104 protein-coding genes and 1 tRNA gene (1 of these 105 only partly in view) are annotated in these 109,758 nt (G+C 68.8%); 78 read left to right on the top strand and 27 right to left on the bottom strand.

The annotated features are described in order from the left end of the window. Positions 1-673 precede the first annotated feature (673 nt). From mraZ to QM806_RS03650, 22 genes are all read left to right on the top strand, one after another. Positions 674-1,105 (top strand): division/cell wall cluster transcriptional repressor MraZ, encoded by a 432-nt coding sequence (gene mraZ / locus QM806_RS03755; RefSeq protein ID WP_005247637.1) that lies wholly within the window; start codon positions 674-676, stop codon positions 1,103-1,105. Positions 1,106-1,301: 196 nt separating this feature from the next. Further along, positions 1,302-2,318: a 16S rRNA (cytosine(1402)-N(4))-methyltransferase RsmH gene (rsmH, locus tag QM806_RS03750; RefSeq protein WP_005260190.1), complete on the top strand. Its 1,017-nt coding sequence runs from the start codon at positions 1,302-1,304 to the stop codon at positions 2,316-2,318. Then, entirely contained in the window at positions 2,315-2,989 is a 675-nt protein-coding gene (ftsL, locus tag QM806_RS03745; protein ID WP_005260195.1) for a cell division protein FtsL, read from the top strand. The genes rsmH and ftsL overlap by 4 nt, the downstream gene beginning before the upstream one ends. After that, complete coding sequence (locus QM806_RS03740; RefSeq protein WP_037204871.1) at positions 2,986-4,836, top strand: peptidoglycan D,D-transpeptidase FtsI family protein; 1,851 nt, start codon at positions 2,986-2,988, stop codon at positions 4,834-4,836. The genes ftsL and QM806_RS03740 overlap by 4 nt, the downstream gene beginning before the upstream one ends. A 169-nt stretch (positions 4,837-5,005) precedes the next feature. Next, positions 5,006-6,619, top strand: a complete 1,614-nt coding sequence (locus QM806_RS03735; protein WP_043793274.1) for a UDP-N-acetylmuramoyl-L-alanyl-D-glutamate--2,6-diaminopimelate ligase — start codon at positions 5,006-5,008, stop codon at positions 6,617-6,619. Further along, positions 6,616-8,130 carry a UDP-N-acetylmuramoyl-tripeptide--D-alanyl-D-alanine ligase gene (locus tag QM806_RS03730; RefSeq protein ID WP_054248934.1) on the top strand — a complete coding sequence of 505 codons (1,515 nt, stop codon included), beginning with the start codon at positions 6,616-6,618 and terminating at the stop codon, positions 8,128-8,130. Before QM806_RS03735 ends, QM806_RS03730 begins: the two co-directional genes overlap by 4 nt. After that, positions 8,127-9,206 (top strand): phospho-N-acetylmuramoyl-pentapeptide-transferase, encoded by a 1,080-nt coding sequence (gene mraY / locus QM806_RS03725; RefSeq protein WP_005247625.1) that lies wholly within the window; start codon positions 8,127-8,129, stop codon positions 9,204-9,206. Before QM806_RS03730 ends, mraY begins: the two co-directional genes overlap by 4 nt. A 4-nt stretch (positions 9,207-9,210) precedes the next feature. Then, a complete protein-coding gene (gene murD / locus QM806_RS03720; protein WP_283290371.1) occupies positions 9,211-10,710 on the top strand; it encodes a UDP-N-acetylmuramoyl-L-alanine--D-glutamate ligase in 1,500 nt (499 codons plus the stop codon). Beyond that, entirely contained in the window at positions 10,707-12,242 is a 1,536-nt protein-coding gene (ftsW, locus tag QM806_RS03715; RefSeq protein ID WP_064080879.1) for a putative lipid II flippase FtsW, read from the top strand. Before murD ends, ftsW begins: the two co-directional genes overlap by 4 nt. After that, positions 12,239-13,387, top strand: coding sequence for an undecaprenyldiphospho-muramoylpentapeptide beta-N-acetylglucosaminyltransferase (gene murG, locus QM806_RS03710; protein ID WP_005247177.1), 1,149 nt, complete (start codon positions 12,239-12,241; stop codon positions 13,385-13,387). Before ftsW ends, murG begins: the two co-directional genes overlap by 4 nt. After that, positions 13,384-14,895, top strand: coding sequence for a UDP-N-acetylmuramate--L-alanine ligase (murC, locus tag QM806_RS03705; protein ID WP_283290368.1), 1,512 nt, complete (start codon positions 13,384-13,386; stop codon positions 14,893-14,895). The genes murG and murC overlap by 4 nt, the downstream gene beginning before the upstream one ends. Next, a complete protein-coding gene (locus tag QM806_RS03700) occupies positions 14,892-15,779 on the top strand; it encodes a cell division protein FtsQ/DivIB (protein WP_240960505.1) in 888 nt (295 codons plus the stop codon). The genes murC and QM806_RS03700 overlap by 4 nt, the downstream gene beginning before the upstream one ends. A gap of 217 nt (positions 15,780-15,996) precedes the next feature. Next, the gene (gene ftsZ, locus QM806_RS03695; RefSeq protein WP_005247614.1) at positions 15,997-17,196 is read left to right on the top strand and encodes a cell division protein FtsZ; all 1,200 of its coding nucleotides are present in this window, start codon (positions 15,997-15,999) and stop codon (positions 17,194-17,196) included. Next, positions 17,193-17,936, top strand: coding sequence for a peptidoglycan editing factor PgeF (gene pgeF / locus QM806_RS03690; protein ID WP_283290366.1), 744 nt, complete (start codon positions 17,193-17,195; stop codon positions 17,934-17,936). The genes ftsZ and pgeF overlap by 4 nt, the downstream gene beginning before the upstream one ends. Before the next feature lie 37 nt (positions 17,937-17,973). After that, positions 17,974-18,708 (top strand): YggS family pyridoxal phosphate-dependent enzyme, encoded by a 735-nt coding sequence (locus tag QM806_RS03685; protein WP_269591685.1) that lies wholly within the window; start codon positions 17,974-17,976, stop codon positions 18,706-18,708. Between the two features lie 85 nt (positions 18,709-18,793). After that, positions 18,794-19,471, top strand: a complete 678-nt coding sequence (locus QM806_RS03680; protein WP_005574458.1) for a cell division protein SepF — start codon at positions 18,794-18,796, stop codon at positions 19,469-19,471. A 133-nt stretch (positions 19,472-19,604) separates the two neighbouring features. Then, positions 19,605-19,907, top strand: coding sequence for a YggT family protein (locus QM806_RS03675; RefSeq protein WP_005247609.1), 303 nt, complete (start codon positions 19,605-19,607; stop codon positions 19,905-19,907). A gap of 102 nt (positions 19,908-20,009) precedes the next feature. After that, positions 20,010-20,855, top strand: a complete 846-nt coding sequence (gene wag31, locus QM806_RS03670; RefSeq protein ID WP_005260217.1) for a DivIVA-like cell division protein Wag31 — start codon at positions 20,010-20,012, stop codon at positions 20,853-20,855. A gap of 49 nt (positions 20,856-20,904) precedes the next feature. Beyond that, a complete protein-coding gene (locus QM806_RS03665) occupies positions 20,905-21,156 on the top strand; it encodes a hypothetical protein (RefSeq protein ID WP_005574455.1) in 252 nt (83 codons plus the stop codon). A 261-nt stretch (positions 21,157-21,417) separates the two neighbouring features. Further along, positions 21,418-24,552 (top strand): isoleucine--tRNA ligase, encoded by a 3,135-nt coding sequence (gene ileS, locus QM806_RS03660; protein WP_005574454.1) that lies wholly within the window; start codon positions 21,418-21,420, stop codon positions 24,550-24,552. Positions 24,553-24,613: 61 nt separating this feature from the next. Then, a complete protein-coding gene (locus QM806_RS03655) occupies positions 24,614-25,933 on the top strand; it encodes a DNA polymerase IV (protein WP_240960514.1) in 1,320 nt (439 codons plus the stop codon). Between the two features lie 152 nt (positions 25,934-26,085). After that, entirely contained in the window at positions 26,086-26,586 is a 501-nt protein-coding gene (locus tag QM806_RS03650; protein WP_005247603.1) for a WKL family lipoprotein, read from the top strand. A 101-nt stretch (positions 26,587-26,687) separates the two neighbouring features. Here the strand turns inward: QM806_RS03650 and QM806_RS03645 are convergent, their stop codons facing one another. After that, entirely contained in the window at positions 26,688-27,440 is a 753-nt protein-coding gene (locus QM806_RS03645; protein WP_043793866.1) for a sensor domain-containing protein, read from the bottom strand. Then, entirely contained in the window at positions 27,440-28,393 is a 954-nt protein-coding gene (locus tag QM806_RS03640; protein ID WP_005260231.1) for a hypothetical protein, read from the bottom strand. The genes QM806_RS03645 and QM806_RS03640 overlap by 1 nt, the downstream gene beginning before the upstream one ends. A gap of 51 nt (positions 28,394-28,444) precedes the next feature. Here QM806_RS03640 and lspA point away from each other — a divergent pair, with 51 nt between their 5' ends. The 5 genes from lspA to dnaE all read left to right on the top strand — a co-directional run bounded on the left by lspA (position 28,445) and on the right by dnaE (position 35,192). Then, positions 28,445-29,041, top strand: coding sequence for a signal peptidase II (gene lspA, locus QM806_RS03635; RefSeq protein ID WP_169694893.1), 597 nt, complete (start codon positions 28,445-28,447; stop codon positions 29,039-29,041). Further along, entirely contained in the window at positions 29,038-29,964 is a 927-nt protein-coding gene (locus tag QM806_RS03630; RefSeq protein ID WP_005260233.1) for an RluA family pseudouridine synthase, read from the top strand. Before lspA ends, QM806_RS03630 begins: the two co-directional genes overlap by 4 nt. Position 29,965: 1 nt before the next feature. After that, on the top strand, positions 29,966-30,643 hold the full coding sequence (locus QM806_RS03625; protein ID WP_169694896.1) for a hypothetical protein: 678 nt from the start codon (positions 29,966-29,968) through the stop codon (positions 30,641-30,643). Then, positions 30,640-31,557, top strand: a complete 918-nt coding sequence (gene rarD / locus QM806_RS03620) for an EamA family transporter RarD (protein ID WP_005574447.1) — start codon at positions 30,640-30,642, stop codon at positions 31,555-31,557. The genes QM806_RS03625 and rarD overlap by 4 nt, the downstream gene beginning before the upstream one ends. A gap of 98 nt (positions 31,558-31,655) precedes the next feature. Beyond that, positions 31,656-35,192 carry a DNA polymerase III subunit alpha gene (gene dnaE, locus QM806_RS03615; protein ID WP_005260238.1) on the top strand — a complete coding sequence of 1,179 codons (3,537 nt, stop codon included), beginning with the start codon at positions 31,656-31,658 and terminating at the stop codon, positions 35,190-35,192. A 3-nt stretch (positions 35,193-35,195) separates the two neighbouring features. Here dnaE and QM806_RS03610 read toward each other — a convergent pair whose 3' ends face one another. After that, a complete protein-coding gene (locus QM806_RS03610; RefSeq protein WP_005260239.1) occupies positions 35,196-35,432 on the bottom strand; it encodes a hypothetical protein in 237 nt (78 codons plus the stop codon). 171 nt (positions 35,433-35,603) lie between these two features. On the opposite strand from QM806_RS03610, the gene QM806_RS03605 reads away from it, so the two are divergent. The 3 genes from QM806_RS03605 to ilvA are packed head-to-tail and all read left to right on the top strand — an operon-like array spanning position 35,604 to position 39,264. After that, positions 35,604-36,038: a nitroreductase family deazaflavin-dependent oxidoreductase gene (locus QM806_RS03605; protein WP_005260240.1), complete on the top strand. Its 435-nt coding sequence runs from the start codon at positions 35,604-35,606 to the stop codon at positions 36,036-36,038. Between the two features lie 54 nt (positions 36,039-36,092). Continuing rightward, on the top strand, positions 36,093-37,868 hold the full coding sequence (locus QM806_RS03600) for a pyruvate dehydrogenase (protein ID WP_283290355.1): 1,776 nt from the start codon (positions 36,093-36,095) through the stop codon (positions 37,866-37,868). Between the two features lie 43 nt (positions 37,869-37,911). After that, the gene (gene ilvA / locus QM806_RS03595; protein ID WP_039951284.1) at positions 37,912-39,264 is read left to right on the top strand and encodes a threonine ammonia-lyase IlvA; all 1,353 of its coding nucleotides are present in this window, start codon (positions 37,912-37,914) and stop codon (positions 39,262-39,264) included. Positions 39,265-39,268: 4 nt separating this feature from the next. Here ilvA and QM806_RS03590 read toward each other — a convergent pair whose 3' ends face one another. After that, positions 39,269-39,793 carry a TetR/AcrR family transcriptional regulator gene (locus tag QM806_RS03590; protein ID WP_005260248.1) on the bottom strand — a complete coding sequence of 175 codons (525 nt, stop codon included), beginning with the start codon at positions 39,791-39,793 and terminating at the stop codon, positions 39,269-39,271. A gap of 127 nt (positions 39,794-39,920) precedes the next feature. On the opposite strand from QM806_RS03590, the gene QM806_RS03585 reads away from it, so the two are divergent. Then, a complete protein-coding gene (locus QM806_RS03585; protein WP_005260249.1) occupies positions 39,921-41,486 on the top strand; it encodes an MFS transporter in 1,566 nt (521 codons plus the stop codon). Here the strand turns inward: QM806_RS03585 and treZ are convergent. Both treZ and QM806_RS03575 read right to left on the bottom strand, forming a co-directional pair. Then, complete coding sequence (treZ, locus tag QM806_RS03580; protein ID WP_005563003.1) at positions 41,453-43,186, bottom strand: malto-oligosyltrehalose trehalohydrolase; 1,734 nt, start codon at positions 43,184-43,186, stop codon at positions 41,453-41,455. The two genes, QM806_RS03585 and treZ, sit on opposite strands and share 34 nt — an antisense overlap. A 40-nt stretch (positions 43,187-43,226) precedes the next feature. Further along, entirely contained in the window at positions 43,227-43,376 is a 150-nt protein-coding gene (locus QM806_RS03575; RefSeq protein ID WP_005260252.1) for a hypothetical protein, read from the bottom strand. Between the two features lie 109 nt (positions 43,377-43,485). Between QM806_RS03575 and QM806_RS03570 the strand changes: the two genes are divergently transcribed. Together QM806_RS03570 and QM806_RS03565 are read left to right on the top strand one after the other, a co-directional pair. Continuing rightward, a complete protein-coding gene (locus QM806_RS03570) occupies positions 43,486-43,674 on the top strand; it encodes a DUF1918 domain-containing protein (protein WP_005563004.1) in 189 nt (62 codons plus the stop codon). 91 nt (positions 43,675-43,765) lie between these two features. Then, on the top strand, positions 43,766-44,392 hold the full coding sequence (locus QM806_RS03565) for a TetR/AcrR family transcriptional regulator (RefSeq protein ID WP_005563005.1): 627 nt from the start codon (positions 43,766-43,768) through the stop codon (positions 44,390-44,392). Positions 44,393-44,402: 10 nt separating this feature from the next. Here QM806_RS03565 and QM806_RS03560 read toward each other — a convergent pair whose 3' ends face one another. The 4 genes from QM806_RS03560 to QM806_RS03545 are packed head-to-tail and all read right to left on the bottom strand — an operon-like array spanning position 44,403 to position 51,372. Further along, entirely contained in the window at positions 44,403-45,344 is a 942-nt protein-coding gene (locus QM806_RS03560) for an NADP-dependent oxidoreductase (protein WP_005563006.1), read from the bottom strand. A 54-nt stretch (positions 45,345-45,398) separates the two neighbouring features. Then, entirely contained in the window at positions 45,399-47,756 is a 2,358-nt protein-coding gene (gene treY / locus QM806_RS03555) for a malto-oligosyltrehalose synthase (RefSeq protein ID WP_054248059.1), read from the bottom strand. A 13-nt stretch (positions 47,757-47,769) separates the two neighbouring features. Further along, positions 47,770-50,025 carry a glycogen debranching protein GlgX gene (gene glgX, locus QM806_RS03550; protein WP_005563008.1) on the bottom strand — a complete coding sequence of 752 codons (2,256 nt, stop codon included), beginning with the start codon at positions 50,023-50,025 and terminating at the stop codon, positions 47,770-47,772. Between the two features lie 51 nt (positions 50,026-50,076). Beyond that, positions 50,077-51,372 (bottom strand): adenosylmethionine--8-amino-7-oxononanoate transaminase, encoded by a 1,296-nt coding sequence (locus QM806_RS03545; RefSeq protein ID WP_054248060.1) that lies wholly within the window; start codon positions 51,370-51,372, stop codon positions 50,077-50,079. Between the two features lie 77 nt (positions 51,373-51,449). On the opposite strand from QM806_RS03545, the gene QM806_RS03540 reads away from it, so the two are divergent. Beyond that, on the top strand, positions 51,450-52,592 hold the full coding sequence (locus QM806_RS03540) for an 8-amino-7-oxononanoate synthase (protein ID WP_005563010.1): 1,143 nt from the start codon (positions 51,450-51,452) through the stop codon (positions 52,590-52,592). After that, complete coding sequence (bioD, locus tag QM806_RS03535) at positions 52,589-53,284, top strand: dethiobiotin synthase (RefSeq protein ID WP_169694900.1); 696 nt, start codon at positions 52,589-52,591, stop codon at positions 53,282-53,284. Before QM806_RS03540 ends, bioD begins: the two co-directional genes overlap by 4 nt. 10 nt (positions 53,285-53,294) lie before the next feature. Here bioD and QM806_RS03530 read toward each other — a convergent pair whose 3' ends face one another. After that, the gene (locus tag QM806_RS03530; protein WP_166680609.1) at positions 53,295-53,669 is read right to left on the bottom strand and encodes a VOC family protein; all 375 of its coding nucleotides are present in this window, start codon (positions 53,667-53,669) and stop codon (positions 53,295-53,297) included. A gap of 25 nt (positions 53,670-53,694) precedes the next feature. Continuing rightward, positions 53,695-54,081, bottom strand: a complete 387-nt coding sequence (locus tag QM806_RS03525) for a VOC family protein (protein WP_005563012.1) — start codon at positions 54,079-54,081, stop codon at positions 53,695-53,697. Positions 54,082-54,254: 173 nt separating this feature from the next. Here QM806_RS03525 and QM806_RS03520 point away from each other — a divergent pair, with 173 nt between their 5' ends. From QM806_RS03520 to QM806_RS03505, 4 genes are read left to right on the top strand one after another with little or no spacing between them, the layout of a single operon-like run. Continuing rightward, a complete protein-coding gene (locus tag QM806_RS03520; protein ID WP_005247567.1) occupies positions 54,255-54,539 on the top strand; it encodes an Rv0250c family protein in 285 nt (94 codons plus the stop codon). Beyond that, positions 54,536-55,360 carry a succinate dehydrogenase subunit SdhC gene (sdhC, locus tag QM806_RS03515; protein WP_005260277.1) on the top strand — a complete coding sequence of 275 codons (825 nt, stop codon included), beginning with the start codon at positions 54,536-54,538 and terminating at the stop codon, positions 55,358-55,360. Before QM806_RS03520 ends, sdhC begins: the two co-directional genes overlap by 4 nt. A gap of 21 nt (positions 55,361-55,381) precedes the next feature. Beyond that, a complete protein-coding gene (locus QM806_RS03510) occupies positions 55,382-57,316 on the top strand; it encodes a fumarate reductase/succinate dehydrogenase flavoprotein subunit (RefSeq protein WP_007297414.1) in 1,935 nt (644 codons plus the stop codon). A gap of 1 nt (position 57,317) precedes the next feature. Beyond that, positions 57,318-58,067 (top strand): succinate dehydrogenase/fumarate reductase iron-sulfur subunit, encoded by a 750-nt coding sequence (locus tag QM806_RS03505; RefSeq protein ID WP_182625062.1) that lies wholly within the window; start codon positions 57,318-57,320, stop codon positions 58,065-58,067. A gap of 61 nt (positions 58,068-58,128) precedes the next feature. Here QM806_RS03505 and QM806_RS03500 read toward each other — a convergent pair whose 3' ends face one another. The 4 genes from QM806_RS03500 to QM806_RS03485 form a co-directional block, all read right to left on the bottom strand. After that, a complete protein-coding gene (locus tag QM806_RS03500; RefSeq protein ID WP_005260281.1) occupies positions 58,129-58,800 on the bottom strand; it encodes a sterol desaturase family protein in 672 nt (223 codons plus the stop codon). Further along, positions 58,797-59,534, bottom strand: a complete 738-nt coding sequence (locus tag QM806_RS03495; protein WP_007297412.1) for a FadR/GntR family transcriptional regulator — start codon at positions 59,532-59,534, stop codon at positions 58,797-58,799. Before QM806_RS03495 ends, QM806_RS03500 begins: the two co-directional genes overlap by 4 nt. Before the next feature lie 54 nt (positions 59,535-59,588). Continuing rightward, positions 59,589-60,722 (bottom strand): lipase family protein, encoded by a 1,134-nt coding sequence (locus QM806_RS03490; RefSeq protein ID WP_169694397.1) that lies wholly within the window; start codon positions 60,720-60,722, stop codon positions 59,589-59,591. Between the two features lie 77 nt (positions 60,723-60,799). Continuing rightward, positions 60,800-61,429, bottom strand: a complete 630-nt coding sequence (locus QM806_RS03485; protein ID WP_169694395.1) for a TetR/AcrR family transcriptional regulator C-terminal domain-containing protein — start codon at positions 61,427-61,429, stop codon at positions 60,800-60,802. Positions 61,430-61,582: 153 nt separating this feature from the next. On the opposite strand from QM806_RS03485, the gene bioB reads away from it, so the two are divergent. From bioB to QM806_RS03470, 3 genes are read left to right on the top strand one after another with little or no spacing between them, the layout of a single operon-like run. After that, positions 61,583-62,596 carry a biotin synthase BioB gene (gene bioB / locus QM806_RS03480; protein ID WP_005260291.1) on the top strand — a complete coding sequence of 338 codons (1,014 nt, stop codon included), beginning with the start codon at positions 61,583-61,585 and terminating at the stop codon, positions 62,594-62,596. Next, complete coding sequence (bsaP, locus tag QM806_RS03475) at positions 62,593-62,880, top strand: biotin synthase auxiliary protein BsaP (protein ID WP_005568723.1); 288 nt, start codon at positions 62,593-62,595, stop codon at positions 62,878-62,880. The genes bioB and bsaP overlap by 4 nt, the downstream gene beginning before the upstream one ends. Before the next feature lie 10 nt (positions 62,881-62,890). After that, positions 62,891-63,448 (top strand): DUF2567 domain-containing protein, encoded by a 558-nt coding sequence (locus tag QM806_RS03470; RefSeq protein ID WP_054248067.1) that lies wholly within the window; start codon positions 62,891-62,893, stop codon positions 63,446-63,448. On the opposite strand, the gene QM806_RS03465 is transcribed toward QM806_RS03470, so the two are convergent. Then, positions 63,438-64,250: an SDR family NAD(P)-dependent oxidoreductase gene (locus tag QM806_RS03465; RefSeq protein WP_065491639.1), complete on the bottom strand. Its 813-nt coding sequence runs from the start codon at positions 64,248-64,250 to the stop codon at positions 63,438-63,440. The genes QM806_RS03470 and QM806_RS03465 overlap by 11 nt on opposite strands. Positions 64,251-64,332: 82 nt before the next feature. Between QM806_RS03465 and QM806_RS03460 the strand changes: the two genes are divergently transcribed. Further along, positions 64,333-64,932: a TetR/AcrR family transcriptional regulator gene (locus QM806_RS03460; RefSeq protein WP_005568834.1), complete on the top strand. Its 600-nt coding sequence runs from the start codon at positions 64,333-64,335 to the stop codon at positions 64,930-64,932. Between the two features lie 41 nt (positions 64,933-64,973). Here QM806_RS03460 and QM806_RS03455 read toward each other — a convergent pair whose 3' ends face one another. Further along, entirely contained in the window at positions 64,974-65,708 is a 735-nt protein-coding gene (locus QM806_RS03455; RefSeq protein WP_007297405.1) for an NUDIX hydrolase, read from the bottom strand. A gap of 78 nt (positions 65,709-65,786) precedes the next feature. On the opposite strand from QM806_RS03455, the gene nadA reads away from it, so the two are divergent. Genes nadA through nadC form a run of 3 tightly spaced genes read left to right on the top strand, consistent with a single transcriptional unit; the run spans position 65,787 to position 69,258 of the window. Beyond that, complete coding sequence (gene nadA, locus QM806_RS03450; protein WP_005260307.1) at positions 65,787-66,824, top strand: quinolinate synthase NadA; 1,038 nt, start codon at positions 65,787-65,789, stop codon at positions 66,822-66,824. After that, positions 66,821-68,389, top strand: a complete 1,569-nt coding sequence (locus tag QM806_RS03445; protein WP_064080633.1) for an L-aspartate oxidase — start codon at positions 66,821-66,823, stop codon at positions 68,387-68,389. Before nadA ends, QM806_RS03445 begins: the two co-directional genes overlap by 4 nt. Continuing rightward, complete coding sequence (gene nadC, locus QM806_RS03440) at positions 68,389-69,258, top strand: carboxylating nicotinate-nucleotide diphosphorylase (protein ID WP_169694393.1); 870 nt, start codon at positions 68,389-68,391, stop codon at positions 69,256-69,258. The genes QM806_RS03445 and nadC overlap by 1 nt, the downstream gene beginning before the upstream one ends. A gap of 51 nt (positions 69,259-69,309) precedes the next feature. Here the strand turns inward: nadC and QM806_RS03435 are convergent, their stop codons facing one another. Further along, on the bottom strand, positions 69,310-69,939 hold the full coding sequence (locus QM806_RS03435; protein WP_005260313.1) for a LysE family transporter: 630 nt from the start codon (positions 69,937-69,939) through the stop codon (positions 69,310-69,312). 37 nt (positions 69,940-69,976) lie between these two features. Beyond that, positions 69,977-71,254 carry a glycoside hydrolase family 1 protein gene (locus tag QM806_RS03430; RefSeq protein ID WP_167115593.1) on the bottom strand — a complete coding sequence of 426 codons (1,278 nt, stop codon included), beginning with the start codon at positions 71,252-71,254 and terminating at the stop codon, positions 69,977-69,979. An 87-nt stretch (positions 71,255-71,341) separates the two neighbouring features. On the opposite strand from QM806_RS03430, the gene QM806_RS03425 reads away from it, so the two are divergent. The 15 genes from QM806_RS03425 to QM806_RS03355 all read left to right on the top strand — a co-directional run bounded on the left by QM806_RS03425 (position 71,342) and on the right by QM806_RS03355 (position 84,398). After that, a complete protein-coding gene (locus tag QM806_RS03425; RefSeq protein WP_005260317.1) occupies positions 71,342-73,285 on the top strand; it encodes an acyl-CoA dehydrogenase family protein in 1,944 nt (647 codons plus the stop codon). A gap of 111 nt (positions 73,286-73,396) precedes the next feature. Continuing rightward, the gene (locus QM806_RS03420; RefSeq protein ID WP_005260318.1) at positions 73,397-74,506 is read left to right on the top strand and encodes a zinc-binding metallopeptidase family protein; all 1,110 of its coding nucleotides are present in this window, start codon (positions 73,397-73,399) and stop codon (positions 74,504-74,506) included. Between the two features lie 106 nt (positions 74,507-74,612). Continuing rightward, positions 74,613-75,935, top strand: coding sequence for a histidinol dehydrogenase (gene hisD, locus QM806_RS03415; RefSeq protein WP_005260320.1), 1,323 nt, complete (start codon positions 74,613-74,615; stop codon positions 75,933-75,935). Continuing rightward, a complete protein-coding gene (locus QM806_RS03410) occupies positions 75,932-77,074 on the top strand; it encodes a histidinol-phosphate transaminase (RefSeq protein ID WP_005260322.1) in 1,143 nt (380 codons plus the stop codon). Before hisD ends, QM806_RS03410 begins: the two co-directional genes overlap by 4 nt. After that, positions 77,071-77,685 carry an imidazoleglycerol-phosphate dehydratase HisB gene (hisB, locus tag QM806_RS03405; RefSeq protein ID WP_005247522.1) on the top strand — a complete coding sequence of 205 codons (615 nt, stop codon included), beginning with the start codon at positions 77,071-77,073 and terminating at the stop codon, positions 77,683-77,685. The genes QM806_RS03410 and hisB overlap by 4 nt, the downstream gene beginning before the upstream one ends. 13 nt (positions 77,686-77,698) lie before the next feature. Beyond that, the gene (locus tag QM806_RS03400) at positions 77,699-77,851 is read left to right on the top strand and encodes a CG2302 family histidine operon protein (RefSeq protein WP_007297398.1); all 153 of its coding nucleotides are present in this window, start codon (positions 77,699-77,701) and stop codon (positions 77,849-77,851) included. Then, positions 77,851-79,032, top strand: a complete 1,182-nt coding sequence (locus QM806_RS03395; protein WP_005260329.1) for an MFS transporter — start codon at positions 77,851-77,853, stop codon at positions 79,030-79,032. Before QM806_RS03400 ends, QM806_RS03395 begins: the two co-directional genes overlap by 1 nt. Positions 79,033-79,041: 9 nt before the next feature. Continuing rightward, positions 79,042-79,677, top strand: a complete 636-nt coding sequence (gene hisH, locus QM806_RS03390; protein WP_005247515.1) for an imidazole glycerol phosphate synthase subunit HisH — start codon at positions 79,042-79,044, stop codon at positions 79,675-79,677. Then, positions 79,674-79,931, top strand: a complete 258-nt coding sequence (locus tag QM806_RS03385; protein WP_005247513.1) for a membrane protein — start codon at positions 79,674-79,676, stop codon at positions 79,929-79,931. Before hisH ends, QM806_RS03385 begins: the two co-directional genes overlap by 4 nt. 19 nt (positions 79,932-79,950) lie before the next feature. Further along, positions 79,951-80,685, top strand: a complete 735-nt coding sequence (gene priA, locus QM806_RS03380; RefSeq protein ID WP_005247511.1) for a bifunctional 1-(5-phosphoribosyl)-5-((5-phosphoribosylamino)methylideneamino)imidazole-4-carboxamide isomerase/phosphoribosylanthranilate isomerase PriA — start codon at positions 79,951-79,953, stop codon at positions 80,683-80,685. A 9-nt stretch (positions 80,686-80,694) separates the two neighbouring features. Then, on the top strand, positions 80,695-81,528 hold the full coding sequence (locus QM806_RS03375) for an inositol monophosphatase family protein (protein WP_005260332.1): 834 nt from the start codon (positions 80,695-80,697) through the stop codon (positions 81,526-81,528). Beyond that, the gene (hisF, locus tag QM806_RS03370) at positions 81,525-82,298 is read left to right on the top strand and encodes an imidazole glycerol phosphate synthase subunit HisF (RefSeq protein WP_005247506.1); all 774 of its coding nucleotides are present in this window, start codon (positions 81,525-81,527) and stop codon (positions 82,296-82,298) included. Before QM806_RS03375 ends, hisF begins: the two co-directional genes overlap by 4 nt. Continuing rightward, entirely contained in the window at positions 82,295-82,639 is a 345-nt protein-coding gene (gene hisI, locus QM806_RS03365; RefSeq protein WP_007297394.1) for a phosphoribosyl-AMP cyclohydrolase, read from the top strand. The genes hisF and hisI overlap by 4 nt, the downstream gene beginning before the upstream one ends. 735 nt (positions 82,640-83,374) lie before the next feature. Continuing rightward, positions 83,375-83,866, top strand: coding sequence for an SRPBCC family protein (locus QM806_RS03360; protein WP_005564097.1), 492 nt, complete (start codon positions 83,375-83,377; stop codon positions 83,864-83,866). Positions 83,867-84,218: 352 nt separating this feature from the next. Then, positions 84,219-84,398, top strand: coding sequence for a tautomerase family protein (locus QM806_RS03355; RefSeq protein ID WP_005247502.1), 180 nt, complete (start codon positions 84,219-84,221; stop codon positions 84,396-84,398). A gap of 54 nt (positions 84,399-84,452) precedes the next feature. On the opposite strand, the gene QM806_RS03350 is transcribed toward QM806_RS03355, so the two are convergent. Then, the gene (locus QM806_RS03350) at positions 84,453-84,962 is read right to left on the bottom strand and encodes a MarR family winged helix-turn-helix transcriptional regulator (protein ID WP_005260338.1); all 510 of its coding nucleotides are present in this window, start codon (positions 84,960-84,962) and stop codon (positions 84,453-84,455) included. 177 nt (positions 84,963-85,139) lie between these two features. Here QM806_RS03350 and QM806_RS03345 point away from each other — a divergent pair, with 177 nt between their 5' ends. Continuing rightward, positions 85,140-85,919, top strand: a complete 780-nt coding sequence (locus tag QM806_RS03345; protein ID WP_005564099.1) for a dioxygenase family protein — start codon at positions 85,140-85,142, stop codon at positions 85,917-85,919. Here the strand turns inward: QM806_RS03345 and QM806_RS03340 are convergent. After that, positions 85,907-86,371 carry a peroxiredoxin gene (locus QM806_RS03340; protein WP_005260343.1) on the bottom strand — a complete coding sequence of 155 codons (465 nt, stop codon included), beginning with the start codon at positions 86,369-86,371 and terminating at the stop codon, positions 85,907-85,909. The two genes, QM806_RS03345 and QM806_RS03340, sit on opposite strands and share 13 nt — an antisense overlap. Before the next feature lie 59 nt (positions 86,372-86,430). Here QM806_RS03340 and QM806_RS03335 point away from each other — a divergent pair, with 59 nt between their 5' ends. The 13 genes from QM806_RS03335 (at position 86,431) to QM806_RS03275 (ending at position 104,716) form a co-directional block, all read left to right on the top strand. Then, entirely contained in the window at positions 86,431-88,017 is a 1,587-nt protein-coding gene (locus tag QM806_RS03335; protein WP_212636438.1) for an anthranilate synthase component I, read from the top strand. After that, on the top strand, positions 88,014-88,718 hold the full coding sequence (locus QM806_RS03330) for a TIGR02234 family membrane protein (RefSeq protein WP_169694860.1): 705 nt from the start codon (positions 88,014-88,016) through the stop codon (positions 88,716-88,718). The genes QM806_RS03335 and QM806_RS03330 overlap by 4 nt, the downstream gene beginning before the upstream one ends. Positions 88,719-88,804: 86 nt before the next feature. After that, on the top strand, positions 88,805-89,614 hold the full coding sequence (gene trpC / locus QM806_RS03325) for an indole-3-glycerol phosphate synthase TrpC (protein WP_005260348.1): 810 nt from the start codon (positions 88,805-88,807) through the stop codon (positions 89,612-89,614). Between the two features lie 62 nt (positions 89,615-89,676). Beyond that, complete coding sequence (gene trpB / locus QM806_RS03320) at positions 89,677-90,996, top strand: tryptophan synthase subunit beta (protein WP_005260350.1); 1,320 nt, start codon at positions 89,677-89,679, stop codon at positions 90,994-90,996. Continuing rightward, positions 90,993-91,796, top strand: coding sequence for a tryptophan synthase subunit alpha (trpA, locus tag QM806_RS03315; protein ID WP_005247486.1), 804 nt, complete (start codon positions 90,993-90,995; stop codon positions 91,794-91,796). The genes trpB and trpA overlap by 4 nt, the downstream gene beginning before the upstream one ends. After that, positions 91,793-92,851 carry a prolipoprotein diacylglyceryl transferase gene (gene lgt / locus QM806_RS03310; protein WP_065491629.1) on the top strand — a complete coding sequence of 353 codons (1,059 nt, stop codon included), beginning with the start codon at positions 91,793-91,795 and terminating at the stop codon, positions 92,849-92,851. Before trpA ends, lgt begins: the two co-directional genes overlap by 4 nt. Then, positions 92,844-93,689, top strand: a complete 846-nt coding sequence (locus tag QM806_RS03305) for a TM2 domain-containing protein (RefSeq protein WP_005564108.1) — start codon at positions 92,844-92,846, stop codon at positions 93,687-93,689. The genes lgt and QM806_RS03305 overlap by 8 nt, the downstream gene beginning before the upstream one ends. A gap of 275 nt (positions 93,690-93,964) precedes the next feature. Continuing rightward, positions 93,965-98,548 (top strand): glutamate synthase large subunit, encoded by a 4,584-nt coding sequence (gene gltB / locus QM806_RS03300; protein ID WP_283290311.1) that lies wholly within the window; start codon positions 93,965-93,967, stop codon positions 98,546-98,548. Beyond that, positions 98,541-100,043 carry a glutamate synthase subunit beta gene (locus QM806_RS03295; RefSeq protein ID WP_065491627.1) on the top strand — a complete coding sequence of 501 codons (1,503 nt, stop codon included), beginning with the start codon at positions 98,541-98,543 and terminating at the stop codon, positions 100,041-100,043. The genes gltB and QM806_RS03295 overlap by 8 nt, the downstream gene beginning before the upstream one ends. Positions 100,044-100,080: 37 nt before the next feature. Next, the gene (gene pyk / locus QM806_RS03290; RefSeq protein WP_120660713.1) at positions 100,081-101,499 is read left to right on the top strand and encodes a pyruvate kinase; all 1,419 of its coding nucleotides are present in this window, start codon (positions 100,081-100,083) and stop codon (positions 101,497-101,499) included. Continuing rightward, positions 101,500-102,378 carry an acyl-CoA thioesterase gene (locus QM806_RS03285; protein WP_005260362.1) on the top strand — a complete coding sequence of 293 codons (879 nt, stop codon included), beginning with the start codon at positions 101,500-101,502 and terminating at the stop codon, positions 102,376-102,378. Between the two features lie 104 nt (positions 102,379-102,482). After that, a complete protein-coding gene (locus tag QM806_RS03280) occupies positions 102,483-102,731 on the top strand; it encodes a hypothetical protein (protein WP_005260364.1) in 249 nt (82 codons plus the stop codon). A 197-nt stretch (positions 102,732-102,928) separates the two neighbouring features. Beyond that, positions 102,929-104,716: an ABC transporter ATP-binding protein/permease gene (locus QM806_RS03275; RefSeq protein ID WP_005565500.1), complete on the top strand. Its 1,788-nt coding sequence runs from the start codon at positions 102,929-102,931 to the stop codon at positions 104,714-104,716. Positions 104,717-104,720: 4 nt separating this feature from the next. Here the strand turns inward: QM806_RS03275 and QM806_RS03270 are convergent, their stop codons facing one another. From QM806_RS03270 to QM806_RS03260, 3 genes are all read right to left on the bottom strand, one after another. Beyond that, positions 104,721-105,746 (bottom strand): glycoside hydrolase family 183 protein, encoded by a 1,026-nt coding sequence (locus QM806_RS03270; protein ID WP_005565498.1) that lies wholly within the window; start codon positions 105,744-105,746, stop codon positions 104,721-104,723. 24 nt (positions 105,747-105,770) lie between these two features. Further along, a complete protein-coding gene (locus QM806_RS03265) occupies positions 105,771-106,274 on the bottom strand; it encodes an SRPBCC family protein (protein WP_005260370.1) in 504 nt (167 codons plus the stop codon). Between the two features lie 105 nt (positions 106,275-106,379). Further along, positions 106,380-107,255, bottom strand: coding sequence for a sigma-70 family RNA polymerase sigma factor (locus tag QM806_RS03260; protein WP_133984419.1), 876 nt, complete (start codon positions 107,253-107,255; stop codon positions 106,380-106,382). Between the two features lie 97 nt (positions 107,256-107,352). On the opposite strand from QM806_RS03260, the gene QM806_RS03255 reads away from it, so the two are divergent. Beyond that, the gene (locus QM806_RS03255) at positions 107,353-107,808 is read left to right on the top strand and encodes a carboxymuconolactone decarboxylase family protein (protein WP_005260372.1); all 456 of its coding nucleotides are present in this window, start codon (positions 107,353-107,355) and stop codon (positions 107,806-107,808) included. An 84-nt stretch (positions 107,809-107,892) separates the two neighbouring features. Here QM806_RS03255 and QM806_RS03250 read toward each other — a convergent pair. Next, positions 107,893-107,966 (bottom strand) — tRNA-Leu (locus tag QM806_RS03250). A gap of 100 nt (positions 107,967-108,066) precedes the next feature. Between QM806_RS03250 and QM806_RS03245 the strand changes: the two genes are divergently transcribed. After that, positions 108,067-108,696 carry an ANTAR domain-containing response regulator gene (locus tag QM806_RS03245; RefSeq protein WP_005260374.1) on the top strand — a complete coding sequence of 210 codons (630 nt, stop codon included), beginning with the start codon at positions 108,067-108,069 and terminating at the stop codon, positions 108,694-108,696. A 38-nt stretch (positions 108,697-108,734) separates the two neighbouring features. On the opposite strand, the gene QM806_RS03240 is transcribed toward QM806_RS03245, so the two are convergent. Next, a complete protein-coding gene (locus QM806_RS03240; RefSeq protein ID WP_169694866.1) occupies positions 108,735-109,574 on the bottom strand; it encodes an oxidoreductase in 840 nt (279 codons plus the stop codon). 109 nt (positions 109,575-109,683) lie between these two features. On the opposite strand from QM806_RS03240, the gene QM806_RS03235 reads away from it, so the two are divergent. Beyond that, positions 109,684-109,758, top strand: the beginning of a protein-coding gene (locus QM806_RS03235; protein ID WP_005260378.1) for a TetR/AcrR family transcriptional regulator. It continues 486 nt past the right edge of the window; the window shows 75 of its 561 coding nt (coding positions 1-75); it begins with the start codon at positions 109,684-109,686; its stop codon lies beyond the right edge, outside the window.

Below are 109,758 nucleotides of genomic sequence, written 5' to 3'. Positions count from 1 at the left end.
GGTTGATGTAGTGCCCGTCGCAGTGGAGTCGCGCCGCGGCCGGCGCCCCACCCCCCGCCAGCCCCCCCCGCGGGGGTGGGGCGCCGCGGCGGTCGGCGGGGGGGCGGGGGGGGGGCGCGCGGGGGTCGGGCTCGGGGGCGGGGGGGGGGCGGGGGTGCGCGGCGGGGGGGGGGGGGGGGGGGGGGCGCGGCGGCCCCCCCCCGGGGGGGGGGGGGGGGGGCCCCCCCCCCCCGCCACTGCTGTGTCCGGGCGGTGCAGGGTCGCCTGGGTGCGGTAGGTCGGCGTCGATCCGGTGGGGCCAGTGAACGTTCCCGCCCACGAATCCCCACCCTCACCCACCCCGTTTCCCCACTTTCCCCCCTGTGCCCCGCGATGAACCGCGGGGTGGGGGCGTCGGCCCCTCGCGTTGTGCTTTCACCTGGGCTTTTACTGCTTTTTGGGCTGATGTGTGACCAAGCCCGATCGGCTCGGCTCGTGTCGGTGATCACGTCGGGAATTTTCCCCCACCTTCTGCAATAAGCGTTGACCAGCAAGTATTGGGCAAATTGGGCGACAACACGCTGTTATCCACCTTGTGAGTGGGGGAAAGTGGGGTACTGTGGTGCGCAGCGGGGAGCGAAGGTGAACCGCCCGGGCATACGGCGTTCGATACGAACGTGGTGGGAGGTGTCGAGTGTTTCTCGGTACCTACACGCCGAAGCTCGACGACAAGGGGCGGCTCACGTTGCCCGCAAAGTTCCGGGATGCGCTGGCGGGAGGGTTGATGGTCACCAAGGGTCAGGATCACAGCCTCGCGGTGTATCCCCGGGAAGAATTCACCGCTCTCGCACGCAAGGCCGCGGCCGCGTCGAGAAGCGATCCGGAGGCGCGAGCCTTCGTTCGCGGACTGGCGGCAGGTACCGATGAGCAGCACGCAGATGCCCAGGGGCGCATCACCCTCTCGGCAGATCACCGTCGTTACGCGGGTCTCTCCAAGGACTGCGTAGTGATCGGTTCGGTCGATTTCCTCGAAATCTGGGATGCGCAAGCCTGGCAGACCTACGTCGAGGCGAACGAGGAGAACTACTCGCAGGCAACAGGAGTCGCGCTCGGCGAGATCGTCTGAGCGTGACCGCGTCCCCGCGAATGCCGCGAGGCCTCTGTCCGACGGAACCCTGACGCACTTCCCCAGCGCCAGGTTTTCATTTCGGGCAGGGACCTCGAAGCATTCGCCACGGCAACTGGCCGACAAGAGAAGTTCGAGCAGTGAACCCCGGCTTCGGGCGCTTCACCCGCACCACAGAGCAGGAGCCGGAGGGATCATGGTGGATCACGAGGGGGAAGATTCCTCGCCCGCCGATGGTTTCGGTCACATCCCGGTTCTGCTTCACCGCGCAGACGAGCTGCTGGGCCCCGCCCTCACCGTGAACGACCCGCAGGGCGGGGGAGCCGTCATGATCGACGCGACCCTCGGTCTCGGTGGTCATTCCGAGCACTTCCTGCGGACCTACCCTCAGCTGAGGCTCATCGCCCTCGACCGTGATCCGCACGCGCTCGAGATCGCCGGTGGCCGGCTCGCTCCGTTCGCCGATCGCATCACGTTCGTGCACACCCGCTACGACGGCATCGAGGATGCGCTCGCCCAGGCGGGCCTCCCCGCGCAGGAGTCGGTGCACGGGATCCTCTTCGACCTCGGTGTCTCCTCGATGCAGCTCGACGAATCGGATCGGGGATTCGCGTACTCGATCGACGCTCCCCTCGACATGCGGATGGACCCGACCACCGGCATCACCGCGGCCGAGGTCCTCAACACGTACAGCCACGGAGACCTCGCTCGCATCCTCAGCACGTACGGCGAGGAGCGCTTCGCAGGCAAGATCGCGTCGGAGATCGTCCGGCAGCGCGCGAAGGAGCCGTTCACCACCAGCGCAGCGCTGGTCGAACTGCTGTATCGCTCCATTCCTGCGGCGACCCGCCGTACCGGGGGACATCCGGCCAAACGGACGTTCCAGGCCCTTCGAGTGGAGGTCAACGGCGAGCTCGATTCACTGCGCGCCGCGGTCCCGGCAGCACTCGACGCGTTGACCGTCGGGGGACGCGTCGTGTTCATGTCGTACCAATCCCTGGAAGACCGGGTCGTCAAGCAGGAAATCACTCCCAGGTCGAAGTCGAAGAGCCCCGAGGGGCTTCCTGTCGAACTGCCGGGGATGGGACCGGAGTTCCGGATCCTCACACGGGGGGCGGAGCGGGCGTCCGAGCAGGAAGTCGAAGAGAACCCACGATCAGCCCCGGTGCGTTTGCGCGCTGCAGAAAGAATTGCCAGGAGGTCGGCGGCATGACGGTTCAGGTGAGTTCCACCGAGATGCGGCCCGCGCGGGCGGCCGCCCGGACGGGCGCGGCTGAGCGGGCGTACAAGAAGCGCACCCAGCGCGCGGCCGTGCACAGTGGATCCGCGATCGCCGTCTCCGGTAAGAACCGCACCGGCACGCTCACCGCCCGCATCCCGTTCGTGGCAACGATCCTCGTTCTGCTCGCGATGGGCCTGGCCATGACATTGCTGCTGACCACCCGGTCCGCGGAGGACTCGTACCAGCTGAGCGCCGCCCGCGCTCACAACCAGTCGCTCGCGGAGGAGAAGGCGGCACTCGAGCGTGACGTCGAGACCGCCAACTCCGCCCCGAAACTGGCGGAGGAAGCAGCCAAGCTCGGCATGGTGCCCGCCAACGATCCCGCTCGCCTCGTCGTCCACCCCGACGGCAGCGTCGAGGTCGTCGGAAAGCCGGCCCCGGCGTCGGGTGCACCCGTGCCGCCGCTGGACGTCGCCCCGCCCACCCAGCGTGGCAACGCCGTCGCGACCGCCCCCAACCGCGGGACGACGACGCAGTCGCCGCGCGCCACGCCGCAGCCCGGCAATGGCACCGAGATCCAAGCGCAGGGTGAACAATTGGTTCCCGTGATCCCCTCGACCACCGCTCCGACGACTGCTCCACCGTCCGGCGGTCGCCGGTGAGTCGAAGCGCACCGAGAAGTCGTCCCCGGCGCCCCAAGGGCGCCGGTTCGGCGTCCTTTCCGTTCAGACAACGGTACGGACGCCTGGTGATGTTCTTGGCGCTCGGCCTCGCCGCAGTGCAACTTCTGTGGATCCAGGTTATCGACGCACCACAACTGTCCGCGGAGGCGGCGAACCAGCGCACCACCACCGAGGTGGATCCGGCGCTGCGCGGGTCGATCACCGACCGCAACTCCAACCCCATCGCATTCACGATGGAAGCGAAGGCCCTGACGTTCCAGCCCGCACGGGTGCGGAAGGAACTCGAGGAGGCGAAGGCCAAGAGCGACACCGCCCCCGACGTCGACTCCCGTCTCGACGCTATCGCGAAGGAGATCCACGACCGGCTCGGCGACGCCGCACCCGAGAAGGATCTGAAGGAGAAACTGCACGGCGACGACACGTTCGTCTATCTGGCGCGCAGCGTCGACCCCAACATCGCCGCGCAGATCAGTGACAAGTTCCCGGAGGTCGGACTCGAACGCCAGGACATCCGCGAGTACCCCGGCGGATCCCTCGCCGCCAACCTCGTCGGCGCCACCGGCTGGGACGGTCACGGACTGCTCGGCCTCGAGGACTCGCTCGACTCCACTCTTGCCGGCACCGACGGCTCCCAGACCTACGACCGAGGTTCCGACGGCGCGGTGATTCCCGGCAGCTGGCGCGACAAGCAACCGGCGGTGGACGGGTCGAGCGTCGAGCTCACCATCGACTCCGACCTGCAGTACTACGTCCAGCAGCAGGTGCAGATGGCGAAGGACAAGTCCGGTGCGAAGGACGCGTCGGCGGTCGTGCTCGACTCCCACACCGGTGAGGTGCTCGCGATGTCGAACGACAGCACGTTCAATCCGGCGATCGGGGTGGGCAACAATCCGCGGACCGTGGAGATGGGCAACCTGCCGGTGAGCACGCCGTTCGAACCGGGCTCGGTCAACAAGATCGTCACCGCGGCGGCCGCGATCGAGTACGGGCTCACCACACCGGACGAAGTTCTCGAGGTCCCCGGCAACATTCAGATGTCGGGTGTGTCGGTGAAGGACGCCTGGGACCACGGGGTCGCCCCGTACACGGCCACAGGCGTGTTCGGTAAGTCCTCCAACGTGGGCACTCTGATGCTCGCCCAGCGCGTGGGGGAGGACCGCTACGCGGACATGCTGTCCAGGTTCGGTCTCGGCCAGCGCACCGACGTCGGGCTCCCAGGTGAGAGCGCCGGCAGTGTCCCCAGCCGCGACCAGTGGTCGGGGGGCACGTTCGCGAACCTGCCGATCGGCCAGGGCCTGTCGATGACACTGCTGCAGATGACCGGCATGTACCAGGCGATCGCCAACGACGGCGTCCGCATCCCGCCGCGCATCGTGAAGGCGACGGTCGACGCGTCCGGGAACCGGACCGAGACCGAGACGCCCGAGGAGGTGACGGTCGTCAGCCCCCAGACCGCGTCCACCGTTCGCGACATGTTCCGGTCCGTCACCCAGGACGACACGGGCAACCAGCGGGGTACCGGGGTGCAGGCCGCCGTCGACGGATACCAGATCAGCGGCAAGACGGGCACCGCCCAGCAGGTCGATCCCGCCTGCAAGTGCTACTCGAACTCGAACTACTGGATTACGTTCGCGGGGATCGCCCCGGCCGACAACCCGCGGTACGTCGTCGGAATCATGCTCAACGCGCCGACACGCAGCGCGGACGGCTCCGGCGGGCAGTCCGCCGCACCGCTGTTCCACAACATCGCGTCCTGGATGCTGCAACGCGACAGCGTGCCGATGTCCCCGGACCCCGGACGCAGGCTGGTGCTGCAGGCCGATTGAGCGAAGGTCGGCCGAATCGGGTTCCGAGAGCTCTCGCGGTAATCTGACACGTCGGCCGTTCAGTGGACACGGACTTTTCCGTGGACGCAGGGAACTGCCGAGGTAGCACGCTGTATCGATCCGTGCACTACGCCGTTGTCAGTGAGAGTCGACATCCGAGAGGAGCCCGGTGCCTGTTCCGTCCCGCCCGCAGTCGGCGTCAGTGGAGGCGAAGGTCACAGACAGCCTTCGCCCCGCCCAGCCGGTCCGTACCACGGTGAGCGCTCTGGCAGCGCTCGCCGGAGCGAGGGTCGAGGCACCCACCGGAACCGCCGAGCACGTGATCGTCACCGGGGTGGATCTCCGCGCCCAGGGGATCATCGAGGGTGATCTGTTCGCGGCCCTTCCCGGGGCCCGCGCGCACGGCGCGGAATTCGCCGCCGACGCTCTCGCCCGCGGCGCGACCGCGATCCTCACCGACGAGGCCGGATTCGAGTTGGTGTCCGCACTGGGCTCCGACATGCCGGTGCTCGTCCACGACGACCCACGGGGTGTTCTCGGCGAGCTGTCGGCCACCATCTACGGCCGGCCCTCGGAGAAGATGCAGGTCATCGGTATCACCGGGACGTCGGGGAAGACCACGACCTCGTATCTCGTCGAGGCCGCGCTCACCGCCGCGGGGCGGACGACCGGTCTCGTGGGCACCATCGAGACCCGGATGAGTGGCCGCCGGGTGCCGAGCGCACTGACGACGCCCGAGGCGCCGCAGCTCCACGCCCTGTTCGCGGTGATGCTCGAGCAGGGCGTCGACACGGTGGTCATGGAGGTGTCCAGCCACGCGCTGTCGCTCGGCCGCGTCGACGGAGTCCGCTTCGACGTGGGCGCGTTCACGAACCTCTCCCAGGACCACCTGGACTTCCACCGCGACTTCGAGGACTACTTCGCCGCCAAGGCGCGGCTCTTCGCAGCCGATTCGTCCGTCCATGCACAGCACGCCGTCATCTGTGTCGACGACGTGTGGGGCCAGCGGATGGCCGACGTCGCGCGCGGCGCGCACTCGATGGTGACGACGGTGGGCACCACGCCGGAGAGTGAGGGCGCGGTGTGGACGGCGGGCCCGGCGACGGTGTCGTCCTCGGGCTCGCAGACCTTCGCGCTCACCACGGCCGAGGGCACCACACTCGACGTGGAGCTCCGTCTGCCGGGGCAGTACAACGTCGCCAACGCTTCCCTTGCCGTCGCGCTGTGCGCGGCGCTGGGTGTCGATCCGCGCGACGCCGTCGCGGGCATCGCCGGGGTCGACGTGCCGGGCCGGGTGCAGCGGATCGACCGAGGGCAGGACTTCCTCGCCGTCGTCGACTACGCGCACAAGCCCGCAGCGGTCGAGGCCGTGATCGCGACGCTGCGCGAGCAGGTGCACGGCCGCGTCGCCGTCGTCGTGGGTGCGGGCGGCGATCGCGACGCAGGCAAGCGGCCGCTGATGGGCGCCGCGGCCGCGCGCGGAGCCGACCTGCTGATCATCACGGACGACAACCCCCGCACCGAGGATCCGGCGAAGATCAGGGCCGCGGTCCGCGAGGGCGCTCTCGGAGTGCCCGAATCCGAGCGGGGACAGGTCTGGGAAGTAGCGGACCGAGCGAAGGCGATCGCCGACGCCGTCGGCTGGGCGCAGGCAGGCGACGTGGTTCTGGTCGCAGGCAAGGGACACGAGATCGGTCAGGAGATACACGGGGTGAAGTACCCATTTGACGACCGCGACGTACTGGGCGACGCGATCGAGCGACAGGTCGGAGGAGCGCGATGATCCCGATGACACTCGCTCGCGTCGCCGAGATCGTGGGCGGCGAACTGCACGACGTCGCCGATCCGTCGGCCGAGGTGACGGGAACGGTCGAGTTCGACTCGCGGAAGGTCACCGACGGGGGTCTGTTCCTCGCCCTGCCCGGCGCCCGAGTGGACGGCCACGATCACGCGGCCTCGGCGGTCGAGGCCGGTGCGGTCGCGGTCCTGGCGGCGCGCCCGGTCGGCGTCCCCGCGGTCGTCGTCACCCCGACACCGAGCGACATCCCGAGCAAGGCGATGGCACTCGAGCACGACACCGACGGATCGGGCGCCGCCGTGCTCTCGGCCCTCGCGAAGCTCGCGCGCGCATCCGTCGACGACCTCACCGCGAAGGGGCTCACCGTCGTCGGCGTCACCGGATCGGCGGGAAAGACGTCGACGAAGGATCTGCTCGCCGCCGTCCTGCGCCCCCTCGGCCCCGTCGTCGCGCCGCCCGGATCGTTCAACAACGAACTCGGCCACCCGTGGACCGCCCTCCGCGCGGACGCGGACACGGGATACCTGGTTCTGGAGATGTCGGCCCGCGGCCGCGGCCACATCGCCTCCCTCGCGACAATCGCACCCCCGAAGATCGGGGTCGTCCTCAACGTGGGTACGGCGCACCTCGGCGAATTCGGTTCGCGTGATGCGATCGCCGCCGCCAAGGGCGAACTCGCGGAGTCGCTGCCCTCGGCGGACGACGGTGGCGTCGCGATCCTCAACGCAGACGATCCGCTGGTGGCAGCCATGGCCCCGCGCACGTCGGCCCGGGTGGTCCTCGTCGGCCAGTCGGAGTCCGCGCACGTGCGGGCCACCGACATCGTGCTCGACGAGAAGGCAAGGGCGCGTTTCACTCTCACGGCGCCAGCGGGCAGTGTGCCCGTCGAGCTCGCCGTGCACGGCGAACACCAGGTCGGCAACGCGCTCGCCGCAGCGGCGGTGGCGCTCGAATGCGGGGCGGACCTCCAGCAGATCGCGCAGGCCCTCTCCGGTGCCGCCGCCGTCTCGGCGCGCCGGATGGACGTCCGCGACCGGCCGGACGGTGTGACCGTCGTCAACGATTCGTACAACGCGAACCCCGACTCGATGCGGGCGGCCCTGAAGGCGCTGGTGTCGATGGCCAGGACGGGCCGGGGTGCGGCGCGCCGGAGTTGGGCGGTGCTCGGAGAAATGGCCGAGCTGGGTCCAGAATCAGTGGTCGAACACGACGCCATCGGCAGATTCGCCGTCCGGCTGGACGTGAGCAGGCTGATCATCGTCGGAACCGGCAGGCCCGCCCGCGCCATGCACCAGGGTGCGGTCATGGAGGGTTCGTGGGGCGAGGAGTCGATGCTCGTCCCCGACATCGCCGGTGCGGTCGCCTTGCTCGAACAGGAACTGGCGCCGGGTGATCTGGTGCTGGTCAAGGCGTCGCAGTCCATCGGATTGTGGGAGGTTGCGGACACGGTGTTGGCGGGAAGCACGGGACAGAAGGGTTCGGAGGCTACGCGGTGAGACAGATCCTCTTCGCGGCGGGCATCGCGCTCGCCGTCTCGATTCTGCTGACCCCCGTTCTCATCAAAGCCTTCTCCCGTCAGGGATTCGGCCAGGAGATCCGTGTCGAAGGTCCGGCGAGCCACCAGTCGAAGCGCGGCACCCCGACGATGGGTGGCGTCGCCATCCTCGCCGGACTGTGGGCCGGCTACTGGGGTTCGCACCTGATCGGCATCGGCTACAACGCGGACGGGCCGTCGGCATCGGGACTGCTGGTTCTCGGTCTCACGACGGCGCTCGGCGGGGTCGGATTCCTCGACGACTTCATCAAGATCCGCAAGCAGCGCAACCTCGGTCTGAACAAGACAGCGAAGCTGGTCGGCCAGCTCATCGCGGCAGTGGCGTTCGGCATTCTCGCGCTGCAGTTCCGGGGCGCCAACGACCTCACGCCGGGCAGTGAACACCTGTCGTACGTGCGTGACATCGCGACGGTCACGATGGGCTCCGTCGTGTTCGTCGCGTTCTGCTACCTCCTGGTGAGCGCCTGGTCGAACGCGGTCAATCTCACCGACGGACTGGACGGTCTCGCTGCCGGTTCCATGAGCCTGGTGCTCGGCGCGTACGTGATCATCACGTTCTGGCAGTACCGCAACGCGTGCGAGACGAGTCCCGGCAAGGGCTGCTACGACGTCCGCGATCCGCTCGACCTGGCCCTGATCTGCGCGGCCGGTGCCGGTGCGTGCATCGGATTCCTGTGGTGGAACGCGGCGCCCGCCAAGATCTTTATGGGCGACACCGGTTCGCTGGCACTCGGCGGCATGCTCGCCGGACTGTCGATCACGACGCGCACCGAACTGCTGATGGTCGTGATCGGCGCGCTGTTCGTCGCCGAGGCGGCATCGGTCGTGATCCAGGTCGCGGTGTTCCGGTCGAGCCGAAGACGAGTGTTCCGGATGGCTCCGTTCCACCACCACTTCGAACTCGCCGGGTGGGCGGAAACCACGGTGATCATCCGGTTCTGGTTGCTGGCCGCCATCGCTTCCGCGATCGGGCTCGCGCTGTTCTACAGCGAGTACCTGGCAGCGATCGGGGGCTGACGACGTGGCAGAGGAACACGGCGGGCTCGACTGGTTGCGGGGTCGCAGCGTCCTCGTCGCCGGTGCGGGAGTCTCCGGCCGGGCCACCATCGAACCGCTTCGTGACCTCGGTGCGCTCGTCACCGTCACCGACGCGAACGTCGACGCCCTCGCCGAGTGCGCGCGTCTCGGCGCCGCGACCGTCCCGATCGACGATCTGCTCACCGAGCGGGACCGCGTCGCCGAGTTCGCGCTGGTCGTGACGAGCCCGGGGTTCCGTCCGGACGCGCCGCTGCTCTCGCTCGCCGCCGGGGACGGGGTGCCGATCTGGGGCGACATCGAGTTCTCCTGGCACGTCGACCGGGCCGGGCTCTACGGCCCGCCCCGGCGGTGGCTGGTGGTCACCGGAACCAACGGCAAGACCACGACGACCTCCATGCTGCAGTCCATCCTCGAGGCGGCCGAGCTGCCGAGTCTGGCCTGCGGCAACATCGGGCTTCCGGTACTCGACGCCCTGCGGCAGACCGAACCCCGGGCAGAGGTGCTGGCCGTCGAACTCTCATCGTTCCAGCTGCACTGGGCGCCGTCGGTCCGGCCGACCGCAGGCGCGATCCTCAACATCGCCGAAGATCATCTGGACTGGCACGGCGGGATGCAGCCGTACATCGATGCGAAGGCCCGCGCCCTGACCGGTGAGGTCGCGTTGCTGGGGCTCGACGACGAAGTCGCGTCCTCTCTCTTCTCCTCGTCCCTCGCAGACCGGACCCTGGGTTTCCGGCTCGGTGTGCCGGCGTCAGGCGAACTGGGTGTCGAGGACGGGTATCTCGTCGACCGCGCGTTCGCCGACGGCGAGCGGCTTGCCCCGGCCGAGGGGATCACCCCGCCCGGGCCTGCCGGACAGATGGATGCCCTGGCCGCGGCGGCTCTGGCCCGGGCGATCGGAGTTCCGCCGGACGCCGTCGCTGCAGGTCTGGCCGCCCACGTCGTGGGCCCGCACCGCGCGGCACACGTCGCCGACGTCGGGGGAGTGACATTCGTCGACGACTCCAAGGCCACCAACCCGCACGCCGCCCGCCCGTCGATCCTCGCCCACGAGCGGGTGGTGTGGATCGCCGGTGGTCTGCTGAAGGGTGCGCGGGTCGACGACCTCGTCCGCGAGGTGGCGGGTCGCCTCGCCGGCGCCGTCCTGCTCGGCCGCGATGCGAGGCAGATCGCAGAGTCCCTTGCGCGACACGCCCCCGAGGTTCCCGTGGTCACTGTCGAAACGGGAGACGATGCAGGTGTGAGTGCAGTCCCGCAGACCGCGACGCACCGGCTGGTGCTGCCGGCGGACACCGACAGCGACGCCGTGATGGGTGTCGTCGTGCGCGAAGCGGCTGCGCTGGCAACGGCGGGGGATTCCGTCGTCCTGGCGCCCGCGGCGGCCTCGCTCGACATGTTCGACAGTTACGGCCACCGGGGGCGCAGCTTCGCGGACGCCGTCGGCAGGCTCGACGAGTCGGACATCTCCAGGACGCTGCGATGACCTCCGCCGGAGCCCGCACCCGCCGCGTCCCCGAAGGACGGCGGTCCCCGCCCCGCACGGCGGCCGCCCCCGGGGTGGCGAAGCGTGCACCGTCGAGTCCCCGCACGCGCACGGCACCTCCGCGTGGCCCGCGCACCCGGATCGGGGCCTGGCTGTCGCGGCCTCTGGCGTCGTTCCACCTCGTGGTCACCATCGCGTTTCTGCTGACGGTCCTCGGCCTGGTGATGGTGCTGTCGTCCTCGAGCGTCGAGGCCTACGCCTCCGACGGTTCGGCATACACCCTCTTCACCCGGCAGGCGCTGTTCGCGGCTCTCGGGCTCGGCCTGTTCTACGCGGCGCTGCAGATCCCGGTCCGGGTGATGCGCGCCCTGTCGTTCCCGGCCTTCGCGGTCACGATCATCCTGCTGGTCCTGGTCCTCATACCCGGCATCGGCACCGTGTCCCAGGGCACCCGGGGTTGGTTCGTCGTGGCGGGATTCTCGTTGCAGCCCGCCGAGCTCACCAAGATCGCGCTGGCAGTGTGGGGTGCGCACATCCTGGCGTCGCGGCGCAGCGACATCTCCAGTATCCGGGACATGCTCGTTCCGCTGGTGCCGGCCGCGCTCGTCGCGTTCGTCCTGATCATCCTGCAGCCCGACCTCGGAACGACGGTCTCGCTGGCCATCATCCTGATGGCCCTGCTGTGGTTCGCGGGCCTGCCGCTGAAGCTGTTCATCGCGATCCTCGGGACCGGCTTCGGAGGAATCGTGATCCTCGCGCTCACCGCCGGCTACCGCTCCGCTCGCGTGCGCGAGTTCCTCAATCCCGGTTCCGACCCGCAGGGCATCGGGTACCAGTCGCGGCAGGCGATGTATTCGCTCGCCGACGGCGGCATCCTGGGGCGAGGGCTGGGGCAGAGCCGCGCGAAGTGGAGCTACCTGCCGAACGCCCACAACGACTTCATCTTCGCGATCATCGGCGAGGAGCTCGGATATCTGGGCGGCGCCGCCGTCCTCGGCTTGTTCGGACTGTTCGTGTACACGGGCCTGCGCATCGCGGCCCGATCCGCCGACCCCTTCCTACGCCTGCTCACCGGAACTGCGACGGTGTGGATCACCGGACAGGCATTCATCAACGTCGGATACGTGATCGGGCTGCTGCCCGTCACCGGCCTGCAGTTGCCGCTGGTGTCCGCCGGCGGAACGTCGACGGCCACCACACTGTTCATGTTCGGCCTCGTCGCCAACGCGGCGCGGCACGAACCGGAGGCGGTCGCGGCGCTGCACTCCGGACAGGACGGCCCGTTCGGTCGTCTCCTGCGGCTCCGCAAGCCGGAGGCGTATTCGCCGGTGCGGGCCGACGCGGCACGCGCCGAGGCGGTGCGCCGCGCCGAGGCCCGCCGGCGGGCCGGTCGGGAGATGGCCCCACGGACCCGCAGCGTCACATACGAGAAGGGCCGCCCCGAACGCGGCAAGGGCCGCACCCCCGAACGAGGTGCACGTCAACAGCGAAGCTCGGGTGGCCGAGCAGGAGAGCGAGGATTTCGTAGGTGAACGGCGACAAGTCCACCCTGTCGGTGATCGTGGCCGGTGGTGGTACCGCCGGGCACATCGAACCGGCTCTGGCAGTGGCCGATGCGATCAAGGCGATCGACGACACCGCGGTGGTGACCGCTCTCGGTACGGCGCGTGGCCTCGAAACCACCCTGGTTCCCGAGCGGGGCTACCCGCTCGAGCTCATACCGCCGGTGCCGCTGCCCCGTAAACCCACCCTCGACCTGCTGCGACTTCCCGGTCGGGTGCGCGCGTCGGTGCGCCGCACCCGCGAGGTGCTCGATGCGACCGGTGCCGACGTCGTCGTCGGATTCGGCGGGTACGTCGCGCTGCCGGCATATCTGGCGGCCGGCCCCGGACTGCTGCGCCGTCGGCGCCGCATTCCGATCGTGGTGCACGAGGCGAACGCCAGTGCCGGGATAGCGAACAAGATCGGTGCCCGCCGGGCCGCCCGGGTCCTGGCCGCGGTCGCCGGTTCCGGAGTCTCCGCACGCGGTCGCTCGGACGCGGAGATCCTCGGGATCCCGGTCCGGGCGTCGATCACCGGTCTCGACCGGGCGGCCCTGCGGGCGGAGGCGCGCGCACATTTCGGGCTCCCCGCCGACGGTCCCGTACTGCTCGTCTTCGGTGGTTCGCAGGGCGCGCGGTCGCTCAACGAGGCCGTGTCGGGCGCGGCCGAGTCGCTGGCAGCGGCCGGTGTGGCCGTCCTGCACGCGCACGGACCGAAGAACACCCTCGACGTTCCCGCGACACCGGGCGGCCCGCCGTACGTGGCCGTTCCCTACCTGTCGCGGATGGACCTCGCCTATTCGGCCGCGGACGCGGTGATCTGCCGGTCGGGTGCGATGACGGTGGCGGAGGTGTCGGCGGTGGGGCTTCCCGCGGTGTACGTGCCGCTGCCACACGGCAACGGGGAGCAGGAACTGAACGCGCGACCGGTGGTCGCCGCCGGAGGTGGAATGATTGTGGCCGACGGAGACCTGTCCGCCGGATTCGTCGCGGAGACCGTGATCCCTCTGCTGCGTGATCCCGCACAGCTCGAGGACATGGGGCGACGCGCGGCCGGCGCGGGTCACCGCAGCGCAGCCACCGAGGTTGCGCGCATCGTGCTCGACGTGGCCGCGCTGACAAGGGGAACCCGATGACCGACCTGCCCGCGGAGTTGGAACGTGTCCACATGGTCGGGATCGGCGGCGCCGGAATGTCCGGAATCGCGCGGATCCTGCTGGCCAGGGGTGGGCAGGTGTCCGGATCGGACGCCAAGGAGAGCCGCGGCGTCCTCGCGCTGCGTGCCCGCGGCGCGCACGTGCGGATCGGTCACGACGCCGGCGCGCTCGACCTGCTGCCCGGCGGCCCGACCGTCGTGGTCACCACGCACGCCGCCATCCCGAAGGACAACCCGGAACTCGTGGAGGCGGCCCGGCGCGGCATACCGGTGATCCTGCGACCCGCGGTGCTGGCCTCGCTGATGCAGGGGCACCGTACCCTGCTGGTGTCGGGCACCCACGGTAAGACGTCGACCACGTCGATGCTGGTGGTGGCGCTGCAACACTGTGGTTTCGATCCGTCGTTCGCAGTTGGCGGCGAACTCAACGAGGCCGGAACCAACGCCCACCACGGCAGCGGCGACGTGTTCGTCGCGGAGGCCGACGAGAGCGACGGTTCGCTGCTCCAGTACGAACCGGACGTCGTCGTCGTCACCAACGTCGAAGCCGACCACCTCGACTACTTCGGCAGCACCGAGGCGTACATCCAGGTGTTCGACGATTTCGCGGCGCGTCTGTCGCCCGGCGGTCTGCTCGTCTCCTGTCTCGACGATCCGGGGTCCGCGGCGCTCGCGCAGCGGGTGGCGGCGCGGGGACTGCCCGGTGTGCGGGTGCTGGGATACGGCAGCGCCGAGAACACCGACGGGGCCTTCGCACCCGTCGACGGCGTCGAGGTCGGCGCGCGGTTGCTGAGTTTCGAGGCCCGGGACGTCGGCGGAGTGCTGCAGTTCCGGCTGGCCGGCGAACAGTCGCCGAGGACGGTCCGGATGGGTGTGCCCGGCAGGCACATGGCGCTCAACGCTCTGGCCGCTCTCCTCGCCGCCCGGGAAGCCGGTGCCGACGTGGACGAGATCCTCGAAGGCATTGCCGGATTCGGGGGAGTGCACCGCCGGTTCCAGTTCACCGGCCGCGAGCACGGGGTCCGCGTGTTCGACGACTACGCGCATCACCCCACGGAGGTGCGTGCCGTGCTCGGCGCCGCCGCCGATCTGGTGCGCCAGCCCCACGAGGCCGACCGTCGCGAATCCGAGGACTCGGTGCGCAGCGGCAAGGTCATCGTGGTGTTCCAGCCCCACCTGTACTCCCGCACAGCAACATTCGCGGAAGAATTCGGGCACGCGCTCGACCTCGCCGACGAGGTCGTGGTCCTCGACGTGTACGGCGCGCGGGAAGAACCGCTCCCGGGTGTCAGTGGCGCCCTGGTCGCGCTGTCGGTGTCGAAGCCGGTGCACTACCAGCCCGACCTGTCGCAGGCGCCGCGGCAGGTCGCGGCCCTCGCGACCCCCGGGGACGTGGTGATCACCATGGGTGCCGGTGACGTGACGATGCTCGGCAACCAGATCCTCGACGCTCTGCGTGCGGCTCCGCACCACCACCCGTCGCGATGACGCGGGAGCGTCGGGGCCGGTCGGAGCGGCCGGACCGCCCTGTCCGCCGCGACGTCCAGCGCAGTCCGAGGCCGGGGCGTGAGGCCGGTGCCCGCGCGACGGCGAGCGATCGGACGTCCTCGCGTCGGCGCACCTCGACGGTCACCGACCCCGGAACGCGGCGCACCCGCGAATCGGCTTCGGCGGCACGGAAGCCCGCGGCGGCGGAGACGTCGCAGCGACCGTGGTACCGGCGGCCCGCGGTGATGGGCGTCGTCGGTGTCGTCGTGGTCGTGGCGCTCGGCCTCGTCGCCTGGTTCACGCCGCTGCTGTCGGTGCGGGAGACGGACGTCGCGGGGGCGACGTCCGTCTCCGAGGAGCAGATTCGCCAGGTGCTGGCGGTGCCGCAGGGGCAGCCGTTGCTGCGTGTCGACACGGAGGGCGCGGCTCAGCGGGTCGCCGCGATCCCGAAGGTGGCGTCCGCGCGCGTCCAGCGGGTGTACCCGTCCACCATCCGGGTCACGGTAACCGAGCGGGTGCCCGTCGTGTTCGTCGACAACCCTGGCGGTACCCATCTTCTCGACGCGGAGGCCGTGGACTACGAGATCGCACCGCCGCCGCCGGGGGTGCCGCGTCTGGTGACGGAGACGCCGGGGTGGGGCGACCCGTCGACGGAGGCTGCGATCGAGGTGCTGGAGTCGATGCCGCCTCAGCTCCGCGGTCAGGTGGGACAGATTGTGGCGAAGTCGATTTCGGATATCGCGGTGACGTTGCTCGACGGCCGGACCGTGGTGTGGGGCGGCACGGAGAAGTCCGAGCGCAAGGCTGCGGTCACCCTGCCGCTGCTCACCCAGCCCGGGCAGACGTACGACGTGTCGAGTCCCGACCTGCCGACGGTGCGGTGAGGGGTCGTGACCCGGATGCGAAAGAGTTGCGGGCGAGTTCGTCAAATAACTCGGCGCGTCTCGGCGCGCCTAATGGCGTATCCGTATGGCGGTGCATAGCGTTTCGCTCTAGTCGGGCAGCACTTGACATAACCGTAACCCTATGGTTGAGGTTGAGGGTTCAGGCTGGACTGATCTGTACGAAAGCGTGATACACACTCATGGAAGGCGAGAGCCGATGACGCCCCCGCACAACTACCTCGCCGTAATAAAGGTCGTCGGCATCGGCGGCGGCGGCGTGAACGCAGTCAACCGGATGATCGAGCAGGGACTCAAGGGAGTCGAGTTCATTGCCGTCAACACCGACGCGCAAGCGCTGCTGATGAGTGACGCCGACGTCAAGCTCGACGTCGGCCGGGAGCTCACCCGCGGGCTCGGAGCCGGCGCGGATCCCGAAGTCGGCCGCAAGGCCGCAGAAGACCACAAGGACGAGATCGAGGAAGTCCTCAAGGGCGCCGACATGGTGTTCGTGACCGCAGGCGAGGGCGGCGGCACGGGTACCGGCGGCGCACCGGTCGTGGCGAGTATCGCGCGCAAGCTCGGGGCCCTCACCGTCGGTGTCGTCACCCGCCCCTTCTCCTTCGAGGGCAAGCGCCGCGGCGGCCAGGCCGACACCGGCATCCAGTCGCTGCGTGAATCGTGCGACACCCTCATCGTGATCCCGAACGACCGCCTCCTGCAGCTCGGTGACGCCGCAGTCAGCCTCATGGACGCGTTCCGCAGCGCCGACGAGGTCCTGCTCAACGGTGTCCAGGGCATCACCGACCTCATCACCACCCCCGGTCTGATCAACGTCGACTTCGCCGACGTCAAGGGCGTCATGTCCGGCGCGGGTAGCGCGCTGATGGGCATCGGATCCTCGCGCGGCGAGGGCCGGGCCATCAAGGCCGCGGAATCGGCGATCAACTCTCCGCTGCTCGAGGCGTCGATGGAGGGTGCGCGCGGCGTGCTGCTCTCGATCGCCGGTGGCAGCGACCTCGGCCTGTTCGAGATCAACGAGGCGGCGTCGCTGGTGCAGGAAGCTGCCCATATCGACGCGAACATCATCTTCGGCACCGTCATCGATGATTCGCTCGGCGACGAGGTGCGGGTCACCGTCATCGCCGCCGGGTTCGACGGCGGCGCCCCCGCCCGTCGGCCGGTCGAGTCGGGCGCCGCCGGTCGCAGTGCCATCGGTGCCGGGCGGGCGGGCGAGGTCGGACAGCAGGCCGAGCAGCAGCACAGCGAGCCGATGTCGGTGACCCGAGAGACGATCAGCTCCCACCAGAGCCCGAGCAGTCTGCCGCCGCTTCCGGGAAACGGTCAGTCCCGTGCGGTGCCGGTGTCCGACGAGGAGGGTGAAGACGAAGTCGACGTGCCCTCCTTCATGCGTCGTTGAGTTCGTCGTCAGCCCCCGATTTCAGGGTTCGCCGGGTCGTCACCACCCGTGCCGGCGGGCAGTCCGTCGCACCGTACGACACGTTCAACCTCGGTGATCGCGTCGGCGACGATCCGGCCGCGGTGGAGGCGAACCGGCGTCGGCTGGCCGACAACATCGGCGTGGCCTTCGACCACTTGGTCTGGATGGAGCAGATCCACAGTCGCAACGTGACCGTGGTCGACGGGCCCACCGACGTGCCGGTGCCCGCCACGGACGCGCTGGTGACGACGGTGCCGGGGCTCGCACTCGCGACCCTCAGCGCCGACTGCGTCCCGGTGCTGCTGTCCGACGACGAGGCCGGGGTGATCGCCGCCGTCCACGCCGGCCGGATCGGCGCCCGCATCGGCATCGTTCCGCGGGTGCTCGACGTCATGGTCGAGCAGGGGGCGCGGGTCGACCGGATCGGCGCGTTCCTGGGTCCGGCGGCGAGCGGCCGACAGTACGAGGTTCCCGCGGCGATGCAGGCGGACGTCGAGAAATTCCTTCCCGGCAGCGCCACCCGCACCGTCAAGGGGACCCCCGGCCTCGACCTGCGGGCCGGCCTGCGGAAGCAACTGCTCGACGCGGGTGTCTCGGGGGTGGCGGAGGATCCGCGCTGCACCATCGAGGACCAGACACTGTTCAGTCATCGCCGGCAGGCCCCGACCGGTCGCCTCGCGGCGGTGATCTGGATGGATACTGGGCAAGACAGCGTGTGACGACGGCCGCCGGCGGCGGCGAGGATTCGGTGTGGGAGTGGACAACGTGGGCAGGGTCGGGGAGATCGAGGCTGCGCTGGGCGCCGTGCGCGCACGGCTCGACGCGGCGTGCCGGGACGCCGGCCGCGACCCCGCGGAGGTGTCGCTGCTGCCCGTCACCAAGTTCTTCCCCGAATCCGACGCGCGAATCCTGTACGACCTCGGGTGCCGCGAGTTCGGGGAGTCACGTGAGCAGGAGGCCACCGCCAAGATCGCGGAGTTCCGGGCCGCGGTGACGGACCCGTCGGTGCGGTGGCACATGATCGGGCACCTCCAGCGCAACAAGGCGAAGGCCGTCGCGCACTGGGCGTACGCCATCCACTCGGTGGACAGCGAACGACTCGTCGGCGCCCTCGGCCGCGCGGCGACCGCGGCTCTCGAGGCGGGGGAGCGGCCCGAGCCTCTGCGGGTGCTGCTCCAAGTCAGTCTGGACGGCGATCCGCAGCGCGGCGGTGCCGGGATCGCCGACCTCGAACACCTTGCCGCGCAGGTGCAGTCGTCGCCGGGACTCGAATACCGCGGGCTGATGGCGGTTCCGCCGATCGACGCCGACCCGGACGCGGCGTTCGAGGAACTGGAGAAGATACACGCGCGGCTCAGGCGCGACCATCCGGATGCGACGGACCTCTCAGCAGGCATGACGAATGATCTCGAGCACGCTGTCCGGCACGGGTCGACGTGCGTGCGTGTCGGAACCGCGCTGTTGGGTTCGAGGCCTATAACCTCGAAGTAGATCGCCCAGGTGATCGCCAACCCGTCCACACCGCTGCGACCGGTCGCAGTTGGATCCTGTCCGCCGCGCCAAGGAAGGTCGATCAATGAGCAGTCTGCACAAGTTCAAGGCTTACTTCGGCATGGTTCCCCTCGACGACTACGAGGACGAGTACCTGGACGAGCCGGAACCTGCGCGCAGGCCCGCTCGACCGGCGCGTGACAGTGGACGTGACCCGTATCTCGACCGCGACGACCGTGACTTCGCGGAGCCGGCCTTCAGTAAGGCTGCCTACGCTCCCGGCCGCCGGGACGACCTCGACGACGACTTCGACCGGTACGACGGACCGCGGCACTCGTCCCGGGTCGAACCCGTGGCCGTCCGGTCGGCCCGTCCCAGTGCGAGCGGTGCCGTGCGCGGCAGCACCCGTGGCGCGCTGGCCGTCGACACGCGGTCCGAGCGGGTGGAGAGTCGTCGCGGACCCCTCTTCGACGAAGGGGGCCCGCTGTCCAAGATCACCACGCTGCGTCCCCGCGACTACGGGGAGGCCCGGACCATCGGCGAGCGGTTCCGTGACGGCACCCCCGTCATCATGGACCTCGTCGAGATGAGCAACGCCGACGCCAAGCGCCTCGTCGATTTCGCCGCCGGACTGGCATTCGCGCTGCGCGGGTCCTTCGACAAGGTGGCCACGAAGGTGTTCTTGCTCTCACCCGCAGACATCGACGTCTCCGCCGAGGAGCGTCGCCGCATCGCGGAAACCGGCTTCTACAGCCAGAAGTAAACCGGGGAGCGGGGGAAACGACCATCGGGATCCGAACGTCCGAAACGACGCGGGCCGCGGCGGCTGTGGCGGAGAAAGCCCTGGCCACGCGGCTCGTTTTGATCGGCCGGACATTCTCAGGCAGAGTGAAGGTGTGGCCTTGTTCTCGGTGATCTACTTGATACTGTTTGTCTTTTGGCTGCTACTCATCGGCAGAATCATTGTCGAGTTCGTACGGACCTTCGCACGAGACTGGCGGCCAACCGGCGTCGTGGTCGTCATCCTCGAAGCGATTTTTACGGTCACCGATCCTCCGGTCAAACTGCTCCGGCGGTTGATCCCCCCGATCAATCTCGGGGGGGTGCGGTTGGATCTATCCATCATGGTCTTGCTGTTCATCGTCTTCATCCTGATGTCGATCGTTCAGGGACAAGCGCGTGCTACGGGTCTGGTGTGACAGAATGGACCCCATTGATCCAGTCTTGTTTCACCGTTACGTAGACTGCGCTGTAACTGAATGCTTGCTAGACCGCCAAATGACGCGTGAAGGGATCCTTCCATGCCGCTGACTCCCGCTGATGTGCACAATGTCGCGTTCAGCAAGCCACCGATCGGTAAGCGGGGCTACAACGAAGACGAAGTCGATGCGTTTCTCGACCTCGTCGAGCAAGAGTTGTCGCGCCTGATCGAGGAGAACGCCGACCTTCGGCAGCGAGTAGGGGAGCTCGACAAGGAGCTCGCCGATGCGAAGAAGGCTCCACGCTCCGCGTCCGCAGCACAGACTCCCGCCCCCAAGGCGGAGCCGGCTCGTGTCGTCGAGCAGCCCAAGGCTCCCGCGCCGGCACCGGCTCCCGCCGCTGCGGCTGCGGCCGCTCCTGCACAGGGCGCCGACGCACACATGCAGGCCGCCAAGGTTCTGGGTCTCGCCCAGGAGATGGCGGACCGCCTCACGAGTGACGCGAAGACGGAGTCCGAGCAGCTGCTCGGCAACGCGCGCACCAACTCGGAGCAGCTGGTCAGCGATGCACGGACCCGTTCCGAGACGATGATCGCGGACGCCCGCCAGAAGTCGGAAGCGCTGATTACCGACGCTCAGACCCGGTCCGAGACCCAGCTGCGCCAGGCCAAGGAGAAGGCCGACGCGCTGCAGGCGGACGCGGAGAAGAAGCACACCGAGATCATGGCGACGATCAACCAGCAGCGTTCCGTGCTGGAGGGTCGTATCGAGCAGCTCAAGACATTCGAGCGCGAATACCGTGTGCGCCTGAAGTCGTACCTGGAGTCGCAGCTCGAGGAACTGGAGCAGCGGGGATCCGCGGTTCCGGTGGACGGCGGTCAGGATTCGTTCGCGCAGGGTGGATCGCAGTCCAATTACAGCCAGTCCTACGCCAAGGGCAATAGCTGACTGAGCGCGCGGTAGTTGCCCAGCCAGCGGCCCGGATAGAGGTTGAGCCGTGCTGGTCGTGACACTCGCTCTTGCAGCGGTGGGGTTCGCTCTCCTGGTGGTGGCTCTGATGACCGGTTCGGTCGTGTGGGCCTGGGGATGCATCGTAGTGTGCGTCGCCGGAGCGGTCCTGCTGCTCGTCAGCGCCCTCGCGGGCAAGAAGGCGGCGACCGTGCCGGGGCAACCCGCGAGCGGTGTCCCCGGTGAACGCGGTCCCGCTCGGGACGCGGATACGACGCCCGGTTCCGACGAGGGCGACTGAGCTGCCGCACGCCGGTGGCGGCTAGACTGCATTCAGCGAATAATTCAGTAACCGAGTTTCGCGGCGACGATCCGGCCATCACCGGGGAGCCTTCGGAAGAACGGCCGGCACGCCGGCTCAGTAGAACCGAACGGGTGGGCCCGTCACAGCCTGGCACCGAGAGGCGCCCTCCGGGGTGCAAGCGGGGTGGTACCGCGGTGGTGACGCAGGAGGCGTCTCCGTCGTCCCCGTGCCGAGTACGTCAGGCACGAGGAGATCGCGGTGACCGACACCAGCAACGTGACCAGCAGCAACGAGTCCTACCCCAAGGTCGACTACGGCGTCTCCCAGGATGCGGGTGTCCGGTTCCCCCAGATCGAGCAGCGTGTGCTGGCCGGCTGGGACGAGGACGACACCTTCCGGGCATCGGTCGCCCAGCGCGACGACGCCCCCGAATTCGTGTTCTACGACGGTCCGCCGTTCGCGAACGGTCTCCCGCACTACGGCCACCTCCTGACGGGGTACGTCAAGGACCTGATCCCGCGGTTCCAGACCATGCGCGGCAACAAGGTCGAGCGCCGATTCGGCTGGGACTGCCACGGACTGCCCGCCGAACTCGAGGCGGAGAAGCAACTCGGGATCAAGGACAAGTCCGAGATCGACGTCATGGGTCTCGAGAAGTTCAACGAGTACTGCAAATCCTCCGTGCTGCGGTACACGGACGAGTGGCGCGACTACGTCACCCGGCAGGCCCGGTGGGTCGACTTCGACAACGATTACAAGACCCTGGACCTCGACTTCATGGAGTCGGTCATGTGGGCGTTCAAGGAACTGTTCGACAAGGGCCTGATCTACCAGGGCTTCCGTGTGCTGCCGTACAGCTGGTACGAGCAGACGCCGCTGTCGAACCAGGAGACCCGGCTCGACGACGCGTACAAGATGCGCCAGGATCCCGCCGTCACGGTCGACATGCCGCTGCACGGTGAGGGCCCGCTCGACGGCGCCAACGCGATCATCTGGACCACCACGCCGTGGACGCTGCCGTCCAACCTCGCTGTCGCGGTGCACCCGGACATCGACTACGTCCAGGTGACGGGCGCCGACGGCAAGCGCTACGTGCTCGCCAAGGATCGGCTGGGTCACTATGCCCGCGAACTCGGCGAGGCACCCGAGGTGCTGTCGGAGCACAAGGGTTCGGACCTCGTCGGGCTCCGCTACGACCCGCCGTTCGACTTCTTCGTCGGACACGAGAACGCGCACCGCGTCATCTCCGCCGACTATGTCACCACCGAGTCCGGTACCGGAATCGTCCACCTCGCACCGGCTTTCGGTGAAGAGGACATGGAGTACTGCACGGCGAACGGAATCGAGATCGTGCAGCCGCTCGACCCGGGCGGCAAGTTCACGGCGATGGTGCCGCCCTACGAGGGTCTCCAGGTGTTCGACGCGAACCCCGTGATCATCAAGGACCTCAAGGCTGCTGGAAAGTTGCTGCGGCACGAGACGATCGAGCACTCGTACCCGCACAGCTGGCGCAGCGGGCAGCCGCTGATCTACATGGCGGTCCCGTCGTGGTTCGTCGCGGTCACCAAGTTCCGCGACCGCATGGTCGAGCTGAACCAGGACATCACGTGGGTCCCCGAGCACATCCGCGACGGACAGTTCGGCAAGTGGCTCGAGGGCGCGCGCGACTGGAACATCAGCCGCAACCGATACTGGGGCAGCCCGATTCCGGTGTGGGTGTCCGACGACCCGGCGTACCCGCGCACGGACGTGTACGGCTCGCTCGACGAACTCGAGCGCGACTTCGGGGTGCGCCCGACGGATCTGCACCGGCCGATGATCGACGACCTGGTGCGTCCGAACCCCGACGACCCCAGCGGGAAGTCGATGATGCGGCGCGTGCCCGAGGTCCTCGACTGTTGGTTCGAGTCCGGGTCGATGCCGTACGCGCAGGTGCACTACCCGTTCGAGAACCGCGAATGGTTCGACAGCCACTTCCCGGGCGATTTCATCGTGGAGTACAACGGCCAGACCCGCGGCTGGTTCTACACGCTGCACGTGCTGGCGACGGCGCTGTTCGATCGTCCCGCCTTCAAGACCGTTGCGGCCCACGGCATCGTCCTGGGCGAAGACGGACTGAAGATGAGCAAGTCCAAGGGCAACTACCCGGACGTGAAGGAGGTGTTCGAGCGCGACGGCTCGGACGCCATGCGCTGGTTCCTCATGTCCTCGCCGATCCTGCGCGGGGGGAACCTCGTCGTCACCGAACAGGGCATCCGCGAGGGTGTCCGGCAGGCGCTGCTGCCGCTGTGGAACGCGTGGAGCTTCCTGCAGCTGTACGCGCCGACGTCCGGTGAATGGCGCACGGATTCGACGAATGTCCTGGACCGGTACATCCTCGCGAAGCTGGCCGGAACCCGGGACGCCATCACCGGCGCGCTCGAGACGAACGACATCGCCGGGGCGTGCGACGAACTGCGCACGTTCTGCGACGCGCTGACGAACTGGTATGTGCGGCGGTCGCGTTCGCGCTTCTGGGACGAGGACAAGGACGCCGTCGACACCCTCCACACGGTGCTCGAGGTGGTCACCCGGCTCGCCGCTCCGTTGCTGCCGCTGGTCAGTGAGGTGATCTGGCGGGGACTGACCGGCGGACGGTCCGTGCATCTCGCGGACTGGCCTGCCCAGGGTGAGCTGCCGGCTGATGCGGAGTTGGTGTCGGCGATGGACGAGGTGCGGTCGGTGTGCTCGACGGTGCTGGGCCTGCGCAAGGCGCAGAACCTCCGGGTGCGGCTGCCGCTGCCCGAGGTGACGGTCGCGTCCGACGACGCGGAGCGCCTGCGCCCGTATCTGGGTCTCATCGCCGACGAGGTCAACGTCAAGAAGGTCGACCTCACCACCGACGTGGACGTGCACGGCCGGTTCGAGCTCGTCGTCAACGCGCGCGCCGCGGGGCCGCGCCTGGGCAAGGACGTGCAGACCGTCATCAAGGCCGTCAAGGCCGGTGACTGGTCGGAGAACTCGGACGGCGTCGTCGTCGCGGCGGGGATCGAGTTGCTGCCGGAGGAGTACACGCAGCGGCTGGTCGCCGCCGAACCGGAGTCGACGGCAGCCCTGCCCGATGGGGCCGGTTTGGTCGTCCTGGACTCGGCGGTCACCGAGGAACTGGAAGCCGAGGGGTGGGCGAAGGACCGTATCCGCGAGTTGCAGGACGCGCGGCGCGCCGCCGGGCTCGAGGTGTCCGACCGGATCACCGTCGTCCTCGACGTGCCCGCGGAACGGCGGGACTGGGCGCTCGCGCACCGGGAGCTGATCGCGGGCGAGATCCTCGCCGTCGAGCTGGAACTGGCCGAGGCGCCGGGCGACGCCGTCGAACTCGGTGAGGGTGTGCGGGCGGCGATCGCCAAGGCATGACCTGTCGGACCGGGCGGGTATTTTGCACCAGGTGAGTCGTCGGTGGGTGTTGCACCTCGACATGGACGCGTTCTTCGCGTCGGTCGAGCAGCTCACCCGGCCGACGCTCCGCGGCCGCCCGGTTCTCGTCGGTGGTCTCGGCGGACGCGGTGTCGTCGCCGGGGCCAGCTACGAGGCGAGGGTCTTCGGCGCGCGTTCGGCCATGCCGATGCATCAGGCCCGCAGGCTGGTGGGTCCGGGCGCGGTGGTGCTGCCGCCGCGGGGCCGCCTCTACGGCATGTTGAGCAAGTCCGTGTTCGACGCTCTCCGCGGCCCGATGCCGGTGCTCGAGCAACTGTCGATGGACGAGGCGTTCGGCGAACCGACCGAGCTGGCCGGGGCGGATGCGGCCACGGTGCAACGCTATTGCGAGGGACTGCGCGCCCTCGTGCTCGAGGAGACGGGACTGGTCGCGTCCATCGGCGCCGGGTCGGGCAAGCAGGTGGCCAAGATCGCGTCCGGTCTGGCCAAACCCGACGGGATCACGGTGATCCCGCCGGACGAGCAGCATGCCGTGCTGGACGAGCTTCCGGTGCGGAAACTGTGGGGCATCGGCCCGGTCGCGGAGGAGAAGCTCAAGCGGCTCGGCATCGAGACCATCGGCGGTTTCGCGCGGACCCCGGAATCGGAGGTGGCGTCCATTCTGGGCACCACGGTCGGACCGGGCCTGCACCGGCTGGCGCAGGGCATCGACAATCGGCCGGTCGCCGAACGCGCCGAGTCCAAACAGGTCAGTGCGGAGACGACTTTCGCCACCGACATCGTCACGATGGCCGAGTTGCGGGGTGCCGTCGAGTCGAGCGCGGCGTCCGCGTTCGGGCGCCTGCAGAAGGACGGCCGGGCCGCGCGGACGGTGGTGCTGAAGCTGAAGAAGGCGGACATGAGCATCGTGACGCGCTCGGTCACGCTGCCCTACGCGACCCTCGACCGTCAGATCCTCGTCGCGGCGGCGCAGCGGCAGGTGATCGATCCGCTCGAACTCGGGCCGGTGCGTCTGGTCGGGGTGGGATTCGCCGGACTGTCGACGGTCCGCCAGGGTTCGCTGTTCCCCGAACTGGACCTGGACGTCCCGGGCTATCAGGAGTCGAAGATCACGGAGGCGGGCCCCGACGACGGCCTCTCCGCGCCCACTCCCGCACCCGCCCGGGCGATCGACACGCGGTGGCATCCCGGTCTGGACGTGACGCACCCGGACTTCGGTCACGGCTGGGTGCAGGGGGCCGGCCACGGTGTCGTGACCGTCCGATTCGAAACGCGCACAACGGGTCCGGGGAAGGCGCGGACCTTCAAGGAGGACGACGTGCAACTCGAACGGGCCGATGTGGAAGGCTCGCTCGAGTGACCGGACCCACCGCCCGGACGACGGAGTGGAGACCGGCTCCACGAGAAGGTAGCCTCGGGCGCTGATGCTTACCCTTGGGTAACGTTGGCCCGGGTAGCGATAGATGCTCAGATCGTCCGAGAACGAACACCGAGAATGAAGAGGTTATTGAGTTGAAGCTTCGTAAGATCACGGTTGCCGGAGTAGCAATCGCCGCAGCCCTCACGATGTCCGCGTGTGGCTCCGACGAGAGCGACACGGCGACCAAGACCACGACGACGACTTCCGCAGCTGCCGAGACCTCGGAAGCCATCGAGGTGCCCACCGCGGCCGATCTCAACGCGCTTCTGGTGCAGGGCCTCGATCCGGCCACGCCGCTCGAGGTCAAGTCCGCCATGGTCGAGGGTTCGGAGCAGGATCCGGAGCTCATCAACCAGGTCGCCGCCGCCGCGAAGGCCAACAACGCCGAGGTCACCGTTCTCGACCCGGTCATCGACAATGGTGACGGCACCGCCAGCGGCCAGCTGCAGCTGACCGTCAACGGCCAGGTCCAGCAGGGTGGCGTTCCGGCCATCTTCGTTCCCGGCGAGAACGGAACGTGGAAGCTGTCGAAGATCACCGCATGCCAGATCGTGTCGCTCGCGCAGCTGACCTCGCCTGCATGCCCTGCCTGATTCCAGGCCGAACCGTGCGGTCCTGACGGATCGCCGCGTTCCCGCACCGATGCCGGTGTCCCCTCGGGGACACCGGCATCGGTCGTTCGTGGCCGGTCGGTTCAGCCGGCAGGTGCGGGCGCGAGCTTCGATACGGCGGTGCTCGTCAGGTCGCCGAAGACGCCGGCGTCGATCGGGTCCTGGCCCGTCGCGACCAGTTGGGTGACGGTGCTCCCGACGACGACCACCACCACGTCCGAGACCAGACTGACGCCCTCGCTGGTGGTGACGAGCCGGAACGCCACCGACGCGTCACCGGCGGGCTGCTGCTCGCGGCCGCCGACCCGGTACTGCACCTGCACGCCGTCGGCGTCCGTGCCGGCGTACTCGGTGCATCCCGCCAGCCGGTCCTGCACCACCGCGAAGGCCTGGGATGCGTCGGCGCCGGTGCCGTAGCTCGCCGCGTCCTGGTCGATGGTGGCGAAGTCCGGGCCGGTGAACCAGCCGGACGCCGACGCCACCGCGCCCGCACGCTGATCCGCGACGGGCGACAGCACCGCGCCGCATTCCGCGGGATCCGTGCTCGACTTGTCGGAGTCCGCCGACTCCGACGCCGGAGGCAGCCCCAGATCGTCCTCGGGGTCGGGCACGGGGGTGAATCCGACAGGAAGGTCGCCGACGTCGAGGAGGGCCGCCTTCAGTGCGGCCGGATCGGCGAACGGTGTGCCCGCCGCGTCCGGTGCTGCGGTCACCACCGGTCCGAGCGGCACAAGTGAGGCGGTGCCGCCGGCGTCGCCGGACGCGTTCGACGAGCACGCCGACAGCGCGAGCACGGCGAACAGGGAGCACGAGGCGGCGACGGGTCCGCGGCGCATCAGGAACCCCACCGGACCGAGTTCGACGTGGTCTGGTGCAGGCGGGTGGCGCCGTCGGGGTCGCTGTACTCCTGGTCGCCGCCCACGGTCACCGTCCCGGCGACGGGCAGCGGCAGGCCGAGGTCGACGGTCATGGTGCCCGAACCGTGCATCACGTACTGGTCGACGTTCAGCGTGCCTGCCTCCCCGGGCAGCTCCCAGACGGGGGACTTCGGCTTCTGGTCGATCGTGTAGTCGACGGTGAGGCGGTTGCCGTCCCGGGCGGTCAGGGTGGCCACGGTGGTCTGGTCGAGGGCGATGCCGCTCATCACCTGCTGACGGATCGTCCACTGGGCGCCCACTCCGACGGGCTCCGCCGGAAACGGGACCGTGCGATACACGGCCTGGTAGAACGCCTGCTCGATCGCGGAGCGCGCGATGTCCTGGGCTTCGGCGTCCGGACGCAGTCGCAGCGCGGTGATCGCACCGGTGGGGTCGACCGTGAAGCCGGCGCCCGAACCGGCGCTGGCTTCGAGCGCGCTGCCGAGGCGGTCGTCGGGGCTGGTGACGTCACCGAGCGTGAGGTCGACGGTGGTGCCGCCATCCGTGTCGTCGGTGGCCTGCCCGACGGCGGCGGTGAGGGGGAGTGTGATCTCGGGTGAGGAGAAGTCCTGGGCGGGCTGGTCGTCGATCTGCTGGAACACCTGCGCGCCGGTGGTCAACTGCACCTGCTGCGTGACCCCCGCCGGCGGTCTGCGTTGGATCACCTCGCGCGGCTCCTCGCCGGGCTGGATCAGTTCGACGGTGGTGGCGGAGATCGGGACGGTCACTTCGGCGGGAGTGGACGTGGACCCTGCGGGGTTCGACTCCGAGGAGTCGCCGTCACCTCCGCACCCGGCGGTCAGAGCGACCAGGGAGAGGGTTGCGGCGAGTAGGCAGAATCCGGGTCGCAGAGCTTTCGAGAACAGTGGCACGCCCCCAGGTTAGTGCGCGCGGGAGCGCGTGAACGGAGGCTTGCCTCCGTAGTGGATGATGAACGGGTGAGTCAAGACCCCACGGCAGAGAACGAGACCGACGCAGAAGACCGAAACGACGGTGACACGTCCGGCACCGCAGCGCCCCGGCCGGTGAAGCATCAGCGCAGGCTGCTGCTGTTCGTGATCGCCGGTGCCGTCCTGGCCGCGGACCTGTTGACGAAGATCCTCGCCGTCGCCAACATCGAGCCCGGCCGGCCGGTCTGGCTGATCGGGGACATCGTCTCGCTGCGGCTCGTGCGCAACCCGGGTGCGGCGTTCTCCATGGCCACCGGCATGACGTGGCTGCTCACGCTCGTCGCCGTGGGTGTGGTGATCGGCGTCGTCCGTATCGGCCGCACGCTGCGGTCGCCGTGGTGGGCGCTCGGTCTGGGGCTGGTACTCGGAGGCGCCCTCGGCAACCTCGTCGACCGGTTCTTCCGGGCGCCGGGAGTGATGCAGGGTCACGTCGTCGATTTCGTGTCCGTCGGCTGGTGGCCGGTGTTCAACGTGGCGGATTCCGGCATCGTGTGCGGTGCGATCCTGCTCGTCGTGCTCACACTGATAGGGCTGGAACCGGACGGAACACGTAAGGGGGTAGAGAAGTGAGGGAGACACGGTCGATGCCGGTCCCGGACGGGCTCGAAGCGATGAGGGTCGACGCCGGCCTCGCTCGACTGCTCGGTCTGTCGCGCACCGCGGTGGCTCAGCTCACCGAGGAGGGTTCGGTGCTCGTCGACGGCGCACCCGTCGGCAAGTCCGATCGTCTGTCCGCAGGCACCTGGCTCGAGGTGGAACTGCCGGAACCGCCGCGGCCGCTGACCATCGAGGCGGAACCCGTCGAGGGCATGGAAATCTTGTACGCCGACGACGACGTGGTCGCCGTCGACAAACCGGTGGGTGTGGCCGCCCACGCCAGCGTGGGCTGGACCGGTCCGACGGTGATCGGCGGTCTCGCCGCCGCGGGCTTCCGGATCTCGACGTCCGGTGCGCACGAACGCCAGGGCATTGTGCACCGGCTGGACGTCGGCACGTCCGGGGTGATGGTGGTGGCCACGTCGGAACGCGCCTACACACTCCTCAAGCGCGCATTCAAGCAGCGGACCATCGACAAGCGGTACCACGCGCTGGTGCAGGGTCACCCGGACCCGAGCAGCGGAACCATCGACGCGCCGATCGGCAGGCACCGCAGCAACGACTGGAAGTTCGCCGTCACCGCGGACGGCAAGCCCAGCATCACGCACTACGACACGGTCGAGGCGTTCCAGGCGGCGAGCCTGCTGGACATCCACCTCGAAACGGGCCGGACCCATCAGATCCGCGTCCACTTCGCCGCACTGCGGCACCCGTGCTGCGGCGACCTCACATACGGGGCCGATCCGCGGCTGGCGGAACGTCTCGGGCTGGAACGGCAGTGGCTGCACGCCCGGTCGCTCGGTTTCGCGCATCCCGCGGACGGGCGGTGGGTCGAGATCACGTCCAAGTACCCGAAGGATCTCGAGGACGCTCTCGGGGTTCTGCGGGCGAGCTGAGGTGAGGCGCCCGTACCCGGGCGGTACCGCGGTGCCGGCAGTGCTCACCGCCGTCGCCCTGATCGCGGTGACGGTCGTGCTCGGAGTACTGCACCCTGTCCGGCGGGCGCCCGTGTCGACGGACACGCTGGGCCCGGACAACGGGGAAGTGGTGGCCGACTACCTGGCCCGGGCGGACCGGTCGCTCGACGCGGCGGACGCGCGCCGCGAGCAGTGGGCGCTGGTTTCGTTCACGCGTCCGGTGACGACGGACGTCGTCCGGGGCGCCGCGTCCGGCACCCGGGTGTCGCAGGTGCTCTTCCGTGTGCCCCTGGACCGGGTGCAGACCCCCCTCGTTCCCGTGTCCGTCGCGGCAGGCGATGCGGCGCTCGCACGGGCGAGCGTCCTGGCCGCCGGACGCGCCCAGGCGATGACGGGCGAAACGGAGCGACAGGCGCAGATCGCGGCGGTGTCGTCGGCGGAACTCGCCCGGAACTGCGCGTGCGTGATCGGTGTCGTCGTCCGCGGTGATCACGAAGCCCTCACCGCGCTGCGGTCCGCCGCGGACGTCCGGGCGGTCGAGGCACTCGGCGCCGACGCCGTCGCCGGGCGATTCGCCGTGCGCCCGCTGCTGCCGGAGCAGGTCGAGATCGTCCGGCCCGGCCCCGACGACGGCATCGTCCCGGGGAGCGGTTCGTGAAGGCGAGGAAGGCGGAAACCGTGGGCGCCGCCTGCGGAGTCGGCGCCTACGTGCTGTGGGGCGCGTTCCCGGCGTTCTTCGGATTGCTCGGCCCGGCCGGGTCGGTGGAGATCCTCGCGCACCGGGTGGTGTGGACGCTCGCGCTCATGTTCGTCGTCCTCGCGGTCTCGGGCCGGCTCCGGTCGCTGCGCGGGCTGAGTGTGCGCACCTGGCTCCTGGTCTCGGCCGCGTCGACGGCCATCGCGGTGAACTGGGGCACCTATATCTACGGGGTCACCTCGGACCGGGTGGTCGAGACCGCGCTCGGCTACTTCATCAACCCGTTGGTGAGCGTGCTACTCGGGGTCGTGATCTTCCGGGAACGGCTCGTCCCCGCCCAGATCGTCGCGCTCGCGCTCGCCGCAACCGCGGTGATCGTGATCACCGTCGACTACGGGCATCCGCCGTACATCGCGCTGACCCTGGCCGCGTCGTTCGCCCTGTACGGGCTGTGCAAGAAGGTGATGCCGCTCGACCCGCGGACGAGCCTGACCGCCGAGGGAATCGTGGCCGCGCCCGTCGCGATCGGTTACCTCGTGTTCCTCGCCCTCACCGGGGCAGGCACGTTCCTCGGGTTCGGGATCGGTCACACCCTGCTGCTGCTGGCCGCGGGACCGGTGACCGCGCTGCCGCTGTTGCTGTTCGGCGCGGCCGCGCAACGGGTGCCGTTGCGCACACTCGGCATGCTGCAGTACCTGACGCCTGCGCTGCAGATGGCGTGGGGCGTCGCCGTTCTCCACGAGGACATGCCCGCGTCGCGGTGGATCGGTTTCGCGCTGATCTGGGTGGCACTCGCGATCTTCAGTACCGATGCGCTGGTACGGGTCCGGCGCGAGCGGCGAAATACCGAACCGTCCCAGGCGCCCGTCCAGTAACTCGCGTCACGACTTCTCCGACATCCGCCGTCGGCGACCGGTGCTGTCGGTCCGAGGGCCTACACTCGTGAGGCTCCCAGACCTTCAGAGAGGCGCACGTGGCTGACTCGTTCGTACATCTGCACAATCACACCGAGTACTCGATGCTCGACGGTGCGGCCAAGGTCGGCCCCCTGTTCGAAGAGGCCGAGCGACTGGGGATGTCGGCGGTCGGCATGACCGACCACGGCAACATGTACGGCGCCAGCGAGTTCTACAACGTGGCGAAGAAGCAGGGCATCAAGCCGATCATCGGCATCGAGGCGTACATCGCGCCCGAGTCCCGCTTCAACACCAAGCGCGTGCTGTGGGGCGACCGCAGCCAGAAGTCCGACGACGTCTCCGGTAGCGGCGCGTACACCCACATGACGATGGTCGCGGAGAACGCGACCGGTCTGCGGAACCTGTTCAAGCTGTCCTCGCTCGCGTCGATCGAGGGCCAGCTCGGCAAGTGGGCGCGGATGGACGAAGAGCTCATCGCCACCCACCACGAGGGCATCATCGCGACCACGGGATGCCCGTCCGGTGAGATCCAGACCCGGCTGCGACTCGGCCACGACCGCGAGGCGCTCGAGGCCGCTGCCAAGTGGCAGGAGATCTGGGGCAAGGACAACTTCTTCCTCGAGCTGATGGACCACGGACTGTCGATCGAGCGACGAGTGCGTGAGGGCCTGCTCGAGATCAGCAAGAAGCTCGAGATTCCGCCGCTCGCCACCAACGACTGCCACTACGTCACCAAGGAAGCCGCGGAGAACCACGAGGCGCTCCTCTGCATCCAGACCGGTAAGACGTTGTCCGACCCCACCCGGTTCAAGTTCGACGGCGACGGCTACTACCTGAAGCCGGCCGCGGAGATGCGCGCGCTGTGGGACGACCAGGTGCCCGGCGCGTGCGACAACACACTGCTGATCGCCGAGCGGGTCCAGTCGTACGACGACGTGTGGGCGCACCACGACCGGATGCCGATCTTCCCGGTCCCCGAGGGCGAGACGCAGGGCACCTGGCTGCGCAAGGAGGTCATGCGCGGACTGGACCGCCGGTTCCCCGACGGACCGCCCGAGGAGTACCTCGCCCGCGCCGACTACGAGATCGGCGTCATCCTCGAAATGGGTTTCCCCGCCTACTTCCTCGTCGTCGGCGACCTCATCAACCACGCGCGGGAGGTCGGCATCCGCGTCGGCCCCGGCCGAGGCTCGGCGGCCGGTTCGCTCGTCGCCTACGCGATGGGCATCACCAACATCGACCCCATCCCGCACGGCCTGCTGTTCGAGCGGTTTTTGAACCCCGAACGCGTCTCCATGCCCGATATCGATATCGACTTCGACGATCGCCGTCGCGGCGAGATGGTGCGCTACGCGACGGACAAGTGGGGCAGCGACCGCGTCGCCCAGGTCATCACGTTCGGCACCATCAAGACGAAGGCGGCCATCAAGGACTCCGCCCGAGTCCAGTTCGGCCAGCCCGGTTTCGCGATCGCCGACCAGATCACGAAGGCGCTGCCGCCGCCGATCATGGCCAAGGACATCTCGGTGTCCGGCATCACCGACCCGAACCACGAGCGCTACAAGGAAGCGGTGGAGGTTCGCGCCCTCATCGACTCCAACCCGGACGTCGCGAAGATCTACCAGACGGCCAAGGGGCTCGAGGGCCTGATCCGTAACGCCGGCGTTCACGCCTGCGCGGTGATCATGTCGTCCGAACCGCTGATGGACGCGATTCCCGTGTGGAAGCGCGCCCAGGACGGTGCCATCATCACCGGCTGGGACTACCCGTCGTGCGAGGCCATCGGCCTGCTGAAGATGGACTTCCTCGGACTGCGGAACCTCACCGTCATCGGTGACGCCATCGACAACATCAAGGCGAACCGGGGGATCGACCTCGATCTCGACACCCTCGCGCTCGACGACCCGGCCACGTACGAACTGCTCTCCCGCGGAGACACTCTCGGCGTGTTCCAGCTCGACGGGAGCGCGATGCGCGACCTGCTGCGCCGCATGCAGCCCACCGGCTTCGAAGACATCGTCGCGGTGCTCGCTCTGTACCGGCCCGGTCCGATGGGCATGAACGCGCACAACGACTACGCCGACCGCAAGAACGGGCGGCAAGAGGTCAAACCCATCCACCCGGAGCTCGAGGAGCCCCTGAAGGAGATCCTGGCCGACACGTACGGCCTGATCGTCTACCAGGAGCAGATCATGCAGATCGCTCAGAAGGTGGCCGGGTATTCGCTCGGACAGGCCGACATTCTCCGCCGAGCCATGGGTAAGAAGAAGCTCTCGGTGCTGGAGGAGGCGTATGCCGGCTTCCGCGAGGGCATGCTCGCCAACGAATTCTCCGAGCCCGCCATCAAGGCGCTGTGGGACACCATCCTCCCGTTCGCCGGGTACGCGTTCAACAAGTCGCACGCCGCCGGGTACGGCCTGGTGTCGTTCTGGACCGGGTACCTCAAGGCCAACTATCCGGCCGAGTACATGGCCGGTCTGCTCACCTCGGTCGGTGACGACAAGGACAAGGCCGCCATCTACCTCGCGGACTGCCGCAAGATGGGGATCACCGTGCTGCCGCCGGACGTCAACGAATCCGAGGTCAACTTCGCCTCCGTCGGTGAGGACATCCGGTTCGGCATGGGCGCCGTCCGCAACGTCGGCGCCAACGTCGTGGGCTCGATCATCAAGGCGCGCAAGGAGAAGTCCAAGTTCGTCGACTTCTCCGACTACCTCAACAAGATCGACGCCGCCGCCTGCTCCAAGAAGGTCACCGAATCGCTGATCAAGGCAGGCGGATTCGACTCGCTGGGCCATCCGCGCAAGGGACTCATGCTCGTCCACGCCGACGCCATCGACGCGGTGATGGGCACCAAGAAGGCGGAGGCGATCGGACAGTTCGACCTCTTCGGCGGCGACGACGCCGACGAGTCGATCTCCTCGGTGTTCAACGTGAAGATCCCCGAGGAAGAGTGGGACTCGAAGCACCGGTTGGCGCTGGAACGGGAAATGCTGGGCCTGTACGTGTCCGGGCACCCGCTCAACGGCGTCGAACACGTGCTGTCGGCGCAGTCCGACACCGCGATCCCGACCATCCTCGAAGGCGACATCAAGGACGGCACCCAGGTCACCGTCGGCGGGATCCTCGCGTCGGTGAACCGGAGGATCAACAAGAACGGTCTCACCTGGGCGTCCGCGCAGCTCGAGGATCTGACCGGTGGTATCGAGGTGCTGTTCTTCCCGCAGGCCTACTCGGTCTACGGGATGGATGTCACGGAGGACTCCGTCGTGCTCGTCAAGGCGCGAGTGTCGATTCGTGACGATCGGATCTCACTCATCGCCAACGACCTTGCGGTGCCGGATCTCTCGGCAGTGGGGGTCGCGAAGCCGCTGGCGGTCAGTCTGCCGCTGCGTCAGTGCACCAAGGACAAGATCGGCGCGTTGCGTCAGGTGCTCACGCGCCATCCGGGCACGTCGGACGTCCACGTGCGGTTGATCGGCGGCACCGAGGTCACGTTGTGGAAGGTCGACGACGTGCTCCGGGTGGAACCGTCGTCGGCGTTGATGGGCGATCTCAAGGCGCTGCTCGGACCGAGCTGCCTGTCCGTGTGACGGCTAGGGGCGCGGCGGGAAGAGGCGCCGCGCCCACCACACCACGACGGCCACCGCGGCGGCGGTGAGTACGGCCGCCTGCAGCGTCTGGGTGACGACGAGGATCGTGACGAAGACCAGCAGAGCGACGGCCAGCGCTTCGAGCTTGTAGAGGGGCCATTCGGCGCCGGCGATGTCGACGGTCCGGGCGGGGCCGCGGCGGCGAACCTCGCGGCGCACCCATGCGTCGTGTGTCGTCATCGCAGGTCACCTCACTGGCGCGGGTCGGGGGAGCGGACGTCCCCCGCGTGGGATCAGGGTACTCGGAACCCGGAGTTCGGCGCAACGAACAATCGGATGCGGTTCTTCGCATGTGCGCTCGTTCGGTGGAATCGGTGGCGCGTTGTCGCGGATCAGGTGTTGACTGGACGCATGCCACTCACAGGTGAATACGAGCCCAGTCCGTCCAAGTGGGCAGCAGATCAGGCCGAGTTGATGGAATCCACCGATGGAGCCGAGGGCACGACGCTGGGCGGCAGGCCCGTCGTCCTGCTGACCACGCGCGGCGCGAAATCCGGCAAACTCCGCAAGACGCCGTTGATGCGTGTCGAACACGACGGGACGTACGCGATCGTCGCCTCGCTCGGCGGCGCACCCAAGAACCCGGTCTGGTACTACAACGTGAAGGCCGAGCCGCACGTCGAACTCCGCGACGGCTCGACCACACAGGACATGGTGGCCCGTGAGGTGACGGGCGAGGAGAAGACCGCTTGGTGGGACCGCGCCGTCGCCGCGTTCCCGGACTACGCCGAGTATCAGAAGAATACCGATCGGGAGATCCCGGTGTTCGTGCTCGAACCCGCCTGACGCCCGCACTGCCGCTGTCCTTCGCCGTTCGACCGTCCCCCGACCGGAGGCCCGATGAGAGCGAAAACCGTTGCCGATCAGCTGGTACGTCAATTACAGGACGCCGGCGTCCAGCGGATCTACGGAATCGTGGGCGACAGTCTCAATCCCGTCGTCGACGCGGTCCGGCGGTCGGGTGGCGCGGCGAAGGGTGGAATCGACTGGATCCACGTGCGTCACGAGGAGGCCGCCGCGTTCGCCGCGGCAGCGGAGGCGCAGGTCACCGGCAAACTGGCGGTGTGCGCCGGCTCGTGCGGTCCGGGAAATCTGCACCTGATCAACGGTCTCTACGACGCGGACCGCTCGGGGGCGCCCGTACTTGCGATCGCGGCGCAGATCCCGAGCGAGCAGATCGGTCTCGGCTTCTTCCAGGAGACCCACCCGGACCGCCTGTTCGTCGAATGCTCCCGGTACGCGGAGCTGATCGGCAGTCCCGCCCAGGCGCCGCGCGTGACGGCGTCCGCCATCGCGCACGCGACCGCGCTGTCCGGTGTCGCGGTGATCACCCTTCCGGGCGACATCGCGGACCGCCCCGCCGACGGGAAGGCGCCGTCGGTGCCGCACACCGGCGTACCGGCGATCGTGCCCGACCAGGCCGACGTGCAGGCGCTCGCCGACGCCGTGAACGGGGCGGGAAAGGTCGCGATCTTCGCCGGCGAGGGCGTGCGGGAGGCTCGCGAGGAGCTGCTGAGCCTGGCCGACGCGATCGGTGCGCCGATCGGCCACACGCTCCGCGGGAAGGAATGGATCCAGTACGACAACCCCTTCGACGTCGGTATGACGGGACTGCTGGGATACGGGGCGGCCCACGACGGCATGCACGGCGCCGACCTCCTGCTGCTCGTCGGAACCGACTTCCCGTACAACCAGTTCCTGCCCGACGGAGTCCGCACCGCGCAGATCGACTGGGCCGCACAGCGAATCGGCCGGAGAACGAACGTCGACCTGGCCGTGCACGGCGACGTGGCGAGCACGCTGCGTGCCCTCGCCCCGTTGATCCGGCGGAAGGACGATCGCCGATTCCTCGACGACATGCTCGAGAAGCACCGGACGCTGATGAACAAGGTGGTCGGTGCGTACACGAAACCCGCGAAGCAGCGCATCCCGATCCACCCGGAATATGCGGCGTCGATCCTCGACGACCTCGCCGCCGAGGACGCGATCTTCACCACCGACACGGGAATGTCGAACGTCTGGACGGCGCGCTACCTGACGCCGAACGGGTCGCGGCGTTTCCTGTCCTCGGCCCTGCACGGATCGATGGCGAACGCCCTGCCGCACGCGATCGGCGCCCAGGTGTGCGCGCCGGGCAGGCAGGTGGTCTCCGTGTCGGGCGACGGCGGGCTGTCGATGCTGCTGGGAGAACTGGTGACGGTCGCGATGTACCGGCTCCCGGTCAAGATCGTGGTGTTCAACAATTCCACTCTGGGCATGGTCAAGCTGGAAATGCTGGTGGACGGGCTGCCGGATTTCGGGGTGGACGTCGCGCCCGTCGACTACTCGGCGGTGGCGTCGGCACTGGGCATCTTCGCCCGCCGGATCGAGGATCCGGCCGACATCGAATCGGGTCTGCGGCAGGCGTTCGATCACGACGGACCGGCGCTCGTCGATCTGGTCACCGACCCGCTGGCGTTGTCGCTGCCGCCGACCATCACGGGCGGGCAGGTCACCGGTTTCGCGTTGGCGCTGTCGAAGATGGTGATGAACGGCGGTGTCGGCGAGGCCGTGAAGATGGCGAAGTCGAATGTCCGCAACGTGCCGCGACCGTCCCAGTTCGATCCGCGCGGCTGAACCCGACTGGTATCCCATGGCTGGAGAGTGGGAACATATCCGGGTGTCCACATCGCCCGATACCGCAGCCCAGAACATCACCTCGCCCCTGACAGTGGGCGACATCGACGCTGCCATCGAGCGAATTTCCCACGTGATCGACGCGACCCCGCTGCAGCGGAGCGAGCGCCTGTCGTCGCTGACCGGCGCGAACGTCTACCTCAAGCGCGAAGACCTGCAGGTCGTCCGCTCCTACAAGCTGCGCGGCGCCTACAACCTCATGGCCCAGCTCGATGCCGGCGAGCGTGCGGCCGGAGTGGTGACGGCCAGCGCGGGCAACCATGCGCAGGGCGTCGCTTTCGCCTGCCGGACAATGGAAATCACGGGCCGCATCTACGTTCCGTCGAACACCCCCAAGCAGAAGCGTGACCGCATCCGCGCGCACGGCGGCGAGTTCGTCGAGCTGATCCTGACGGGGGAGACGTACGACGCCGCTGCCGCTGCGGCCGCGGCCGATGTGCGGCGGACGGGCGCGACTATGGTGGCGCCGTTCGACGACGCCCGTACCGCGGCCGGACAGGGCACCATCGCCGCCGAGATCCTCGCGCAGCTCGGTGCGGCCCCCGATTCCGTGCTGGTCCCGGTCGGTGGCGGCGGATGCATCGCCGGCATCGCCACGTATCTGCGTGCGCACGCACCCAATGCGGCCATCGTGGGGGTGGAGCCGACGGGGGCGGCGTCGATGACGGCGGCCCTGGTGGCCGGTGGGCCCGTGACGTTGACGGAGATCGACCCGTTCGTCGACGGCGCGTCGGTGAAGCGGGTCGGCGACCTTCCCTACGCCGTGGTGTCCGCCCTCGGCGCCGAGGTCGCGACGCACACGTCGCTGGGCCAGTCCGACCGGTCGACCACGATCCGGCTCGATCCCGAGAGCTTCGTGATGGCCAACCTCGACGAAGGTGCGTTGTGCACCACGATGCTCGAGCTGTATCAGAACGAGGGCATCATCGCGGAGCCCGCGGGCGCCCTGTCGGTGGCTGCCCTCGGCAACATCACGTTCGAGCCGGGTTCCACGGTGGTGTGCCTGATCTCCGGGGGCAACAACGACGTCTCGCGGTACGGCGAGATCCTGGAACGCTCGCTGGTGAATCTCGGCCTGAAGCACTATTTCCTCGTCGATTTCCCGCAGGAGCCGGGCGCGCTGCGCCGCTTCCTGGACGAGGTGCTCGGGCCCGAGGACGACATCACCTTGTTCGAGTACGTGAAGCGCAACAACCGGGAGACCGGTGCCGCCCTGGTGGGTATCGAGCTGGGGAAGGCCGAGGGGCTCGGCGACCTGCTCGAGCGGATGGAGCAGTCCCGGATGCAGGTGGAACGCCTGGAGCCGGGGAGCCCCGCGTACCGCTACCTCACCTGAGCCGCTACTTCTGCAGCAGCCGCGCGACCACCTTGTTGTACAGCTCGGGCTCGGGCATGGGGAGCCCGAGCAGTGCGGACAGGTAGATCCCGTCGCCGACGAGCCGCACGATCTCGGCCTGCACGGGGTCGTCGATCTCGCTCTGGAGACCTTCGTCCCAGCCGCGCATCACCTCGGTGACGGCTTTCTGGATCTCGTCGTGCTGACCGTCGACGCTCCGTAGCGCGGCGATGGTCGAACGATAGAGGGCGAGTTCCTCGGTGGTGCTCGCGTCGGGAACCTGCAGATACCACTCGGACAGCGAGGTGCCGCCGGAGACGGCGTCGGCGAGCTGGGCGTCCGCCCGTTCGCCGAGCCGGCGCACCATGGCGGCGAGCAGCGCTTCCTTGCTGGGGAAGTGGTAGAGCAGTCCGCCTTTGGACACCCCGGCCTCCGTAGCGACCGCTTCGAGGGTCACCTGGGCTATCCCCACGTCGAGCAGCAGCTTCTCGAGGGCGTCGAGTATTCGATCGCGCGTACCGGCAGCCATGAAGAGGGACTGTACCCGGGAAATAACTTTACCGTCCGGACGGTTCACGGTAATGTAACGGAACTGTACCGGCTGGACGGTTCATCACCGTGTCAGTCTCTCGAATCGGAAAGTCGCAGGAAGATAAATGTCTGTCTCCACGGATCGCGGGATCAACGACGCCTACGGCGCGCCAGGTCAGTCCTCCGCATCACGCCGAGACTGGCTCGGATTGGTCGTCCTGGCCTTCGCCGTCCTCCTGATCGCCGTCGACGGCACCGTGCTCGACCTCGCACTGCCGTTCATCAGCGCCGACCTCGAACCCAGCAGCACGCAGCTGCTGTGGATCATCGACGTCTACTCGTTCGTCCTCGCCGGCCTGCTCATCACGATGGGCACGCTCGGCGACCGGATCGGGCGGCGTCGCCTGCTGCTCCTCGGCGCCGCCGGATTCGGCATCGCCTCGCTGATCGCGGCGTGGTCGCCGACACCCGAGATGCTGATCGCGGCCCGCGTTCTGCAGGGAATCTCGGGTGCGACGCTGATGCCCGCGACACTCGGTCTGATCCGCACGATCTTCGTCGACCCGCGCCAGCGGACCCTCGCCATCGGCGTGTGGGGTGCGATGGCCGGTGGCGGCACCGCGGCGGGCCCGCTGATCGGCGGCTGGCTGCTCGAGCACTTCTGGTGGGGCTCGGTGTTCCTGATCAACATCCCCGTGATGCTGGTTCTGATCGCCGTGGGACCGCTCGTGATCCCCGAGTCGAAGGACCCCGCCCCGGGACGCTTCGACCTGCTCAGCGCGGCGCTGTCGATGACGACGATGCTGCCGTTGGTGTACGCGGTCAAGGAGACCGTGGTGCACGGTGTCGACCCGGTGCTCCTCGTCGTCGGACTCGTCGGCGTCGTGTCCGGTGTGGTGTTCGTACGCAGGCAGAAGGCGATGAAGGACCCGATGATCGACATCGGCCTGTTCGCCAAGCCGGCGTTCTCGACCGCCGTCCTCACCAATCTGCTGTCCATCTTCGCGCTGGCCGGTGTGCTGTTCTTCGGCTCGCAGTACCTGCAGTTGGTGCTGGGCAACAGCGCATTCGAATCCGGTGTGCTGATGTTGCCCGGCATGCTGATGAGCGCGATTACCGCACTCGCGGCGGCCTGGATGGTGCGCCGGTGGGCCACCTCGCACGTGCTCGGCGGCGGTCTCGCGATCGCGGCTGTGGGTGCGGCACTGATGCTCACGCTCGGTGTGGACGGCGCCCCGACGATGTTCGTGATCGGCTTCGGCCTCGCAGGCGCCGGTGTCGGTATCGCACTGACCCTGACGTCCGACCTCGTGGTCAGCGCCGTCGAGCCCGAACGGGCCGGCGCCGCCTCCGCGGTGTCCGAGACCGCATACGAACTCGGCATCGCACTCGGCGTCGCGGTGCTCGGCAGCGTCGTCATGGCGATCTTCCGGAACGGCCTCGACACGTCGATGCTGCCGCCGGAACAGGTCGAGCCCGCCCAGGGCACGCTCGGCGCCGCCGTCGCGGAGGCCCAGCACCTGCCCGAGGCGGCCCGGTCGGTGTTCCTGGAGTCCGCGCAGTCGGCGTTCGTCGACGGCATGCACGTCGCCGCCGGCGCGACGGCCGTGATCCTGTTCGCGACCGCCATCCTCGTCCTGCGGATGCTGCGCGACCGTCAGGGTGAGCTGTCGAGCACCACGAACGAGTGACCCGGTAGCACCGTCGCCGACGCAGTCTCGTCCTGAGTCGGCGGCTCCCACCACAGCACGGGGGAGCCGCCGACCGGGACGCTCACCGGTTCGGCGCCCAAGTTGCACGCGAGACGAAGCGCACCGCGGTGCACCACGATCCACTGCTCCGCCTCGTCGTAGTCGACGGACAGGTTCTCGAGCCACGGATCCGTCAGCTCGGCGCGGTCCCGACGGAGGTGCAGCAACGAGCGATAGCAGTCGAGCAGCCGGGCATGCGGTTCGCGGACCAGTTCGTCCCAGTCGAGCTTCGACCGCTCGAACGTCTCCGGGTCCTGCGGGTCGGGAACATCGTCCGTGCTCCAGCCGTGCTCGGCGAACTCGGCCTTACGCCCCTCCGCCGTCGCCCGCGCGAGTTCCGGTTCGGGGTGGGAGGTGAAGAACTGGAACGGGGTGCTCGCCCCCCACTCCTCACCCATGAACAGCATCGGCGTGAACGGCGAGCACAGCACGAGCGCGGCCTTCACGGCGAGCTGCCCGGAATCGAGATACGTGCCGGGACGGTCGCCGACCGCCCGGTTGCCGATCTGATCGTGCGTGCACGTGTACGTGACCAGCGAACTGGCCGGGGTCCGGCGGGTGTCCAGCGGCCTGCCGTGGGTGCGACCGCGGAACGTCGAGAACGTGCCCGCGTGGAACCACCCCTGGCGCAGGGTGTCGGCGAGGCAGGCCATCGAACCGAAATCTCCGTAGTAGCCCTGTCTCTCGCCCGAGACGGCGGCGTGGATGGCGTGATGCACGTCGTCGTCCCACTGGGCGTCGAGGCCGCAGCCGCCTGCCGACCGCGACGTGATCAGGCGCGGATCGTTGAGGTCGCTCTCGGCGATGAGCGTCAGCGGCCGCCTCAGGTGCGCGGACAGCCTGCGGGTCTCGATGGCCAGGTCCTCGAGAAGGTGGGTGGCGGTGTGGTCGACGAGCGCGTGGACCGCGTCGAGGCGCAGCGCGTCGATGTGGAACTCGCGGAACCACCGCAGCGCGTTGTCGATGATGTAGCGGCGGACCTCGCCGCTGTCCGGTCCGTCCAGATTGATGCTCCGGCCCCACGTGTTGGCGCCCTGCGCCAGGTACGGCCCGTACCGGTCCAGGTAGTTTCCCGACGGTCCGAGGTGGTTGTACACGGCGTCGAGGACCACGCCGAGACCGCGGGCGTGGCACGCGTCGACGAGGGTCTGCAGCCCGTCCGGTCCGCCGTAACCCTCGTGCACCGTGTACCAGAGAACCCCGTCGTATCCCCAGTTGTGGGTCCCGTTGAACCCGTTGACGGGCATCAGTTCCACGAAATCGACGCCGAGGGCGACGAGATGGTCGAGCTTGGCGACGGCAGCCGCGAACGTGCCCTCCGGGGTGAACGTGCCGACGTGCAATTCGTAGACGACGGAGCCGGCGAGCTGCCGCCCGGTCCACCGCGAGTCGGTCCAGAGGCTCTCGTCGAGCGTGTGGAGCTGCGACGGACTGTGGACTCCGTCGGGCTGGCGCGGTGACCGGGGATCGGGAAGCGGGGTGTCGCTGTCGTCGAGGACGAACGCGTACCGGGAATCCGGCGACGCGTCGACGTCGGCTCGCCACCATCCGTCCGGTGACGGGGTCATGTCGTGGCGTCGGCCGTCGACCTCCACAGAAACGGATTCCGGAATCGGGGCCCATACCTCGAATGTGTGCACCCGATCAGCATGCCTCGACGCGGCGGGCCGCGCAGGACAGTCAGCTTTCGGGCGTGCCGGAGTCCTCGACCTCCTCGATGATCTCGGCGCCGAGAACGGACAACCGGTGTTCCTCGGCGTCCTGCACGGTGCCGAAGTCCTGCTCCTCGAGTACGTTACGGTCCTTGTCGAGGTATCGATACGTAGCCATGTCCCCACGATGGCACACGCCGGCAGAGATGGCGGCGAGTCGGCCCTTTCGCCCCGGTTCCGGAAGTAGCAAGCTGGGAGTACGGACTCGAACGTCGCGAGGAGCAGACATGCACGTAGCAGTGGGAGACCGGTTGCACGTTCAGGGCAGGGTGGTCGGAGTGCACGAGACGACCGCCGAGGTCGTGGAGGTACACGGAGAGAACGGCGCACCGCCCTATCTCGTCCGGTACGACGACGGCCACGAGGCGCTCGTGTTTCCCGGATCCGATGCCTGGGTGGAACACCCGAAGTCGTAGGTATCGGGCGTTTCGCCTGGTCGATGCGCGGCGAATCGCTGTGCCACATTGGTTGCACGATTGATGTATCGAATGCGTCTATCGTGAGCCCATGCCCGAAACGGCCAAGAGGCCCTACAGTTCGCCGCTGCGAGCGGAATCGGCGCGCCGGACCCGTCTCCTCGTCCGGGACGCCGCGGCCCGGCTGTTCATCGACCGCGGATACGTCAGCACGACGGTGCGGAACGTGGCCGAGGCCGCCGGGGTGTCGACCCGCACGGTGTTCACCGCGTTCCCCGGTGGCAAGGCGGAACTGTTCCACGAGGTACTTCACGCCGCCATCGAGGGTGATACCGCCGCGGCCCACACGCCCGTGCCCCGGGACGGCGACCCCGTCGAACGGATCCTCGACCAGATGGTGGGATTCAGCACCGACGTCATGGAGCGGGCCGGGACCCTGATGACGACGTCGATCGAATCCTCGGGAGCGGACGACGACATGCGGCGGTTCGCCGACGAGGGGGCGCGGGCCTCGGCCGAGAATGCGATGACGCTCGCCGAGGGACTCGCCGCGCACGAACTGCTGCGTCCCGAGATCTCCGTCCAGCGGGCCGCCGACGTGCTGTTCACGGTCGTGTCGCCGCAGGTGTACTCGATGCTGCGCCGGCAGTGCGGGTGGGACGTCGACGAGTACCGGAACTGGGTGAAAGCGACGATCCGGGCGAGTCTGCTCCACTGATGGGGCGCGCCTACGGCAGCAGGATGAATTTGCCCGCCGCGTGCGGCTTCCGAAGATCGGCGTGCGCGCGCGCCGCCTCGGACAGCGCGTACGTGCGCGCGACGCGCACCCGCACGTCGCCGTTGCCCGCGAGGTCGACGAGGAAGACGCGGGCCCGCTTACGCGGTTCCATCCCGTCCGGCCCCCGCGCGCCGACGATCCGGAAGCCCGCTTCGGCAGGCCGGGGCCCGGGGACGGTCGTCACCAACCGCGACCGGTCCCGCACCAGTTCCACGGAGACGTCGATCGACTCGTCACTGCCCGCGGTGTGGATGACGGCGTCCACTCCGTCGGGCGCCAGGACGCGGACCCGATCGCCCAGACCGGCGCCGTAGGACACGGGGGCGGCGCCGAGCGACCGGACGTAGTCGTGGTGCTCGGGGCGCGCCGTGCCGATGATCGTGGCGCCGCGGGCACGCGCCAACTGCACGACGAACGACCCCACGCCACCGGCCGCTCCGTGCACGAGCAGCAGGTCGCCGGCGCCGACGTGCGCCGTGTCGAGGGTGTCGACCGCGGTGGCACCCACCGCGAGAAGTCCGGCAGCCTCGTTCCACGGCAACGACGCCGGTTTCGGGATCACCGAATCACCGGACACGACAAGTCGATCCGCGTACGACTCGGACACCGGATACACGATCACCTCGTCGCCCACCGAGATCGGGCCCACCGGTCCCGCCGCGGCGTCACCCACCTCGGCGACGACGCCCGCGGCCTCGCTGCCCAGCCGCAAGGGCAGGGCGTCCGGGTCGGCGCCGAACGCGCCGCTGTAGAGCTTGTAGTCGATCGGGTTGACCCCGATGGCGCGAACCTCGATCACCACCTCGCCGGGGGCGGGATTCACTGCCTCGGCGTCGACGAGCGCGAGGACCTCCGGCCCTCCGTACGCCCGGGCAACCACACGGCGCGACATACAAGAGCCAGTACCCCTGTGAGCACTTGTTAACCGCGGGCGGTTAACAAGTACTCACAGGGCCAGAAGCGCAACGGGATAGCGGGAGAACAGTGTCGACGTGTCGACTCGGCCGCCGGTGTACGTCGCGGACGTGAGCAGGTCGGTCCAGGTGCCGTCCGGGAGGGAAACGGTGGTGTCGCCCCAGCCGCGTTGCTCCAGGCCGACGGTGTGCCGGGTGGCCAGCGCCACGACGTCCGCGGACGACCCCTGGGGGCCGCGGGCGAAACCGATCAGATGCTGCGCCGCGGTCCCCGACGCGAAGACCGGCGCATAGGTCCCGCCGACGAAGCTGTCCGGACGTTCCCGGCGCAGGCGCAGAGCCGTGCGGACGACGTGCATCTTCGCCGCGCCCGTCGCATCGAGCGGAGGAGTGCCGAGTCCCGCGAGCACGCTCCGTCGCACGTCGTAGTCGACGGGACGGCGATTGTCCGGGTCGACGAGCGAGTCCTCCCACAGCTCGGTTCCCTGGTACACGTCCGGGATCCCCGGTCCGCACAGCTGCAGGAGCTTCTGGCCGAGCGAGTCCGACCAGGCGTGCGGGGCCAGCTGGGTGCACAGTGAACCGAGCGCCTTCCCGACCGTGCCGTCGATCACCGTGTCCAGCCAGCGGTGGAGGTCGCTCTCGAAGTCCTCGTTCACGTCGTGCCACGACGTCCGGGTTCCGGCCTCACGGACCGCTTTCTCCGCGTAGGCGTGGACGCGGTCGCGGAAGTCGGGCACGTCGCCCGCAGCGCGGCCGTCGACCGGCCACACCCCGAACAGGTTCTGCCACAGGAACAGTCCGGTGACGGGATCCGGGCTGGGTGCGATGCGTTCCCACTGATCGACGCATTCGGCCCACAGGTCCGGCACCTGCGACAGGATGCCGATCCGGGCCCGGACGTCCTCCCCGCGCTTGGTGTCGTGCGTCGAGAGCGTCGTCATCGCCCGCGGCCACCGGGTGGCTCGCTCGGCTGCGGCCAGGTGGAATTCGGCGGGGGAGACGCCGACGTTCGCCGGATTGCCACCCACCTCCTGCAGTGACACCAGCCGGGCGGTGCGGTAGAACAGGCAGTCCTCCACGGACTTCGCCATCACCGCACCGCACACCTGCTGGAATCGGGTGGCCGCCTCACCGCCGGCGATCAGGGCGGCGGCGAGGGCGGACAGCGCGTCGGACCGTTGCGGTTCACGCCGCAGGACGTCACCGATCACGCGCTTCGCCAGCCCGGCCAGCGGACTGTAGTCGGACCGGTACACGGGCATGGCCGCGACGACGTCCGCGACGGCGTCACGCAGGTCCGCATCGCCGCAGTCGGTGCCGGTCTCCGCGCGGATCGCACGGACGAGGCGCCGGACCTCGGGGTCGAGGATGGTTCCGGCGACGTCACGTTTGATCGCGGTTTCGTGCTCGTGAATCCACGTCGCGTCACCCCGGTCACCCGTGCGGGACGCCGACAGGGCAGTGAGCGCGGGAGCTCCTGACGTGTCGACGAAGATGCCGCCGAGTTCGGCCAGTGCGTCGTAGCCGGTGGTGCCCGCGATCGGAAGGTGGTCGTCCAGTGGTTCGGTGTGGCCGAGGATCTTCTCGATCACGAGCCACCGGTCCGCGCCGATCAGCCCGCGCAGCCGGTCGAGATACTCGGCCGGATCGGACAACCCGTCGGGATGGTCGATGCGCACTCCGTCGATCAACTCGTCCGCCACCCAGTTCCGCAGTTCGCGGTGCGCGGCCTCGAACACGCGCGGGTCTTCCTGGCGGATACCGGCCAGTTCACTGACCGCGAAGAATCGGCGGTACCCGATGAGCCCGGAGTCCCACGGGACCAGGCGGTAGGACTGCGCGTCGTGCACCGACGCCGGTTCGGCCGCGTCGGTGCCGGGGGCGATCGGGAACCGGTGCTCGTAGAACGCGAGCAGGGGCTCGGGTCCCGAGCGGTCGACGGTGAGGGACTCGAGATCGGCGTCCGATCCGAGGACGGGCAGCGCGAGTCGCCCGCCCGCGCCGTTGTCGTCGCTCCAGTCGATGTCGAAGAAGTCGGCGAACTCGGAGCGGCGACCGTGCGTGAGGACGTCCCACCACCACGCGTTCTCACGCGGATTCGCGACACCCACATGGTTGGGGACGAGGTCGACGACGATGCCCATGCCGCGGCCCCGCAACTCCTGGGCCAGCGCGGCCAGCGCCTCCCGCCCGCCGAGCGCCGGGGACACGCGGGTCACGTCGGTGACGTCGTAACCGTGGGTCGATCCGGTCGTGGCCGTCAGGATCGGCGACAGATAGACGTGGGAGATCCCGAGGTCGTCCAGGTAGTCGGCGACGGCGGCGGCGTCCGCCAGGGTGAAGCAGTCCCCGCGCAGTTGCAGTCGGTACGTGGCCGTGATCGACATCGTCGTCCCCGGCTCAGGCGGTCCGGCGCAGCACGACCAGCGACCGGGCCTCGACCTGCAGCGAATTCCCGGCCTTGATCACCGCTTCCTTCGCCCCCGTCGGGACGGCGGTGTCGAGCACGACCGCCCATTCGTCGGCGTAGTCGGAGTTCGGCGTGGAGAACTCGATCTCTTCGTCGTGCGCGTTGAAACACAGCAGGAACGAGTCGCCGACCACGCGCTCGCCGCGGTGGTTGGGTTCGGGAATGCCCTCGCCGTTGAGGAATACCGCCAGCGACTTCCCGAAACCGCTGTCCCAGTCCTCTGGGGTCATCTCCTCACCGGCTGGGGTGAGCCACGCGATGTCGCGGGTCTGGTCACCGCTGCGGATGGGTGTGCCCTCGAAGAACCGGCGACGACGGAACACCGGATTCTTCATGCGCAGTGCGATCACCCGTTTGGTGAACTCGACCAGGTCGGCGTTGGAGTCCGCCAGCGACCAGTCCATCCACGACAGTTCCGAGTCCTGGCAGTACACGTTGTTGTTGCCCCGCTGGGTGCGGCCCATCTCGTCGCCGTGCGCCAGCATCGGCGTCCCCTGGCTCAGCAGCAGGGTGGCCAGGATGTTGCGGCTCTGCCGCCCGCGCAGATCGAGGATCTCCGGATCGTCCGTCGGTCCCTCGACGCCGCAGTTCCAGGACCGGTTGTGGCTCTCGCCGTCGTTGTTGCCCTCGCCGTTGGCCTCGTTGTGCTTCTCGTTGTACGACACCAGGTCGCGCAGGGTGAACCCGTCGTGGGCGATGACGAAGTTGATGCTCGCGCCGGGGCGGCGCCCGGTCGCCTCGTAGAGGTCGGACGAGCCGGTGAGCCGGGACGCGAATTCGCCGAGCGTCGCGGGTTCGCCGCGCCAGTAGTCGCGGACCGTGTCCCGGTACTTGCCGTTCCACTCCGTCCACAGGCCCGGGAAGTTGCCCACCTGGTACCCGCCCTCGCCGATGTCCCACGGTTCGGCGATGAGCTTGACCTGGCTGACGATCGGATCCTGCTGGACGAGGTCGAAGAACGCGGAGAGCCGGTCGACGTCGTGCAGTTCACGGGCGAGCGTGGACGCGAGGTCGAACCGGAATCCGTCGACGTGCATCTCGGTGACCCAGTACCGCAGCGAGTCCATGATCAGTTGCAGCGTGTGCGGGTGCCGGGCGTTGAGACTGTTCCCGGTGCCCGTGTAGTCCATGTAGTGCTCGGCGTCGCCGTCGACGAGCCGGTAGTAGGCGGCGTTGTCGATGCCGCGGAACGAGATGGTCGGACCGAGGTGGTTGCCCTCGGCGGTGTGGTTGTAGACGACGTCGAGGATGACCTCGATGCCCGCCTCGTGGAACGAGCGGACCATCGCCTTGAACTCCGACACCGCGGCGCCCGGCTTCTCCGCCGACGAATACCCGGTGTGCGGGGCGAGGAAGCCGAAGGTGTTGTAGCCCCAGTAGTTCCGCAGCCCCTTGTCGAGCAGCGTCTGATCGTGCATGAACTGGTGCACCGGCATCAGTTCGATCGCGGTGACACCGAGGTCGACGAGGTGGTCGATGATCACCGGATGCGCGAGGCCCGCATACGTGCCGCGAAGCTCTTCAGGCACACCGGGATGCGTCGCCGTCATGCCCTTGACGTGGGCCTCGTAGATCACGGTGTCGTGGTACGGGTGTTTCGGTGCGCGGTCGGCAGCCCAGTCGAAGAACGGGTTGATCACCACCGTCGTCATCGTGTGGCCGAGCGAGTCGTGTCCGGGCAGTCCCGGCGTCGAGATGTCCTCGGGCTCCGCTGCGAGCTCGGCGGCGTCCTCGGCCTCGATGTCGTCGTCCGAGTCGACGGCCTCGACGGCATCCTCCGATTCCTCCGGGGCGGGCTCGGCGGGCGCGTCGATGTCGTAGGAGAACAGGGACCGGTCTCCGTCGAACTCGCCGTCGAATGCCTTGCCGTAGGGGTCGAGGAGGAGCTTGCTGGGGTCGCAGCGGTGCCCGGCCGCGGGATCCCAGGGACCGTGGATCCGGTACCCGTACCGCTGACCGGGAACGACGGTCGGCAGGTACGCGTGCCACACGTAGCCGTCGACCTCGTCGAGGCGTACGCGCGTCTCCGTGCCGTCCTTCGCGATCAGGCACAGGTCGACCGCCTCGGCGACCTCGGAGAACAAGGAGAAGTTCGTCCCGGCCCCGTCGTAGGTGGCGCCCAGGGGGTAGGCGCTGCCGGGCCACACGGGAATGGGCGTGGTGCCGGTCGACTCGCTTGCTTCCATACCGAGAACACTAGCCCGCGTTCGCGTCGCTCTCAGCTCGACGAGAGCGGGCTATCGGCCCGGGGTGGAGCTCCGTGCGGCAGCAAGCATTCCGGTTGTGATCTTCCGCACGTCCTCGCTGGTGCACACGTACGGCGGCATCGCGTAGATCAGGTTCCGGAACGGCCGCAACCAGACCCCGGCGGCCACCGCGGCGTCGGTGGCGGCACGCATGTCGACGGGTTCGGCGAGTTCGATCACGCCGATCGCGCCGAGCACCCGGACGTCCCGGACGCCGGGGAGTTCCCGGGCCGGTGCGAGTCCCGATTCGAGTTCGCGGCGCACGGCCTCGACCTCGCCTCGCCAGTCGCGCGACAGCAGGAGTTCGATCGACGCCACCGCGACGGCACAGGCGAGCGGGTTGGCCATGAACGTGGGACCGTGCATCAGCCCGCCGGCGTCCCCGGCGCTGATCGTCTCGGCGACGTCGGTGGAACAGAGCGTCGCCGCGAGGGTCATGTACCCGCCGGTGAGGGCCTTGCCGACGCACATGATGTCGGGTCGGGCGCCGGCGTGGTCCGCGGCGAACAGCTCGCCGGTGCGGCCGAAACCGGTCGCGATCTCGTCGAACACCAGCAGGAGCCCGTGCTCGTCGCAGATCCGCCGCAGCTCCGACAGGTACCGGGGGTCGTGGAAGCGCATGCCACCGGCGCCCTGCACCACCGGTTCCACGATGACGGCCGCCAGTTCGTCGGAGTGGGAGGCCACCAGACGCTCGAACTCTGCGACGTACCGCGGGTCGAACTCGCGGGGCGGGGGTCCGGCGAAGACCTGCCGTGCCAGGACGTCCGTCCACAGGGAGTGCATGCCGCCGTCCGGGTCGCAGACGCTCATCGGGGCGAACGTGTCGCCGTGATACCCGCCGCGCCAGGTGAGCAGCCGGTGTCGCTCCGGCCTGCCGCGACTGCGCCAGTACTGCAGGCACATCTTGACGGCGACCTCTACGGACACCGAACCGGAATCGGCGAGGAACACCTTGTCGAGTCCGTCCGGGGTGATCTCCACGAGCAGCTGGGCCAGTCGCGCGGCCGGTTCGTGGGTGAGCCCGCCGAACATCACGTGGCTCATCCGCCCGAGCTGCGCCGTCGCCGCCGCGTCGAGGACGGGATGCCGGTAGCCGTGGACCGCGGCCCACCACGAACTCATGCCGTCGACGAGTTCACGTCCGTCGGCGAGAGTGAGGCGCGTCCCGCTCGCCTCGGCCACCACGAGCGGGGTGGTCGAGGCGGGGAAGGCGCCGTACGGATGCCAGAGCAGCGAGGCATCGAGGGACGTGATGTCGTCGACGGACAGGCTCGGGGAGGTCACGGTCTCGACCCTAGCCACCCGAAGAAAACCGGGCCCACCCGGGTTGAACACCGTTCAAGTCGCGTATCGTGCCGGGGGTGAGTACCGACCGCACCTTCACCACCTGGCTCGACGACGTCGAGGACCAGCGGCGCGCCGCGGGACTGCGCCGCGAGTTGCGTCCACGCGCGCCGGGCAACGCGCTCATCGATCTGGCATCCAACGACTACCTCGGACTCGTACGGCACCCGGAGGTGCTGCACGGCGCGATGACCGCGCTGCGCCGCTGGGGTGCGGGGGCCACCGGCTCGCGTCTGGTCACGGGATCGACCACCGAACACGAACTGCTCGAGACGGAACTCGCCGAGTTCGTCGGCGCCGAGGCCGGGCTGGTGTTCTCCTCCGGTTACACCGCGAATCTCGGTGCCGTCACCGCACTGTCCGGCGCCGGATCGCTGATCGTCTCCGACGCGGGCAGCCACGCGTCGCTGGTCGACGCGTGCCGCCTGTCCCGGGCCCGCGTGGCCGTCGCACCGCACGCCGATCTCGACTTCGTCCGCAGCGCACTGGCCACCCGGACGGAGGAGCGGGCGCTGGTCGTCACCGATTCGGTGTTCAGCGCGGACGGTGATCTCGCACCCCTCGTCGACCTCCACCGGGTGTGCCGCGACCACGGGGCGTTCCTCGTCGTGGACGAGGCGCACGGCGTCGGAGTCCGCGGCGCAGGGGGCCGCGGACTCGTGCACGAGGTGGGGCTCGCCGGCGAACCCGACATCGTCGTCACGGCCACGCTGTCGAAGTCGCTGGCCAGTCAGGGCGGTGCGGTGCTGGCGTCGGAGAAGGTGCGTGCGCATCTCGTCGACGCCGCGCGCACGTTCATCTTCGACACCGGACTGGCCCCCGCGGCCGTCGGCGCGGCGCGGGCGGCACTCGCCGTTCTGCGGCGGGAACCGCACCGCGCCGAGTCCGTCCTGGACCGTGCGCGGGATCTCGCGCGGTTCACCGGCGCAGGGGCACCCGAGTCCGCCGTCGTCTCCGTGATCCTCGGCGACCCGCAACGCGCCGTCGACGCCGCAGCCGCCTGCCGCGAACAGGGACTGCACGTCGGCTGCTTCCGGCCCCCGTCGGTGCCGGAGGGCACGTCGCGTCTGCGGCTCACCGCCCGCGCGACGCTCGACGCGGACGAACTGGCGCGGATCGAAGCCGTGCTGACCGACGTCCTGGCGGGAGCGTCGGCGTGAGCATCCTGGTGGTCACCGGCACGTCCACGGACGTCGGCAAGACGGTGGTCACGGCGGCGCTCGCGGCGGCTGCACGCGAGGCCGGCCTGTCCGTGGCGGTGTGCAAGCCCGCGCAGACCGGCGTCGCCCCGGGAGAACCGGGCGATCTGGCCGAGGTGACCCGACTGTCCGGCGTGACGGCGGTGGTGGAGCTGGCCCGCTACCCCGAACCACTCGCCCCCGACACCGCGGCCCGGCGCAGCGGGCAGCCGATGCTGCGGTGCGCCGACGTCGTCGAGACGGTCCGCGCACTCGACGACCGGCACGATCTGGTGCTCGTCGAGGGTGCGGGCGGCCTGCTGGTGCGATTGGGCGCCGAGGGCTTCACGCTCGTCGATCTCGCGCGCGCCCTCGACGCACCGGCTGTCGTGGTCGCCGCGGCCGGGCTCGGCACGCTCAACCACACCGAGCTCACGATCCGGGCACTGTCGTCGGCCGGTCTCGCCTGCGCCGGAACGGTGATCGGGTCGTGGCCGGACGAGCCCGGGCTCGCCGAGCGGTGCAATCTCGACGACCTGCCGGCCGTGACCGGGGTCGACGTCGTCGGCTCGGTGCCCGCGGGCAGCGGACGCCTCGGCTCCGCGTCGTTCGGCGCGGCCGCCTCCACGTGGTTCGACGGCACCTGGCTGAAGGCGACGCTCGCGGGCCTCTGAGCTGGGGCGGTCAGGATTCGGCGAGCACCGACAGCACGTTGCCGGCGGGGTCGGTGAACCAGGCGATGTCGGGACCGTTGCCGCGCATGATTCCCTTGTCGTCCTGATCGAAACCGCCGTACCGCAGGAACCGTATCCCGCGCTCGGTGAGCGCGTCGACGGCCTTCTCGACGTCGTCGACGGCGAAGTTCAGGATGGTGAACGTCGCCGGCGTGTGGTCGGGTTTGGGATAGATCAGCACCACTGGCCCCTGGGGGAGGTGCAGGCCCAGCAGGCCCATCTCCTCTTCGGTGACCTCGAGGCCTAGGGCGTCGGTGTAGAAGGACTTGGCCGCGGCGATATCGTCGACGGCGAATCCGCTGAATGCTCTCGCATTGCTCAACATGGCTGTTCTCTTTCCGTGCTGTCGGTCAGGACATCTCGGCCCGCGCCTGCGCGCTGAGCTGGATGATCTGGACGTAGTTGCCGTCGGGGTCCACGGCGGTGCCGAACCAGCTGCCGTCACGATCCTCGAGCGGGGACAGCCACGTCGCGCCGAGTTCGTCGATCCGGTCTGCTGCGGCGCGGGCGTCGGTGACCTCGACGTTGAGGAGTACGCGTCCGGGTTCGGGATTCGTGTCGCCGACGTCGTCACGCCGGTCGAGCATGATGTAGAAGCCGTCGAAGTCGAGGACGTCGTAGCCCGGCTCGCCGGGGGTGCGTTCGACCTTCGGCGAGAACGCGGCGGTGTACCAGTCCCGTAGTCGGTCGGGCTGAGTGCTGGCGAGCAGGATGCTTCCGATCGTGGCGTCGGCCATGATGTCCTCCCGGTGGGTGTGCGTTGTCGGTGGTCCTGCAGATATGGACTCGGCCGCCCCGCGAAATTCATCGCCACGGAGTTTCCGAGGTTCCGAAAGCTGCACCGTCCCCTCCGAATGTCGGTAGTGTGATTCGTGTCACGGCTACATCCGGCTGGGTTGGGAGGGGTCACATGTCGACCTCCGAAATGCTCGAATTGAATCGCACCATCGACCGCCTTCGGCGCGCTGTCGGTTCGTTGCGATCGATGTACGGCGACGCCGCATCCGTGCGGCGACTGAGCAACGATCTGGAGCGGCTCGAGATCGACGCGCGGGACCTCGACTCCTCGCCACCGAACGTCGTCCACCGGGAACCGGTGGAGCGAATCAAGGTGTCGGACACCCCGTACGACGCGTCGATGTGGCTCGGTGTCGACGACGAGGGGCTGGGCGGGCTCCACTACGAGCGCGGATGAGCGCGCCGCCGAAGAATCCCGAAAGTGCCGGTGTGGGGGCGCCGACGCGTGCCCGGATCGCGGAACGCACGCTCCGCACCGACCGGTGGTGGCTCGCCCCGCTGCTGACGGTGCTCGGCCTGTCCGTCTTCGTGGTGTACGCATCGGTCCGGTCGTGGGTCCGCACCGCGTACTTCGTCGAGGACTATCACTACCTGACGCCGTTCTACTCGCCGTGCCTGAGCGATTCGTGTGTGCCCGGTTCGAGCGACTTCGGGACACCCATCGGCGAGTTGCCGATGATCATCCCGCTCGGGTTCCTGGTGCTGCCGTTCCTGCTCGGCTTCCGGCTCACCTGCTACTACTACCGCAAGGCCTACTACCGGTCGGTGTGGTTCTCGCCGCCCGCGTGCGCGGTCGCGGAGCCCCATCGAACCTACACCGGTGAGACGCGCCTGCCGCTGATCGTCCAGAACGCACACCGCTACTTCTTCTACGTCGCACTCGTCGTCTCGCTGATCAACACGTACGACGCGATCCGCGCGTTCCACGGCGCCGACGGCGGATTCGGAATCGGGCTCGGCACACTCATCATGGTCTGCAACGTGATCCTGCTCTGGGCGTACACCGTCTCGTGCCATTCCTGTAGGCATGTCACCGGCGGCAGGCTCACCCACTTCTCCAAGCACCCGATCCGATACCGGCTCTGGACCTGGGTCAGCACACTGAACACCCGGCACATGCAGCTCGCCTGGACCACCCTCGCCACACTGATCGTCACCGACTTCTACGTGATGCTCGTGGCCAGCGGGACCATCTCCGACCTGCGCCTGATCAACTGACTTCACCGAAGAGGGAGTGGAATGACGGAAGTCGAACGGCACCAGTACGACGTCGTGGTCATCGGTGCCGGCGGCGCCGGACTGCGAGCGGTCATCGAGGCCCGGGAACAGGGCCTGTCCGTCGCCGTCGTCTGCAAGTCGCTGTTCGGCAAGGCGCACACGGTCATGGCGGAGGGTGGCTGCGCCGCCGCGATGGGAAACGCCAACGAGAAGGACACGTGGCAGACCCATTTCCAGGACACGATGCGGGGCGGCAAGTTCCTCAACAACTGGCGAATGGCCGAACTGCACGCCCGCGAGGCTCCCGACCGGGTATGGGAACTCGAAACGTACGGCGCCCTGTTCGACCGGACCCCCGACGGCCGGATCAGCCAGCGCAACTTCGGCGGTCACACGTATCCGCGGCTCGCCCACGTCGGTGACCGCACCGGACTCGAATTGATCCGCACCATGCAGCAGAAGATCGTGTCGCTGCAACAGGAAGATTTCGCCGCCACCGGCGACTACGAGGCCCGGATCAAGATCTTCGCCGAGTGCACCATCTCCGAGCTGACCAAGGACGGCGACCGGATCTCGGGTGCGTTCGGATACTGGCGCGAGAGTGGACGGTTCGTTCTGTTCGAGGCACCGGCCGTCGTGATGGCCACCGGCGGGATCGGCAAGTCGTTCAAGGTGACGTCGAACTCGTGGGAGTACACCGGCGACGGTCACGCCCTCGCCCTGCGCGCAGGCGCCAACCTCATCAACATGGAGTTCGTGCAGTTCCACCCCACCGGCATGGTGTGGCCGCCCAGCGTCAAGGGCATCCTCGTGACGGAAGGCGTCCGCGGCGACGGCGGGGTCCTGAAGAACTCCGAGGGTGAGCGGTTCATGTTCTCGTACATCCCGCCGGTCTTCAAAGGGCAGTACGCGGAGACCGAGGAAGAGGCCGACGGCTGGTACAAGGATTCCGACAACAACCGCCGCACACCGGATCTGCTGCCGCGCGACGAGGTGGCCCGCGCCATCAACTCCGAGGTCAAGGCCGGGCGGCAGACCCCGCACGGCGGCGTGTACCTCGACATCGCCTCGCGCATGCCCGCCGACGAGATCGTCCGGCGGCTGCCCTCGATGTACCACCAGTTCAAGGAACTCGCGGACGTCGACATCACCAAGGAGCAGATGGAGGTCGGGCCCACCTGCCATTACGTGATGGGGGGCATCGAGGTCGACCCCGACAGCGGGTCCTCCAGCGTCGCGGGTCTGTTCGCCGCGGGGGAGTGCTCGGGCGGGATGCACGGCTCCAACCGGCTCGGCGGCAACTCGCTGTCCGACCTCCTCGTGTTCGGGCGTCGCGCCGGACTGGGGGCGGCGGAGTACGTGAAGTCGCTGCAGGAACGGCCGGTCGTCTCCGCGGACGCCGTCGATGCGGCGGCGCGGATGTTGTTGTCGCCGTTCGATCCCGCGGTCGGGGAGGGCGGCACCACCGAGAACCCGTACACGCTCCACACCGAACTGCAGCAGACCATGAACGACCTCGTCGGCATCATCCGGAAGGAAGACGAGATCGTCCGTGCCCTGGAGAAACTCACGGAGATCAAGGGCCGCATCGGGGGCGTGGAGGTCGAGGGGCACCGCCAGTTCAACCCGGGATGGCACCTCGCCGTCGACCTGCGGAACATGGTGCTGGTCAGCGAATGCGTCGCGCAGGCGGCTCTGCTGCGCACGGAAAGTCGCGGTGGGCACACCCGCGACGACCACCCGAGCATGGAGGCCGAGTGGCGCAACACTCTGCTGGTGTGCAGCGTGGTCGGCGACATGTCCGCGCATCCCGATTCGGTGGTGCCGGACGTCACCGTCACCCGCGAGCCCCAGCTCCCGATGCGCGCAGAGCTGTTGGAGCTCTTCGACATCGACGAACTGGCCAAGTACTACACCGACGCCGAACTCGCGGAACACCCGGGAAGGAAGGCCTGAGATGGGTTACGACGGGCAGTTCCGGGTCTGGCGCGGCGACGCCGACGGCGGCGCCCTCCAGGACTACTCCATTCCCGTCAATGAAGGTGAGGTGGTGCTCGACATCATCCACCGGTTGCAGGCGACGCAAACCCCGGACCTGGCGGTGCGATGGAACTGCAAGGCGGGCAAGTGCGGCTCGTGTTCCGCGGAGATCAACGGCCAGCCACGGCTGTTGTGCATGACGCGGATGTCGACGTTCACGGAAGACGAGGTGGTGACGGTCACACCGCTGCGGGCGTTCCCGGTCATCCGGGATCTCGTCACCGACGTGTCGTTCAACTACGCGAAGGCGCGGGAGATCCCGTCGTTCACCCCGCCGCCGGGGCTCGGGCCGGGCGAGTACCGGATGCAGCAGATCGACGTCGAACGGTCGCAGGAATTCCGCAAGTGCATCGAGTGCTTCCTCTGCCAGAACACCTGTCACGTCATCCGTGATCACGACGACAACAAGCCGGCGTTCTCCGGGCCCCGCTTCTTCATCCGCGTCGCCGAACTGGAGATGCATCCACTCGACACGGCCGACCGTCGTGAGGCGGCGCAGGAAGAGTTCGGCCTCGGGCTCTGTAACATCACCAAGTGCTGCACCGAGGTGTGCCCCGAAGGGATAAAGATCACCGACAACGCCATCATTCCGATGAAGGAGCGGGTGGTCGACCGACGGTACGACCCCATCGTCTGGTTGGGCAACAAGCTCTTTCGCCGCGGTTAGCGCCTCCGGCACCCGTGAGTACTTATTAACCGCGGGCGGTTGATAAGTACTCACGGGCGCGTCAGCGCACGGCGTGGAGGTTGCGGGCGGTGGGCGACTTCTCGACCGATTCGGGGTCGGGGTCGGTGCCCAGGATCCGGTCGGCGGTTCCCGAGGTGGTGACGGTGAACCAGTAGTGCTCGTTCTTGTAGTGGTGATGGCGATGGTTGCGCCAGATCGCGCGGTACAGGCGGGAGTTCGGCTTGTAGTCGCTGTGGATGAGGTAGTGCGTCCATTCGTAGAGGACACCCAGGACGCTCAGCACCACCAGGAACGTCAGTCCGAGTCCGGTGCGCGGGAACGCGAGCAGTGAGACGGCTACGAGAACCGGGATCAGCCACATCAGTGTCTGCCACGGGATGAAGACGAGCGGTACGTCCCGGGGGTCGACGTGGTGCTCGCGGTGCTTCCGGGCGAGCAGTGAATCGACGGTCAGGCCCAGGACCTTTCGGGGCTTCCAGTGCAGGATGCAGACGTGGATGACCCATTCGGCGAACGGGAACACGGCCAGCATCACCAGCGGAAGCACGGCATCGGTCAGCTGCCAGTCGCCGACGATCAGGCGGGCGGCCACCGCGGCGACCAGCATGCCGCCGATCATCCACGGGGAGGGGTGGCGGCGGAACTGGTCTGCGGCGTCGCGGAGGGTGATCGACCTGCGCTGGCGGCGATCTGCGGGAGGTTTCGTGGTCATGTGTCCTTCTCCGAATCGTGTTGGTGCAGTGCGTCGATCACGGCGGTCACGGCCGCCGTGCCGAGGTCGAGGAGGGTGGTGGCGGTCTGGGCCGCGGCGACTTCGTCGTGGGCGGAGATCGCCTCCGCCAGCTGGGAGTACAGGTCGGTGCGGCCGACTTCCGCGACCATGACGGCGGCCATCGCCGTCATGGTCGGTTCGTACGCGTTGCGGAGGCTGTTGAAGATGAGCCGGAATGCGATGGAATCGGCCGTGTCGACCACGCGCTCCCAGAAGGCCAGGGCGCCGACCTGCTGCGCGACCGGGTCGCTGTCCGAGGCGAGACGATCCACGGCGACGCGGAGAGCGGCACCCGACTCGTCGGTCGCCCGGCCGGCGGCGAGCCGCGCGACCTGCACGCCGATCATCCGCCGGGCCTCGAGGACGCTGCGGACCACGGCCCAATCGGGTACGCCGTCGCGGACCAGCAGCTGGGACAGCAGTTCGGGCCCGCCGTGCTGCCGGAAGTCGCGCACCGAGGTGGCGTCGCCCTGCCGGACCTCGACGAGTCCGGCCTGGGCCAGCTTCTGGATCGCCTCCCGGACCGCGGGCCGGGACACCCCGAAGGCTTCGGCCAGACGTCGTTCGCTCGGCAGGGCGTCGCCGGCGGCGAGGTCGCCGCCCAGCACGCGCGCGGTGATCTGGTCGAAGACTTCGGTGGAGGCGGATTTCCGCGCGATCGGCTCGAACATCATGACCACGACACTAAGGCGGCGATAGGTAAGAGGTCAAGTGGTCTTACCAGTGGCTCACGTGCCGAAAAGGCTCCGGACGAACGCACTGGTGTCGGGCAGGGACGCGGGCATGGTGTACAGATGGCCGGTCGGATACGTCCGGAACACGAACTGCTGCCCGTTCGCGGTGAGGTCGGCCGTGAGTTTCCAGGTGAGGGGGATGGGGACGACGTCGTCGAACAGTCCCTGTCCGATGAACAGCGGCCGGTCGTAGCCCCGCACGGGAACTCCCAGCGTGATGCGCAGCGCAGCCAGGACCGCCGGGTCGTCGAGGGGGCGGGACATCAACTGGCCGATCGAGATCCCGTCGAGTTGCGGGGCAGCCTCCTCGTAGCAGAGCGATTCGACGCGATTCAGGACGTCGACGCCGAGCGGTGTGAGGTAGCGGTCGATATCGAGGTCGAGCCGCGACGCACGCAAACCGGCGAGCGCGTACGCCACGAACACCGTGCTCCCGGTCAGGGGGAGCTGTGGGAATCCGGGGCCGACGAGCGGTGCGAGGTTCTCCAGATTGGACGGGGCGCCGGTGGCGACGGTGCCGCGGAAGTCGAGGTCGGGTGCGTACGTGGTGGCCATCGAGGCGGCGACGAGAGCGGCGTGACCGCCCTGCGATTGGCCGATTGCGACCCACCGGTTCGACAGGGACGGCGTGACGGTCCGCGCCGCGCGCACCATGTCGATCACGCTGTGCGCCTCCGTCGGGCCGTCCAGGTACGGGTGCACACCGGGTGTGCCGAGGCCGACGTAATCCGTTGCGACGACGGCGTAGCCCTGGTCGAGCCAGTGCTGGACGTACGGTCCGACGAGTTTTCCCGTCACCGTCGGCGCGCACTTGTCGGCGATGCCGACCGTTCCGTGGGCCCAGGACACGACGGGCCACCCGCCGGGCGGCACCTCACCGGGGGGCAGCAGGACCGCGCCGGTGCTGAGCGCGGGTTCGTTCATCGGCCCCGTCGTCCAGTAGGTGACGTACGTGGCGTCGGCGACGCCCGGCGGCCGCGCGTCCGGCGCCACCGGCGTCTCGACGACGACGGCACCCGGATCACCGCCCGCAGTCTGTGCCGCCGCCGGGGTGGGCGCGCCGAGGAGCGACAGCGTGAGTGCCGCCGCGAGAACCGTTCCGGTGCGGCGGCCGAACGAAGACGTCATCGCATCCGTCCCTGGGCCGTCGGAGGCGCCGCGCGGTCCTCGAGTGGCCGACGCGGCGTCGACTCAATTGTGCGCGCTCAGGGGCGGTGGGCGGAGTCTTTCAGTCGTGCGCGAATTCCGTCGACGAACAGCGACAGGCCGAAGTCGAACCGGACCGCCGGATCGCCGTCGAGGAGATCCTCGTCGTACGTCGCGATCGGAGACTGCGGGGCGTCGGGGGAGAGGGCCGCCCGGGTGAGGGCCCCGGCCGACTCCATCTGCGCCCGCGACTGCTCGTCGACCGTGTGGCCGAGGACGTAGTACAGCAGCGAGTAGGACGACAGTTCCGCGTGTTCGCGGGACAGTCCGGATCGCAGACCGGCTGCGGCGAAGCTTTCCCGGACCCGGGAGTTGGTCATGCGGGACGCATACGTGGCGGAGACCAGTTCGGCGCCGTCGCGATGGGCGAGCAGCGCGGTGCGGAGCCGGTGGGCCAGTTCGGTGAACTCCGCGTCCCAGCCGGGGGCCGTGACCGGTGCGTCGACGTCTTCGAGGATCTTGTCGGCGAGGGCCCCGAGCAGGGTCTGCTTGTTGGGGAAATGCCAGTACAGCGCACCCGGCTGCACGCCGAGGGCCGTCGCGAGTCTGCGCATCGTGAGGTCGGCGAGGCCGAACTCGTCGAGGATGGCCATTGCGCCGTCGAGTACGTCGCCGCGTCGCAACTGCACTGTGTGATCTCCCAATCTCGTCGAAAGCCCGCTTCGGCTTTGACAGTATTCCACCACGGATCTAACGTGAACACCGTTCAACTTGTACGGTGTTCAATTTTTCGGTCCAGTCGATTCACGGCACGTGATCGGCCCGTTTTCCAGGAGATACGTGTGACATCGGCCCCGGTACAGACAGATATCCTCGCCCTCGCGCGTGAGCAGGTTCTCGAGCGCGGTGACGCGCTGAACGAGAGTCAGGTGCTCGAGGTTCTGCAACTTCCCGACGACCGGCTCGAGGAACTGCTCGCCCTCGCGCACGACGTGCGCATGAAGTGGTGCGGTCCCGAGGTCGAGGTCGAGGGCATCATCAGTCTCAAGACCGGCGGCTGCCCCGAGGACTGCCACTTCTGCTCGCAGTCCGGCCTGTTCCAGTCGCCGGTCCGCGCGGCGTGGCTCGACATCCCGTCGCTCGTGGAGGCCGCGAAGCAGACCGCCAAGTCCGGCGCCAGCGAATTCTGCATCGTCGCCGCCGTCCGCGGCCCCGACGAGCGGCTGCTCGCCCAGGTCGCTGCCGGCATCGAGGCGATCCGCAACGAGGTCGACATCCAGATCGCCTGCTCGCTGGGCATGCTCACCCAGGAGCAGGTCGACCAGCTCGCCGCGATGGGTGTGCACCGCTACAACCACAACCTGGAGACGTCGAAGTCCCACTTCCCGAACGTCGTCACCACCCACACGTGGGACGAGCGCTGGAACACCCTCCGCATGGTGCGCGAAGCGGGCATGGAGGTGTGCTGCGGCGGCATCCTCGGCATGGGCGAGAGCCTCGAGCAGCGCGCCGAGTTCGCGGCCAACCTGGCCGAACTCGAACCCGACGAGGTGCCGCTGAACTTCCTCAACCCGCGTCCCGGAACCCCGTTCGGCGACCTCGAGGTCCTGCCCGCGAGCGAGGCCCTCAAGTCGGTCGCCGCGTTCCGCCTCGCGCTGCCCCGCACCATCCTCCGCTTCGCAGGCGGTCGCGAGATCACGCTCGGGGACCTCGGAGCCAAGCAGGGCATCCTCGGCGGCATCAACGCCGTCATCGTCGGCAACTACCTCACGACCCTCGGCCGCCCGGCCGAACAGGACCTCGACCTGCTCGTCGATCTGCAGATGCCGATCAAGGCCCTGAACGACACCCTGTGACGATCCGGGCAGAGGCGACCATGGGCGACCGCCCCGAGGATCGGGTCGACCGCCCCGAGGATCGGGTCGACGGCACCGAGGAGCGCTACAACCCGTACACCGGCCGCCGCGTGGTGGCCGGTGTGGACGACGCGGTCCCCACCGCCGCGCAGCTGGGGCTTGAGCCGCCCCGCTTCTGCGAGGCGTGCGGCCGCCGGATGGTGGTGCAGATCAGCCCGGACGGCTGGTGGGCGAAATGTTCCCGCCACGGTGTGTTCGACTCGATCTACGGCGGACGGCGGTAGCGTCGGACGGGTGACCACGCTCCCGCGCTTCAGGCTTCGATCTGCCGCCGGAATCTTCTGCGGGACGGTGGTGGCGAGCGCGCTCGCCGGGGTGTTGTGGGGAGTCCTCGCACCGCCCGAGCACCTGCTGGTGGTCGCCCCCGACCGTGGGGTGTCGCTGACAGGGGAGAGCCTGCACCGGTTCGACGCGATCGGGATGTTCGCCTGCGCGGGCCTGGTGGTCGGCATCCTCACCGCGGTCGCGGCGTGGACGGCGCGGACGAGTCGCGGCCCGGTGGCGCTGGGCGCGGTCCTGGCAGGCAGTGTGGTCGGGGCCGGGGTGATGGCGCTCGGTGGAATCGGCGTGGCTGCGCTGCGGTTCCCCGACCCCGACACCTCGACCGCAGGCACCGTCGTGGCGGTCGCGCCGGGAATCGGAACCCTGCTGGTGCTGATCTTCCAGCCCCTCGTCGCCTGCGCGGTGACGTTGGTGCTCGCCGCGCTCAACCCGTACGACGATCTCGGTGTCAGCGATCCCCCGGTCGAACTCGACGAGCCGGAGGAGCGCGACGCGTCCGTTACCTCGTGACCGAGGTCCGCATCCGTACGTCACCGAGGAGGCGCCCGCTGGCGAGAGCGCCGATGCGGCGGGTCGCGAACCGGGTGCTGACCGACGACACCCAGTTCATCAGCCCGGAGACGACGCTCGGCGGGGTGCTGCGCCGGTCCAGGGCACGCAGCGCTGTCGTGACCACCTGATCCGCGGTCTGCATGCGGCCGACGGCGGCGTCCTCGGAGCCGACGACGTCGAAGAACTCGGTGCGGGTGGGGCCCGGGCAGACGGCGAGCACGGTGAGGCCCGTGCCTCGCGCCTCGGCCCACAACGCCTCCGTGAAATTGAGGACGAACGCCTTCGTCGCCCCGTAGACGGCCATGCCCGGAGTCGGCTGGAACGCTGCGGTGCTCGCGACGTTCACGAGTGCGCCGCGTCCCCGGAGCAGGTCGGGCAGGAACGTGTGCGACAGCTCGACGAGGGTGGTGACGTTGAGCTGGATCTCGGAGGTGAGGCGCTCCAGGTCGGCGGAAGCGAAATCTCCGTGCGTTCCGAATCCCGCGTTGTTGATCAGTGAGTCGACGCGGATGTCGCGGGCGGTGAGTTCGCTGCGCAACCGCTCGCCGGCACCTTGTGTCGCGAGGTCGAACGGGAGCACGGTGACCGACACGTGGTGCGCGGCGCGGAGTTCGGTGGCGAGTTGTTCGAGGCGGTCGGCGCGGCGGGCGACGAGGACGAGATCTGCTCCCCGCTCGGCGAACCGGCGGGCGAATTCGACGCCGAGGCCCGCGCTCGCGCCGGTGATGAGGACGGTGGTTCCGGATATGTCGAAGGACATGTCTGCTCCTAGCGGTGGGGTGCCTCGAATGTAGTCAGTGTCATCTATGTAGTCAATGACAACATTTTGCTAGGCTGGCGGCATGTCCGTCGCCGAACAGCCCTACCACCACGGGAGTCTTCGTCGGGTGCTGCTCGCGCGCGCCGAGAGCACGCTCGAGAAGGACGGTGTCGACGGACTCTCCCTCCGGCAGCTCGCTCGTGAGGCCGGGGTCAGTCACGCCGCACCCAGCAAGCACTTCCGGGACCGTCAGGCGCTGCTCGACGCACTCGCGGAGTCCGGTTTCCTGCGCCTCACCGCCGCTCTCGAACGCGCGGTCGAGGAGGCGGAACCCCACGCCCGGGCCCGCTTCGCCGCGCTCGCCGGCGCCTACGTGAGCTTCGCGCTCGAGCATCGCGAGTTGCTGGCCCTGATGTACGGCAACAAGCACGCGCCCGGAGCCGCCTCCCAGGTCGTGGAGGCCGGCCACGCCTCGATGGACCTGACGGTCCGTATCGTCACCGAGGCCCAGGCCGCGGGCGACATCGGACCCGGGGACGCGTCGCGCATCGCCCTCATCGCGTTCGCGACGTTCCACGGGATCGCGACCCTGGCCGCCGGCGGAATGCTCGACGGCGCGCCGGTGGACGAAGTCGTCACCGCCGCATCGGACACGTTCTGGCGGGGTCTCGCCCAGGCGTGAGTCCGACGCCCTGACGTGTGGAGGCGGCCTGACGCGCGGGGTCAGCTCGGCGGTCGAAGCGCCGCGAACTCGTCCGTCACCCGCAGCGTGGAGTCGGTGAACCGGTAGAGCGCGGCCGGGCGCCCACCGGTGCGGCCCGACGGTGCCGTGTTCCCGGTAGGAGTCAGCACCCCACGTCGTCCGAGGACGCGCTGGAGATTGGTCGCATCCACCTGGTACCCGAGTGCGGCGCAGTAGATCTCACGCAGCGTCGACATGGAGAACTCGTCGGGGGCCAAACCGAACGCGATGTTGGTGTAGGAGAGCTTGGCCGCGAGGCGGGTCCGGGCGTGCCGGACGACGGTGCCGTGGTCGAACGCCATCTCGGGGAGCGCGGACACCGGGTGCCACGCGGTGTCCGGCGGCAGCTGCGGGTCGGCGGGGAGGGGCACGAGCCCGAGGAAGGTCGACGCGATGGTGCGCGGGCCCGGCACTCGATGCGGATCGCTGAACACCGACAGCTGCTCGAGGTGGGAGACCTCCTGCACGTCCACCTTCTCGGCCAGCTGGCGTCGCGCGGACGTGGTGAGGTCCTCGTTCTCGTGGAGCAGTCCGCCGGGTAGGGACCAGGCGCCCGCCTGGGGATCGAGGGCCCGTTGCCACAGCAGCACGGCGAGCTCACCGGTGCCCGCCGCGTGACGCGCATCACCGCCTTGACCTGCGGTGATGTGGTCGGGGAAGTGGCGAACCTGGAACACCGCGGTAAGCACTTCATGCGTGGTGTTACTATTGGGCATGTTTTCGATCCTAAGTCGAAAACCTCGATTGCGGAAATTCGGGCCAGCCCGCCCGAGTTCACGGTGAAGGAGCAAGCCATGACGACCACGACGTTGTGGGCGGGTACCAACCCGCAGATTCAGGACGGTCCCGGCGGTTACGCGGGCGTCGAGGCGAGCGAAGAGTGGGCTGCCGAGATCAAACGGCTGGCACGTGAGCGGGGAGCGACCCTCCTTGCGCACAACTACCAGTTGCCCGCCATCCAGGACGTGGCCGACCACGTAGGCGACTCCCTGGCACTCTCGCGCATCGCCGCCGAAGCCCCCGAGGACACCATCGTGTTCTGCGGCGTGCACTTCATGGCCGAGACCGCGAAGATCCTCAGCCCCGCCAAGACCGTCCTGATCCCGGACGAGCGCGCGGGCTGCTCGCTCGCCGACTCGATCAACGCCGATCAGCTGCGGGAGTGGAAGGCGGAATTCCCCGACGCCGTCGTCGTGTCGTACGTCAACACCACCGCCGAGGTGAAGGGTCTGACGGACATCTGCTGCACGTCGTCCAACGCCGTCGACGTGGTCGCGTCGATCGACCCCGACCGTGAGGTCCTGTTCCTTCCCGACCAGTTCCTCGGCGCACACGTCAAGCGCGTCACCGGCCGGAAGAACATGCAGATCTGGGCGGGTGAGTGCCACGTCCACGCCGGCATCAACGGCGACGAACTCACCGCGCAGGCCAAGGCGCACCCCGGTGCCGAACTGTTCGTGCACCCCGAATGCGGTTGCGCCACCTCGGCTCTCTACCTGGCCGGCGAAGGGTTCGTGCCCGAGGACAAGGTGAAGATCCTCTCGACGGGCGGCATGCTCGACGCCGCCCGCGCGACCGGGGCGAAGCAGGTTCTCGTGGCCACCGAGGTCGGGATGCTGCACCAGCTGCGCAAGGCTGCGCCGGAGGTCGACTTCCAGGCCGTCAACGACCGCGCGTCCTGCCCGTACATGAAGATGATCACTCCCGCGGCCCTGCTCCGCTGCCTGCTCGAGGGCAAGGACGAGGTTCACGTCGATCTCGAGACCGCAGAGCGTGCCCGCAAGTCGGTGCAGCGCATGATCGAGATCGGAAACCCGGGCGGCGGCGAGTGAGCAGCCCGGCCCGGGGGATTTCCTGGGAAGAGCACGCCGACCTCGTGGTGGTGGGCGGTGGTGTGGCCGGACTGACGGCCGCACGCACCGCCTCGCTGCGCGGACTGACCGTGCTCACCGTCAGCAAGGGTGGGGTGACGGACACCGCGACGCAGTACGCGCAGGGTGGTATCGCGGTGGTGGGTGACGCCCTCACCGATTCGGTGGCCTCGCACGTCGCCGACACGTGCGAGGCCGGGGTGGGCCTGTGCGACGAGGACGCCGTGCGGTCGATCGTGGCGGGCGGCCGTGATGCCGTGGCCGCGTTGACCGATCTGGGCGCGGTGTTCGACCGCGGCCGCGACGGCGCCGTCTCGCGCACCCGCGAGGGCGGCCACAGCACCCGGCGGATCATTCACGCCGGCGGGGACGCCACGGGCGCGGAGGTGCAGCGCGCTCTGGGTGCCGCCGGCCTTCCGGTCCTGTTCGACAGTTGCGCCGTACGGGTGCTCACCGATGCGCGCGGCGTCACCGGCGTGCTCGTGGATTCGCCGCGCGGACTCGGCGTCGTCCACACACCGGCCGTCCTCCTGGCGACCGGCGGACTCGGGCAGCTGTACGCCTGCAGTACCAACCCGCCCGGAGCGACCGCGGACGGCATCTCTCTCGCGCTCGACGCGGGCGCAGCCGTCGCCGATCTCGAGTTCGTGCAGTTCCACCCGACCGTCCTGTTCACTCCCGGCGGTCTCGGACGGCGTCCGCTGATCAGCGAGGCCGTCCGCGGCGAGGGCGCGATCCTCGTAGACGCCAACGGCGATTCGGTGACCGCGGGTGTGCATCCGCGCGGCGACCTCGCCCCCCGCGACGTCGTGTCGCGGGCGATCGCGTCGAGGCTCCGGGACCTGGGTCACGACCACGTCTACCTCGACGCGCGTCACCTGTCCGGGTTCGCGCAGCGGTTCCCGACCGTGACGGCGTCGTGCCTGGAAGCCGGGATCGACCCGCGCGAACAGCTGATCCCGGTCGCGCCCGCCGCGCACTACTCGTGCGGCGGAGTGGTCACCGACGTCGACGGACGCACCGCAGTCCCCGGTCTCTACGCAGCGGGAGAGGTGGCCCGCACGGGGCTGCACGGAGCGAACCGGCTGGCCTCCAACAGTCTCCTCGAGGGCCTGGTGGTCGGCGAGCGGGTCGGCGGCGCGGCCGTCGACCGCGCCGGCCTCCGCGTCGAGGCAACCGCCCCCGAGCAGCGTGCCCTGCCGTCCGCACCGCGGGAGCTGGTGCAGCAGTTGATGACCGGCAACGCCTCCGTCGTCCGGGACGGTGCCGGCCTCGAGGCGGTGGCCGCCGCCCTCGCCGGCGCGCCGCGCACGGTGCCTGAGGGGGAGACCGCGCTCGAAGACGCCGCGTTGACCCTGACGGCGTCCGCGCTGGTACTCGCGGCCGCCGCGCGGACCGAAAGTCGTGGTTGCCACACCCGCAGCGACTACCCGCAGACGTCCGACGAGTGGCGCCGCAGCACGCATGTACGCCTCCGTGACGGCGAACTCGAGCTTCTCGAACCCCAACTGACAGGAGTGCTGTGATGTCCGACCATGTCCTTCCCGACGGTCTGGACGCGGCCGAGGTGCGTGCGCTCGTGCGTCTCGCCCTGGACGAGGACCTGCGGTACGGACCGGACGTGACGTCGTCGTCCACGGTCCCGGCGGACGCGGTGGCGAAGGCGTCCGTGGTCTCCCGTGCGCACGGCACCGTCGCCGGCCTCGACGTGGGACTGCTGGTGCTCGACGAGGTGATCGGGGCGGGCCGCTACCAGATTCTCGACCGGGTCGCCGACGGCGCCCGCGTCGTGCCGGGCCAGGCCGTGCTGACGGTCACCGCGCCCACGCAGGGGCTGCTCACCGCGGAGCGGACGATGCTCAACCTGGTGTGCCACCTGTCCGGCATCGCCACCGCGACGTCCGCCTGGGTGGACGCGGTCGAGGGCACCGGGGCGAAGATCCGGGACAGTCGCAAGACGCTGCCGGGACTGCGCGGCTTGCAGAAGTACGCCGTGCGGGTGGGCGGCGGCGTCAATCACCGCATGGGCCTCGGCGACGCGGCACTGATCAAGGACAACCACGTCGCGGCCGCCGGTTCGGTGGTGGCGGCGCTGCGGGCGGTGCGCGCGGCGGCACCGGACATCGAGTGCGAGGTGGAAGTCGACAGCCTCGAGCAGCTCGACGAGGTGCTGGCCGAGAACGTCGAACTGGTGCTGCTCGACAACTTCCCGCTGTGGCAGACGCAGATCGCGGTGCAACGCCGCGACGCGAACGCCCCCGGCACCAAGCTGGAGTCGTCGGGCGGACTCACGCTGGACGTCGCGGCCGAGTACGCCGGGACCGGAGTCGACTACCTCGCGGTCGGCGCGCTCACCCATTCCGTCGCCGTGCTGGATCTCGGCCTCGACATGTGAACCCACCCGTGAGTACTTCTCAACCGCCCGCGGTTGAGAAGTACTCACGGGTCAGACGGCGCGGCGGACTGTCGCCAGGAATGTGGCCGCGACGAAGAACAATCCGGAGAACGTCCGGTTGGTGGCGCGCTGCTGGCGTGGTGACCGCATCAGCCGCAGGACCTTCGACGCCAGCCCGGTGTATCCGGTCATGACGACGACGTCGACCGCGATCATGGTGGCGGCGATGATCAGGTACTGGGGGAGCAGGGGCGCCGACGGGGTGATGAATTGCGGGAGCACCGCGAGCATGAAGACGACGGCCTTCGGGTTGCTGGCATTGACCAGGAACCCGCGCAGGGTCATCGCGGGCCCGCTGGTCTCGGCGACCTCGCCGTCGACGCCGGACACATCGGTCGCATTCGCCCGCCACTGGCGGATGCCGAGATACACCAGGTAGGCGACGCCGAACCACTTGATCACCGTGAACGCGAGGGTCGAGTTCGCGAGCAGCGCCCCGAGTCCGGCGGCGACCACCGCGATCTGCAGCAGCAACCCCAGCTGCAGACCCGCGATGTTCCAGTAGCCGCGTCGGAGCCCGAACCGCATCCCCGTGGCCATCGACGCGATCGCGCCGGCCCCCGGGGACAGACTGATCACGCACGAGGCCCCGAGCACTGCACACCACATCTGCCACGACACCAGGTGATGGTACGTCGCGCCCCGGGCGGTACTCGTTCTACGGGGGATCGATACAGCTGAGGGGCGGATCCACGAGGGAACAGAGTGCGGCAGGGCGTTCGGGTCCGTAGCCGGGCGGGAGACCGTTCGCGACGAGGTCCCGGTAGGTGGTCACCGCTTCGGTCGGTCGCCGGGTGAGGGAGGGGTCGGTCAGCGCGTCGACGGTGAACAGACCGAACCGGGGACGGTACGTGCCCCACTCGTAGTTGTCGGTGATCGACCAGTAGTTGTATCCGATCACCGGGGCGCCGTCCGCCCGCGCCCGCTCCAGCCAGTAGACGTGATCGCGGAGATGATCGGACCGGGTGTAGCCGTCCGGGCGCGGTTTTCCGTCGTCGGTGGGCATGCCGTTCTCCACGACGTACAGCGGTAGTCCCGGGAATTTGCGGGTGTACCGCATCAGGGCGTGGTAGATGCCGTCCGGTTGGGGGCTGATGTCGTAGAAGGCGTCGGTGACCGCATTGGCCGCGGTGACGTTGTCGGGGGAGAGGCCGTAGTAGTAGTCGACGCCGAGGAAGTCGAGCTTGTCGCGGACCCGGTCGACGAAGGTGGCGTCGAGCGCGTCCATGGCGGCCGGGACGTACGCGAGGTTGCTGCTCACCCGGGCGCCCGGGTCGTTCTCGTGGATCAGGTCGTAGGCGCGGCGGTGGACCTCCACGAGCCGGTCGAGCATCTGCGGGACCCGGTCGGGGCCGACACCGCCGAACGTCAGCTCCTTCTGCACGTACACGGTCGGTTCGTTGATCGTGATCCAGAGCGCGCCGAGACCGGAATAGCGCTCGATCACCCTCTGCGCGTTCGCGAGCCAGTCGTCGACGGTGTCCGGGTTCGTCCACCCACCCTGATCGGCGACCCACCCCGGATACACCCAGTGGTCGAGCGTGATCATCGGGGTCATCCCGCGGCTGGTGATCTCGCGGACGACGTCGTCGTAGTACCGCAGTTCGGTCTCGTCCCACACGCCCGGGGCGGGCTGCACGCGGGCCCATTCGACGCCGAACCGGAAGACGTCGACACCCAGGTCCGCGGCGCGGGCGATGTCCTCGGTGTACCGGTGACGGAAGTCGACCGAGTTGCCGATCGCGTCGTGGGTCCGCCCCGAGTCGGAATACCGCCGCCAGTTGCTGTCCGGTGAGGAACCCTCCGATTGGAACCCGGACGTTGCCACGCCCCACAGGAAGTCGTCGGGGAGAGGGGCGGCGTGCGCCGCGGTGGCGGGCGCCAGCAAGCACAGCAGGACCGCGCCGGCGCCCAGGAGTCGCGAGGGAGTCCGCATCGGCCGAAGAGTAGCGGAAACGCTGTCCCGACTGCGCCGATTGGGGGATACTGATGAGTAGGACTACCCGCCAGTAGGAGGCGCGTCATGGTCGACACCTCAGCTCCGAAGGTCACCGAAGAAGAAGCACGAGCGGTCGCGGAGGAGGCGAGGGAATCCGGCTGGGACAAACCCTCCTTCGCGAAAGAACTGTTTCTGGGACGGTTCCGGCTGGATCTGGTTCATCCCTTCCCCCGCCCGGCTACCGAGGACGCCGCGAAGGCCGAGGAATTCCTCACCCGCCTCCGCGCCCACTGCGAGGAGATGGACGGCAGCGTCATCGAATCCCAGTCGCGCATTCCCGACGAATACGTCCGCGGCCTCGCCGACCTCGGCTGCTTCGGCCTGAAGATCTCGGAGGAGTACGGCGGCCTCGGACTCTCGCAGGTCGCGTACAACCGGGCGTTGATGCTCGTCGCGTCGGTGCATCCGAGCCTGGGAGCGCTGCTGTCGGCTCACCAGTCGATCGGCGTCCCCGAACCACTCAAGCTGGCAGGCACCCCCGAGCAGAAGCGCGAGTTCCTGCCGCGCTGCGCACGCGGAGCTATCTCCGCGTTCCTCCTCACCGAACCGGACGTCGGTTCCGACCCCGCGCGCCTGGCGTCCTCCGCGACCCCGATCGAGGGCGGTGCCGCCTACGAACTCGACGGCGTGAAGCTGTGGACGACCAACGGCGTCGTCGCCGAACTGCTCGTCGTCATGGCGCGGGTACCCAAGAGCGAAGGTCACCGCGGCGGCATCTCCGCGTTCGTGGTCGAGGCCGACACCCCGGGCATCACCGTCGAACGACGCAACGCGTTCATGGGACTGCGGGGGATCGAGAACGGCGTCACCCGGATGTACAAGGTCCGCGTTCCCCGCGAGAACCTGATCGGCCGGGAAGGTGACGGACTCAAGATCGCGCTCACCACCCTCAACGCGGGCAGGCTGGCGATTCCGGCGATGTGCGCCGGGGCCGGGAAGTGGTCGCTGAAGATCGCCCGCGAATGGTCCGGGGTACGGGTCCAGTGGGGCAAGCCCATCGCCGAGCACACGGCCGTCGCCAACAAACTGTCGTTCATGGCCGCGACCACCTATGCCCTCGAGGCCGTAGTGGACCTGTCGGCGCAGATGAACGACGAGGGTCGCAACGACATCCGGATCGAGGCGGCGCTCGCCAAGCTGTGGTCGTCCGAGATGGCCTGCGTCATCTCCGACGAGCTGATCCAGGTCCGCGGCGGTCGCGGATACGAGACGGCGGCGTCGCTGGCCGCCCGCGGTGAACGCGCGGTGCCGGTGGAACAGCTGGACCGCGACCTGCGCATCAACCGGATCTTCGAGGGTTCGAGCGAGATCATGCGGCTACTGGTCGCGCGCGAGGCCGTGGACGCGCACCTCACGGCCGCGGGCGATCTCGCGGACCCGCACGCCGACACGGGTGCGAAGGCCCGCGCGGCCGCCAAGGCGAGCGGGTTCTACGCGAAGTGGCTGCCGCAACTCGTGGCAGGCAAGGGGCAGGTGCCGACGTCCTACAGCGAATTCGGTGTCCTGGCCAAGCACCTGCGGTTCGTCGAACGGCACTCCCGCAAGCTGGCCCGCTCCACGTTCTACGGGATGGCCCGGTGGCAGGCGGCGCTGGAGAAGCAGCAGGGCTTCCTCGGCCGGGTCGTCGACATCGGCGCCGAACTGTTCGCGATGTCCGCCACGTGCGTCAAGGCGGAGATGCAACGCGAGGAGAACGAAGCCGAGGGCGCGGCCGCCTACGAACTCGCCGACGTGTTCTGCCGGCAGGCGGCGCTGCGGGTCGAGAAGCTGTTCGACGGTCTGTGGCACAACACCGACGACGTGGACAAGCAGGTTGCGCACTCGATCCTCGAGGGACGGTATGCGTGGCTGGAGCGGGGAGTGGTCGACCCCAGCGAAGGCACCGGTCCGTGGATCACCGAGTGGACCCCCGGCGCGTCCACCGAGGAGAACCTGGCGAGGAGGTTCCTGCACTCCACCCGCCTCTAGGCCGTCCGGTTCCCCGCCACGGCTCGGCGGTACCCTCCGAGGAGACGCGCACACCAGCGTGGCACCCGCCTGCGTTCTCGGACGCGGGCGGGACGAGCCGAGGGACCACCAGTGCGCAGCTTCATGTGTCGTAAATGCGGCCAACGACTGTCGTTCGAGAACAGTCTCTGCCTGAAATGCGACAGCGCTCTGGGATTCCACCTGCCGAGCCGGTCCATCGTCGTCCTCGACGGCGCGGACCGGGCGGTGGCGGATGGCGCGGACCGCGCGGAGGTGGACGGCGCGGACCGCGCGGTGGTGGACGGCGAGACCTGGGTGCGGTGCGCGAATGCCGGCCCGGCGAAGTGCAACTGGCTCGTCCGGAAAGACGACGTCCAGAGCCTGTGCACGTCGTGCCGGCTGACGCGGACGCGTCCCGCGGACGGTGACGACGCGGGCATGGCCGCGTTCGCGACCGCCGAGACCAACAAGAGGCGGGTCGTTCTCGAACTCGACGAACTCGGTCTCCCGATCGTCCCCAAGTTCGAGGACCCGGACACCGGGCTGGCCTTCGACCTGCTGTCGAGCGCACGGACCCGGGTGGTGACCGGGCACGCCGGCGGGGTGATCACCCTCGACCTGGCCGAGGGCGACGACGTGCACCGGGAACAGCTGCGCGTCGAGATGGACGAGCCCTATCGCACGCTCGTCGGCCATTTCCGGCACGAGATCGGGCACTACTACCAGTTGATGCTGATCCGGGGCGACGCCGAGCGCACCCGATTCGAGGACCTGTTCGGGGATCCGGACCAGGACTACCAGGCCGCGCTGAAACGTCACTACAGCGAGGGCGCGCCGAAGGGCTGGGGCCGGCTCTACGTGTCGTCCTACGCCACGATGCACCCCGCCGAGGACTGGGCGGAGACCTTCGCGCACTACCTACACATTCGTGACGCCCTGGACACCGCGGCAGCCTTCGCGATGGCGCCCGCCGGAGCGACGACGGGCAGCGAACTCAGCGGTGACGTGGGGTTCGACCAGATCATCGACTGGTGGCTGCCGCTGTCGTGGGCGCTGAACCAGATGAACAGGTCGATGGGCCACCACGACCTGTATCCGTTCGTGCTACCGGCCGCGGTGCTGGAGAAGATGCGGTTCATCCACTCACTGATCCAGCCCGCCCCGGTGTGGGACGAGCCGGCACCGGTGTCGACGGAAACCCGGTCGGCCGCCGACCGGTGAAAACGGGGTGCGCCTATCCTGGATAATCGGTGTCGAGCCCTGTTCTTCGCAGAACAGTCCGCTCGTCCGAGACACCGTGTCCCGACAGTCGCAGAGAGGACCTCTCATGCTCGCCCGCACCGACCTTCGTGGTCGTACCCCTTCCACGGCCGAACTTCGCGCCGCACTTCCTCGAGGTGGAGTGGATGTGGACGCGGTCCTGCATCAGGTTCGCCCCGTCGTCGAGGCGGTCCGGGAGCGCGGCGCCGACGCGGCGCTCGAGTTCAGCGAGAAGTTCGACGGCGTCCGTCCCGCGCAGGTGCGGGTGCCGCAGTCCGAGTTGGACCGCGCGCTCGGCGAACTCGATCCGGCCGTCCGCGCCGCCCTCGAGGTCGCGATCGAACGCACCCGCAAGGTCCACGCCGACCAGCGTCGCACCGACACCACCACCGAGGTCGTCCCGGGTGGCACCGTCACCGAACGGTGGGTGCCCGTCGACCGTGTCGGGTTGTACGTCCCCGGCGGCAACGCCGTCTACCCGTCCAGCGTCGTGATGAACGTGGTCCCGGCGCAGGCCGCCGGTGTCCGGTCCCTCGTGGTGGCGTCGCCGCCGCAGTCGGAGTTCGGTGGTCTGCCGCACCCGACCATCCTCGCCGCGGCCGCCCTGCTGGGCGTCGACGAGGTGTGGGCCGTCGGCGGCGGACAGGCCGTCGCCCTGCTCACCTACGGCGGCACCGACACGAACGGCGCCGAACTCGCCCCCGTCGACCTCATCACCGGCCCCGGCAACATCTACGTCACTGCAGCCAAGCGCCTCTGCCGTGGCCTCGTCGGCATCGACGCCGAGGCGGGCCCCACCGAGATCGCGATCCTCGCCGACCACACGGCCGACCCGGTGCACGTCGCGGCAGACATGATCAGCCAGGCCGAGCACGACGTGATGGCCGCGAGCGTGCTCGTCACCTCCAGCGTCGAACTCGCCGACGCCGTCGACACGGCGCTGGCCGCGCAGCTCGAGATCACCAAGCACAAGGAGCGCGTCACCGCCGCGCTGTCCGGCACGCAGTCGGGCACCGTCCTGGTCTCCGACGTCGAGGCCGGACTGCGGGTGGTCAACGCGTACGCCGCCGAGCACCTCGAGATCCAGACCGAGAACGCCACCGCCGTCGCCGCGAAGGTGACCAGTGCGGGTGCGGTGTTCGTCGGCCCGTGGGCGCCGGTCAGCCTCGGCGACTACTGCGCCGGGTCCAACCACGTCCTGCCCACCGCGGGCTGCGCCCGGCACTCCTCGGGCCTGAGTGTGCAGACGTTCCTGCGCGGCATCCACGTCGTCGACTACTCCGAATCCGCGCTGAAGGAGGTCTCCGGCCACGTCATCACCCTCGCGAACGCCGAGGACCTGCCCGCACACGGTGAGGCCGTGCGGCTGCGGTTCGAGGCGCTGCGGTGACCGCGGCGAACGTGCCGGGTTCGTCGATCGGGGTGGACGCCCTGCCGATCCGGGAGAATCTGCGTGGCAAGTCGGCATACGGGGCGCCGCAGCTGACCGTCCCGGTTCAGCTGAACACCAACGAGAATCCGCACCCGCCCACGAAGGCCCTCGTCGACGACGTCGCGGAGTCCGTGCGGGAGGCAGCGCGGGAACTGCACCGCTACCCGGACCGTGATGCGGTGGCTCTGCGCACCGACCTCGCCGCGTACCTCGTCCGCCAGACGGGGGTGCCGGTGACGGTCGACAACGTGTGGGCGGCCAACGGGTCCAACGAGATCCTGCAGCAGCTGCTGCAGGCGTTCGGCGGTCCCGGTCGCAGCGCGATGGGCTTCGTGCCGTCGTATTCGATGCACCCGATCATCGCGGACGGCACCGAAACCGAGTGGCTGCCGATCTTCCGGCGCGCGGACTTCGCGCTCGACGTGGACGCCGCGACCGCGGCGATCGCCGAGCGCAGGCCCGACGTCGTGTTCGTGACCAGTCCCAACAACCCGACCGGGCACAGCGTCGGCATCGCGGAACTGCGCCGGGTCCTCGACGCCGCACCGGGCGTCGTGATCGTCGACGAGGCGTACGCCGAATTCTCCGACGCCCCCAGCGCCCTGACGTTGATCGACGAGTACCCGTCGAAGCTCGTCGTGTCGCGGACGATGAGCAAGGCATTCGCGTTCGCCGGCGGCCGACTCGGATACCTCGCGGCCGCACCGGCATTCATCGAGGCCCTGCTCCTGGTCCGGCTGCCGTACCACCTGTCGGTGGTCACGCAGGCCGCTGCCCGCGCGGCGCTGCGGCACGCGAACGAGACGCTCGCCAGCGTGCACGCTCTCGCAACGGAGCGGGTGCGGGTGTCGAAGGCATTGGAGGACACGGGGTTCCGCGTCATCCCCAGCGACGCGAACTTCATCCTGTTCGGTGAGTTCACCGACAGTGCCCGCGCCTGGCAGGCCTACCTCGACCGCGGAGTGCTCATCCGGGACGTCGGCATCCCCGGATACCTGCGCGCCACCGTCGGGCTGGCCTCCGAGAACGACGCCTTCATCGTGGCGAGCGACGACATCGCGGCCACCGAACTCACCAGCTCAGGAGACCGAGGATGACCGACCGCATCGCCCGCGTGGAACGCACCACCAAGGAATCCAGCATCACCGTCGAACTGAACCTCGACGGCACCGGCATCGTCGACGTCTCCACCGGGGTCCCGTTCTTCGATCACATGCTGACCGCGCTCGGCTCCCACGCGAGTTTCGACCTCACCGTCCACGCGAAGGGCGACATCGAGATCGAGGCGCACCACACGGTGGAGGACACGTCGATCGTGCTCGGCCAGGCGCTCGGTCAGGCGCTCGGCGACAAGAAGGGCATCCGCCGGTTCGGTGACGCGTTCATCCCCATGGACGAGACGCTCGCCCACGCATCGGTCGACGTGTCCGGTCGTCCGTACTGCGTCCACACCGGCGAACCGGAACACCTGCTGCACGCCGTCATCGGCGGCTACCCGGGCGTGCCGTATGCGACGGTGATCAACCGGCACGTGTTCGAGTCGATCGCGCTCAACGCGCGGATCGCCCTCCACGTGCGGGTGCTCTACGGACGCGATCAGCACCACATCACCGAGGCCGAGTTCAAGGCCGTCGCCCGCGCACTGCGCGAGGCGGTCGAACCGGATCCCCGCGTCACGGGTGTGCCGTCCACCAAGGGCAGCCTGTGATCCGGGCGCATTCGTGAGTGTCGTCCTCGTCTACGTCCTGTTCATCGCCGCGGGGATCGCGGCGGGCGGCGCGTACTCCATGTGGAAGTTCAACAAACTGGCCTCGGGCGTGCTGCTGGCACTGGCGGTGCTGGCAGCCGTGGCGGGCGTTCTCAGGTTGATGTAGTGCCCGTCGCAGTGGAGTCGCGCCGCGGCCTGCTCCGCACCCGCGGCATGCCCGCCGCGATGGTGATGGGCGCCGCGGCGTTCGGCGGCTGGGCGGTGCTGCTGCCCGTCGTTCCGCTGATCGTCTCGCTGTCCGGTGGCTCGGACACGCTCGCCGGCAGCGTCACGGCCGTGTTCATGGCCGCGACCGTCGTCACGCAACTCGGTGTGCCCCGGCTCCTGCGCAGGTGGGGGCATCGCTGGGTGCTCGCCGCCGGCTGCATGCTGCTCGGGCCGCCGTCGCTGCTCCTCCTGCTGTCCACCGAGGCGATCCCGGTGCTGGCCGTCTCGGCCGTCCGGGGATCGGGCTTCGGCATGCTCACCGTCGCCAGCAGTGCGCTGGTCGCCGAACTCGTTCCCCGCGAGATGCTCGGCCGCGCCACGGGTGCGCAGGGAATCGCGGTGGCCGCCGCGCAGATGGTCGGGCTGCCCGCGGGGCTCGCGATCATGCAGCACTGGTCCGCGACCCCCGTCTTCGTGATCGGCGCTCTCATTCCCGCTCTCGCGGTGGTCGCGATCACGCGCCTCCCCGCCATCCACGCTCCCGCGGATCGCACGTCGCAGGGCCGCATCCCGCTCGCCGTCCTGCTCACGCCGTGGCTCGCGATCGCGATCTCTGCGGCCGCATTCGGCGGTCTGTCCAGCCTGCTGCCCATCGCGATCTCGGAGCGAGCCTCGCTCGCCGGGGTGATCCTCGCTGTCTCGAGCGGTGCGACGCTGATCGGGCGATACGCCGCGGGATCGTTCTCCGACCGGCTGGGGGTGGGCCGCGCCCTGGTTCCCGCCCTGACGTTCGTGTGCCTCGGCCTGGTGCTGTTCGCCGTCGCGGCGGCGACGAGTGCGCCGGTGCCGCTGCTGGTGTGCGCGGCCCTGGCCTTCGGATTCGGATTCGGGGCGGTGCAGAACGAATCCCTCGTCATGATCTTCACCGCCGCGGGACCGGCTCGTTTCGGCTCGGCGAGCGCCGGCTGGAACATCGGGTTCGACGCCGGAACCGGTTTCGGTTCCCTCGCACTCGGAGCCGTTGCGTCGGCGGCCGGGTACTCCTGGGTGTTCGCGGTCGCGGCGACGGCCGTCGCGGTGGTCCCGGCCGCCGGGATGGTCGTCGGCCGCGCCCTCGGGCGTCGTGCGGCCGCCGGATAAGGTTGTGTCATGACCGTCTCCACGATTGCCGTCCTCGACTACGGCTCCGGCAACCTGCATTCGGCCACCCGCGCTCTGGCCCGGACCGGCGCGCGCGTCGAGGTCACATCCGATCACAAGGTCGCACTCGCGGCCGACGGTCTGGTCGTTCCCGGCGTCGGTGCCTTCGCCGCGTGCATGGAGGGACTGCGCGCGGTCCGCGGGGAGCGGATCATCGGTCAGCGTCTGGCAGGCGGACGGCCGGTCCTCGGGATCTGCGTCGGCATGCAGATCCTCTTCGAACGCGGAGTCGAGTTCGGCGTCGAGGCGGAAGGCTGCGGCGAATGGCCCGGCACCGTCGAACGGCTCCAGGCCGACGTGCTGCCGCACATGGGATGGAACACGGTCGAGGCGCCGGAGAACAGCACGCTGTTCGCCGGCATCGATCCCGACACCCGGTTCTACTTCGTCCACTCGTACGCGGCCCAGTCCTGGGACATGCCGACGCCGGAGCGGCTGGCGCCCCCGGCCCTGACGTGGGCCGACCACGGCGGCAAGTTCCTCGCCGCCGTCGAGAACGGCGCGCTGTCCGCCACCCAGTTCCACCCCGAGAAGTCCGGCGACGCGGGTGCCGAGCTGCTCCGGAACTGGGTTCGCAGTCTGTGACCGAACCCGGGGACGGGCGCGGCGACCTGTCGATCGGCAGGCTCGCGGTGTACGCGATGGGCGCCGCCACCGCGGTGCTGGTCCTCGCCACCGCGATCATTCTGGTCGTGAAACCGGGCCCCGTCCTCGGACTGATCGTCGGACTGCTCGGTGTCGCAGGCGCGATCGCGGCCATGGGCTACGTGTCGAAACGCATGACCCGCAACGCCTACGGTCCCGATCCCGAGGACCCGGAGCCGGGTTCCGACCGCTGAGCGACTAGGGTTGTCGCACGTGAGCCTGGTCCTTTTGCCTGCTGTAGATGTCGTCAACGGTGAAGCTGTTCGCCTCGTCCAGGGGGAGGCAGGAAGCGAGACCGGATACGGCTCGCCTCGTGATGCCGCCCTCGCGTGGCAGAACGACGGTGCCGAGTGGGTCCATATCGTCGACCTCGACGCCGCGTTCGGCCGCGGCTCCAACCGTGAACTCCTCGCCGACGTGGTGGGCGAGCTCGACGTCCAGGTGGAGCTGTCCGGTGGGATCCGCGACGACGCGTCGCTCGAGGCCGCACTGGCCACGGGCTGCGGACGCGTCAACCTCGGTACCGCCGCCATCGAGAACCCCGAGTGGTGTGCCCGCGCCATCGCCAAGTACGGCGAGAAGATCGCCGTCGGTCTCGACGTGCGTCTCGTCGACGGTGAATACCAGCTCCGCGGTCGCGGCTGGGTCACCGAGGGCGGAAACCTGTGGGAGACCCTCGCCCGCCTCGACAAGGACGGCTGCTCCCGGTACGTCGTCACCGACGTCAGCAAGGACGGCACCCTCACCGGCCCCAATCTCGAACTCCTCGCGCAGGTCTGCGCTGCCACCGACGCTCCCGTCGTGGCCTCGGGCGGCGTGTCCACCATCGACGACCTCCGGGCGATCGCCGGACTCGTCGATCAGGGGGTCGAGGGATCCATCGTCGGCAAGGCGCTGTACGCGGGGCGGTTCACCCTCCCCGAGGCGCTCGCCGCGGTCTCGGGCTGAGTTCCCGCCATGACCCTGTCCCGTGATCCCCGGGAGCTCCTCGCCGTCGCCAGTGAGCTGCTCGACGGCGTGCACGAACGGTTCGTCTCGGGCGTGGGTGCGCCCAGCGCCGTCCACAAGGGTCCCGACGACTTCGCGACCGCCGTCGACCTCGAACTCGAGAAGCGGCTGACCGGTGAACTGCGCGACCGGACCGGCATCGATGTCCACGGCGAGGAGTTCGGCGGCCCCGACCTGGGCAGCGGACCCGTGTGGGTGCTCGACCCGATCGACGGCACGTTCAACTATTCGGCCGGTCTGCCCACGGCGGGCACGCTGCTCGCGCTGCTCGACGACGGGGTTCCCGTTCTCGGTCTCACGTGGCTGCCGCTCGTCGGGCGGCGGTATGCGGCCGTCGCGGACGGTCCGCTGCTCGAAGGTGGCACGCCCCTGCCTGCGCTCGGGCGTACGTCGCTCGCGTCGTCGATCGTGGGCTTGGGCGCACTGAACATCGACAGTCGCGGGCGCATCCCCGGCGCGTACCGGCTGCAGGTCCTCGCGCAGCTCAGCCGGGTGTCGTCGCGGATCCGGATCCACGGATCCACCGGTGTCGACCTCGCGTTCACCGCGGCCGGAATACTCGGCGGCGCGGTGGTGTTCGGCCACAATGCGTGGGACAACGCCGCCGGTGTCGCGTTGGTGCGCGCCGCGGGTGGTGTGGTGACGGATCTGGGCGGCAAGCCCTGGACGGTCACGTCCGACTCGGTGCTCGCGGGAGCGCCCGGAGTGCACGGCGAAATTCTCGATATCCTCGGATCACTGGGTGATCCTCGTTCCGAGCCTTCAGGAGGGCGTACGCAATGACTCTGGCGGTTCGAGTGATCCCGTGTCTGGACGTCGATGCCGGACGCGTCGTCAAGGGCGTCAACTTCGAGAACCTGCGGGACGCGGGTGACCCCGTCGAGTTGGCTGCCGCGTACGACGCTCAGGGAGCCGACGAGCTCACGTTCCTCGACGTCACCGCGTCCACCGCGGACCGGGGCACCATGCTCGACGTGGTGAGCCGGACGGCGGAGCAGGTCTTCATTCCGCTCACGGTCGGCGGCGGTGTCCGCACCGTCGAGGACGTCGACCGGCTGCTGCGCGCCGGCGCCGACAAGGTCAGCGTCAACACGGCGGCGATCGCCCGGCCCGAGTTGCTCCGCGAACTCAGCGAACGCTTCGGCTCGCAGTGCATCGTGCTGTCGGTCGATGCGCGGACCGTGCCGCAGGGGCAGCCCGACACCCCGTCGGGGTGGGAGGTCACGACGCACGGCGGCAAGCGCGGGACCGGTATCGACGCGGTGGAGTGGGCGGTCCGCGGCGCCGAACTGGGCGTCGGGGAGATCCTGCTCAACTCGATGGACGCCGACGGCACGAAGGCCGGTTTCGATCTGCCGATGATCCGGGCGGTGCGCGCCGCCGTGCATGTGCCGGTGATCGCCAGCGGGGGAGCGGGCGCCGTCGAGCACTTCGCACCCGCGGTCGGCGCCGGCGCGGACGCCGTCCTGGCGGCCAGTGTCTTCCACTTCGGCGACATGACGATCGGCGACGTGAAGAAGTCCATGCGTGAAGAAGGGATCACCGTCCGATGAGTCTCGACCCCGCCATCGCGTCCCGGCTCAAGCGCAACGAGGCAGGACTGTTCAGTGCCGTCGCGCAGGAACGGTCGACGGGCGACGTCCTGATGGTGGCGTGGATGGACGACGAGGCCCTCGCTCGCACGCTCGACACCCGCAAGGGCACGTACTACTCCCGGTCCCGTCAGCAGTATTGGGTGAAGGGCGAGACGTCCGGTCACACGCAGTACGTCCACGAGGTGCGGCTCGACTGCGACGGCGACTCGGTGCTGCTCGTCGTCGATCAGGAGGGGGCGGCGTGCCACACGGGCACCCACACCTGCTTCGACACCGACGTGCTCCTCGCCGCCGAGTAAGGCGCCTCGGCGTTCGGGCAGAGTGCCCGCCATGCCCTCGGGCAGAGGGCCCGCATGCCGTTCATGCTTGTGTATGACCGGTCAATGACCACTGTGGTCAGCCTCGGCAGGAACGATTGCTCACTGGGTCCAGCTCGCGAGGCCTGCGGGTGATGGCCCGGACTGTCTGTTCGACGAACTTCGTTGGTTGCAGGAGCGTCCAGTCAAACCGTTGCCGCTGTTCATCACACTGTTCCCGCTCAGTCGGATCGAACACCACCGTGCGCGCCAACTACCGAGCGTATGCACATCCGCCCACCCGCTTACGGTGGGGCCGTGCCCCGGAGTCCGTCCACCGCTTCCCCGAGACGGGGCGCCGCGTCTCGCGGAGGGTGAGGCGCCCCACCCGGTTTCCGGCAGGTGACAGTCACTCTCGCGTAGGCCCCCACGGCTTCGGCCGGCCCGCGTCGAACGCCACGAGCCGCCGCCCGCGCTTCCGATCCCAGGAACCGGCGTACGGCACGGCGGTGAGAAACCGTGCCGCCCCTGGGCCCGCACTTCGTGGTGGACAACCGCTCGGGCGAGCTACACGTCGACGTGTGCGACGCCGGCCGCAGCGCGCCCTCGCCCTCCGCTGACAGGGCGACACCCGCCGTGACCACGCGGATCGGGGATCGTTGAGCATGCCGTGACCTCTAAATATGAAGCGAGGCTGCTAGCGTAGGCCTCTTTACTCGGGACCCAGGAGCGCTCCGCATGAAGTACACCGTCTCGATCGAGATCGCCCTGCCGCGGGAGACAGTGGTACAGCTGCTCGCCGACTCGGCACACCTGCCGAAGTGGCTGCGGGGTCTGGTGCTGCACGAGCCGCTGAGTGGGGTGCACGGGCAGGTCGGTACCCGATCGCGGGTCGTGATGCAGATGGGGAAGCAGAAGATCGAGTGCACCGAGACCATCACGCGTCGGGAACCGGCAGACCTGCGCGGGATCCCGAAAGGGAGCGTCGTTCACTTCGACCGCGAGATCGTCGGCGAGGGTATGTGGAGCGCCGTGCGCGACCGGCTGACCGAAGTCGGTCCGGAGATGACGCTCTGGGTGAGCGAGAGCGAATACCGGTTCAGCGGCGTGTTGATGCGGCTGGTGGGGCTCCTGATGCCCGGTGCCTTCCGCAAGCAGTCGCAACAGCACATGCAGGACTTCAAGGCGTTTGCCGAGCAGGGGAACGACGTCCGCGCAGCGAAGGACTGATCTACGATCAGCGCTCGTCTCTCGAAGAGTGATGAGACGGTCATGGCCCGGCGAAGGTCATCCGGATCATCGACCAGTTGATCTCCGAGATTCCGCGGCGGTGCGGGGAGGTCGAACTCGCGGTCGCTGCAGTGGCCGGTCGACCAAATCTCCCTGTGACTGCGCTCGGGTCCGAAAGGAGAGGGACTGACCTCGAGGCTGCTGTAGCCAGCGTGCAGCGCCTGGCGCTCGGGGGTCAACGGTTGCACCGGGAGGTCGAAGCACCGAGCGGAGTTGTCGATCTCAGGTCGCGCAAGCGAACGTGAGCGACGGTCGATGAGCCGCCGAATGATTTTGTGGCACAGTTCGTCCTATGCCATTGATTCAGATCAGTCAGACGCCGGGACTCACCGCGGAGCAGAAGCGCGCCACGATCGAGGCGGTCACCAAGGCCTACGCCGACGCGACGGGCAAGGATCCCGCGAAGGTGTGGGTGACGATCACCGAGGTCCCGCGCGACAGCTGGGGTGTCGGCGGGACGCCGCTGGGGTGAGCTGCCGGGGCGCCGTTGGGGTGCGTTGCCGGGGCGCCGTTGGGGTGAGTGCTGTCAGGCTCTGCCGGTTCCCGATGCGATGCTCTTGTCGAGTTGGGTGAGCATGGCGCCGGACAGTTCGGACAGCTGACGGACCTGGTCGGCGGACAGTCCGTCGAAGATCAGGGATCGGACGGATTCGACGTGCGGGGGCGCGGCCTCGACGACCTTGGCCATGCCCTCGTCTGTGAGGACGGCGTCGGAGCCGCGGCTGCCGCGGATGCTCTCGCGGCGTACCCAGCCGGCTTTTTCCATCTTGGTGATGACGTGGGACAGCCGGGACAGGGACGCGTTGGCGCGCTGGGCGAGCAGGGACAGCTGCAGGCGCCGGTTCGCCTCGCCGGAGAGCGAGGCGAGGACGAAGTACTCGAAGTGGGTGAGTGCCGAGTCGCGTTGGAGCTGGGTGTCCAGTGCGGCGGGGAGCCGGGTGACCAGGGCGATGAGGGTGAGCCAGGCCTCCTGCTGCTCGGCGTCGAGCCATCGGGTGCCGGGCTCTGCCGGCGTGCCCTCGTCGTTACCACTCATCAGTGGTGTCCTCCATCCGTACGTCGATCCACGCGTGCAACGTGTTCAACATAGTTAGCACGTCGTGGGCCGGACCGTGCGTGGGGAATAGTTGCCGGGCCCACGCGTTGACTCCTATAGTAACTTGAAGGTTCAACATTGAGCCTCGATGTTGGATCTCGATCCGAAGGAGTCGCGATGACCGCCACCATGCCCGCACTGTTCCTCAGTCATGGTGCGCCTCCGCTGGTGGACAGCGAACTGTGGGTGTCGCAGCTGGCGAAGTGGGCAGGCGACCTGCCGCGGCCGAAGGCCATCCTCATGGTGTCGGCGCACTGGGAATCGGCGCCGCTCACGATCGGGTCCACCACCACCGGCACCCCCCTCGTCTACGACTTCGGTGGCTTCCCCGAACGCTTCTACCGGACCACGTACGAGGCGCCCGGCGCCCCCGAACTCGCGGCGCAGGTCGTGGCCCTGATGCCCGACGACGAGGCCGTGTCGCACCAGCCGCACCGCGGCCTCGACCACGGCGCCTACGTTCCGTTGACGGTCATGTACCCCGACGCCGACATCCCGGTCCTGCAGATCTCGCTGCCCACGCTCGACCCGCAACGACTGCTGCACCTCGGGGAGCGGCTGCGTCCCCTGCGCGAGCAGGATGTCCTGATCGTCGGTTCCGGATTCACCACCCACGGGCTGCCGTTCCTGCGCGACCCGTCACCCGACGCGAAGGCACCCGGCTGGTCGTCGGAGTTCGACGCCTGGGCGGACGAGCGTCTCGCCGCGGGCGACGTCGATTCGCTCATCGACTTCCGCTCGCTCGCGCCGGGCATGCCGTACGCCCACCCGACGATCGAGCACTTCGCGCCGCTGTTCGTCACGCTGGGCGCCGCGAGTGATCCCGAGCAGATCCCCCGGCAGGTCATCGACGGCTTCTGGATGGGGCTGGCCAAACGGTCGATTCAGGTGGACTGACGCGTCCGGAGGAAGGCCAGCGCCTGGTCGCCGTGCGTGTTGGCGCGGAACTCGCTCGAGATGACCTCGAGCACGGTGCGGTCGGTGTCGATGACGAACGTCGACCGCTTGACCGGGGCGAGCTTGCCGAGCAGTCCGCGGCGGACACCGAACTTCTCCGCGACGGCTCCGTCGGCGTCCGACAGCAGTGGGTAGTCGAACGACTGCTCCTGCGCGAACGACGCCTGCTTCTCCACCGCGTCGGTGCTGATCCCGGCGCGGGACGCGCCCACTGCGGAGAACTCGACTCCGAGGTCACGGAAATGGCAGGCCTCGGCGGTGCACACCGGCGTCGACGCCGCAGGGTAGAAGAACAGCACCAGAGGGCCGTCCTCGAGAAGGCTCGACAGAGATCGCGCGATGCCGTCCTGATCGGGCAGGGTGAATTCCGGTGCGAGCTGACCTGGCTTCATGACAGCCGAGGCTACCCGCGCACGCAGACACGACGAGTGCGCCTGGGATGATGGTCGGCATGCACGGCGAGCCCACCACGATTCCCGCACCCGAGTCCGCCGCCACCCCGGCCGACGGCGGGGCCGACTCGACCACCACGCGCGAGCAGTTCCACGCTCTCGCCGCCGAACACCGGGTGGTCCCGGTGACGCGCAAGGTGTTGGCTGACGCGGAAACTCCGCTGTCGGCGTACACCAAGCTGGCGGCGAACCGGCCGGGGACCTTCCTGCTCGAGTCGGCGGAGAACGGCCGATCGTGGTCGCGGTGGTCGTTCATCGGCGCGGGCAGTCCCGCTGCGCTCACCGTCGTCGACGGCGAGGCCGCGTGGTACGGCAACGTTCCCGCGGGCGCACCGTCCGGCGGCGATCCGATCGCGGCCCTCGGCCAGACGCTGGAACTGCTCCGCAGCGAGCGGCTGCCCGACCTGCCGCCGCTGACCGGCGGAATGGTCGGCTTCCTCGGATACGACGCGGTGCGCCGGATCGAGCGAATCGGCGAGCACGCCACCGACGATCTGCAGATCCCCGAGATGGTCATGTTGCTGGCGACGGACCTCGCAGCCGTCGACCACCACGAGGGCGCCATCACCCTGATCGCCAACGCGGTCAACTGGGACGGCACCGACGAACGCGTCGACGAGGCCTACGACTCCGCGGTCGAGCGGCTGGACCGGATGACGCACGCCCTGTCGGCCCCGGCGTCGTCGACCGTGTCCACGTTCGCAAAGCCCGCCCCCGACTACCGGCGTCAGCGCACCACCGAGGGCTTCGGCGCCGACGTGCAGAAGCTCGTGGGAGACATCGAGGCGGGCGAGGCCTTCCAGGTCGTGCTGTCGCAGCGCTTCGAGATCGACTGCACCGCGGACCCGATCGACGTCTACCGGATGCTGCGCGCCTCCAATCCCAGCCCGTACATGTACCTGCTCAACGTGCCGAACGGCGACGGCGAAACGGCGTTCTCCATCGTCGGTTCGAGCCCGGAGGCCCTGGTGACCGTGTCGGAAGGCGTCGCCACCACGCACCCGATCGCGGGAACCCGCTGGCGCGGGCACACCGAGGAGGAGGACATCCTGCTCGAGAAGGACCTGCTCGCCGACGAGAAGGAGAACGCGGAGCACCTGATGCTCGTGGATCTGGGCCGCAACGACCTCGGGCGCGTGTGCGAACCGGGCACGGTGAAGGTCCACGACTACCGCCACATCGAGCGGTACAGCCACGTGATGCATCTCGTCTCCACCGTCACGGGTCACCTCGCGGACGGCAAGCATGCCCTGGACGCCGTCACCGCGTGCTTCCCGGCGGGCACGCTGTCGGGCGCGCCGAAGGTCCGGGCGATGCAGCTGATCGAGGAACTCGAACCCACGCGCCGGGGCATCTACGGCGGCATCATCGGGTACCTCGACTTCGCCGGCGACGCCGACACCGCCATCGCGATCCGGACCGCGCTGATCAAGGACGGCATCGGGTACGTCCAGGCGGGTGCGGGTGTCGTCGCCGACTCGAACCCCGAGTACGAGGACACCGAGGCGCGGAACAAGGCGATGGCGGTGCTCAGCGCGATCGCGGCGGCACACACGCTCCGGACCCTGGGAGGCGACACGCAGTGAGTGACGCGTCGGAGACGGCCCGGGAACCCGGGCAGGCGGGACGTCGCCGGTCGATGATCTCGGTGCTGCTGCTCGCGGTCGCCGCGGTGTGCCTGTGGGGTGCCTCCCGGATGACGTGGGTGGAGGTCACCTCCTCCGACGGACTCGGTGAGGAGCGCACGTCGGCGCTCGTCGGCGGCGCGTGGGCCGCGGCGCTCACGCCGCTGGCGCTGACCCTGGTCGCCGCGATCGCCGCGTCGTTCGCCGTGAAGGGCTGGGCGCTGCGGGTGCTCGGTGTCCTCGTCGCGGTCGTGGCCGTCGCGGCCGCGGTCCCCGCGGTGGGGTTGATCGTCTCGGGCGCCTCCGACGACGACGCGGGCCGGCTGGCCGAGTTGCCGGGCCGCGCCGAGGTCCAGTCGGTGTCCGTGCACGTCGGTCCCGCCGTTCTCGCGCTGGTGGGCGCCCTGGCGGCGCTTGCCGCCGCGGTGGAACTTGTCCGCCGTCCGCGGGTGCGGGCCGGGCTCTCCTCCAAGTACGACAGCCCCGGTGCGCGTCGGGACGCGGCGAAGAAGGCCGGCACCGATTCCGCCGAGGGGCCCGTCACCCAGCGCATGCTCTGGGATGCCCTGGATGCGGGGGAGGACCCCACGGTGGAAGACAAGAAAGCCGAACCTGTCGACCAAGTTGACGGACCGGACAAAGACCCGGGGACCCGAACGTAAACAGAATCAGAGTGCCATCTAGGCTGACTTCACCCCTGATGATGTTCCTCACATCGGGTTTCTGCCCAGAAAGGACTCGGGCCACGATGACCGTTCTCGACTCGATTCTCGACGGGGTGCGCGCCGACGTCGCCGCCCGCGAAGCCGTCCTTGACTTCGCCGCAGTCAAGGCTGCCGCCGCTGCCGCACCGCCGGCCCTCGATGCCGCGGCCGCCCTGCTCGAGCCGGGCATCGGAGTCATCGCCGAGGTCAAGCGGGCCAGCCCCTCGAAGGGCGCGCTCGCCGACATCACCGATCCCGCCGAGTTGGCCGCCGCCTATCAGGCCGGTGGCGCCCGGGTGATCAGCGTGCTCACCGAGGAGCGCCGGTTCCAGGGGTCCCTCGCGGACCTCGACGCGGTCCGCCGCGCGGTGAGCATCCCGATCCTCCGCAAGGACTTCATCGTCGGGCCGTATCAGATCCACGAGGCCCGCGCGCACGGCGCCGACGTCGTGCTGCTCATCGTCGCCGCCCTCGAGCAGGACGCGCTCGCGTCGCTGATCGACCGCACCGAGTCGCTGGGCATGACGGCCCTCGTCGAGGTCCACACCGAGGAAGAGGCCAACCGTGCGCTCGAGGCGGGCGCCAAGGTCATCGGTGTGAACGCCCGCAATCTCAAGACGCTCGAGGTCGACAAGAACACGTTCGGCGAGATCGCTCCCGGGCTGCCCACCGAGACCATCAAGATCGCCGAGTCCGGTGTGCGCGGCACGGCCGACCTGCTGGCCTACGCCGGTGCGGGAGCCGACGCGGTGCTGGTCGGCGAAGGCCTCGTCACCAGCGGGGATCCGCGCAAGGCGGTGGCCGATCTGGTCAACGCCGGCGCTCACCCGTCCTGCCCCAAGCCGTCACGCTGACGTTGCGCCGGAGGAACTGACCCGGACGGCGGCGGAACCCGGCGTTGGGGCAGACTGGACCTGTGACTTCACGTAATCAGGAAACCGTCTTCAAGGGTGGCAATCTGCCGACTGCCAGCGCCGGAATCGCCGAGCGCACGACGCACGACCCCGACGCCGGAGGACACTTCGGCGTGTACGGCGGACGGCACGTGCCCGAGGCCCTGATGGCAGTGATCGAGGAGGTCACCGCCGAGTACGAGAAGGCCCGCGCCGACGACGCGTTCCTGAACGAACTCGATCGTCTCCAGCGCGACTACACCGGCCGTCCGTCCCCGATCTTCGAGGCGACACGGATGAGCGAGTTCGCCGGTGGGGCGCGGCTCATCCTCAAGCGCGAAGACCTCAACCACACTGGCTCGCACAAGATCAACAACGTGCTCGGTCAGGTGCTGCTCGCCAAGCGCATGGGCAAGACCCGCATCATCGCGGAGACCGGCGCCGGCCAGCACGGTGTCGCCACCGCCACCGCCTGCGCGCTCCTCGGCCTCGAATGCGTCATCTACATGGGTGCCGTCGACACCGAGCGGCAGGCGCTGAACGTCGCCCGCATGCGGTTGCTGGGCTCCTCGGTGGTGTCGGTCGAGTCGGGGTCGAGGACCCTGAAGGACGCCATCAACGAGGCGCTGCGCGACTGGGTCACCAACGCCCACAACACGTACTACTGCTTCGGCACTGCTGCCGGGCCGCACCCGTTCCCGACCATCGTCCGCGACTTCCAGCGCGTGGTCGGCCTGGAGGCGCGTGCCCAGGTGCAGGCGCTGACGGGCCGGCTGCCCGACGCGGTGACGGCGTGCGTCGGCGGCGGTTCCAATGCCATCGGCATCTTCCACGCGTTCCTCGACGACCCGGCCGTGCGGCTGGTCGGCTACGAGGCCGCCGGTGACGGCGTCGAGACCGGGCGGCACGCCGCCACGTTCGCGGCGGGCACCCCGGGCGCGTTCCAGGGCGCGTACTCGTACCTGTTGCAGGACGAGGACGGCCAGACCATCGAGTCGCACTCGATCTCCGCGGGCCTCGACTACCCCGGTGTCGGACCGGAGCACGCGCTCCTCAAGGACATCGGCCGCGCCACCTACGAGCCGGTCACCGACACGGAGGCCATGGACGCGCTGCGTCTGCTGTCCGAGCGTGAGGGCATCATCCCCGCCATCGAGTCCGCCCACGCCGTCGCCGGGTCGCTGCGACTGGGCCGCGAACTGGGGGAGGGCGCGATCATCGTCATCAGCCTGTCCGGGCGCGGCGACAAGGACATGGACACGGCCGCCAAGTGGTTCGGACTGTTCGATCCCGACGATTCGACCGAGACCACCACGACTGACAAGGAAGGTTCGGCCAAGTGAGCGAACGACTCTCGCGCCTCGCCCCGACGTTCGCGCAGTGCCGCGAGGAGAAGCGCGCCGCGCTCGTCGGGTACCTCCCGGCCGGTTTCCCCACCGTGCAGGAGTCCATCGACGTGTTCAAGGCGATGGTCGAATCCGGTTGCGACATCGTCGAGGTCGGCATCGCCTACTCCGACCCGGTGATGGACGGGCCCACCATCCAGGCGGCGGCCGAGACGGCGCTGCGGAACGGTGTCCGGGTGCGTGACGTGTTCACCGTCGTCGAGGCGATCGCCTCCGTGGGCGGCAAGGCCGTCGTGATGACGTACTGGAATCCGGTCCTGCAGTACGGGGTCGACAAGTTCTCCCGCGACCTGGCGAGCGCGGGTGGCCTCGGCCTGATCACGCCCAACCTGATCCCCGAGGAGGCCGGCGAGTGGATCGCCGCGTCGAAGGAACACGACCTCGACCGGATCTTCCTGGTGGCGCCGTCGTCGACCGAGGAACGCCTCGCGATGACCCTCGACGCCAGCAGCGGCTTCGTGTATGCCGCGTCCACGATGGGTGTCACCGGCGCCCGTGACGCGGTGTCGTCGATGGCACCCGAGCTGACGGCCCGCATCCGCGCCCACTCGGACATCCCGGTGGGTGTCGGACTGGGTGTCCGCTCCGGCGCGCAGGCCGCCGAGATCGCCGCGTACGCCGACGCGGTCATCGTCGGATCTGCGCTGGTCACGGCCGCGGAGAGCGGTCTGGACGCGGTGCGCTCGCTCACGAAGGAACTCGCCGAGGGCGTTCGCTCCGCTACCGTGGCGTCGTGACTTCCACTGTGGACATACTGGCCTACATTCCGAGTCCGCCTCAAGGGGTCTGGTATGTCGGACCGGTGGCCCTGCGCGCGTACGCGCTGTTCATCATCGTCGGGATCGTCGTCGCGATCGTGTGGGGTGACCGTCGCTGGGTCGCCCGCGGTGGCGAGAAGGGCACCGTCCTCGACATCGCCATCTGGGCGGTGCCGTTCGGCCTGATCGGCGGCCGTCTCTACCACGTGATGACCGACTGGCCGACGTACTTCGGGGAGGGCGGCGACCCCGTCGACGCCCTGAAGGTGTGGCAGGGCGGCCTCGGCATCTGGGGCGCCGTGGCGCTCGGCGGCGTCGGCGCCTGGATCGGTTGTCGTCGCCGCGGCATCCCGCTGCCTGCGCTCGGCGACGCGGTCGCGCCCGCAATCCTGCTGGCGCAGGCGATCGGCCGGCTCGGAAACTACTTCAACCAGGAACTCTACGGTCGCGAGACCGACGTGCCGTGGGGGCTCGAGATCTTCGAGCGGCGCAACGACGTGGGCCAGGTGTCACCGCAGCTGATCGACGGGGTGTCGACCGGCGAGGTCGCGTTCGTGGTGCATCCGACGTTCCTGTACGAGGCGCTGTGGAACGTGCTGATCGTTCTCCTGCTCGTGTGGGTCGATCGCCGCTTCCGCATCGGTCACGGCCGCCTCTTCGCCCTGTACGTGGCCGGATATTGCGCCGGCCGCTTCTGGATCGAACTGATGCGCAGCGATCATGCGAGCCTCATCGCCGGTGTCCGCGTGAACTCGTTCACCTCCGCCCTGGTGTTCGTCGCGGCCCTGGTGTACTTCTTCGCCGCGACGAAGGGCCGTGAGGACCCGGCCGAATTGCGGCCTGCCGACGGCGAACCGGTCGACAGCGAGACCATGGAGAAGGAGCCCGAGAAGAACGTCGAGGACGAGGGCACGGACGAGGACGCGCCCGCATCGGAGCCGGTATCGGACGACAAGGCCGCGAGTACTGCGAGTACCGGCGGCGAGGCGCGCACGAAGACCATCGACAGCAAGAAGGATGACGCGAATGACTGAACCGGGGAAAGCATCCGACGATTCCGGCAAGGGTGCATCCGAGGACGCACACAAGGTCGACCTGGGGAAGAGCAGCGACGGCACCGAGAACAGCACCGAGTCGAGCCCGCCGCCCGAGTTCGGCTCACCCTTCGATTACGACGCCACCGCCGAGGCCTCGCTGTCCCAGCCGCCGGCCACGTCGGACGCGACACCGTCACCGGGTTCATCCGGCACCGGACCGGGCTGGGACACCTACTCCGGTGTCGGTAACGGCCCGGGCTGGGGGTCCACGCCCACCTACCCGTCGCCGAGCGGCACCGAGCCGACGGCCCCGTTCCCGAACGTGGGCGAGCCGACTTCGCCGACAGCGCCCTACACCGGGTACGAGAAGCCCCAGCAGCAACCGGACGGTCCCACCTACGGCGCACCCGACCCCAACTACGGCGCGCAGTACGGGGCGGCTCCGCAGTCGTCGCAGGACTACCAGCAGCCCGGGTACCAGCAGCCGGGGTACGGACAGCAGCCGGGTTACCCCCAGCAGGGGTTCCCGCCGCCCGGATACGCCCCCGCCGGCTACAACGCGTACGCCGATCCGTCGGCGCCGTTCGGCAGGCACCCGCTGACGGGTGAGCCGTACTCCGACAAGTCCAAGCTGACCGCCGGCCTGCTGCAGATCTTCCTCGGCGGTTTCGGAGTCGGACGGTTCTACCTGAACCAGCCCGGCATCGCCGTGGCGCAGATCGCCGTCACGTGGCTCACCTGTGGAATCGGCGGAATCTGGCCGCTGGTCGACGGCATCATGATGCTGACCGGAAGCGTGAAGGACAAGTACGGACGACCTCTGCGGGAGCAGTGACGATCCCCGACCGAACTGTGGCCCGTGTTGCTGATGCGACACGGGCCACAGTGCTGTCCGGGGCCGGATTCGGCATATCTTGCGAGGTATCGGTCCTGGTAAGCTGAGCGCGCCGGGTGTATGTCCGGTTACAACCTTCACGGGCCGATGCTGTCCCGGTAGACCCCCGAAAAGCAGTTAGCGCCCGTCGTGGCGACCCCGCTAGCGGAGGCCGCCGACAGCACGTGCGGAGCGCACACACTGGTGGTCTTCCTGGCCGATGTGGAGGTATATCGGTGCTGTTCTCTCAGTTGCCTGGTCCCCAGGGCTTGTACGACCCGGACCAGGAAGTCGATTCCTGCGGCGTCGCCATGGTCGCGGACGTGCACGGCCGCCGCTCACACTCCATCGTCTCCGACGGACTCCTCGCACTCGAGAATCTCGAGCACCGCGGTGCGGCAGGATCGGAACCGAACAGCGGCGACGGCGCCGGCATCCTCCTCCAGCTCCCCACCGAATTTTTCGGGGACGTCGTCGACTTCGATCTCCCGGCGCCGCTCGAGGACGGCGGCAGCACGTACGCGGCGGGAATCTGCTTCCTCCCGCAGGACGCGCAGGCACGGGCGGCGGCGCAACGACGCGTGTCCGACCTCGCGGCCGAGGAGGGGCTCGAGATCCTCGGCTGGCGTCGGGTGCCCGTCGATCCGGACGGCGCGGACGTCGGCTCCACGGCCCGGGCCTGCGCGCCGCACATGAGCCAGTTGTTCGTCACCGCACCCGCCGTCGGCGGGATCCGGCCCGGCGGGCTGGCACTCGACCGCCTGGTCTACGCGCTGCGTAAGCGGGCCGAGCAGGTCACTCCCGAGGTCGAGTCCGAGGGCAGCGGCGTGTACTTCCCGTCCCTGTCGAGCCGGACCGTCGTCTACAAGGGAATGCTGACCACGTCCCAGCTGTCCCGTTACTTCCCGGACCTGCGCGACCCGCGGATGGCGAGTGCGATCGCGATCGTGCACAGCCGGTTCTCGACCAACACGTTCCCGTCCTGGCCGCTCGCGCATCCGTTCCGGTTCGTCGCGCACAACGGTGAGATCAACACGGTCCGCGGCAACCGGAACCGGATGCGCGCCCGCGAGGCGTTGCTGTCGAGTTCGGTGATCCGGGGCGACCTGCGCAGGTTGTATCCGATCTGCACCCCCGACGCGTCGGATTCGGCGTCGTTCGACGAGGTCCTCGAATTGCTGCACCTCGCCGGCCGCAGCGTGGCGCACGCGGTGATGATGATGGTGCCGGAGGCGTGGGAGAACGACACGTCGATGTGCCCCGACCGCCGGGCGTTCTATCAGTTCCACGCGTCGCTGATGGAGGCGTGGGACGGACCGGCGTGTGTGACGTTCACCGACGGGACCGTGGTCGGCGCCGTGCTGGACCGTAACGGCCTGCGTCCGGGACGCTGGTGGCAGACCGTCGACGGGCGGGTGGTCCTCGCGAGCGAGAGCGGTGTCCTCGACGTCCCGCAGGCGGAGGTCGTGGCGAAGGGCCGCCTCGAACCGGGGCAGATGTTCCTGGTCGACACGTCCGAGGGCCGGATCGTGCCCGACGAGGAGATCAAGATGCGGCTCGCGGCGGAGCGGCCGTACGCGGAGTGGCTGTACGCCGGTCTGCTCGAACTGAAGACGCTGCCGGATCGCCCGCACGCGCAGCACAACCACGAGTCGGTGGTGCGACGGCAGGTGGCGTTCGGGTACACCGAGGAGGATCTGCGGATCCTGCTCGCGCCGATGGCCGCGTCCGGCGGCGAGCCCCTCGGCTCGATGGGGACGGACACCCCGATCGCCGTCATGTCGCAGCGTTCGCGGCTGCTCTACGACTATTTCGTCGAACTGTTCGCGCAGGTCACGAATCCGCCGCTCGACGCGATCCGTGAAGAGATCGTGACGTCGCTGTCGCGGGTCATGGGACCGGAGCAGAACCTGCTCGAGCCGACCGCGGCGTCGTGCAGGCAGATCGTGCTGCCGTGGCCGGTGCTCGACAACGAAGAGCTGAACAAGATCATCAACGTCAACGCGGACGGCAACCATCCGGGGCTGGCCGCGGCGGTGCTGCGCGCGCTGTACGACGTGGAACGCGGCGGTGCGGGGATGGCCGAGGCGATCGAGGAAGTGCGGGCTCAGGCGAGCGCCGCGATCGCGGACGGCTATCGGACGCTGGTGATCTCGGACCGTGACTCCGACCACACCCGCGCGCCGATCCCGTCGCTGCTCGCGGTCGCCGCGGTGCACCATCACCTGGTGCGGACCAAGGAACGCACCAAGGTGGCGCTGGTCGTCGAATCCGGTGACGCCCGCGAGGTCCACCACCTGGCGCTGCTCATCGGGTACGGGGCCGCGGCCGTCAACCCGTACCTCGCGATGGAGTCGATCGAGGACCTCGTGTCCGAGGGCGAACTCACCGGCGTCGAGCACACGATCGCCGTGCGGAACTATCTCACCGCTCTCGGCAAGGGTGTGCTCAAGGTGATGTCGAAGATGGGCATCTCCACCGTCGGCTCGTACACCGCGGCGCAGGTGTTCGAGGCGATCGGCCTGGACCGCGATCTCGTCCACGAGTACTTCACGGGCACCGTCAGCAAGCTGGGCGGCGCCGGTCTCGACGAGATCGCCCGCGAGGTCACCGTCCGTCACAGGCAGGCGTACCCGGACAACCCGGCCGAGTTCGCCCACCGGCGGCTCGAGGACGGCGGCGAGTACCAGTTCCGCCGCGACGGCGAACTGCACCTGTTCACCCCGGAGACGGTGTTTCTGCTGCAGCACGCCACCCGCACCGGTCAGCACACGGTGTTCGCGAAGTACAGCGAGGAGGTGAACCGCCTGGCCGAGGCCGGTGGCGCACTGCGCGGCCTGTTCACGTTCCGGGAGGGTGTGCGCCCGCCGGTGCCGCTGGACGAGGTGGAACCGGTCGAGCGGATCGTCACCCGGTTCAACACCGGCGCGATGAGTTACGGCTCGATCTCCGCCGAGGCTCACGAGACGATGGCCGTCGCGATGAACAATCTCGGCGGACGCTCCAATACGGGCGAGGGCGGCGAGAACGTCGACCGTCTCTACGATCCGTCGCGCCGCAGCGCCGTCAAGCAGGTGGCGAGCGGGCGGTTCGGTGTCACCAGCGACTACCTGATCAACGCCAGCGACATCCAGATCAAGATGGCGCAGGGCGCCAAGCCCGGTGAGGGCGGCCAGTTGCCGGCGTACAAGGTGTACCCATGGGTCGCGGAGACAAGGCACTCGACGCCGGGGGTCGGGCTGATCTCGCCGCCACCGCACCACGACATCTACTCGATCGAGGATCTCGCCCAGCTGATTCACGACCTGAAGAACGCCAACGACCGGGCCCGGGTCCACGTGAAGCTGGTCAGCTCGGTGGGTGTGGGAACGGTCGCCGCAGGCGTCAGCAAGGCACACGCCGACGTGGTCCTGATCTCCGGGAACGACGGCGGAACCGGCGCCACCCCGCTGACGTCGATGAAGCATGCCGGGGCGCCGTGGGAGATCGGGCTGGCCGATGCCCAGCAGACACTCGTGCTCAACGGTCTCCGCGACCGCATCACCGTCCAGTGCGACGGCGGGATGCGCACCGCGCGGGACGTCGTGGTCGCGGCGCTCCTGGGTGCGGAGGAGTTCGGGTTCTCGACGGCCCCGCTGATCGTGGCGGGCTGCATCATGATGCGGGTCTGCCACCTCGACACCTGCCCGGTCGGTGTCGCCACCCAGAACCCGGAACTCCGCAAGCGGTATACCGGCAAACCGGAGTTCGTGGAGGAGTTCTTCCGCTTCGTCGCCGAGGACGTGCGCCGGTACCTGGCGGACCTCGGGTTCCGCAGCATCGACGAGGCCGTCGGTCACGCCGATGTCCTCGAGACCGCGCAGGGGATCGCGCACTGGAAGAATCGCGGACTCGACCTGACCCCGATCTTCGCCGTGCCCACCGGGCCGGACGGGACGCCGCTGCCGCAGCGGCGCCGGGACCGCGATCAGGACCACGGACTGGACCGGGCGCTGGACCGGACGCTCATCCAACTGGCCGAGGGTGCCCTCGAGGACGCGCACGCCGTGGAGATCGAGATGCCGGTGCGCAACGTCAACCGGACCGTCGGCACGCTGCTCGGCGCGGAGGTCACCCGCCGGTACGGCGCCGCCGGGCTGCCGGACGACACGATCCGGCTCACGTTCACCGGTTCCGCCGGGCAGTCGCTCGGCGCATTCCTGCCGCCGGGTATCACCATCGACCTGACCGGTGACGCCAACGACTACGTCGGCAAGGGATTGTCGGGCGGGCGGATCGTGGTCCGTCCCGCCGACGACGTCCTGTTCGTCCCCGAAACCCAGGTGATCGCGGGCAACACCCTGCTCTACGGCGCCACCTCGGGCGAGCTGTATCTCCGGGGCCGCGTCGGCGAACGCTTCTCGGTGCGCAACTCCGGTGCGTCGGCCGTCGTGGAGGGCGTCGGCGACCACGCCTGCGAGTACATGACGGGCGGGCGGGTCGTGATCCTCGGACCGACCGGCCGGAACATGGCGGCCGGTATGTCCGGCGGCATCGCCTACGTCCTCGACCTCGACCCCGGGGACGTGAACCCGGCGATGGTGAAGCTCCTGCAACCCGACCCGGACGACCTCGACTGGTTGTGCGGCGCGGTCACCCGCCACCACCGGTGGACCGGTTCCGCGGTGGCGGCGTCGGTGCTCGCCGACTGGCCCCGGCGCTCCGCGTTGTTCACCAAGGTGATGCCGGTGGACTACCAGCGGGTGCTGGACGCGACCCGGATCGCCAAGGCCGAGGGACTCGACGTCGACACTGCGATCATGGAGGCGGCACGTGGCTGATCCGCAGGGCTTTCTGCACATCGTCAAGAAGGAGGCGCGCAAGCGTCCGGTCGCGGAGCGGGTGCACGACTGGCACGAGGTGTACGCGCCGCAGAGTCCGGCGGAGCGGGCCGCCGAGGTGTCCGAGCAGGCCGCACGGTGTATGGACTGCGGAATCCCGTTCTGCCACTCGGGAAGTGCGGGCTGCCCGCTGGGCAACCTCATTCCGGAGTGGAACGACCTGGTGCGGCGCGGCCGCTGGTCGGCGGCCAGTGAGCGCCTGCATGCCACGAACAACTTCCCGGAGTTCACGGGGCGGGTGTGTCCGGCGCCGTGCGAGTCGGCGTGTGTGCTCGCCCTCGCCGACACCCACACGACCGGCAGCGTCACCATCAAGCGGATCGAACAGGCCATCGCCGACGTCGCGTGGGAGTCCGGCACGGTGGTGCCCAAGCCGCCGATGATCGCCACGGGCCGCAAGGTCGCGGTGGTCGGTTCCGGGCCGGCCGGTCTCGCGGCGGCACAGCAGCTGACCCGGGCGGGGCACGACGTCACCGTCTACGAGCGCGACGACCGGCTCGGGGGACTGCTGCGGTACGGCATCCCGGAATTCAAGATGGAGAAGGCGATCCTCGATCAGCGCCTGATGCAGATGCGCGCCGAGGGAACGCACTTCGTCACCGATTGCGAGGTCGGCGTCGACCTCACCGTGGAGCAGATGCGCGAGAACTTCGACGCCGTCGTGCTCGCGATCGGCGCGCTCCGGGGCCGTGACAACACGACCGTCGAAGGCAGGGAGCTGAACGGGATCCACCTCGCGATGGAACACCTCGTCACCTCGAACAAGGAATGCGAGGGTGACGGTCCCGCGACGATCACCGCCAAGGGCAAGCACGTCGTCATCATCGGCGGCGGCGACACCGGGGCCGACTGCCTCGGAACGGCGCACCGCCAGGGCGCGCTGTCGGTGACCCAGCTGGACTACAACCCGGAGTTGCCGACGGATCGGGACGAGGCCGCGACGCCGTGGCCGGCGTGGCCGATGGTGCTGCGCACGTCGCCCGCGCACGCCGAGGGCGGTGTCCGCCGGTATCAGGTCGCGGTGCAACGCTTCCTCGGTGACGCGAACGGGAACGTCCGATCCATGGTCCTCGCCGAGGTCCGGGTCACCCGCGAGGACGGCACACGCATCATCACGCCGGTCGGCGAGGAGATCGAATTGCCCTGCGAACTGGCGCTTTTCGCGATCGGATTCGAGGGTGTCGATCTCGGACCGCTGCTCGACGACTACGGGCTGTCGCCCACCCGGCGCGGATCGCTCTCCTGCGGACCGGATTGGCAGACCACCGCACCCGGGGTCTTCGTCTGCGGGGACGCGCACCGCGGCGCGTCGCTCGTGGTGTGGGCGATCGCGGAGGGCAGGTCCGCGGCGCACGCCGTCGACGTGTATCTGACCGGGGCGTCGGACCTCCCGTCGCCGGTGCATCCGACGGCGCTCCCGCTGGCAGTCGTCTAAATGGAGAAGGGCGCGCGGGACGACTAGGCTCGAGGCCGTGAACCGACGCACGAAGATCGTATGCACACTTGGACCTGCTACCGCCACCGGTGACCGTATTCGCGAGCTCGTCGAAAGCGGTATGGACGTGGCGCGGCTGAATTTCAGCCACGGCGAACACGCCGACCACGAGGAGAACTACAAACGCGTCCGGGCCGCCTCGGACGCGACGGGCAAGGCGGTCGGTGTCCTCGCCGACCTCCAGGGCCCGAAGATCCGGCTCGGCCGGTTCGCCGAGGGTCGCACCACGTGGGCCAACGGTGAGGAAGTGCGGATCACCGTCGACGACGTCGACGGCACCCACGACCGGGTGTCGACCACGTACAAGCAGCTCGCCGAGGACGCCAAGCCCGGCGACCGGCTGCTCGTCGACGACGGCAAGGTCGGTCTCGTCGTCTCCGGTGTGGAGGGCAACGACGTGATCTGCCGGGTCACCGAGGGTGGCCCGGTCAGCAACAACAAGGGTGTGTCCCTGCCGGGGATGAACGTGTCGGTCCCGGCGCTGTCGGAGAAGGACATCGCCGACCTCGAGTTCGCGCTCGGCCTCGGCGTCGACTTCATCGCGCTGTCGTTCGTGCGGTCGCCGGCCGATGTGGAACTGGTTCACGCCGTGATGGATCGGGTCGGTCGCCGGATCCCGGTGATCGCGAAGCTCGAGAAGCCGGAGGCGATCGACAACCTCGAGGCGATCGTGCTGGCGTTCGACGCGGTGATGGTCGCCCGCGGTGACCTGGGTGTGGAGTTGCCGCTCGAGCAGGTGCCGCTGGTGCAGAAGCGGGCGATCCAGATCGCCCGGGAGAACGCGAAGCCGGTCATCGTGGCCACCCAGATGCTCGAGTCGATGATCGAGAACTCGCGGCCCACCCGCGCCGAGGCGTCCGACGTCGCGAACGCGGTCCTCGACGGTGCGGACGCGGTGATGCTGTCCGGTGAGACGTCGGTCGGTAAGTACGTGATGGAGACGGTGCGCACGATGGCGCGGATCGTCGAGGCGGTGGAGAACGAGTCCACCCAGGTGCCGCCGCTGACGCATGTGCCGCGCACCAAGCGGGGTGTCATCTCGTACGCCGCCCGCGACATCGGGGAGCGCCTGGACGCGAAGGCGCTGGTCGCGTTCACCCAGTCCGGGGACACGGTGCGCCGCCTGGCGCGGCTGCACACGCCGCTGCCGTTGCTGGCGTTCACCCCGTTGCCGGAGGTGCGCAGCCAGTTGTCGCTGACGTGGGGAACGGAGACGTTCATCGTCGACCCGGTCGACAGCACGGACGCGATGGTGCGGCAGGTCGACCACGCGCTGCTCGGGTTGGGCCGGTACCAGAAGGGTGAACTGGTGGTCATCGTGGCCGGGTCGCCGCCCGGCACCGTAGGCTCGACCAACCTGATCCACGTCCACAGAATCGGCGAAGAGGACCACTAGGTGAGCGAAGTCGCGGCGAAGACCGATCTCCAGACCCTGCTCGAACTTCTCGATCTCGAGAGGACCGGCGAGGACACGTACCGAGGTCGGCATCCCGCGCAGGTGGGGAGCCGGACGTTCGGCGGCCAGTTGATTTCCCAGGCACTGGTCGCCGCCGGCCGCACCGTGAGCGGCGAGCGCGCTGTGCACGCGATCAACGCCCACTTCATCCGCGGCGGCGACGTCAAGGAACCCATCGAATACCGCGTCGAGCGGCACCGCGACGGCCGGGCATTCGCGAACCGTCAGGTCACGGCGCTGCAGAACGGTGAGGAACTGTTCGTCATGCTGGCGGCGTTCCAGGATTGGGGCAAGGGTCTCGAGCACGCGGTCGAGGTGCCCGACGTCCCGTTCCCGGACACGCTGCCGCCGCTGGGCGACCACTTCCTGGGTTACGAGGACCGGCTGAAGATGTTCGTCGACGCCCTCAAACCGATCGACATGCGTTACGCGAACGACCCGTCCTGGATCATGAAGGGCACCGGGGAGAAGCTCACCCACAACCGGGTCTGGATGAAATCGGACGGCGACCTTCCGGACGACCCGCTGATACACGTGGCCGTGATGGGCTACTCGTCGGACACCACGGTCCTGGATTCCATCATCACCACCCACGGATTGTCGTGGGGGCTGGACCGGATCGTCGCAGCCACCGTCAACCATTCCATCTGGTTCCACCGGCCGTTCCGGTTCGACGACTGGACGCTCTACGCCACCGAGTCGCCGGTCGCCGCGGGGTCCCGCGGCCTCGCGACGGGGCGGTTCTTCTCCCTCGAGGGCGAGTTGCTGGCCACCGTCGTCCAGGAGGGTCTCATCCGCCACTTCCCGCCGCGGAAGTAGCGGCCCGTCATTCCTTTGCCACCGAACGGTTTTGAACGGTAGTTCAACTGGTGGCTGCGGCGTATGGTCGGTCTGGAATCTCCGAAACGGAACGGACGTGCACAATGAGCGCAGACGCACCCGAGCAGAAGAACTCCGGCCGACAGGCCGAGACCGAAGTGCCCCTTCCCGACGACGAGGCGCTTGCCGAAGCCAAGAAGAAGGTGGAGGAGATCGACGCCCGCTACGAGCCGGGCGCCCGCGAGACGGTAGTCCTGCCCGGCTCCGACGGCACGGTGTCGGGTACCGCCTTCGACGATTACGTCGACGACGAGGGCAACCTGAAAAAGCCTGAGCCCGAGAAGGACTCGTAGACTCCCCGTCGTCGGGGCCCGTTCTCCCTGCCCGGTGTCCCACCTGTGCGGCGAAACCGCCCAAATGGGACATCGGGCGACGTGTGTGTGCGGATCGACGCGTGTCCTGCGCGTATCTCTCGCCGACGACCGAGGTCCGGGGTTAGACTTCGCCATCTTTTCTGGTGAGTTTCACCTCGTGATCGGGGATATGGGTCGTGGACTGGAACAACGTCGTCTGGGACAGCGCAATGTGGCTGCTCAAGGCCTACGTCATGACTGTCGTCGCGTTCGTCGTCGTAGTGATACTGCTCGCGCGGTTCACCAAATGGGGAAGGCAGTTCTGGCGCTTCGCCGCGCCGTACTTCAATCCGCGGCGCAGCCTCAAGCCGTTGACCATCCTGGCGGTGTTGCTGCTGTCGACGGTCTTCGCGGTGCGGATGACGGTGCTGTTCTCCTACTGGTACAACGACTTCTACGATTCGATCCAGAATCTGGACGAATCGGCGTTCTGGCACTTCCTCCGCGTATTCGCCCTTCTGGCGACGGTCCACGTGGTGCGGGCCCTGATCGAGTACCTGATCGGGCAGACCCTCGACATCGACTGGCGGACGTGGCTCAACCACCATCTCGTCGACGACTGGCTCGACAGCCGCGCCTACTACCGTGACCGGTTCCTGGACGACGCGATCGACAACCCGGACCAGCGCGTCCAGGCCGACATCACCAACTTCGTGACCACGTCCCGCTCGCTGTCGATGGGCGCGGTGACCGCCGTGCTGTCGATCGTGTCGTTCACGGGAATCCTGTGGGATCTGTCCGGCCCGATGACGGTGTTCGGCGTCGAGATCTCGCGGGCGATGATCTTCCTCGTCTACATCTACGTACTGGTGACTACGGTGGTGGCGTTCTGGATCGGCAAGCCGCTCATCAAGCTGAACTTCCTCAACGAGAAACTGGGCGCCAACTTCCGCTACGCGCTGATCCGGGTGCGGGAGTACGGCGAGAGCATCGCGTTCTACCGCGGCGAGAACGTCGAGCGCCGCACACTCGCCGGACGGTTCGCGGACGTCATCCGGAACATGTGGCAGATCGTTTTCCGGACGTTGAAGTTCAGCGGATGGAACCTCACCGTCAACCAGACGGCCGTCATCTTCCCGTTCCTCGTGCAGGGTCCGCGACTGTTCACCGGTCAGGTGTCGCTCGGTGACGTGATGCAGACGTCGCAGGCGTTCGGCCAGGTCCACGACTCCCTGTCCTTCTTCCGTGAGTCGTACGCCGACTTCGCGAGTTTCCGCGCCACCCTCATCCGACTCAACGGTCTGGCCAACGACAACCAGCATGCCGCCGAACTTCCGATCCTGAAGACCGGCAAGTCGGGCGACGACCTCCAGGTCGAGAAGCTGGACGTGCGCATCCCGACGGGGCAGACCCTCATCGAGGGCCTCGAGCTCACCGTGACCCCCGGGCAGTCGTTGCTGGTCAAGGGCCCGTCTGGCTCGGGCAAGACCACCCTGCTCCGCACGCTCGCCGATCTGTGGCCGTACGCCGACGGCACGGTGTCGCGGCCCGCGGGGGAGGCGATCTTCCTGTCCCAGCGCCCGTACCTTCCGCTCGGTTCGCTGCGGACCGCGCTGGCGTACCCGAAAGAGCCGACGGCGTCCGACGACATCGTGCGCGACGCGCTGTCGAAGGTGTCGCTCGGCAATCTGGGGGATCGGCTCGACGAGACCGCCGACTGGACGCGGATCCTGTCGCCGGGTGAGCAGCAGCGTCTCGCGTTCGCGCGGGTGCTGATCGCACGCCCCGCGGTGATCTTCCTCGACGAGGCCACGTCGGCCATCGACGAGGGCCTCGAATACACGCTCTACACCCTGCTCAGGACCGAACTCCCGGACAGCATCGTGGTGAGCGTGGGCCACCGCAGTACCCTCAATCAATTCCATTCCCGCGGTGTGGAACTCGAAGGGGAGGGGCGGTGGACGGAGTCGGAACTCGTGGGGTGACGAGCTACCCGGCGGCCGGTCGAGTCGTGAATTGCAGGACGCGGTAGGGGTCGCCGGTCGTCGTGTTCCATTGCGACACAAGCAGATGCAGCTCGCCCAACGTGGACCCCGGGTGGATGAATCCGCCGTAGATCTGCGCCCACGTGCCGTCCGCAGCTCCCCAGTCGCCCCCGGCGACCTGCACGGTCGGTTCCGACCACAGTCCGTCGATCCGGTCCGCGGTGCGTGTGACGATCGCGTACGCGGTGGGGTCGAAGTACGCGAGGACCCAGGTGCCGTCGATCCGTCGCAGGCACATCTCCCCGACGGGGCCCGGCAGGATCGGGGTCGCGGGCTGTCCCCACGCCCACCCCGTACCGCGGTCCCAGCCCCAGTCCTCGTAGGCACCGGGCTCGAGGATGCGCGATTCGGGGACCCGCCGGAGGATCATCCCACCCGGATTGGTGCGGTCGAACGCGCTCGAGACGACGTAGACGTAGCCGTCGTGCCGTTCCATGGTCCACAGCTGATCGAGTGACCCACCGCGGTTGTCCCAGCGGGCGGGTGAGCGGTGCCAGTTCTCGCCGCCGTCGTCGGACCAGGCGAGATACGTGAAGTTCGTCGGCCACGCACGCGACCGCCACGAGTGCACACTGACGACGGACAGATAGGTCCGGTCACCGATCGTGACGGCGTCAGCGGGAACGACGGTGAACTCGCTGCCCGCAGATTCCCGGTCGGGGAGTTCGCGGACGTCGTGCGCGTTCGGCAGGATCTCCGTCGCCGTCCGGCCGCCGGCCGCGGATTCGAACTCGATGCCGCCCCGGAGATCGGTTGTGGTGGAGCGCAACATCACGGGGCTGCGCCACCGTCTACCGCTTCGGCCGCGTGAGCTGAACGTGTCGCCGAAGAAGAACGCGACTCTGCCGTCGGCCAGGCGTGTGGGACAGCCGAGGTCGGTGCCGTGCACACCCCAACGCCGCGTCGCCTCGCCGGTGACCTCCTTGACGAACGTCGCTGCCGGTGTGGTCGTGCTGCCCGGGATACGCACTCCTCCCGTCGGTGAATCCGGTGGTCAGGACGTCTTGCGGTACGATGCCGCGAGTTCGTCGGCCCGATCCCACGGGGACCAGTCGACTTCGCGGCCGTCCAGTTGCGCTTCGACCACCTCGAGTCCCGCGTGCCAGCCGGCGGCGTGGGCGTAGGCGGATTCCTCTTCTTCCACGGTGTGGGTGAGCGTCAGCCAGCAGCCTCCGCTGCCGTCGGGGACGAGTTCCCAGTGCAGGGTTTCGGCGTCCCACAGGTATTCGAGGATGTGCGCGGGATGCACCGAGATGACCGTCCCCGTGGTGGTCTGATCTGCGGGCAATCCGAATCGGCGCACCTGCTCCGGCGTCACACGGAAGACGAGTTCGGCACCCGGAGTGAGGTCGAACTCGACGTCGGCGGGGAACCAGGCCTTCAGGTACTGCGGGTCGGTGAGAACACGCCACACCTTCTCCGGCGAGTGCGAGAGCGCTTGCTGGAATCGAAGGGCTACCCGCCCGTCGTAGGTGAAAGTGACGGTGCCGAGCTCCATGGGTGACCTCCGTGCTCGAGGGCGTACCTGTCCCACCATGGTACTGGCAGGACGGCTCAGATCCCCAGGATCGGGCACAAAAAACCGCCGCTACCTGCGGGGTCGTCAGTCGCCTACGGAAGAGAGTCCGAGACGCTGCAGGCGGTGCGGGTCGGCGAGGATGTCGATCCGGGCGATCTTCCCACCTGCGACGGTGAAGGCCATGACCGACATGGCCTTTCCCTCGGGTGCGGTCACGACTCCGGCGGCGCCGTTCACCAGGGCGAGCCGGGCGAACGGAGCGAAGCGCGAGAAGGTGAGGGCCTGCTCGCTGACGGCGCGGGCTCCGCGCACGAGAGAGGATCCGTCAGCGCCGCCGTCGGCCCGCAGGACGATGTCCGGGTCGAGCAGGGCGAGGAGGTCGTCGAACCGGCCGGCCCGCGAGGCGGCCATGAACGCCTCGACCACCTCGCGCTGCCGGGTCGGGTCGGTATCCGGAACGGGCCCCGACCCCTGGACACGGCGGCGCGCGCGGCTCGCGAGCTGACGGGACGCGGCGGGGGTGCGTCCGGCGATCGGGGCGATCTCGTCGAAGGACAGGGCAAACATGTCGTGCAACACGAATGCGAGCCGCTCGGCGGGTGTCAGCGTGTCGAGAACGACCAGCAGCGCGAGTCCGACCGAGTCGCCGAGCACCGCCTCGTGCTCGGGATCGGCCACGTCCAGCTCACTCACGCTCGGATCCGGCACATGGACGTCGAGTGGCTCCTCGCGGCGAGTCTTCCGTGACCGGAGCATGTCGAGGCATACCCGGGCGACGACCGTCGTCAGCCAACCACGCAGGTTCTCCACATCCGACGTATCGGCACGGCGGAGCCGGAGCCAGCCCTCCTGCACGGCGTCCTCCGCTTCGCTGATCGAGCCGAGCATCCGATAGGCGACCGCCGACAGGTGCGTCCGGTTCTCCTCGAAGCGATGCGCCAGAACTTCGTTGTCGGTCATCTGTCACATTCTGCCGTCGCGGTTCGTCATGTCAGTGAGAACGAAAATCAGCCGGTGTGACATCACATCACCCGAATACCTTTGGAGGCAGGCAATCATGAAAGCCCGGATGACCAACCCCGCGATGATCGTTCCCGACGCCATGAAGTCTCTGCTGGCGCTGGGAAAGGCTGCGTCGAACGCGGACGTGCCGCCGGTGACCCACGCTCTCGTCCATCTGCGGTCGAGCCAGATCAACGGCTGCAGCGTGTGCGTGGACATGCATTCGCGTGAGTTGGAGAAGGAAGGGGAGACCAACGAGCGGATCTTCGCGGTGGCGGCGTGGCGGGAGGCTCCATACTTCAGCGACGCCGAACGCGCGGCCCTGGCGCTGGCCGAGTCGATGACCCGGTTGAGTGATCGTCCGGATCCGGTGCCCGACGACGTGTGGAACGAGGCCGCCCGGCACTACGACGAGCAGGCGCTCGCGTCGCTGGTCCTGTCGATCGCCACCGTGAATCTGTGGAACCGGCTCAACGCCGCCACCCGGCAGGTCGCGGGCGGCCAGTGGTGACGAGGACACCGTAACGGGTGACGAGATGCGAATCGCAGGTCGGAGTAAGTATCCGACCTGCGATTCGCGGAGAAATCCTGGCAGTGCCCTCGGTGAGACTCGAACTCACACTGGACGGGTTTTGAATCCGTTTCCTCTGCCAATTGGGATACGAGGGCGTGTTGCGCTGTACCACTGTAGAAGATCGCCGTCGGGAGTCAACCACCGGTACCCTTCTAACGTTCGCTCCCCGTGCCGGGGTCGTCCGAGCAGAGGAGAATGGTGGCCATGAACGCTCCCCAGCAGCAAGGTGTGCCGTCGCAGCCGCGACGGGTCGTGGTGGCCGAGGACGAGGCGCTGATCAGGCTCGATCTGGTCGAGATGTTGCGGGAAGAGGGCTACGACGTGGTCGGTGAGGCGGGGGACGGGCAGGCCGCCGTCGACCTGGCGGTGGAGCTCAAACCCGACCTCGTGATCATGGACGTGAAGATGCCCCGTCGCGACGGCATCGATGCGGCCTCGGAGATCGCGGCGAAACGCATTGCGCCCGTGGTCATTCTCACAGCGTTCAGTCAGCGCGAGCTGGTGGAGCGGGCCCGCGACGCCGGGGCGATGGCCTATCTCGTCAAGCCGTTCTCCACAGCCGACCTGGTGCCCGCTGTCGAGTTGGCGGCCAGCCGGTTCAAGGAAGTGACCGCGCTCGAGCGGGAGATCTCCGATCTGTCCGAGCGTCTGGAGACCCGCAAGATCGTCGAGCGGGCCAAGGGCGTGTTGATGGAGAAGCAGTCCCTGACCGAGCCCGAAGCGTTCAAGTGGATCCAGCGGGCCGCGATGGACCGCCGGTCGACCATGAAGGCGGTCGCGCAGGTGGTACTCGAGACCCTCGGTGGGGAAGCTCCCACCAGCTGACCCGCGAGATCGGCTACAGCCGATGCGCTTTCGACGCGTCAGGCGCCGGTGGGGAAGTCCGCGGATCGGCTGACGTCGGCCCACCGGTGGGCCTCGGCGGCGCGTTCGCGGGACGACTTCTCGGCCATCTCGACGGCACCGGCCCCGAGCAGCAGGCGCAGCGGGGCGTCCTCGGCGGCAACCACATCCATGATGATCCGAGCGGCCCGGGCGGGGTCGCCGGGCTGGGTGCCGTCGGTGGTCTCCCGGTAGTGGTTCATCGCGCCGACCGTTGCCTCGTAGTCGGGGCCGACCGAGCTGCGTGTCATCGACGAACCCTGCCAGTCGGTGCGAAATGCGCCGGGTTCCACGATGAGCACCTTCACACCGAACGGCTCCACCTCCGCCGCCAGGACTTCGGAGAATCCCTCGACGGCGAACTTCGCTGCCTGATACGCGCTCAGCCCCGGCGTGCCACCGACGCGGCCTCCGACGGAGGAGAACTGCACGAGGCAGCCGCCGCGCTGTTCGCGCAGGATCGGCAGTGCCGCGCGGGTGACGTTGACGACGCCGAAGAAGTTGGCCTCGACCTGCTGGCGGAAGTCCTCGTCGTCCATTTCCTCGATCGGGACGCTGTTGGCGTAGCCGGCGTTGTTCACCACCACGTCGAGGCCCCCGAACTCGTCGACGGCGGTGGCGACCGCCGCCCGGGCGGCCGCGGCGTCGGTGACGTCCAGGGCGACCGCCCGAACCCGGTCGCCGTACGTGTCGACCAGGCCGATCAGCTGTTCGGGCTGCCGGGCGGTGGCTACCAGGTTGTCGCCGCTGCCGAGGATTGCTGTCGCGAGTTCCCTGCCGAAACCGCGTGAGGTTCCGGTGACGAGCCACGTCTTCGCCATGGTGTACTCCATCCGCTGGTTGCAACTGACTGGTTGGATGCTTACGAAATCCATGGAACACCCGCCGGGAGGAACTGTCAACCAACTATTTGGTTGATACTCTGGACGCATGGTGCGCGATGCAGAGGCAACGAAGAAGCGACTACTCGACGCGGCGGCGGCCGAGTTCGCCGAGTTCGGCATC

The organism is Rhodococcus sp. IEGM 1351 (assembly GCF_030056875.1).
Taxonomy (GTDB): domain Bacteria; phylum Actinomycetota; class Actinomycetes; order Mycobacteriales; family Mycobacteriaceae; genus Rhodococcus_F; species Rhodococcus_F opacus.
This window is presented reverse-complemented; position numbering and strand designations above follow the sequence as displayed.

Bases quoted from the DNA above. Each gene is read 5' to 3' on its own strand.
- wag31 (WP_005260217.1), top strand. From the start codon at position 20,010: ATGCCGCTGACTCCCGCTGATGTGCACAATGTCGCGTTCAGCAAGCCA.
- QM806_RS03565 (WP_005563005.1), top strand. From the start codon at position 43,766: ATGCCCGAAACGGCCAAGAGGCCCTACAGTTCGCCGCTGCGAGCGGAA.
- QM806_RS03245 (WP_005260374.1), top strand. From the start codon at position 108,067: ATGGTGGCCATGAACGCTCCCCAGCAGCAAGGTGTGCCGTCGCAGCCG.
- QM806_RS03700 (WP_240960505.1), top strand. From the start codon at position 14,892: ATGACGCGGGAGCGTCGGGGCCGGTCGGAGCGGCCGGACCGCCCTGTC.
- QM806_RS03570 (WP_005563004.1), top strand. From the start codon at position 43,486: ATGCACGTAGCAGTGGGAGACCGGTTGCACGTTCAGGGCAGGGTGGTC.
- QM806_RS03425 (WP_005260317.1), top strand. From the start codon at position 71,342: ATGGTCGACACCTCAGCTCCGAAGGTCACCGAAGAAGAAGCACGAGCG.
- QM806_RS03575 (WP_005260252.1), bottom strand. From the start codon at position 43,376: ATGGCTACGTATCGATACCTCGACAAGGACCGTAACGTACTCGAGGAG.
- QM806_RS03500 (WP_005260281.1), bottom strand. From the start codon at position 58,800: ATGACCACGAAACCTCCCGCAGATCGCCGCCAGCGCAGGTCGATCACC.
- sdhC (WP_005260277.1), top strand. From the start codon at position 54,536: ATGAGCGCGCCGCCGAAGAATCCCGAAAGTGCCGGTGTGGGGGCGCCG.
- QM806_RS03600 (WP_283290355.1), top strand. From the start codon at position 36,093: ATGAGAGCGAAAACCGTTGCCGATCAGCTGGTACGTCAATTACAGGAC.
- trpC (WP_005260348.1), top strand. From the start codon at position 88,805: ATGACCGTTCTCGACTCGATTCTCGACGGGGTGCGCGCCGACGTCGCC.
- QM806_RS03255 (WP_005260372.1), top strand. From the start codon at position 107,353: ATGAAAGCCCGGATGACCAACCCCGCGATGATCGTTCCCGACGCCATG.
- QM806_RS03360 (WP_005564097.1), top strand. From the start codon at position 83,375: ATGAAGTACACCGTCTCGATCGAGATCGCCCTGCCGCGGGAGACAGTG.
- ftsL (WP_005260195.1), top strand. From the start codon at position 2,315: ATGACGGTTCAGGTGAGTTCCACCGAGATGCGGCCCGCGCGGGCGGCC.
- QM806_RS03260 (WP_133984419.1), bottom strand. From the start codon at position 107,255: ATGACCGACAACGAAGTTCTGGCGCATCGCTTCGAGGAGAACCGGACG.
- QM806_RS03350 (WP_005260338.1), bottom strand. From the start codon at position 84,962: ATGAGTGGTAACGACGAGGGCACGCCGGCAGAGCCCGGCACCCGATGG.
- QM806_RS03490 (WP_169694397.1), bottom strand. From the start codon at position 60,722: ATGACGTCTTCGTTCGGCCGCCGCACCGGAACGGTTCTCGCGGCGGCA.
- QM806_RS03525 (WP_005563012.1), bottom strand. From the start codon at position 54,081: ATGGCCGACGCCACGATCGGAAGCATCCTGCTCGCCAGCACTCAGCCC.
- QM806_RS03655 (WP_240960514.1), top strand. From the start codon at position 24,614: ATGGACGCGTTCTTCGCGTCGGTCGAGCAGCTCACCCGGCCGACGCTC.
- QM806_RS03730 (WP_054248934.1), top strand. From the start codon at position 6,616: ATGATCCCGATGACACTCGCTCGCGTCGCCGAGATCGTGGGCGGCGAA.
- QM806_RS03680 (WP_005574458.1), top strand. From the start codon at position 18,794: ATGAGCAGTCTGCACAAGTTCAAGGCTTACTTCGGCATGGTTCCCCTC.
- QM806_RS03590 (WP_005260248.1), bottom strand. From the start codon at position 39,793: ATGGCTGCCGGTACGCGCGATCGAATACTCGACGCCCTCGAGAAGCTG.
- QM806_RS03610 (WP_005260239.1), bottom strand. From the start codon at position 35,432: ATGACGACACACGACGCATGGGTGCGCCGCGAGGTTCGCCGCCGCGGC.
- rsmH (WP_005260190.1), top strand. From the start codon at position 1,302: ATGGTGGATCACGAGGGGGAAGATTCCTCGCCCGCCGATGGTTTCGGT.
- hisB (WP_005247522.1), top strand. From the start codon at position 77,071: ATGACCGACCGCATCGCCCGCGTGGAACGCACCACCAAGGAATCCAGC.
- QM806_RS03510 (WP_007297414.1), top strand. From the start codon at position 55,382: ATGACGGAAGTCGAACGGCACCAGTACGACGTCGTGGTCATCGGTGCC.
- QM806_RS03605 (WP_005260240.1), top strand. From the start codon at position 35,604: ATGCCACTCACAGGTGAATACGAGCCCAGTCCGTCCAAGTGGGCAGCA.
- QM806_RS03495 (WP_007297412.1), bottom strand. From the start codon at position 59,534: ATGATGTTCGAGCCGATCGCGCGGAAATCCGCCTCCACCGAAGTCTTC.
- QM806_RS03335 (WP_212636438.1), top strand. From the start codon at position 86,431: ATGCACGGCGAGCCCACCACGATTCCCGCACCCGAGTCCGCCGCCACC.
- QM806_RS03465 (WP_065491639.1), bottom strand. From the start codon at position 64,250: ATGTCCTTCGACATATCCGGAACCACCGTCCTCATCACCGGCGCGAGC.
- hisD (WP_005260320.1), top strand. From the start codon at position 74,613: ATGCTCGCCCGCACCGACCTTCGTGGTCGTACCCCTTCCACGGCCGAA.
- nadA (WP_005260307.1), top strand. From the start codon at position 65,787: ATGACGACCACGACGTTGTGGGCGGGTACCAACCCGCAGATTCAGGAC.
- QM806_RS03530 (WP_166680609.1), bottom strand. From the start codon at position 53,669: ATGTTGAGCAATGCGAGAGCATTCAGCGGATTCGCCGTCGACGATATC.
- QM806_RS03430 (WP_167115593.1), bottom strand. From the start codon at position 71,254: ATGCGGACTCCCTCGCGACTCCTGGGCGCCGGCGCGGTCCTGCTGTGC.
- glgX (WP_005563008.1), bottom strand. From the start codon at position 50,025: ATGGAAGCAAGCGAGTCGACCGGCACCACGCCCATTCCCGTGTGGCCC.
- QM806_RS03280 (WP_005260364.1), top strand. From the start codon at position 102,483: ATGAGCGCAGACGCACCCGAGCAGAAGAACTCCGGCCGACAGGCCGAG.
- QM806_RS03560 (WP_005563006.1), bottom strand. From the start codon at position 45,344: ATGTCGCGCCGTGTGGTTGCCCGGGCGTACGGAGGGCCGGAGGTCCTC.
- QM806_RS03345 (WP_005564099.1), top strand. From the start codon at position 85,140: ATGACCGCCACCATGCCCGCACTGTTCCTCAGTCATGGTGCGCCTCCG.
- QM806_RS03240 (WP_169694866.1), bottom strand. From the start codon at position 109,574: ATGGCGAAGACGTGGCTCGTCACCGGAACCTCACGCGGTTTCGGCAGG.
- hisH (WP_005247515.1), top strand. From the start codon at position 79,042: ATGACCGTCTCCACGATTGCCGTCCTCGACTACGGCTCCGGCAACCTG.
- QM806_RS03585 (WP_005260249.1), top strand. From the start codon at position 39,921: ATGTCTGTCTCCACGGATCGCGGGATCAACGACGCCTACGGCGCGCCA.
- hisF (WP_005247506.1), top strand. From the start codon at position 81,525: ATGACTCTGGCGGTTCGAGTGATCCCGTGTCTGGACGTCGATGCCGGA.
- ftsZ (WP_005247614.1), top strand. From the start codon at position 15,997: ATGACGCCCCCGCACAACTACCTCGCCGTAATAAAGGTCGTCGGCATC.
- QM806_RS03340 (WP_005260343.1), bottom strand. From the start codon at position 86,371: ATGAAGCCAGGTCAGCTCGCACCGGAATTCACCCTGCCCGATCAGGAC.
- nadC (WP_169694393.1), top strand. From the start codon at position 68,389: ATGTCCGACCATGTCCTTCCCGACGGTCTGGACGCGGCCGAGGTGCGT.
- QM806_RS03265 (WP_005260370.1), bottom strand. From the start codon at position 106,274: ATGGAGCTCGGCACCGTCACTTTCACCTACGACGGGCGGGTAGCCCTT.
- hisI (WP_007297394.1), top strand. From the start codon at position 82,295: ATGAGTCTCGACCCCGCCATCGCGTCCCGGCTCAAGCGCAACGAGGCA.
- murC (WP_283290368.1), top strand. From the start codon at position 13,384: ATGACCGACCTGCCCGCGGAGTTGGAACGTGTCCACATGGTCGGGATC.
- QM806_RS03455 (WP_007297405.1), bottom strand. From the start codon at position 65,708: ATGCCCAATAGTAACACCACGCATGAAGTGCTTACCGCGGTGTTCCAG.
- QM806_RS03460 (WP_005568834.1), top strand. From the start codon at position 64,333: ATGTCCGTCGCCGAACAGCCCTACCACCACGGGAGTCTTCGTCGGGTG.
- ftsW (WP_064080879.1), top strand. From the start codon at position 10,707: ATGACCTCCGCCGGAGCCCGCACCCGCCGCGTCCCCGAAGGACGGCGG.
- QM806_RS03355 (WP_005247502.1), top strand. From the start codon at position 84,219: ATGCCATTGATTCAGATCAGTCAGACGCCGGGACTCACCGCGGAGCAG.
- QM806_RS03375 (WP_005260332.1), top strand. From the start codon at position 80,695: ATGACCCTGTCCCGTGATCCCCGGGAGCTCCTCGCCGTCGCCAGTGAG.
- treY (WP_054248059.1), bottom strand. From the start codon at position 47,756: ATGTCGATCACGGCCACGTACCGACTGCAACTGCGCGGGGACTGCTTC.
- QM806_RS03505 (WP_182625062.1), top strand. From the start codon at position 57,318: ATGGGTTACGACGGGCAGTTCCGGGTCTGGCGCGGCGACGCCGACGGC.
- QM806_RS03520 (WP_005247567.1), top strand. From the start codon at position 54,255: ATGTCGACCTCCGAAATGCTCGAATTGAATCGCACCATCGACCGCCTT.
- QM806_RS03305 (WP_005564108.1), top strand. From the start codon at position 92,844: ATGACTGAACCGGGGAAAGCATCCGACGATTCCGGCAAGGGTGCATCC.
- QM806_RS03645 (WP_043793866.1), bottom strand. From the start codon at position 27,440: ATGCGCCGCGGACCCGTCGCCGCCTCGTGCTCCCTGTTCGCCGTGCTC.